The organism is Thiorhodovibrio litoralis (assembly GCF_033954455.1).
Lineage (GTDB): Bacteria > Pseudomonadota > Gammaproteobacteria > Chromatiales > Chromatiaceae > Thiorhodovibrio > Thiorhodovibrio litoralis.
Window position 1 is genome coordinate 5,130,697 of sequence record NZ_CP121473.1, and the last position, 115,343, is coordinate 5,246,039.

The 115,343-nt window shown below is 62.5% G+C and carries 94 protein-coding genes and 3 pseudogenes (2 of these 97 only partly in view); 56 read left to right on the forward strand and 41 right to left on the reverse strand.

The features are described from left to right. Together gltB and Thiosp_RS23195 are read left to right on the forward strand one after the other, a co-directional pair. Positions 1–1,153 carry the 3' end of a glutamate synthase large subunit gene (gene gltB / locus Thiosp_RS23190; RefSeq protein WP_242518819.1) on the forward strand. Its footprint begins 3,674 nt before the window's first position, so the window shows 1,153 of its 4,827 coding nt (coding positions 3,675–4,827); its start codon lies beyond the left edge, outside the window; it ends in the stop codon at positions 1,151–1,153. Beyond that, entirely contained in the window at positions 1,146–2,612 is a 1,467-nt protein-coding gene (locus Thiosp_RS23195; RefSeq protein ID WP_201068304.1) for a glutamate synthase subunit beta, read from the forward strand. Before gltB ends, Thiosp_RS23195 begins: the two co-directional genes overlap by 8 nt. Positions 2,613–2,685: 73 nt before the next feature. Here Thiosp_RS23195 and Thiosp_RS23200 read toward each other — a convergent pair whose 3' ends face one another. After that, positions 2,686–3,846 (reverse strand): type II toxin-antitoxin system HipA family toxin, encoded by a 1,161-nt coding sequence (locus tag Thiosp_RS23200; RefSeq protein WP_201068305.1) that lies wholly within the window; start codon positions 3,844–3,846, stop codon positions 2,686–2,688. Next, positions 3,843–4,133 (reverse strand): helix-turn-helix domain-containing protein, encoded by a 291-nt coding sequence (locus Thiosp_RS23205; protein ID WP_201068306.1) that lies wholly within the window; start codon positions 4,131–4,133, stop codon positions 3,843–3,845. The genes Thiosp_RS23200 and Thiosp_RS23205 overlap by 4 nt, the downstream gene beginning before the upstream one ends. 149 nt (positions 4,134–4,282) lie before the next feature. On the opposite strand from Thiosp_RS23205, the gene Thiosp_RS23210 reads away from it, so the two are divergent. Then, the gene (locus Thiosp_RS23210; protein ID WP_242518821.1) at positions 4,283–4,462 is read left to right on the forward strand and encodes a type II toxin-antitoxin system TacA family antitoxin; all 180 of its coding nucleotides are present in this window, start codon (positions 4,283–4,285) and stop codon (positions 4,460–4,462) included. After that, the gene (locus Thiosp_RS23215) at positions 4,459–4,758 is read left to right on the forward strand and encodes an NHLP leader peptide family RiPP precursor (RefSeq protein ID WP_201068307.1); all 300 of its coding nucleotides are present in this window, start codon (positions 4,459–4,461) and stop codon (positions 4,756–4,758) included. The genes Thiosp_RS23210 and Thiosp_RS23215 overlap by 4 nt, the downstream gene beginning before the upstream one ends. A 19-nt stretch (positions 4,759–4,777) precedes the next feature. Here Thiosp_RS23215 and Thiosp_RS24890 read toward each other — a convergent pair whose 3' ends face one another. Together Thiosp_RS24890 and Thiosp_RS24895 are read right to left on the reverse strand one after the other, a co-directional pair. Beyond that, positions 4,778–5,209 carry an SPASM domain-containing protein gene (locus tag Thiosp_RS24890; RefSeq protein ID WP_407702807.1) on the reverse strand — a complete coding sequence of 144 codons (432 nt, stop codon included), beginning with the start codon at positions 5,207–5,209 and terminating at the stop codon, positions 4,778–4,780. Positions 5,210–5,527: 318 nt separating this feature from the next. After that, a pseudogene (locus tag Thiosp_RS24895) lies at positions 5,528–6,265 on the reverse strand (radical SAM protein); the annotation flags it as partial. 196 nt (positions 6,266–6,461) lie between these two features. Between Thiosp_RS24895 and Thiosp_RS23225 the strand changes: the two are divergent. From Thiosp_RS23225 to Thiosp_RS23255, 7 genes are all read left to right on the forward strand, one after another. Beyond that, positions 6,462–6,770: an NHLP leader peptide family RiPP precursor gene (locus tag Thiosp_RS23225; RefSeq protein WP_201068309.1), complete on the forward strand. Its 309-nt coding sequence runs from the start codon at positions 6,462–6,464 to the stop codon at positions 6,768–6,770. Positions 6,771–7,372: 602 nt separating this feature from the next. Further along, positions 7,373–7,642 (forward strand): hypothetical protein, encoded by a 270-nt coding sequence (locus tag Thiosp_RS23230; RefSeq protein ID WP_323696726.1) that lies wholly within the window; start codon positions 7,373–7,375, stop codon positions 7,640–7,642. Then, the gene (locus Thiosp_RS23235; RefSeq protein WP_201068311.1) at positions 7,632–8,006 is read left to right on the forward strand and encodes a toxin-antitoxin system TumE family protein; all 375 of its coding nucleotides are present in this window, start codon (positions 7,632–7,634) and stop codon (positions 8,004–8,006) included. Before Thiosp_RS23230 ends, Thiosp_RS23235 begins: the two co-directional genes overlap by 11 nt. Before the next feature lie 161 nt (positions 8,007–8,167). Continuing rightward, positions 8,168–9,430 carry an NHLP bacteriocin system secretion protein gene (locus tag Thiosp_RS23240; protein WP_201068312.1) on the forward strand — a complete coding sequence of 421 codons (1,263 nt, stop codon included), beginning with the start codon at positions 8,168–8,170 and terminating at the stop codon, positions 9,428–9,430. Continuing rightward, the gene (locus Thiosp_RS23245) at positions 9,427–11,112 is read left to right on the forward strand and encodes a cysteine peptidase family C39 domain-containing protein (protein WP_201068313.1); all 1,686 of its coding nucleotides are present in this window, start codon (positions 9,427–9,429) and stop codon (positions 11,110–11,112) included. The genes Thiosp_RS23240 and Thiosp_RS23245 overlap by 4 nt, the downstream gene beginning before the upstream one ends. Continuing rightward, positions 11,067–13,649, forward strand: coding sequence for an NHLP bacteriocin export ABC transporter permease/ATPase subunit (locus Thiosp_RS23250; protein ID WP_201068314.1), 2,583 nt, complete (start codon positions 11,067–11,069; stop codon positions 13,647–13,649). Before Thiosp_RS23245 ends, Thiosp_RS23250 begins: the two co-directional genes overlap by 46 nt. 54 nt (positions 13,650–13,703) lie before the next feature. Further along, on the forward strand, positions 13,704–15,005 hold the full coding sequence (locus Thiosp_RS23255) for a copper resistance protein NlpE N-terminal domain-containing protein (protein WP_323696727.1): 1,302 nt from the start codon (positions 13,704–13,706) through the stop codon (positions 15,003–15,005). Between the two features lie 169 nt (positions 15,006–15,174). Here the strand turns inward: Thiosp_RS23255 and Thiosp_RS23260 are convergent, their stop codons facing one another. The 3 genes from Thiosp_RS23260 to Thiosp_RS23270 all read right to left on the reverse strand — a co-directional run bounded on the left by Thiosp_RS23260 (position 15,175) and on the right by Thiosp_RS23270 (position 20,002). Further along, positions 15,175–16,302 (reverse strand): IS110 family RNA-guided transposase, encoded by a 1,128-nt coding sequence (locus Thiosp_RS23260; RefSeq protein ID WP_201068759.1) that lies wholly within the window; start codon positions 16,300–16,302, stop codon positions 15,175–15,177. 69 nt (positions 16,303–16,371) lie between these two features. Further along, positions 16,372–19,149, reverse strand: coding sequence for a mechanosensitive ion channel domain-containing protein (locus tag Thiosp_RS23265; RefSeq protein WP_201063061.1), 2,778 nt, complete (start codon positions 19,147–19,149; stop codon positions 16,372–16,374). A gap of 220 nt (positions 19,150–19,369) precedes the next feature. Further along, complete coding sequence (locus tag Thiosp_RS23270) at positions 19,370–20,002, reverse strand: LysE family translocator (protein ID WP_201063062.1); 633 nt, start codon at positions 20,000–20,002, stop codon at positions 19,370–19,372. A gap of 48 nt (positions 20,003–20,050) precedes the next feature. Here Thiosp_RS23270 and Thiosp_RS23275 point away from each other — a divergent pair, with 48 nt between their 5' ends. Beyond that, positions 20,051–21,274: a calcium:proton antiporter gene (locus Thiosp_RS23275; protein WP_242518166.1), complete on the forward strand. Its 1,224-nt coding sequence runs from the start codon at positions 20,051–20,053 to the stop codon at positions 21,272–21,274. A 153-nt stretch (positions 21,275–21,427) separates the two neighbouring features. Continuing rightward, on the forward strand, positions 21,428–23,263 hold the full coding sequence (locus Thiosp_RS23280; protein ID WP_201063063.1) for a chorismate-binding protein: 1,836 nt from the start codon (positions 21,428–21,430) through the stop codon (positions 23,261–23,263). 29 nt (positions 23,264–23,292) lie between these two features. On the opposite strand, the gene Thiosp_RS23285 is transcribed toward Thiosp_RS23280, so the two are convergent. The 6 genes from Thiosp_RS23285 to Thiosp_RS23310 form a co-directional block, all read right to left on the reverse strand. Then, a complete protein-coding gene (locus tag Thiosp_RS23285; protein ID WP_201063064.1) occupies positions 23,293–25,227 on the reverse strand; it encodes a monovalent cation:proton antiporter-2 (CPA2) family protein in 1,935 nt (644 codons plus the stop codon). Positions 25,228–25,230: 3 nt separating this feature from the next. Beyond that, on the reverse strand, positions 25,231–25,890 hold the full coding sequence (locus Thiosp_RS23290; protein ID WP_201063065.1) for an NAD(P)H-dependent oxidoreductase: 660 nt from the start codon (positions 25,888–25,890) through the stop codon (positions 25,231–25,233). Continuing rightward, positions 25,877–27,937, reverse strand: coding sequence for a PAS domain-containing sensor histidine kinase (locus Thiosp_RS23295; protein WP_201063066.1), 2,061 nt, complete (start codon positions 27,935–27,937; stop codon positions 25,877–25,879). The genes Thiosp_RS23290 and Thiosp_RS23295 overlap by 14 nt, the downstream gene beginning before the upstream one ends. Positions 27,938–28,176: 239 nt before the next feature. Further along, complete coding sequence (locus Thiosp_RS23300; RefSeq protein WP_242518167.1) at positions 28,177–28,383, reverse strand: hypothetical protein; 207 nt, start codon at positions 28,381–28,383, stop codon at positions 28,177–28,179. 31 nt (positions 28,384–28,414) lie between these two features. Continuing rightward, complete coding sequence (locus Thiosp_RS23305; RefSeq protein ID WP_323696728.1) at positions 28,415–28,888, reverse strand: SPOR domain-containing protein; 474 nt, start codon at positions 28,886–28,888, stop codon at positions 28,415–28,417. 680 nt (positions 28,889–29,568) lie between these two features. Next, on the reverse strand, positions 29,569–29,844 hold the full coding sequence (locus Thiosp_RS23310) for a hypothetical protein (RefSeq protein ID WP_201063068.1): 276 nt from the start codon (positions 29,842–29,844) through the stop codon (positions 29,569–29,571). Positions 29,845–30,155: 311 nt separating this feature from the next. Here Thiosp_RS23310 and Thiosp_RS23315 point away from each other — a divergent pair, with 311 nt between their 5' ends. From Thiosp_RS23315 to Thiosp_RS23330, 4 genes are all read left to right on the forward strand, one after another. Further along, entirely contained in the window at positions 30,156–31,991 is a 1,836-nt protein-coding gene (locus Thiosp_RS23315; RefSeq protein WP_242518168.1) for a GspE/PulE family protein, read from the forward strand. 93 nt (positions 31,992–32,084) lie between these two features. Then, complete coding sequence (locus Thiosp_RS23320; RefSeq protein WP_201063070.1) at positions 32,085–33,677, forward strand: sensor domain-containing diguanylate cyclase; 1,593 nt, start codon at positions 32,085–32,087, stop codon at positions 33,675–33,677. Between the two features lie 351 nt (positions 33,678–34,028). After that, positions 34,029–36,158 carry an AAA family ATPase gene (locus Thiosp_RS23325; RefSeq protein WP_201063071.1) on the forward strand — a complete coding sequence of 710 codons (2,130 nt, stop codon included), beginning with the start codon at positions 34,029–34,031 and terminating at the stop codon, positions 36,156–36,158. Between the two features lie 415 nt (positions 36,159–36,573). Beyond that, on the forward strand, positions 36,574–36,903 hold the full coding sequence (locus tag Thiosp_RS23330; RefSeq protein ID WP_242518169.1) for an AbrB/MazE/SpoVT family DNA-binding domain-containing protein: 330 nt from the start codon (positions 36,574–36,576) through the stop codon (positions 36,901–36,903). Between the two features lie 79 nt (positions 36,904–36,982). Here Thiosp_RS23330 and Thiosp_RS23335 read toward each other — a convergent pair. Together Thiosp_RS23335 and Thiosp_RS23340 are read right to left on the reverse strand one after the other, a co-directional pair. Beyond that, positions 36,983–37,253 (reverse strand): annotated as a pseudogene (locus Thiosp_RS23335) (integrase core domain-containing protein); the annotation flags it as partial. A gap of 220 nt (positions 37,254–37,473) precedes the next feature. After that, the gene (locus Thiosp_RS23340) at positions 37,474–37,779 is read right to left on the reverse strand and encodes a helix-turn-helix domain-containing protein (RefSeq protein WP_201063074.1); all 306 of its coding nucleotides are present in this window, start codon (positions 37,777–37,779) and stop codon (positions 37,474–37,476) included. Between the two features lie 415 nt (positions 37,780–38,194). On the opposite strand from Thiosp_RS23340, the gene Thiosp_RS23345 reads away from it, so the two are divergent. The 6 genes and pseudogenes from Thiosp_RS23345 to Thiosp_RS23370 all read left to right on the forward strand — a co-directional run bounded on the left by Thiosp_RS23345 (position 38,195) and on the right by Thiosp_RS23370 (position 45,914). Further along, entirely contained in the window at positions 38,195–41,824 is a 3,630-nt protein-coding gene (locus Thiosp_RS23345; RefSeq protein ID WP_201063075.1) for a transglutaminase family protein, read from the forward strand. 222 nt (positions 41,825–42,046) lie between these two features. Further along, positions 42,047–43,189 (forward strand): efflux RND transporter periplasmic adaptor subunit, encoded by a 1,143-nt coding sequence (locus Thiosp_RS23350; protein WP_323696730.1) that lies wholly within the window; start codon positions 42,047–42,049, stop codon positions 43,187–43,189. A 145-nt stretch (positions 43,190–43,334) separates the two neighbouring features. Continuing rightward, positions 43,335–43,406: pseudogene (locus Thiosp_RS24900) on the forward strand (hypothetical protein); the annotation flags it as partial. 132 nt (positions 43,407–43,538) lie between these two features. Further along, complete coding sequence (locus Thiosp_RS23360) at positions 43,539–44,285, forward strand: sensor histidine kinase (RefSeq protein ID WP_201062959.1); 747 nt, start codon at positions 43,539–43,541, stop codon at positions 44,283–44,285. Between the two features lie 206 nt (positions 44,286–44,491). After that, entirely contained in the window at positions 44,492–45,499 is a 1,008-nt protein-coding gene (locus tag Thiosp_RS23365; RefSeq protein ID WP_201062958.1) for a hypothetical protein, read from the forward strand. 136 nt (positions 45,500–45,635) lie between these two features. Continuing rightward, on the forward strand, positions 45,636–45,914 hold the full coding sequence (locus Thiosp_RS23370) for a hypothetical protein (RefSeq protein WP_201062957.1): 279 nt from the start codon (positions 45,636–45,638) through the stop codon (positions 45,912–45,914). Here Thiosp_RS23370 and Thiosp_RS23375 read toward each other — a convergent pair. From Thiosp_RS23375 to ppk2, 7 genes are all read right to left on the reverse strand, one after another. Further along, a complete protein-coding gene (locus tag Thiosp_RS23375) occupies positions 45,877–47,031 on the reverse strand; it encodes a radical SAM/SPASM domain-containing protein (protein ID WP_201062956.1) in 1,155 nt (384 codons plus the stop codon). The genes Thiosp_RS23370 and Thiosp_RS23375 overlap by 38 nt on opposite strands. A gap of 7 nt (positions 47,032–47,038) precedes the next feature. Then, the gene (locus Thiosp_RS23380) at positions 47,039–47,812 is read right to left on the reverse strand and encodes a hypothetical protein (RefSeq protein WP_201062955.1); all 774 of its coding nucleotides are present in this window, start codon (positions 47,810–47,812) and stop codon (positions 47,039–47,041) included. Then, entirely contained in the window at positions 47,799–48,092 is a 294-nt protein-coding gene (locus Thiosp_RS23385; protein ID WP_201062954.1) for a hypothetical protein, read from the reverse strand. The genes Thiosp_RS23380 and Thiosp_RS23385 overlap by 14 nt, the downstream gene beginning before the upstream one ends. A gap of 26 nt (positions 48,093–48,118) precedes the next feature. Beyond that, entirely contained in the window at positions 48,119–48,595 is a 477-nt protein-coding gene (locus tag Thiosp_RS23390; protein WP_201062953.1) for a YybH family protein, read from the reverse strand. Between the two features lie 127 nt (positions 48,596–48,722). Continuing rightward, positions 48,723–50,180 (reverse strand): alpha/beta hydrolase, encoded by a 1,458-nt coding sequence (locus Thiosp_RS23395; protein ID WP_323696731.1) that lies wholly within the window; start codon positions 50,178–50,180, stop codon positions 48,723–48,725. A 171-nt stretch (positions 50,181–50,351) separates the two neighbouring features. Next, positions 50,352–52,169: a sigma 54-interacting transcriptional regulator gene (locus Thiosp_RS23400; protein WP_242518151.1), complete on the reverse strand. Its 1,818-nt coding sequence runs from the start codon at positions 52,167–52,169 to the stop codon at positions 50,352–50,354. A 19-nt stretch (positions 52,170–52,188) separates the two neighbouring features. Continuing rightward, the gene (gene ppk2, locus Thiosp_RS23405) at positions 52,189–53,055 is read right to left on the reverse strand and encodes a polyphosphate kinase 2 (RefSeq protein ID WP_242518150.1); all 867 of its coding nucleotides are present in this window, start codon (positions 53,053–53,055) and stop codon (positions 52,189–52,191) included. Between the two features lie 119 nt (positions 53,056–53,174). Between ppk2 and Thiosp_RS23410 the strand changes: the two genes are divergently transcribed. Then, positions 53,175–54,716 (forward strand): PAS domain-containing sensor histidine kinase, encoded by a 1,542-nt coding sequence (locus Thiosp_RS23410; protein WP_201062952.1) that lies wholly within the window; start codon positions 53,175–53,177, stop codon positions 54,714–54,716. Continuing rightward, positions 54,713–55,372, forward strand: coding sequence for a response regulator (locus Thiosp_RS23415; protein WP_201062951.1), 660 nt, complete (start codon positions 54,713–54,715; stop codon positions 55,370–55,372). The genes Thiosp_RS23410 and Thiosp_RS23415 overlap by 4 nt, the downstream gene beginning before the upstream one ends. A 29-nt stretch (positions 55,373–55,401) precedes the next feature. Here Thiosp_RS23415 and Thiosp_RS23420 read toward each other — a convergent pair whose 3' ends face one another. From Thiosp_RS23420 to Thiosp_RS23460, 9 genes are all read right to left on the reverse strand, one after another. Beyond that, positions 55,402–55,983, reverse strand: a complete 582-nt coding sequence (locus Thiosp_RS23420) for a hypothetical protein (RefSeq protein ID WP_201062950.1) — start codon at positions 55,981–55,983, stop codon at positions 55,402–55,404. Further along, positions 55,980–56,828 (reverse strand): DUF2092 domain-containing protein, encoded by an 849-nt coding sequence (locus Thiosp_RS23425; protein WP_201062949.1) that lies wholly within the window; start codon positions 56,826–56,828, stop codon positions 55,980–55,982. The genes Thiosp_RS23420 and Thiosp_RS23425 overlap by 4 nt, the downstream gene beginning before the upstream one ends. A 42-nt stretch (positions 56,829–56,870) precedes the next feature. Then, positions 56,871–57,539 carry a lipid-binding SYLF domain-containing protein gene (locus Thiosp_RS23430; protein ID WP_201062948.1) on the reverse strand — a complete coding sequence of 223 codons (669 nt, stop codon included), beginning with the start codon at positions 57,537–57,539 and terminating at the stop codon, positions 56,871–56,873. 130 nt (positions 57,540–57,669) lie between these two features. Beyond that, complete coding sequence (locus tag Thiosp_RS23435; RefSeq protein WP_201062947.1) at positions 57,670–58,233, reverse strand: copper-binding protein; 564 nt, start codon at positions 58,231–58,233, stop codon at positions 57,670–57,672. Positions 58,234–58,279: 46 nt separating this feature from the next. Next, a complete protein-coding gene (locus Thiosp_RS23440) occupies positions 58,280–59,065 on the reverse strand; it encodes a SulP family inorganic anion transporter (RefSeq protein WP_242518149.1) in 786 nt (261 codons plus the stop codon). 7 nt (positions 59,066–59,072) lie between these two features. Continuing rightward, positions 59,073–59,465 (reverse strand): hypothetical protein, encoded by a 393-nt coding sequence (locus Thiosp_RS23445; RefSeq protein WP_201062946.1) that lies wholly within the window; start codon positions 59,463–59,465, stop codon positions 59,073–59,075. Then, positions 59,462–59,836: a P-II family nitrogen regulator gene (locus Thiosp_RS23450; protein WP_201062945.1), complete on the reverse strand. Its 375-nt coding sequence runs from the start codon at positions 59,834–59,836 to the stop codon at positions 59,462–59,464. Before Thiosp_RS23450 ends, Thiosp_RS23445 begins: the two co-directional genes overlap by 4 nt. Continuing rightward, positions 59,833–61,629, reverse strand: a complete 1,797-nt coding sequence (locus tag Thiosp_RS23455; RefSeq protein ID WP_201062944.1) for a DUF1538 domain-containing protein — start codon at positions 61,627–61,629, stop codon at positions 59,833–59,835. The genes Thiosp_RS23450 and Thiosp_RS23455 overlap by 4 nt, the downstream gene beginning before the upstream one ends. Then, complete coding sequence (locus Thiosp_RS23460; RefSeq protein ID WP_201062943.1) at positions 61,626–61,997, reverse strand: putative quinol monooxygenase; 372 nt, start codon at positions 61,995–61,997, stop codon at positions 61,626–61,628. The genes Thiosp_RS23455 and Thiosp_RS23460 overlap by 4 nt, the downstream gene beginning before the upstream one ends. Before the next feature lie 478 nt (positions 61,998–62,475). Between Thiosp_RS23460 and Thiosp_RS23465 the strand changes: the two genes are divergently transcribed. Then, positions 62,476–63,327, forward strand: a complete 852-nt coding sequence (locus tag Thiosp_RS23465) for a peroxiredoxin-like family protein (RefSeq protein ID WP_201062942.1) — start codon at positions 62,476–62,478, stop codon at positions 63,325–63,327. 344 nt (positions 63,328–63,671) lie between these two features. Here Thiosp_RS23465 and Thiosp_RS23470 read toward each other — a convergent pair whose 3' ends face one another. After that, a complete protein-coding gene (locus tag Thiosp_RS23470; RefSeq protein WP_201062941.1) occupies positions 63,672–65,096 on the reverse strand; it encodes a transposase in 1,425 nt (474 codons plus the stop codon). A 65-nt stretch (positions 65,097–65,161) separates the two neighbouring features. On the opposite strand from Thiosp_RS23470, the gene Thiosp_RS24905 reads away from it, so the two are divergent. The 3 genes from Thiosp_RS24905 (at position 65,162) to Thiosp_RS23480 (ending at position 69,737) form a co-directional block, all read left to right on the forward strand. After that, positions 65,162–65,296 (forward strand): hypothetical protein, encoded by a 135-nt coding sequence (locus tag Thiosp_RS24905; RefSeq protein WP_407702808.1) that lies wholly within the window; start codon positions 65,162–65,164, stop codon positions 65,294–65,296. Positions 65,297–65,517: 221 nt separating this feature from the next. Further along, positions 65,518–66,660 (forward strand): efflux RND transporter periplasmic adaptor subunit, encoded by a 1,143-nt coding sequence (locus Thiosp_RS23475; RefSeq protein WP_323696733.1) that lies wholly within the window; start codon positions 65,518–65,520, stop codon positions 66,658–66,660. Beyond that, positions 66,657–69,737: an efflux RND transporter permease subunit gene (locus Thiosp_RS23480; protein WP_201067204.1), complete on the forward strand. Its 3,081-nt coding sequence runs from the start codon at positions 66,657–66,659 to the stop codon at positions 69,735–69,737. The genes Thiosp_RS23475 and Thiosp_RS23480 overlap by 4 nt, the downstream gene beginning before the upstream one ends. Here Thiosp_RS23480 and gltS read toward each other — a convergent pair. Next, positions 69,734–71,020: a sodium/glutamate symporter gene (gene gltS, locus Thiosp_RS23485; RefSeq protein ID WP_323696734.1), complete on the reverse strand. Its 1,287-nt coding sequence runs from the start codon at positions 71,018–71,020 to the stop codon at positions 69,734–69,736. The two genes, Thiosp_RS23480 and gltS, sit on opposite strands and share 4 nt — an antisense overlap. Before the next feature lie 107 nt (positions 71,021–71,127). Continuing rightward, positions 71,128–72,135: a hypothetical protein gene (locus Thiosp_RS23490; protein WP_201067203.1), complete on the reverse strand. Its 1,008-nt coding sequence runs from the start codon at positions 72,133–72,135 to the stop codon at positions 71,128–71,130. Positions 72,136–72,220: 85 nt separating this feature from the next. Here Thiosp_RS23490 and Thiosp_RS23495 point away from each other — a divergent pair, with 85 nt between their 5' ends. From Thiosp_RS23495 to Thiosp_RS23535, 9 genes are all read left to right on the forward strand, one after another. Beyond that, on the forward strand, positions 72,221–72,448 hold the full coding sequence (locus tag Thiosp_RS23495; RefSeq protein WP_201067202.1) for a hypothetical protein: 228 nt from the start codon (positions 72,221–72,223) through the stop codon (positions 72,446–72,448). A 637-nt stretch (positions 72,449–73,085) separates the two neighbouring features. After that, positions 73,086–73,226 (forward strand): hypothetical protein, encoded by a 141-nt coding sequence (locus tag Thiosp_RS23500; protein WP_201067201.1) that lies wholly within the window; start codon positions 73,086–73,088, stop codon positions 73,224–73,226. Positions 73,227–73,282: 56 nt separating this feature from the next. After that, entirely contained in the window at positions 73,283–75,166 is a 1,884-nt protein-coding gene (locus Thiosp_RS23505; RefSeq protein WP_242518632.1) for a sensor histidine kinase, read from the forward strand. Beyond that, positions 75,163–75,783, forward strand: a complete 621-nt coding sequence (locus Thiosp_RS23510) for a response regulator transcription factor (RefSeq protein ID WP_009151602.1) — start codon at positions 75,163–75,165, stop codon at positions 75,781–75,783. Before Thiosp_RS23505 ends, Thiosp_RS23510 begins: the two co-directional genes overlap by 4 nt. 202 nt (positions 75,784–75,985) lie before the next feature. Further along, positions 75,986–77,743 (forward strand): arylsulfatase, encoded by a 1,758-nt coding sequence (locus tag Thiosp_RS23515; RefSeq protein WP_201067200.1) that lies wholly within the window; start codon positions 75,986–75,988, stop codon positions 77,741–77,743. Between the two features lie 153 nt (positions 77,744–77,896). Continuing rightward, positions 77,897–78,913 carry an AraC family transcriptional regulator gene (locus Thiosp_RS23520; RefSeq protein ID WP_201067198.1) on the forward strand — a complete coding sequence of 339 codons (1,017 nt, stop codon included), beginning with the start codon at positions 77,897–77,899 and terminating at the stop codon, positions 78,911–78,913. Between the two features lie 61 nt (positions 78,914–78,974). Then, positions 78,975–80,837 carry a sensor histidine kinase gene (locus Thiosp_RS23525; RefSeq protein WP_242518626.1) on the forward strand — a complete coding sequence of 621 codons (1,863 nt, stop codon included), beginning with the start codon at positions 78,975–78,977 and terminating at the stop codon, positions 80,835–80,837. 304 nt (positions 80,838–81,141) lie between these two features. After that, entirely contained in the window at positions 81,142–83,580 is a 2,439-nt protein-coding gene (locus tag Thiosp_RS23530; protein WP_201067194.1) for a tetratricopeptide repeat protein, read from the forward strand. 87 nt (positions 83,581–83,667) lie between these two features. Next, entirely contained in the window at positions 83,668–85,302 is a 1,635-nt protein-coding gene (locus Thiosp_RS23535; protein WP_201067192.1) for an arylsulfatase, read from the forward strand. A 164-nt stretch (positions 85,303–85,466) separates the two neighbouring features. On the opposite strand, the gene Thiosp_RS23540 is transcribed toward Thiosp_RS23535, so the two are convergent. Further along, positions 85,467–86,096: a copper-binding protein gene (locus tag Thiosp_RS23540; protein WP_201067190.1), complete on the reverse strand. Its 630-nt coding sequence runs from the start codon at positions 86,094–86,096 to the stop codon at positions 85,467–85,469. Between the two features lie 528 nt (positions 86,097–86,624). Next, positions 86,625–86,867 (reverse strand): hypothetical protein, encoded by a 243-nt coding sequence (locus Thiosp_RS23545; protein ID WP_201067188.1) that lies wholly within the window; start codon positions 86,865–86,867, stop codon positions 86,625–86,627. A gap of 640 nt (positions 86,868–87,507) precedes the next feature. Between Thiosp_RS23545 and Thiosp_RS23550 the strand changes: the two genes are divergently transcribed. The 6 genes from Thiosp_RS23550 (at position 87,508) to Thiosp_RS23575 (ending at position 97,119) form a co-directional block, all read left to right on the forward strand. Continuing rightward, positions 87,508–88,077, forward strand: coding sequence for a hypothetical protein (locus tag Thiosp_RS23550; protein WP_323696458.1), 570 nt, complete (start codon positions 87,508–87,510; stop codon positions 88,075–88,077). A gap of 93 nt (positions 88,078–88,170) precedes the next feature. Further along, complete coding sequence (locus Thiosp_RS23555; RefSeq protein WP_323696457.1) at positions 88,171–89,628, forward strand: DDE-type integrase/transposase/recombinase; 1,458 nt, start codon at positions 88,171–88,173, stop codon at positions 89,626–89,628. Further along, a complete protein-coding gene (locus Thiosp_RS23560) occupies positions 89,625–90,476 on the forward strand; it encodes an ExeA family protein (protein WP_323696456.1) in 852 nt (283 codons plus the stop codon). The genes Thiosp_RS23555 and Thiosp_RS23560 overlap by 4 nt, the downstream gene beginning before the upstream one ends. Further along, complete coding sequence (locus Thiosp_RS23565; protein ID WP_323696455.1) at positions 90,476–91,285, forward strand: DNA-primase RepB domain-containing protein; 810 nt, start codon at positions 90,476–90,478, stop codon at positions 91,283–91,285. The genes Thiosp_RS23560 and Thiosp_RS23565 overlap by 1 nt, the downstream gene beginning before the upstream one ends. A gap of 248 nt (positions 91,286–91,533) precedes the next feature. Then, positions 91,534–93,516 (forward strand): mechanosensitive ion channel family protein, encoded by a 1,983-nt coding sequence (locus Thiosp_RS23570; RefSeq protein ID WP_323696735.1) that lies wholly within the window; start codon positions 91,534–91,536, stop codon positions 93,514–93,516. Positions 93,517–93,705: 189 nt separating this feature from the next. Beyond that, positions 93,706–97,119, forward strand: coding sequence for a mechanosensitive ion channel domain-containing protein (locus Thiosp_RS23575; protein WP_323696736.1), 3,414 nt, complete (start codon positions 93,706–93,708; stop codon positions 97,117–97,119). Positions 97,120–97,165: 46 nt separating this feature from the next. On the opposite strand, the gene Thiosp_RS23580 is transcribed toward Thiosp_RS23575, so the two are convergent. Both Thiosp_RS23580 and Thiosp_RS23585 read right to left on the reverse strand, forming a co-directional pair. Next, positions 97,166–97,561, reverse strand: coding sequence for a helix-turn-helix domain-containing protein (locus Thiosp_RS23580; RefSeq protein WP_201063309.1), 396 nt, complete (start codon positions 97,559–97,561; stop codon positions 97,166–97,168). After that, positions 97,548–97,889, reverse strand: coding sequence for a type II toxin-antitoxin system RelE/ParE family toxin (locus Thiosp_RS23585; RefSeq protein ID WP_242518213.1), 342 nt, complete (start codon positions 97,887–97,889; stop codon positions 97,548–97,550). Before Thiosp_RS23585 ends, Thiosp_RS23580 begins: the two co-directional genes overlap by 14 nt. A gap of 361 nt (positions 97,890–98,250) precedes the next feature. Between Thiosp_RS23585 and Thiosp_RS23590 the strand changes: the two genes are divergently transcribed. The 11 genes from Thiosp_RS23590 to Thiosp_RS23640 all read left to right on the forward strand — a co-directional run bounded on the left by Thiosp_RS23590 (position 98,251) and on the right by Thiosp_RS23640 (position 109,887). Then, positions 98,251–98,577 carry a hypothetical protein gene (locus Thiosp_RS23590; protein WP_242518214.1) on the forward strand — a complete coding sequence of 109 codons (327 nt, stop codon included), beginning with the start codon at positions 98,251–98,253 and terminating at the stop codon, positions 98,575–98,577. Between the two features lie 41 nt (positions 98,578–98,618). Next, positions 98,619–100,139 carry a CorA family divalent cation transporter gene (locus Thiosp_RS23595; protein ID WP_242518215.1) on the forward strand — a complete coding sequence of 507 codons (1,521 nt, stop codon included), beginning with the start codon at positions 98,619–98,621 and terminating at the stop codon, positions 100,137–100,139. A 5-nt stretch (positions 100,140–100,144) separates the two neighbouring features. Continuing rightward, on the forward strand, positions 100,145–100,795 hold the full coding sequence (locus tag Thiosp_RS23600; RefSeq protein WP_201063311.1) for a paraquat-inducible protein A: 651 nt from the start codon (positions 100,145–100,147) through the stop codon (positions 100,793–100,795). Then, positions 100,795–101,433: a paraquat-inducible protein A gene (locus Thiosp_RS23605; protein ID WP_201063312.1), complete on the forward strand. Its 639-nt coding sequence runs from the start codon at positions 100,795–100,797 to the stop codon at positions 101,431–101,433. Before Thiosp_RS23600 ends, Thiosp_RS23605 begins: the two co-directional genes overlap by 1 nt. Next, positions 101,426–103,099 carry a PqiB family protein gene (locus Thiosp_RS23610; RefSeq protein WP_201063313.1) on the forward strand — a complete coding sequence of 558 codons (1,674 nt, stop codon included), beginning with the start codon at positions 101,426–101,428 and terminating at the stop codon, positions 103,097–103,099. Before Thiosp_RS23605 ends, Thiosp_RS23610 begins: the two co-directional genes overlap by 8 nt. Next, on the forward strand, positions 103,099–103,725 hold the full coding sequence (locus Thiosp_RS23615; protein ID WP_201063314.1) for a PqiC family protein: 627 nt from the start codon (positions 103,099–103,101) through the stop codon (positions 103,723–103,725). Before Thiosp_RS23610 ends, Thiosp_RS23615 begins: the two co-directional genes overlap by 1 nt. Continuing rightward, positions 103,726–107,040, forward strand: a complete 3,315-nt coding sequence (locus tag Thiosp_RS23620) for an AsmA family protein (protein ID WP_201063315.1) — start codon at positions 103,726–103,728, stop codon at positions 107,038–107,040. 176 nt (positions 107,041–107,216) lie between these two features. Then, positions 107,217–108,062 (forward strand): hypothetical protein, encoded by an 846-nt coding sequence (locus Thiosp_RS23625; RefSeq protein ID WP_201063316.1) that lies wholly within the window; start codon positions 107,217–107,219, stop codon positions 108,060–108,062. 58 nt (positions 108,063–108,120) lie between these two features. Further along, positions 108,121–108,942: a transporter family protein gene (locus Thiosp_RS23630; protein WP_201063317.1), complete on the forward strand. Its 822-nt coding sequence runs from the start codon at positions 108,121–108,123 to the stop codon at positions 108,940–108,942. An 81-nt stretch (positions 108,943–109,023) separates the two neighbouring features. Beyond that, positions 109,024–109,287 (forward strand): hypothetical protein, encoded by a 264-nt coding sequence (locus Thiosp_RS23635; protein ID WP_201063318.1) that lies wholly within the window; start codon positions 109,024–109,026, stop codon positions 109,285–109,287. Positions 109,288–109,365: 78 nt separating this feature from the next. Continuing rightward, positions 109,366–109,887, forward strand: coding sequence for a DUF1134 domain-containing protein (locus Thiosp_RS23640; protein WP_242518216.1), 522 nt, complete (start codon positions 109,366–109,368; stop codon positions 109,885–109,887). Between the two features lie 392 nt (positions 109,888–110,279). Here Thiosp_RS23640 and Thiosp_RS23645 read toward each other — a convergent pair whose 3' ends face one another. From Thiosp_RS23645 to Thiosp_RS23655, 3 genes are all read right to left on the reverse strand, one after another. After that, positions 110,280–111,056, reverse strand: coding sequence for a GNAT family N-acetyltransferase (locus Thiosp_RS23645; protein ID WP_201063319.1), 777 nt, complete (start codon positions 111,054–111,056; stop codon positions 110,280–110,282). A 115-nt stretch (positions 111,057–111,171) separates the two neighbouring features. After that, positions 111,172–111,963: a class D beta-lactamase gene (gene blaOXA / locus Thiosp_RS23650; protein WP_201063345.1), complete on the reverse strand. Its 792-nt coding sequence runs from the start codon at positions 111,961–111,963 to the stop codon at positions 111,172–111,174. A gap of 111 nt (positions 111,964–112,074) precedes the next feature. After that, a complete protein-coding gene (locus tag Thiosp_RS23655) occupies positions 112,075–112,464 on the reverse strand; it encodes a LysM peptidoglycan-binding domain-containing protein (RefSeq protein ID WP_201063320.1) in 390 nt (129 codons plus the stop codon). 426 nt (positions 112,465–112,890) lie between these two features. Here Thiosp_RS23655 and Thiosp_RS23660 point away from each other — a divergent pair, with 426 nt between their 5' ends. Then, positions 112,891–115,343, forward strand: partial view of an EAL domain-containing protein gene (locus tag Thiosp_RS23660; protein ID WP_323696737.1) — the 5' portion only. It continues 52 nt past the right edge of the window; only the first 2,453 of its 2,505 coding nucleotides appear in the window; it begins with the start codon at positions 112,891–112,893; its stop codon lies beyond the right edge, outside the window.

Sequence of the window (115,343 nt, forward strand, 5' to 3'; positions counted from 1 at the left end):
TCTCGCCAAGCCGCAGGTTGGCCCAGAGGTCAAGCTGTTCAACAGCGAGGCGCAGGATCATGGGCTTGAGAAGGCTCTGGATCATGAGCTGATCCGCCAGGCCACCCCCGCGCTGGAGCAAGGGCAACCGGTGCGCATCGAGACGGTGGTAAAGAACTTCAACCGCACCGTTGGCACCATGCTGTCCGGCCGGGTGGCCGAGCGCTATGGCTACACGGGCCTGCCCGATGACAGCATCTTTATCAAAGCACGCGGTATCGCCGGTCAGTCCTTCGGCGCCTGGCTGGCCCATGGCGTCACCATCGAGCTCGAAGGCGAGGCCAACGACTATGTCGGCAAGGGTCTCTCCGGCGGGCGGCTGATCATCTACCCACCTGCCAACTCCAGCATCGACCGTGCCGAGGACAACATCATCGTCGGCAACACCGTGCTTTATGGCGCCATCAGTGGCGAGAGCTTCTTCCGCGGTGTCGCGGGCGAGCGCTTCTGCGTGCGCAACTCGGGCGCCACGGCGGTCGTCGAGGGCGTCGGCGACCATGGCTGCGAGTACATGACCGGCGGCATCATGGTTTGCCTGGGCCCCACCGGTCGCAACTTCGCCGCTGGCATGTCGGGCGGCATCGCCTACGTGCTGGACGAAGACGGCACCTTTGCTGAGCGGTGCAACATGGCCATGGTGGAACTCGAGCCAATTCAGGCCGAGGACGATGCGCTTGAAGCGAGCGCTCACCAGGGTGGTGATCTGGAATCCTTAGGGTTGGTTGATCTCAGCAGTGACATGACCCGCTTCGACGCCCTGCGTCTCAAGCAGCTCATCCTCAAGCACAAGCACCATACCAACTCGGCGGTGGCCGCGCGCATCCTCAACGACTGGCCGCAAATGCTCGGCAAGTTCGTCAAGGTCATGCCGGTCGATTATCGCGGCGCGCTCGAGCAGATGCAGTCGAATCAGCGCCACCCGCCGCCGCCATCGAAGCCTGGGCCCGGTTCAATTGGCGCTTCCATAGGGGGTTCAATAGGGGGCTCGATTGGCGGTACCGTAGAGGGCGCGATCGCGGGTTCCAATCCCCTTTCAGCGAAACCCCTCTCAGAAAACCCCCTTTCAGAAAAACCTTCATCAGAACAGCGGGCTGGAGTTGCGGAAAATGGGTAAGCCAACGGGTTTCATGGAATATGCGCGCGCTGAGCTGGGACTGCAGCCGGTTGGCGATCGCATTGTCCATTATTCTGAGTTCATGCTGCCGCTGCCGGACAGCGAGCTCGCCATCCAGGGCGCGCGTTGCATGGACTGCGGCATCCCTTATTGCCATCAGGGCTGCCCGGTCAACAACATCATTCCGGACTGGAACGACCTGGTCTATCGCCAGGACTGGCAGACAGCGATTGAGGTCCTGCACTCCACCAACAACTTCCCGGAATTCACCGGGCGCATCTGCCCGGCGCCCTGCGAGGCCTCCTGCACGCTCAACATCGACGACGCCCCGGTCGCCATCAAGGCCATCGAGCGCGCCATCGCCGACCGCGCCTGGGACGAAGGCTGGGTCAAGCCCCAGGTGCCGGCGCACCGCACCGGCAAGAAGGTTGCGGTGGTCGGTTCGGGTCCATCGGGGCTCGCCTGCGCCCAGCAACTCGCGCGCGCCGGCCATGCCGTGGCCCTGTTCGAGAAAGAAGACCGCATCGGCGGCCTGCTGCGCTTCGGCATCCCTGACTTTAAGCTCAGCAAGACGCTCATCGACCGGCGCATGGCGCAGATGCGCGCCGAGGGCGTCGAGTTTCACACCAACTGCCATGTCGGCGTGGATGTTCCGCTCGCCGACTTGAAGCGCGACTTCGATGCCCTGGTGCTCTGCGGTGGCTCTGAGAAAGCGCGCGATCTCGACGTTCCCGGGCGCAGCTTCGACGGCATTCACTTCGCGATGGACTTCCTGCGGCCCAACTCCAAGCGGGTGCAGGGCGTCTATGTGCCGGAGGAGGACTTCATCAGCGCCGAGGGCAAGCAGGTTGTGGTCATCGGCGGTGGCGACACCGGCTCAGACTGCATCGGCACCTCCAACCGCCACGGTGCCAAGACCGTCACCCAGATCGAGATCCTCGACAAACCGCCAGCCAAGGAAGACAAAGGCCTGACTTGGCCCAACTGGCCGAACAAACTGCGCACCTCCACCTCGCAAGAGGAAGGCAGCAAGCGCATGTGGAATGTGCTGACAAAAGGCTTCGTCAGCGACGGCGAGAACCGCGTCAAGGCCGTCAAATACGTCCTGGTGCGCTGGGACAAGGACGACAGCGGCCGCTGGCAGATGAGCGAAGTGCCGGGCTCAGAGGCCGAGATGCCCGCCGACCTGGTGCTGCTTGCCATGGGCTTCGTCCACCCGGTGCACGAAGGCATGCTCGATGAGCTGAAAGAAAGCGCCAATCTTGCGCTCGACGGCCGTGGCAACGTCCAGGCCAGCACGGAAGGCGCGCAAGCCTACGCCACCAGCGTCGAAGGCGTCTTCGCCGCCGGCGACATGCGCCGCGGCCAGTCCCTGGTGGTCTGGGCCATCCGCGAGGGCCGCCAATGCGCCCGCGCCGTCGATGAGTGGCTGATGGGGCGTAGCGATTTGCCGCGCTAAGCGCCACTCTTCGTAGCGGCGGTACCCAACAGCTAGCGAGCTCAATCTTCTCGGCGCTATCTTATTTTATAAATCAGTCGAGTCCTTGCGCGGCCAGTCGGTGAGTATGTGAAAGCATGTCTGCGCGTGAAGCATCATCCGCGCCGTCGAGTAACCTTTCTGTTTCAGATGCAAGCCAAGCCAGTCCTTGACGGCACTCATCCGTCAATTGCCTGATCTGCTTCAGCGTGAGCCCGCAGGCGTCGATACCGAAACGCTGCATCTCTTTCAGTGAAACAAACCGCTTTGTGCCCCGCAAGGTGAGTGCCTGCATATCCTTCGGAATATACGCCGTGGTGCAGACCACATCGTAAATCGGCGCCAGGCGCACATCCGTCATGCTTGAATAGAGAACGCCGAAATTCTTCAAATGCGCATCACCGTTTTGCAAAGACTGATTCAATAGCTGCGCCTTGAAAAATTGCGTCATGGCTCGCTGTCGATGCGCGGGACTCACGAATTGCATAATACTCTTGGCTAATTGCTCGTAACTGCCAGTATATTTTTCATCTCGTGACTTGGCTTGCAGCACGCAGAAGTCTTCAAAACCCCAATAGCCTCCGTGAGGATGCCGGTCAAAGCGGCGCATGACAAAAAGCCGCTCGTCTTCGGAAAGGTAAAACTCCGGCACTTCGACCTGTGCTTCTTGTAGACAACGCATACAAAGCCATTCGTTGAGTGCCAGATGGGGATAATCTGATCCCCAGGATTTAACAACAAAGTCTTCGACCCGGAGAGTTGCTTTGTCTAGTAATGGCGTTAGCACTTTGGGTTGGACACCGCTGAGGGGCGAGTTTAAGGCAAACCGCTGCACCAGAGCCTCAAACAGATCGGGCGATGGGCTGTCGAGCACATCCACCAAAGAGAGTTCGGCAGTGGCTGCATGCGCTCTCTCATTCAGGGTCACCCGGCCTTTCAGGCTGGGAGCTAAGAGCGACAACAGCGCAAAGTCATCGGAAATGCCCAACTTGCCAAAGTGCTTTTTAATTACAGCAAGCAAATAGCCCTCGGGCAAATGCATCTCGAACACAGGAAGCAGGCGTCTGTGGGCGTAGCTCTTCGCTCGCACTGGCATGGTCAAGGACACGAAGGCGGTTGAAGCCTGCGTCTTGTAATTGAACACGCACTCACCCTCGGCCACTTGCAGCAGCTCACCGGTGGGCTGGGTGGCGGTGAATGCTGGCAGGCGCTTCATCGCTGGTCGCGCAGTTGCTCGAAGGTCGGAAAGGGCGACTGCGGCATGGGTTCGAGTGCAAACCCCAGGTAATCAAACATCTTCAAAACCTTGCGCAGTCCGACATCGCCAGCACGCCCCTGCTCGAAGGCGTTGATCGTGCTGCGGGAAACAGCCAGATCCTGAGCCATCCGCTGCTGGGTGATGCCCTTGGTTTGGCGTGTGTGCTTCAGAAACTGACCAAGCGTGCAAAAGTCCATTGTCTGAAATATTCGACATAGTGGCTTGATAAGGTGGAAATGTAGCATATTTCGAGCACCCCGGTTGGGTTAGACTCCGGAGATGGTGCGCAGGGCTGGCGCGTGAAACCGTATCTCGACAAGCAGTGAAATCGGCTTGGAAATCGGTCTTTAAGCCTGCCAGGCTGTACGGAAAATAAACCGTATAGAGAAAAAGCATGAATGAAGCTATCGAGCGATTCGACATCCGCTTGCCCGACAACGCCAAGCAACTGCTCATGCAGGCGGCGGACATCAGCGGTAACACCCTGACCGGCCTCGTCTTGAATGCCGCCCTGGACAAGGCCCATGAGCGACACATACATCAACCTACGGTCTTGTATAGGAGAACACCATGAACGACCAATCCAAACAGTATCAGCAACTCATTGCCAAGTGCTGGGCCGACGAGGCATTTAAGCAGCGGCTCCTGGCAAACCCCGCTGAGACGCTCAAGTCCGAGGGTATCGAGGTGCCTGAGGGTGTTCGGGTGCAGGCAGTGGAGAACACTGCGGAGGTCTTTAATCTGGTGATTCCCGGGTGCCCAGCACAGATCGGCGAGGAGGATTTATTGTATGCGGCGGGGGGTGCAGGATGCCCGTACGAGGACTGTGGGGCGGTTGGGGCGGCGGGCACACGACATCATTTGAGGTGAAAGCCACGATTAATGAGCTTCACGTCCGCTCTGCAGAGCTGAGGGTCTCGATCTGCTCGCGCAGGTAATCGCGATCAGCGTCCGGCAAATAGCTCCAGCCGTGGATCAAGTCTTCGCACACCGTTTTGATCTCTTGGCAGAAGTGGGCATCGGGGCGGTGAGGGTCACCGGTCCGGGCCTGGTTATCATAGAAGCAGCCCCCGCCGCACAGGTAGCGAGCCCAGCAGCCCCGGCAGACGGGTAAATTGTCCACCACGGCACGGTGATAGTCGTTCAATTCACCCGCGCGATAGTCATCGAGATGACCGAGGCGGGTCTCCGTCAAGCCGACAAAGCGGTGACAGGGATAGAGCTCGCCACTCACCGAGATCCCAGCTATTCCCCGACCGACACCGCACGCCACCTGGCGCTTCCGGCCACTGACCAGATACTGCAGCAAGGCCATGGCCATGGGCGCTGTATGGGCGACGAGTGTGCGCTCATGCGTTGCGGCGAAGAGCCGGGCCACTTCAGCGCGCTGGTCGGCAAGGAACCGGTCATCGACCGTGATCGGGTCGGGTTGCTCTGCGGTCTTGGGACCGTGCGGCGTTGCATCCGCCAGGATCGCCGGCGATGCCCGAGACAAGCTCAGTGTGGTAAAGCCGATCTCGGCTAACCCCTGGCGAATGGCTGTGGGGTCAGCGTCCTCGCAGAGGGTGGCGCGGGCGGTGAGCTCGGGAAAGACTGCGCGAAGCTTCTGGACGTTGGCGCGGAGGCGTTGGTAGGAACCGCGACCGTTCTTGAACGGGCGCTGGCGATCCTGAATATCCGGGGGGCCATCGCAACTGATCAAAGGGTCGATGTTCTCGGCCTTGAGGTAGGCGATGATCGGGTCGTTGAGCAGGGTGGCGTTGGTGGTCATGTTAAAGTCGACCCGCTTCCCGCGGCTGGCGGCCTGTTCCTTGGCGTAGCTGACCACTTGTTGCAGGAGCGGAAAATTAAGCAGGGGCTCGCCGCCGAAAAAGCCGATGTGGACCTGCCCGGCATCCAGGGAGTTATCCATCAGCCAGTCCACAGCGTTGCGGGCGGTGTCCCAGCTCATGACGCCCTTGTTGCCGTACTCCCCACCCTTTCCGTAGCAGTAGACGCAGCGCAGGTTACAGGTCTGGGTGAGAAAGAGCGCGATGTTGACGACCGGGTAAGGTCGCGCCGAGGTCGGGTCGGCGGTGGTCTCCGGGGCTTGATCGGGGGCCGTCTCTGGCGGCAAAGCGGTGTCTGTCGGCTCGGTCGGCGGGACCAGGCCCGTCTCACGCAGTACCTGCATCAGTGCCTCGGGGATCAGGCTACCCGGGCCGGGTATGAGCCGACGGAGGGTCAGGGCCAAGGCGGGGCGGATGGGGATAGCCACCAGATCGGCCACCCGAAACAGGCTGTAGGTGCCGTCACGCTCGACAATATGATGATCCGCCAGTGTGACGTTGCCGTGGTAACTGCGGCCCTGATGGGTAATTTCGTACGGCCCGAACATGTTTGTCTCCAGTGCGTTGCTTATTGGGGAGCTTACTAGTGCTCAGCCTGTGTTATAACGGGGGCGATCAGGTAAATCAGTATAATCGGACATGCGGTCAGCCGCGTCCTGATCTGATCAAGCGGTTTGGGTTCTGCTCCTCGCCCGAACGGCTGCGAGTGGCCCGAGGGGCCATCATTAACCACTGGTGAGCAACATGAACGACCAATCCAGACAGTATCAGCAACTCATCGCCAAGTGCTGGGCCGACGAGGCCTTCAAGCAGCGGCTCCTGTCCAACCCGGCTGAGACGCTCAAAGACGAGGGGCTTGAGGTGCCCGAGGGAGTTCAAGTTCAGGTGTTGGAAAACACCGCGCAGGTTTTGAACCTGGTGATTCCATCACGGCCTACCGAACTTTCGGATGAAGAGTTGCACGCAAGCGGGTTGGCGGGAGGATGCGGGGATAGCACAACCTGCGGTTTTTATGAGGGCTGCTTTACATTCGGATATACCCGTACGTTTTAGGATAGCACCCTGCGCGCGGCATTCGTTGCAGATAGCGGTTCAATAGTGTTTAGCGATTTTCATACGAGATTCAGGGTACGAGGTGGAAGGTTGGGTAAGCAGCTTTGCTGTGCTGAACGCGACTTTCTTTGCTATTGGCGACACCCCATACCAGCGTGCAGTCGGAGGTCGCTTAGCGCGGGCGGATAAGGTTACCGGTGAGGTGAAGATTTTTCAGCACTGTGACCCAGACCCTGATGAATCGCCCTTGGTGCTGACGAGGCCGCGCAGCCCGCCATGCAGCCATCGATACCAACGCCACATGGTCAGCCGGAGTCGATTTGGAGCCTTTTGCCGCCGCTTCGGGAACTGGCAACTATTCGAATACTTAGGTGGGTGATTTCACCCTGGCATCCCGAGCAGAATAACCATGCTATTTCGTTCGCAGGTTCTCGTAAAAGTCACCGATCCTGATCAACTCGATCAGCTTCTGAGCGTCGTCCGCCCTCGGCATGTGCTGGGGTTTGGCGTTGTTGATGAGCTGAATTCCCTTTAGGTCCTCTTTTGAGACGCGCGCGATGGCGTCGACGAATCATGGGTGCGAAAGAATGACGGTTGCGGACATGCTGAAACAGGCTGGTGAGACTGAATCGCAGGTGCTCAAAGAGCATCTTATCTTGCTCGCACTCTCCAAAATCAGTCGGTACGAGACGGAGTGTGCGCTCTTCGAGGCCAAATATGCTGAGCCGTTCGACGCCTTTCAGCGACGCATGCTGGCCATGAAAAACCAGGAAGATTTCGCGGCCGATGACGACCTGCTGGATTGGGAGTTTGCTGATCGGGCGTTGCGCGGATGGAATGAAAAACTGGATGCGCTAAGGCATGTTGATTGATCTGATCAAGCGATACAGCGCCATCATCCAATCCTGGACGGTCACGAATTTCGACCGGGAAGGCGAAGACCTTAGACTGAAAGCGCAGATTGTTTTTTTGGATGGAAGTCAGCTTCATATCCGACAGATTGTCATTGACGGACACCTGCTGAAATATGCCTATCAATGGCAAACTCAAGAAGGAGCGCTGATCATTCGCTGGGACAATGCAGAGCACTGGTCGGATGTCGCTACCTTCCCGCACCATAAGCATGTTTCCAGAAATGAAGACGTCAAAGTGATGCCTTCCAATGGCGCTGAACTGGCGCTGGTTCTTGAAGAGATTGCCTTGTTGCTCGAATCCGTCGGACACTCATTGCGATGAATTCTAATTTCCAGCTGCGCCTCTGCCCTGGCGCTCGTCTCCTAACCGATGGTGGGACTGGGCTGATTGCTCGGAGCGCTTCGCCGTCGCTGTGGGAACTGGCTATGATACGAAATACATCGGTAAGTGAGTTTACCCTGGCATCCCGAGCCGACTAAATCATGCTATTTCGCCCGCAGGCCCTTGCGAAGGTCACCGATCCTGATCAACTCGATCAGCTTCTGAGTGTCGTCCGCCCTCGGCATGTGCTCGGGTTTGGCGTTGTTGCTGCCGTCATGGTCGCGGGTTTGATCTGGAGCATCTTGTCCACGGCGCCGGTGATTGTCGGTGGCCCCGGGGTTCTGCTCTCGTCCGCCGGCGTGGCTGCGGTGACCGCCGAGGGGAGCGGGCATATTGACGCGATTTTGGTTCAGCCTGGTGATGCGGTCACTCTGGGCCAACCAATCGCCAGAATTCGCCAGCCCGAGCGGCTTGATGAGCTCGAGGCGGCCGAGGATGAGGCCCGCGATGTCAATGATCGGTATGAGCTTCTGCAAACCGAGTTTGCCGCTCAAGATCAAATCCAGACGGACTTGATGGCGCGTCTGCGCGCGGCGGATGCGGAGCGCGTTGCGACTCTGGAGAAGCAACGCGCGGTGCTGGCCAAGCGCACCGAAGGCGAGGCTCGGTTGCAGGGTAAGGGCATGGTGAGTGCCGTCAATCAGTTCGAGACCGCGCAGCTCTTGGCAAAGGTGGAGCATGAAATCGCGACCGCGCGGAATCGCATGGTCGAGACGTCGCTGCAGCAGGAGCAGGACGCGGCCCGGCGACACCAGGAACTGGCGGAGCTGCGTATCCAGTCACTGAATCTGCGCCGGCGCGCCGCCAATCTGCGCCGAGACTACGATCGGGACGGTCAAGTGCTCGCCACCGCGACAGGGGACCTCGCCGAACTGGGCGCTGATGTGAACGATCCTGTCACTCCCGGGCAGGTCATTGCACGGCTGTTGGTCGATGGTGCGGAGGAGGCGCCGCTGACCGCCGTTGCCTATTTGCCGGCTGGTGACGGAAAAAAGGTCAAAATCGACATGCCGGCGCGGGTTTCGCCCTCAACGGTGAAGGTGGAGCTTGACGGCTATATTCATGGCCGTGTGATTCGGGTCGCGGAACTGCCTTCCAGTCGCGAAGGCTTGATGCGCCGCCTCAAGAATGCCGTGTTTGTGGATGAGATTCTCAGCTCTGGCACGCCATTTGAGGTAGAGGTGGAGTTGCAGCGCGATGCAACAACACCTAGCGGTTACGCCTGGACCTCGGGCCAAGGCCCTGACATCCCGATTGAGCCCGGCACCTTGGCCCGCTCCGAGGTGGTGGTGGAGCGTATTCATCTGATCAGCCTCTTGTTCCCGGCGATGGAATACGTCTACGGCTGGTTCCGCGCGCTATGAGCGCCCGCAAGCCGGTGGTTGGTGTGGTGCGCACGCCCACCATCCTGCAAATGGAGGCCCTGGAGTGCGGCGCGGCCGCCCTGGCCATGGTGTTGGCGCATTATGGGCGCTGGGAGCCGCTGGAGAAGTTGCGGCTGTTATGCGGGGTCTCGCGAGACGGCAGCAAGGCGATCAATCTCGTTAAGGCGGCCCGCGTCCTTGGATTGAAGGCGAGCGGCAAACGCCTGGAGCCGGCCGACCTGGCTAGCTTGCCGGTGCCGGCCATATTGTTTGTCGGCATGAACCACTTTGTGGTGCTCGAGGGGGTGAGCAAAGGGAAGTTTCAGCTCAATGACCCTGCGGCCGGTCGGCGGTTGCTAACAGCCAAAGAATTCGACGAACTCTTTACCGGCTTGGTGCTGGCATTCGAGCCGACCGACGCCTTTCAGCCGGGTGGCACAGCACCATCTATCCTGCCCAGCCTGTGGGCGATGGCTCGACAGTCGCTCTGGCCGCTGGGCCTGTTGGCCTTGGCTGGTCTGCTGCTGGCTGTTTTCAGCATCCTGATGCCGGGGCTGCAGCAGATTTATATTGATCGCATCCTGATCGAGCAATTTGATAATTGGGTCTATCCCCTGGCCATCATTCTGGCGGTGATCGCGCCGGTGATGGCCTTTCTCACCTGGTTGCATGCCCGACTCATTGCCGCGCTCAACGCCAAACTCTCCATCGTCTTGACTAGCCGACTGGCCTGGCGCGTGTTGCGTCTTCCGGTGCTGTTTTTTGGTCAGCGCTACGCAGGCATGATCAGCGCTCGGGTGGGGTTGGCAGATCAGCTGGTGCTCACCCTGACCCAGAGCCTGTCCCAGGTGCTGAGCAATGTGGCACTCGTGCTGCTGCTCACGCTGCTGATGTTGCAGTACAGCCTTTCTCTCACCCTGATTGTCATCGGCATGAGTCTGTTCAACGCGCTGCTCTTTCAGCGCCTGCGCAAGAGCCTGGGTGAGGCATCGGAGAAGGTCGCCATGCAAACCGTGAAAATGGGTGGCAAGGTGATGCAAGGGGTACGCATGATGGAAACCCTGAAATCCACCGGCACTGATGATCTGTTCTTCTCGCAGTGGTCTGGGCTCCAGGTGCTCTACATTAACGCGCAGCAAGCGATTGCCAAGCGCGAGGCGCTGATTGCGGGACTGCAAACCTGGTTGGCGAGTCTGACGGCGGCGCTGGTGCTGGTGGTGGGGGGCTACTACACCATGACGGAGCAGTTCTCCATCGGCATGCTGGTGGCGTTTTCCGTCATCACGGTGCTGTTCAATCAGCCGGTGACGGTGTTAGTGAGCTTGGCTGGCATGCTGCAACAGACCCAGGGCGCCATTGCTCAATTGGACGACACTCTGGGCTATCCCCTGGCGCGCGAATTTGATGAGCTTGAGACGGACACTAAGACGAACTTCGCCGAAGCGTCCCAGCGGCCCACAACGGCGCCGTTACGCCGGTTGAGCGGGCAAGTGCGCCTTGAGCAGGTGGGCTGCTGCTGGGGATTGGGCTGGACGAGTCGGCAGACTTTGTCTTGCTGGCCGTGCCCCATGTGGACACAGATCTTGTCGAGTGGCCGTCGGCCTTGTTGTCGGCTGAATCCGCCGCGCCTGATGTCATGCCCGCCCTGGTCCCGGCATTGGAGCATTGGCTGCGCGCGCTGAGTTGGGGCATGTCGCGCTGGGTGACGCCGCTCCCGGTGGTGGATGTGGGCATCGGCACGGATGAGACGCTCCAGATTGCTTCCGGTCGGCGTTGCAGCGCTCAACATGCCCTGACGTGGATTCGCTTGGCGCCCGAGGCCGGGTTCTTTCTCGATATTCAGGAGATCGACTCGAGCGCCGATGAGGTGACCTTCCCCCTCGCCTCCGAGGCCTGGCTGTGGACCATGACGCCGCTGGAGCTTCATGGCCGCTCGACTGCCGCCGCCTTGCGCGACGGCGATGCCTGGGACGGCGTCGCCGCGCTGCATCGTTTGTTGTTTGAGACGGCCTCGATGAACCTCATGCTGGGCAATGCCGATGAGTACAACCGACTCATGGCGCGCCGTGTTGCGACCGAGGCCGAACGCGATCACGCATTCTCCGACTTGATGTCGGTCACGGCGCCGCGTCCCCGGTTGGAGGCGACGCCGGTGCGGGGCGACACTCCCTTGGTCGGTGCCATGCGGCTGGTGGGCCAGGCGTGCGGGTTCCAGATCCAAGTCCCGGTTGAGCTCAAGTCTGATGATGCGCTCAGCTTAGAGAACATTGTGCGGTTCAGTCGGCTGCGTCAGCGCACTGTCACCTTGCGCGATGACTGGTGGCAGGGGGATTTCGGCGCGCTGCTGGCGTTTGAAGCCGAAACCCAACGGCCCTTGGCGCTTGTGTACACGGATCAGGGGAGCGCCCAGTTAATTGACCCGGCCGATGGTCAGGAACTGGACTTTGAGACCCATCGGCAGCGACTCGCGCCCGAGGCCTTTGAGTTCACCACCCACCTGCCGTTTCGGGCCATGGGATTCCGCTCCCTGTTTGGTTTCGCCTTCGCGCGCGGTTGGCGCGACGCGGTCCTGATGTTGGTGATGAGCGCCATGGCCGGGATGATGACCCTGGCCATCCCGGTGACAACCGCTTACCTGATCGACACGGCCATACCCAACCACGAGGTGGGCCACTTAATTGAGATTGGCGTGGTCTTGGCGGTGCTTGGCGGCACGGCCTTCGTCGTTGACTATGTGGCGACCTTAGCTTTCACTCGCGCCGAGAGCCGCATGGGCCGTGCGTTGCAGTCGGGTCTGCTTGACCGGGTCTTGCGCCTGCCCATGGGGTTCTTTCAGAATTTTTCCGCCGGGGACTTGGCCAACCGCGTGATGGCGATGACGCAGATCCAGACGCTGCTTTCAACCGGCGCGGTCAATGCCATCCTGAGCGGCATTTTCGGCCTGGCCGGCTTTCTGCTCATGTTCTATTACGACGCCCGGCTGGCCCTGTGGGCGCTGGTGCTGACCCTGGTGTATCTCATCCTCAGCCTGGTGATCAGCTATCTGCGACTGCGCCAGGAGCGCGCCCTGGCGGGCCTGATGGGGGACTTTAGCAACATCCTGCTGCACTTGATTCTTGGTGTTGCCAAGATTCGACTCGCCGCTGCCGAAGATCGCGCCTTTGCCCGCTTGGCCAGTCCCTATGCGAAGAGTCGTCGGCATCAGTTGCGCTCCCAACGCCTGGGCGCCTGGCAATCCGCGCTCAACCAGGTCCTGGCCTTGATCGGGCTGCTGATCTTCGTCCTGCTGATTGGCAAACCCTCGCAAGCGCCCAACCTCATCGCGATTGGGGCCTTCTCGGCGCTACTGGTCGCTTTCCAGCAATTCTCCGCCAGCCTCTCGATGATGGTGATGGTGGCGACTGGCCTGATCGCCATCCAGCCACAGGTGGAGCGCGCCCGCCCTCTGCTCACGGCGGTTCCGGAGGTGAGCGAGGAGCGCAAGGACCCTGGCGCGCTGTCCGGGGCCATTGAGGTCTCCCATGTCAGTTTTCGCTATACCCCGAACGGACCGCTGATTCTTGACGATGTCTCGCTGGAGATCGAGCCCGGGCGCTTTGTCGCCCTGGTCGGTGCATCCGGGTCCGGCAAGTCCACGCTGCTGCGCCTCATCATGGGGTTTGAGTCACTGGAGTCCGGCGGGATTTTCTTCGACGGGCATGCGCTGACCAGTGTCGATGCCACCGCAGTGCGACGACAAATGGGGGTGGTGATGCAGAACGCGCAGCTGATGCCGGGCTCTCTCTACCAGAACATTGTCGGCACCAGCGGCGGCAGCCTGGACGACGCCTGGGAAGCGGCCACCCAGGTTGGTCTGGCCGATGACATCCACGCAATGCCCATGGGCATGCAGACCGTCATCATGGAAGGCGGCGGAGCCCTGTCCGGTGGACAAATGCAACGCCTGATGATTGCCCGCGCCATCGTCAACCGCCCCAAGGTCTTGCTGCTGGATGAGGCCACCAGCGCGCTCGACAATCGCACCCAGGCCGTGGTCACGGAAAGTCTGGACCGATTGCGCGTGACCCGCATCGTCGTCGCGCATCGCCTCAGCACCGTGGTCAATGCCGAGCGCATCCACGTCATGGACGCCGGTCGCATCGTCGAGTCGGGAAACTATGCAAGCCTGATGCAGGCCCAAGGGCAGTTCGCCCGCCTGGCGGCGCGGCAGATGCTTTAGTCCTGGAACATGAGCGTTCGGTTCCTTTCTGACAAACTCCAGGGAGATTAGATAATGCGGTTCGATGTAGTTTTTTTAGCAACGGCAGTACTTTTTGCCAGTTATTCTGGCGCGAACGGCTCCGAAGCCTTATTGCGTGGCGCTGCCAATGGGACTGTGATGACTGGAGCTGTTTATCCCGACTCCAGCCGCACATCCGTGGATTGGAACGGGCGTTATGTTGGGCGCCTGCCCTGCGCAGATTGTGAGGCGATTGAAACCGAGCTGACCTTGTCGCCGGACGAAACTTTTGTGCTCAAGACGCGTTACCTGGGGCGCTCAGAGGACTGGCAACGCGAGACCGGGCGCTTTGTGTGGGACGAAAGCGGCCAGATCGTGCGATTGAACCAGCGCGCACCTGACGCTAAGGCTTTTTTTGTCGGTGAAAATAGACTCTGGCAATTAGATCAATCCGGGCAGCGGATTCAGGGCGATCTGGCGGAGTTATATCAGCTGCATAAGGTGCAAGAGGGACAGGTCGGTATGGATTCTTTCGCCTTGAGTGCTTCCCTCTTTGATCAGCCATGGCGCTTGAAGGTGCTAAATGGACAACCTGTGATTGGGCTTGAGCGGCCAATCTATATTGAGTTTGTGGAGTCGGAGCATCGCATTCAAGGCTTCAACGGTTGCAATCGTTTTTTCGGGGATGTGCGTCTGGATGACCCCGAGGCGGATGAATCGGGCAGTATTGCAGTGGCATTTTCGCAAATAGGAATGACGCGAATGGCCTGTCGTGGCGAGACGCATGAGACGCCCTTCATGCAAGCCTTGCAGGAGACGCGATCCATGCGGCTGACTGGCACCGAGCTCAGGTTGCTTGACGCCTCGGGTCAAGCCTTGGCACTTTTTGAGGCTGATGAAAGCCTGAAACCTTCTATGAGGCGTGTTTTGTCAAGCCCTTTTGAAAGCCTTGTCCGATTCAGTACCGTCGAGCAAATCAGAACGTTACAGTCGTTCCCGCATTGCATGAGCGCGCAAATCGGCCGATCCGCCGCGCTTCTCTCTCCCCGAAGGGGCGGGCGTGGTTCATCGAAACGCTCGCGCATGGCAACGGCGTCGAGCGCTGTTCACACGCTTTCAAATAGCCTGATCACTCACTTTGAATCGTCACTCGCTTATTCGTTCTCCTGTGCAATGGCGGCCGTTTGGTCAGCGCGTTTTGCTCGGTTTCATCGGCATTGCGAGCGTTGTGACAGCCATGGGTTGTCTCGGTTTGAAAGCCGACGGATTCTGTGCGAATCCGCTCCACCTTCTATCCGTGCCGGGAAGCCCGGTCACCTGAAATTGCATGCGATGTTCGCCGCTGAAACCGATTGAAAAGGAAAGCGCCCCTTCTTTTAAAACGGCATGACCAGGGGTCAGCCCAGGTTCCAGTCGGGCGCTTTCGACAACCTTGACCGTGATCCGTCGCGTTGCTCTCTCCTCGGGCGTTGGCGCTGTGCTTGGCCGTTGGGGGTAACTGGATGTCTTCCGCGGGCGGCGGGCCTTAGCCGGCTTTGAGCACCGCGCCGTCTGGGATCTCGCCCTGTTCGAGATAGCGCCACAAGGCGATGAGCAGCTTGCGCGCCAGGGCGACGATGCCGATGCGACGCATGCGTTTGCCGCCGGTGGCAAAGCGCTCGCGGTACCAGCGGCTCAGGGCGCTGTCAGGCTGATAGCGCAACCACAGCCAGGACAGTTCAACCATGAGCGCGCGGATGCGCCGGTTGCCGGCCTTGCTGATGCCTTGGTCGCGCTGATCATCACCGCTCGCATAGGGCGTGGGGGTGAGCCCGGCACAGGCGGCCAGCTGCTGGCGATTGCGAAAGCCGCGCCAGCTGAAGAATTCCATGACCAAGATCCAGCTCGAAACCCAGCCGATGCCTTTGAGCTCGAGCATGCGTGCGACTTGCTGGTGGGAGACGTCGGTGGCTTGCTCGACGCGGCGCTTTTGTTCTTGCTCGATGGCGCGGATTTGCTCATCAGCCAAGCAATAGCGCTGGTATTCGCGGCGGATCTCTTCTTTGAGGTCGGCGCCAAGGGGCTCGCCGGTGGCGGTGCACAAGTGATCGAGAGTATCGATGACGGTGTCGTTGAGACGCTCGATGACGAGACCCTGGGCGATGAAGAGCGATTTGATTCGGGAGCTGTGGGCGCCACGTTCGCGGATCAGTCGCTCGCGCTCGCGGTTCAGCCGCATCCGATCCTCGGCCCCGGCACTGGGGACGTTCACCACCGCGAGGGCTTTTTTCTCTCCGCCAAGATACCGCATGAGCTGCACCAGCAGCGCTTCGACGTCGACCCGGTCGGTCTTCACGCGCCGCTTCTTGCGGTTGACCTGAATGCTGGCCGAGTCGACCACGCGGCTGTGAATCCCCCAGGATTCCAATGTACGATGAATCCAGAATCCATCCCGGCCGGCTTCGTAAACGCTTTCAATGACACAATCCGCGCTGAGTCCAAGCTTCCCCTTGGCGATCTCGATCTGCTCGTGCAAGGCGGGAAGATCGCGCGCTTCGATGGTCTTGATGCGGATCTTCTCGCCGTTGCTGAAGCCCAGCTTCCAGGTTTTGTTGCTCAGCTCAAGGGCCAGATAGAGGGTGGTCTTCGGCGTTTGGACAGCGGCAGTGGTCATGTTCGGTCTCCTCGTGGCTCGGGGTTAATGTCGAGGCTTAGACTTGGATGGCCTACATAGTTTCTTAAGCTAGCCGGCGGGCGCGCCGGTGATAGCCGCAGCTGCCATGGGCGCACGACGCAGTATCAGCTCCTGGGTCGGATAGGCAAACTCGATGCCGGCCTCCTCAAAGCGGCGATGGATGCCGAGGTTGATGCCCTGCTGGATGTCCATGTAAATGGCGTAATCCGGCGTCAGCACGTAGTAAACGATCTCAAAGTTGAGGGAGAAATCGCCGAAGGCGAAGAAATGCGCGCGATCAAAGCGCGTCTGCGGCTGTTCCTCAATGGACTGGCGAATCATGTCCGGGATGCGTTCGAGCAGCTCCCTTGGGGTCTGATACACCACTCCAATGTTGAACGAGATCCGGCGCTCTCTGAAGTATTTGAAGTTATGGATACGGCTGTTGAGCAGATCGCTGTTTGAGAGCACGACCTGCTCCCCGGAAAGACTGCGGATGCGGGTGGTCTTGATGCCAATTAGCTCAATGGTGCCGACGGTCTCGCCAGCCTTGACGAAATCGCCGACGCGAAACGGCTTGTCGAGGATAATCGCCATGGAGCTGAACACATCGCCCAGAATGTTCTGCACCGCGAAGGCGACCGCCAAGCTGCCCACACCGAGCGCGCCGACCAGGCCGGCAACCGGGTACCTGAAGTAAACCAGCAGCGAGACCACCACGCTGATCCAGATACCGACCCGAATGAAAAACATCAGCAGACCGTAGCCGGTCACCGTCGATGGATCGCGCATCTCCTGGCGCGTGCGCTTGCGGCTGAAGTAATCAAACATGGCCGCGTTGGCCCATGCGCCGAGCTGCATGTAGAAGGCGATGACCAGCCCGGTCCAGAGCCAGTCTTTTGCCGTTGGGCTGGCCAACCCCGAAAAGACCATGGCCACATAAAAGGCCGCGATCAGCACGAATAGCTGACTGGTATTGCCGGCAATGGCCGTCAGCGCCAAACGCAGATCCCGTTGCTCGGTTGCCGCCAGAGTGGTGTCAAGCTTGCGCAGCGCCCGGCGCGCGAGCACCCGCACGGTCGGCAGGACGAGCAGTACCAGGGTGAAGATCACCAGAGCAAGGGCCAGCTCCCGCACCCGGATGCTTTGGTCGTTGATCACGATCAGCTCGGCATCCCACCAGCCCGCCATCGCCTCCTTGGCCTGGAGCCATTGCAGGCTGACGTTCGTGTTCTCAACCAGCCCCTCGAGTTGGTGGCGGATTCCCTGCAGCAGCGCGATCAGCTCGTCCTTGGTCTCGAGCAGTTCGCGGCCATGCTGCTCGGCGGCATCCAGCGCGGCGGCGCGCGCTGTCATGGCCTCGCGCTCCTGCGTATCCAGCGTCGGGTCGCGCAAAGCGCGTGACTGGGTGAGCTGAATCGCCCGCAGGGCATTGAGGCGGCGCTCGATGTCGTCCTTCTCGGCGCGCGCCTCGTTGAGCGCCTTGATGGCATCGCGCAGTTGCTCGGCACCATTGATGGAATCGGGCGACTGCATCATCTCGAAACGTGCCTGCCATAACTGGCGCATCTGGCCAAGATCGGTGATTGCAGCGGTCAGGGAGTCGACCCCGTTGCGCGCCGCATCAAGCTGGGCCTGACGCGCCGTCACCCGGGCTTCTAGTGCGGCCTTGTCGGCATCCTCGGTGGCATCAGCCAAGCGGCGCTGCGCCTCGTAGAGCGCGGACTCGGCCCGGTCCCCGTCACGCTGCAGCGCCTCGATCTGCTTGCGCATCTCGGCTTCGGTGTCCGTCAGTTCCGCTAGGCGCTGCTCGAGCATCTCCGCCGAAAGCTCCGCGCGCGCGTCGAGAAACGCCAGGCGCGCCTCCAGCACTTGCTGCTCGGCTTCGGCCAGATCATCGTCTTGGCGCGCCAGCGCCACCGCGCCTTCGCCCGCCGTGAGCTGCTGGCGGGCGAGCAATTCGCGCAGTCGCGCCAGCTCCAGCGTCCGCGCCAGCGCGGCGCGCTCGGCTTGCGGCATGTCTTCATCCTCGGCCGCGGCCATTTGATCGCGCGCGGTGCGTCGCTCACGCACTGCGCTAGTGACGGCCTTCTCCAAGGCCACCAGACGCCGCGATGCCGTATCCAGGCGGGTCTCGGCAACGTCTTCCATGGCCTGCTTCAGGCCGAGTTCGGCCTGTTGCTGGTCGAGCTGCGAAATGGAGAACGGCGGCTCCAGTGCGACCCCCTCCTGCTTGATGGTTTCAAGCTGCGCCTGCCGCTGCGCGACCTCGTTGCCGATGTCCGCAGTGCGCTCGGCAAGGGTCGCGCGGCGCTGCACGGCGATGCGCAACTGGCGCAGAAGCTCGATTTGGCCGGCGAGCGCCTCGGCCGCAGCGTCTGGCGTCGACGACTGGACCTCCGAGTCCGGGCCGGAGTCAGAGTCGGAATCAGATTCTGACTCCTGCGCATCTAGCCCTCCGGCCGCCTCTTCGGCGCCTACGCCGGTCTCAGCCGCCGCAGCCGCTTCGGCCTGCGCCTGTTCAAGCGCGTTTTCCAGCTTGGACAGTCGGGTATTGATCAAATCGATGCCGGCCTGGAAATCCTCTGCCGAGCGCATCGGCTGCGGCAGCCCGGGCAGCCCAATCGCGGCGGGATCGAAAGCCAAGGTCGAGTTATCGCGCACGTCCTCGGCATCCTTATCCGCAGCATCGGCCTTCGTCTCGGCGCTGGTATCTGCGCCGGTCTCGCTAGCTGTTTCAGCGCTCGTCTCGGTGCTTGTCTCGGCATTTGCCTCGGTGCTTTCGGCGAGCACGGACAGCGGCAGCAGGAGAAGCGACAAGGCAACGAAAAGGATTCTGAAATTCATGAGCAGTCCACAAAGGTCGAATGGGAATCTTGGCGATGGGAGGATGGGGCGCGATGCATGCGCCCGCGAATCGCTAGCCGCGGTCAGCGGGCTGCTGACCGGGATGATGACGTTGCCGACAGGCACGCCAGTGTTCGCGGTCATTGTAAACGGCTTTCTTGGTCGATCTCTAGCACAGCGGCCAAGTGCTGCCCGATCCTCGAGCACCGATTGTTTCGGCTCAAATGAGAGCTCCCAAGGCACGGCTCACAATCAACACCGCGAAGGCCACCAATAACAGCGCATAGAACCGCGCCACCCGCGCGGCATTGCGCGCCAAAAGCGGCAGTAATCCGCCGCGCACCACCACCAGCACCACCAGGGAATACCAGAGCGCATCAATGCCGCCGATGGTCAGCACCAGCACCGCCTTGGCGGCCAGGCTTTGATCGGCACTGACAAAGGGCGCAAAAAGCGCGAGCATGAAAATCGCAAGTTTGGGATTGAGAAAAGCGATCAGGAAACCGTCGCGCGCCGCTGTGGCGGTACTCTTGAGTTCTCTGCTCCCGGCTTCCGCCACCGGCAGCCCAGTGCCCTGGCGCAGCGCGGTGTAAGCCAGGTAGAGGAGATAGCCGGCGCTCGCGAGTTGCAGCCCGGTGAACAGCCCAGGTGCCGCCACCAGCAGCGCGGCTAGGCCAGCAACAGTGAGCAGTGCATAGAGCCCGACCGCCGCGCCATGGGACAAGGCCACAGCCAGGCCCGCCGCGCGCCCGCCTTGCCAGGTCGTGCCGAGCACCACGGCCAGACTCGGCCCCGGAGTCATGGCGCCGAGCAAGCAAAGCAGCGCCAGTGAGAGCCAGATGGACAGGGACATAAGAAAGGCAACACAAATGCAATTATGGTTGTGGGCTGGAGACAGATCATGGAGACTCTTGCAGCAGAGAAGCCGCTGGCACCATGCCCCTATTTTAACGTGACCGAGAACATCATGGCCGAGGACATCCCCCAGGCATCAGATGCCAAGCAAATACTGCGCGACGAAGCGCCGCTTGCCCTTGTCATTGCGACAACACTGGCCTTCCTTGCCTTTGGCAAGGGCTGGCTCGCCGACCTGAGCAACCCGCTATGGCTGGCGCTGATGTTTGGCTGGCTGTTCGTGGTGATTCTCTGGGCCGCGCTCAAGGTGGTCCATCACGCCGACTGTCTGGCGATCAAGCTCGGCGAGCCCTATGGCACCCTGATCCTGACCCTGTCGGTGATCTCCATCGAGGTGCTGATGATCGCCGCGCTCATGATGAGCGGCAGCAACAATCCAACGCTTGCGCGCGATACCATGTTCGCCGTGGTGATGATCGTGCTGAACGGCATGGTCGGCCTGACCCTGATTCTGGGCGCGCTGCGCCATCACGAGCAAAGCTACAACCTGCAAGGCGCGAATGCCTATCTGTCGGTCATTATTCCGCTCGCCCTGCTGACCCTGCTGCTGCCAAACCTGACGGTCTCCACCGCCACATCAAGCCTGACCGGGTTTCAATCGGTCTTTCTGATTGTCATCTGCATGGCACTCTACGGGACCTTCCTCGCCATCCAAACCCTGCGCCATCGCGGCTATTTCACCGAGCCTGCGGCGCAAGCCGAGAACGGCGACAGCGACCATTCAGACGATCATTCAGGGCATGGTGCGCTCAGGCTGCACTCGGTCGCGTTTCATGGCTTGATGTTGCTGGCTTACCTAATCCCGGTGGTGCTCATGGCGAAAAAGCTCGCCATACCGATCGATTACGGCATCGAGGTGCTTGCGCTGCCGGCGGCTCTCGGCGGCTTCATCGTCGCTGCCCTGGTGCTGACACCCGAGGCGGTCGGCGCGATCAGGGCGGCGCTCGCCAACCGGCTGCAGCGGGCGGTCAACATTTTCCTCGGCTCGGTGATGGCCACCATCGGGCTGACAGTGCCAGCGGTGCTAGGCATCAGCCTGACAACCGGCAAGACGGTGGAGCTGGGCCTGCAGCACAGCGACATACTGATGCTGATCGTCACCCTGATGGTCTCCATGGTCACCTTTAGCGCCGTTCGCACCAACCTGCTGCAAGGCGTCGTCCACCTCACACTCTTTTTCGCCTACCTGATGCTGATTTTTGCGCCCTGACGGACTTGAGCACTTTACCCAAGCCGTGAGGCCCAGCACCGAGTATCACGTTCAGCGGGAAGCGCGTTCTGAGGCTGACAAGGCCCAGGATATAAAGCGCTGGCAAGCTGACAAGCGAACCGATAAAGCCGTTTCTCATGCCGAGGTGGAAAAGTGGCTCAACTCCCGGGAGAAGCGAGCAAATCACCTTACGCGCTGATTCATGACCCCGAAACCGGCGGCTGGTTGCAGCTGCAGGACCCGGCCTGGGTGCTCTGCACGGATGAGCTGAACGAGGTCAGTGCACTGCTGGCCACGGGGATTGAACGCAGGGATACGCCGGCCAGCCTCTGCTGCCTGGCTTACGAGGCCGCCGCCGCTTTCGATCCCTGCTTGCAACATCACCCGGGCCAATGCCACCAGCCATTGCTGTGGATGGCGGGCTTTCAGACGCTAGAGCACTGGGACTCAGACGCGCTTTTCGCCGCCTGCCATGCAGATGATGACCCCTTGATGCGCGAGCCCTTGTTCGGCCCCTGGGAACCAGAGATGCGGCGAGCCGACTACGCCCGCGCCTTTGCGGCCATCAAGGCGCATCTGGCCGCTGGGGATGCCTACCAGATCAACCTCACCCAACGCTATCGAGCCGCACTTCTGGAGCCGCCAACCCGCGCCGGACTGCGGCGGCTTTTCCTCCGCCTCGCTAAGCGCCACCGCTGCCCCCACGCGGCTTTCATTGATGCGGGTGAATTCGCCGTGCTCTCCCTCAGCCCGGAGACCTTTTTTGAGCGCGATCACCAGCAAGTGCGCTGCCGGCCGATGAAGGGCACCGCGGCCAGAGGCGCGACGGTTGATGCTGACCAGCAAGCCGCGCGCGCGTTGCGGACCTCAGCGAAGGAATGCGCGGAGAACCGCATGATCGTCGACATGGTGCGCAACGATCTCGGGCGCGTCGCCCGCGGCGGCAGCGTGCGAGTGCCACAGCTTTTTTCGCTTGAGCACTACCCAACGGTGCATCAGATGATCAGCGAAGTCACGGCCGAGACCGAGGCCTCGGATGGGGAGCTCCTGCGCGCACTCTTCCCCCCCGCGTCCATCACTGGCGCGCCCAAGGTGGCTGCCATGGAGATCATCGCAGCGTTGGAATCCTCGCCACGCGGGCTCTATACCGGCGCCATTGGCACCCGGCTCGCCTCAGGACGCGCGTTTTGGAATGTGGCGATCCGCACCCTGGTCGTCCATCGCCGTATAGGCCTTGCGGAGTATGGCAGCGGTGGCGGTATCGTCTGGGACAGCCAGCTCGACCGGGAATTGGCCGAGCTACGGCTCAAGGCCAGCTTGCTCGCCGATACGGCACCCGGCTTTGGTCTGATCGAGACCATGCTGCTCCAGCCCGATGGTCAGGTGTTTCTTGAACAACGCCATCTGCGACGGCTGCGCGAGAGCGCGCGGCTGTTCGGGTTTCGCTTAGACGAGCCCGCGCTTGAGCATCATCTGGCAGCGGCCATCGACGCCACCCGCGACCAACCGCCAGAGCCACGCATCCTCAGGCTCGTCTTGACGGCTGCAGGCGTGGTGACTGTCTCTTGCGCTCCGCTGAGCGAACGCCCGCTGTCCAGCCCGCTGCGGCTGCGTTTGGCTGAACGCGCGATCAACTCCAAGGACATTCTGCTGCGCCACAAAACCACTGACCGCCGGGTTTATCAAGCAGCGGCCGGCCGGCAGAGCGCGAGCGGGGAGGAGGTCCTGCTGTTCAACGAGCGCAATGAGCTGACCGAGGGAACCTTTACCAACATCGTCCTAGAGCTCGACGGTCGCTGGTGCACCCCACCCGTCGCCGCCGGCCTGCTGCCCGGCTGCTACCGCGAGGAACTGCTGGCCACCGGGCGGATCATCGAACGACACCTGAAGCTGGCCGATCTGGAGCGCGCCACCTCGGTGTGGGCGATCAACTCGGTGCGAGGCATGCTGCGCTGCCAGCTTCTGGCGCCGGAGGCCGATGCGCGCTGAAGTCGCTTTCGAGTCCGCCTGCGGCCTGGCTATTCCTCCAGATGCTCAGTGTAGCCCTTCGGCGGCGGGGTCCAGCCGCGCTCGGAGCGATCGTGCAACTGCAGCCGGTCGGTTTCCAGGAACTCGGCCAGGGTCGCGCCGTGCTCGCGGGCGCGAGCCAGATACGCCTTGTTGCTGGACATAGCCACATCCGCATCCCAGAGCTCATAGAGGCTATCAAGACCGGCCTGGTCATGCTGGCGAAAGGCGCGCGCCATGCGCTCGACCTTGAAGGGATGCATGCCGATGGCTTTCAGCGTCTCTTTGCCCAGCAGCAGCGAGGCGTCGAACAGCTCGCGCACGGCCAGGTCGGCGCCGGCCTTGTTCAGGCGATAAAGATGATTGACATCATAGGCGCGCACCAGGGTCTTGACCTGCGGGTAATGACGGCGGATGTAGTCGACCAGCTGCACCGCGCGTTCGCGATCATCAATCGCGATGACGATGGCCTGGGCGGATTCGATCCCCGCTGCCTGGAGCAAATCCGGGCGTGAGGCGTCGCCGAAATAGCCCTTGACACCGAATTTTGCCAGCATGTCGATGGTCGCCGCCTCATGGTCAAGCACCACGGTATTGACCCCGCTCGCTACCAGCAACCGGTTGACGATCTGCCCGAAGCGACCACTACCGGCGATGATCACAGTGCCCGGGGTATCGATCTCACGCGCCGGCTCCTGCCCGCCGCTCGCGGTCTGCCGGCGCACCAGTCGCTCGGAGAGGATGAAGAGCGCGGGCGTCAGCAGCATCGACAGCGCCACGACCAACGACAAGGTCTCCGCCAGCTCGCCCGGAATGGCCTGGCTTTGCAGGCTGAAGGACAAGAGCACAAAGCCAAACTCGCCCGCTTGTGCCAGCCCGAGTGCGAAGAGCCAGCGGTCGGCGGGTGCGAGCCGAAACACCAGCGCCAGCCCAAAAAGCACCAGCGCCTTGATGGCAATGATCCCGACTGTCAGGCCAAGGATGAGGAAGGCGTCGTCAAACAGAATGCCGAAATGGATGCCAGCGCCGACGGTGATGAAAAAGAGCCCGAGCAGCAGCCCTTTGAAAGGCTCGATGTCGGATTCCAGCTCATGGCGGAACTCGCTGTCGGCCAGCACCACGCCCGCGAGAAAGGTGCCAAGCGCGGGCGACAGGTCGACCAGGGTCATCAGCAGCGCGATGCCGATGACCAGCAACAGCGCGGCGGCGGTGAAGATTTCGCGCAGCCGCGAGTCGGCGATAAAGCGAAACAGCGGCCGCGACAGGTAATGGCCGCCCAAGAGCACGGTCGCCACGGCCGCGAGCACCACCAGCGTATGCGCCCAGCCTGACAAGCCGGCGACCAGACTCAAGCTCTCGTTGTGTGGCGCACCGCCGGCGAGCGCCTCGGCATTGCTCGCGACCTGGACCTCGACACCGGTTCCGGCCAACTCCGGCAGCGCCAGCAGCGGAATTAGCGCCAGCATCGGGATCACCGCGATATCCTGAAACAGCAGGACCGAGAAGCTCGCGCGACCACCCGCGGTTTTGACCAGGCCCTTCTCATTCAGGGTCTGCAGCACAATCGCCGTCGAAGACAGCGAGAAAATCAGGCCGATGGTCAGAGCCAGGGTCCCGCTGAGCCCGAACAAGAGCCCAAAACCGGCGATCAGCCCTGTGGTGAGCGCCACCTGCAGGCCGCCGAGCCCCAGCAACTGGCCGCGCATGCGCCACAGCATGCGCGGCTGCAATTCCAGACCAACCAGAAACAGCATCATCACCACGCCGAGCTCGGCGAAGTGCTGAATCTCCTCGGTCTCGGCCCCGACCAACCCGATCATCGGGCCAATCACAATGCCGGCGAGCAGATAGCCGAGAACCGAGCCCAGCCCCAAGCGCTTGGCAACAGGCACGGCGATGACTGCGGCACACAGGTAAACAAAGGCGTCGAACAGCCATCCGCCCATGAGTCAGTCCGCCAGTCGATCTGCCTGTCGGCCTAGCGCGCTATTGAGTTGCGGCGCGCGTTGGGCAGCAGGCACGTCGAGACGGTCATCGCGCAGCGCGGCCAGTAGCCACAGCCAATTGTCGACATGGCGGGCGAGGCGCCCCTCCTCCACCGCCGTGCGCGCGCCGAACAGGCAGAAGGGCGGCAGATAGACCATGCCGCAGAGGTTGGCCATCTGCTCCAGCGGCTGGAGCAACTCGCGGATGGTGAAATGATTAAACCCATCGGCGCGATACGCCGCCTCCGGCCCACCGGCGGACAGCGCGGAGAAAAAGCACTTGCCATGCAAGGCGGTTCCCTTGGCGCCATAGGCAAAGCCGTACTCCAGCACCAGATCCTGCCATTCCTTGAGCAAGGCGGGCGTCGAATACCAGTAGAGCGGGTGCAAGAAAATGATCACATCATGCGCCAGCAGACGCTGCTGCTCGCGGTCGATGTCGATCTGCGAATCCGGGTATTCGGCATAGAGGTCAACCAGGGTCACCCCATCGACCTCCCGCGCCGCCTCGGCAAGCGGCCGGTTGATCTCCGAGCGCTCGAGCGAGGGATGCGCGAGCAGGATCAGGATGCGGCGGTTGGGCGGCACGGCCTGGGTGGCCGGTGGCTCGTCAAAGCGATTCATCGCGACGGGACTCGTGCCCTTTTCTCTCGAGCACCTGGCTCACGACGGCTTGAAGCTGTTCCATCTCGACCGGTTTGGCCACATAGCCGTCCATGCCGGACTCGAGAAATTTTTTCTCATCCCCGGCCATGGCATAGGCCGTCACGGCGATGACGGGTATGTATTTATTTTGATTCCCGGCTTGCCCTTGTCTGATTGCCGTTGTGGCCGCAACCCCATCGAGAACCGGCATCTGCACATCCATCAGCACGAGGTCGAAAAGCTGCTCCCGCAAGACCGCCAAAGCCTCGGCTCCATCATCCACGCTACGGACCTGATGCCCTGCTCTTTCCAGGTGTTTCACAACGATAATCTTTGAGGCCTTATCATCCTCCGCCACCAGGATTCTAAGTCCCTCCAGCGCTCTTTGTTCCGCTTCCGCGGCAAGAGAGGCACCGCCGGGTTCCACACGCTTGAAAGGGATCCAGACCTTGAACGTCGAGCCAGCGCCGTCCTCGCTCTCCACGGAGATGTCTCCGCCCATCATTTCGACGAGCCTTTTTGAGATCGACAACCCAAGCCCCGCACCCTGGTATGTTCTCTGGTAGCTCTCTTCGGCCTGGGTAAAGGGGGTGAAAAGATGCTCCAAGAACTCAGCCGGCATGCCGATTCCTGTATCTGAGACCGCGAAAACCAAGCAGTGCTGATCGGCCTTTTCTGACGGCACGGTCTGGGCACTCAAGGCGACATGGCCCGCATTGGTGAACTTGATCGCGTTACCCACCAGGTTGCTCAGCACCTGCTGCAGACGGGTGGCATCGCCGCACAGGGTGGTGGGAATGTCTGGATCGATGTTCACGCGCAAATCCACCTGCTTTTCCACGGCAGCGGGAATAAACAGCTGGACCACGCCATTGATGGCGTCTTTGAGATCAAAAGGCTCAACAACCACGTTCATCTTGCCGGCTTCAACCCTGGCGAGATCGAGAATGTCTGAAAGCAGCCGCAGCAGCCGTCGGCTCGACTGAAGCGCCTGATCGGTATATTCGTTTTGCTCGCTGTCCTGGTCGGTCATTTTCAGAAGCTGCAGCATGCCCATGAGACCATTCAAGGGCGTGCGGATCTCATGGCTCATGTTGGCCAGGAACTCGGACTTGGCCCTGTTGGCGGCCTCGGCCAGCTCCTTGGCTTCGAGCATCGTCTGCTCGGACATTTTCCGCTCAGTGATGTCGAGGTGCGAGCCAAGCACGCGATAGGCTCTGCCGTCCTCGGCGCGAATGATGGACGCGTGAACCAGAATCCAGAGGTAGCTGCCGTTCTTGTGCTGGAACCGGTACTCGAGCTTGTATTTGCTGGCACCTTCTTCGATCTGCTCGCGGATGAAATCGAAGGTGGCGTTAACTTCGTCGGGATGCACGCGACTGCGCCATTCATCCAAACCATCCCCAACCTCGTCGTCGCCGCATCCGATCTGTCGCTTCCACTCCGACGAATAAGACACCTTATCGGTGGCCAAATCCCAGTCCCAGATACCCACGCCACCGGCTCGTATGGCTTCCTCCTGGCGCAGCAGCGCCTCGCGGATTTGCGCCTCCGCGCGCTTGCGCTCGGTGATATCCGAGGTCACCACCGCGAGGTGAGCGAGGGAGCCGTTGTCATCCTTCACCGGCACGATGACATGCTCGAGCCAGACCTCAGTGCCTTTGGTGTCGCAGTAAACACCCTCCAATCGGGTTTGTTGCGGCCGTTTTATCACCTCCCGCAAGGCCGCTCTCAACTGGTTGGCGCTTTCCTCCGGAAAGAAATTGAAGGGGTATGGCTTACCATAGGCATCGTCGGACTTCGTCAGTTGCAGCATGTCGAAACCGCTGTCGTTCATGAACTGCAAGTTCAAGTCAAGATCCACGATCTTGTGGCAAACGGGGGAGTGAGCCAGCAGCACATCGCGCGTCAGCAAATTTTTACCAACGCTGCCGGAGAGAGCGTCGGCGGCGACTTCCGCGATTCTTCCGCGCGCCTCGTCCGATTCGACGCTAACTTGGGTGTCAACCTTTTTGGAATCTTGCATAATCCGTTCCCAGAGAGCTAGCGTGCGGCGCAGTCTCCTCTGATTGTCACACAATCCATGGCCAAAATGGATGTTTTTCAGACGCGCGACAGCGATGCTGCTTGAACGATCGGAGCGTCATATTTTCTACTTGGAACCGCCTGAAAATTGCTCGAGTCCTGGCCGTCTCCGGCAGGTTGGGATAGGCGATGGCCATGGCCACCTAATCGAAAACGCGGCGGGTGAGAAAGACCGCGAAGCTATGCACCCACCAGCGGCGCGCGACTGGCGCCCAGGCGCATCACCCGCAGGTAAAGCGTGGCGAGGATCTCGGCCGAGGAGCAGGCCTGGCTGTGATAGCCGCCGTTGTTGTTAAAGGTATGCCCGAGCACCCGCCGGCGCACGGCGTCGGCGACGCGGCGGATGGACGCCTGGCTCGCGACCTGGGAGTAAAGGGCGTCGGTCATGAAGAAACCTGTGAGAACAGGTGTGTGTGGCTTAATGGAGTGCGCGTTCGCTGGCCTGTTTTACATAGGCATCCGGCACCAGTTGCTTCAGGCCGCTGTTGGTCAGCTTCTGCTTGGCCGCGGCCGCGCTCGGATAGGGTCCGAGCATGACCACATAGAGCCCTGGCGTCAGGCCGCGGTAGAAGGCGGTCTCTGAGACAATCAAGTTGTCTGAGGGAAAATTCCGCTCGACAGTGCCAGCGAGCCGATTGGCCTCGTTGAGACCCGCCTGGGTTCCGGGTAGGCTGCCAAGAATTACGAACCAGCCCGGCACCCAGCCGGGATCGGCCGCGCGGCCTTGAGCGCAGGGCGCGAGCGTCAGCAATAGGCCGAGCGCTAGCAGCAGCCAGGGCGAGGGATCAGCGGTGACTTTCCGCATGGCGCCGGGAAGCGTGCTGGGGCCTGGGCTGGGAAACGAGCTGGAAAACGTGCTGGGACCCGTGCTTGGGAGCGCATTGATTGTCATGGGCGCTTCTCCGGCGCCAGTGGCGCGGTGGATTTGAGGAAAGCGATGGCGGCCCAGAGCATACCCCAATCAACGCTCGATCCGAGCACCGTGTTGTGCGCCGATGTGCGATCTTTCCGCTGATTTTGGCTCGAGCCATCGGCGGAAATAGATGACGCGCCCGTGGTGGCGAGCCTGACAAACGCGGTTTGTTCACGCTGGCGTGGCGCTTAGATTCAAGCACGGGGCTTGCCAGCCTTCAGGAACCATAGCAGCGGGATCATGACGAGAAAGGTGAGCGTGATCAGCGAGAACACCAGGGTGAAAGCGCGCATCTGCGCCTGACGGCTGACCTCATGGGTCAGGATGGCGACCGTCGTCGGGTCCGACAGGCGCAGGTCGCTGGCTTGAAGCCACTCGCGCAGCGCTGGATTGAAGGGATTGACGTGAGCGCCGAGCTGATTCCACGCGACTTGACCGAAGCGGCTGTACCAGGTCGCGGCGATGGAGATGCATCATGCCCAGGGCCGCGCCAAAGCCGCGCGGGGCCCTGACCAGGCCCGCCGTGGACGCTCGCGGGTGCTGCGCTGGGGCTGGAATTCAAGCCGCAGCAGCGTCAGGCGCGGCCAGCGCGGACACACCGTCCAGTGGCCAGCGGGGTCTTCCTGGGTGTGAACCAGGCCCAGGCAGCAGCGCACGAGCTAGCGGAAGTAGTTGCCGGCGACCCAAGTGGCATCCAGTCCGGGTGGTGTCAGGATGCGCTGAATGGAGCGCACTAGGCTTTGCTCGCGCATGGATGCCTGGTCGGCAGGCAGCCATGCCGTGCGCGGGCTCATCGGTCTGGCCGCGGATCCTGGGCGTGCATGAACGGCGTTTGGTCCTTTCGCGGCCAAGGCTTGCAATAGCGCGGCGCGAAATCCGAGCGCCTCGTCCGATTCGACGCTAACTTGGGTTTCAACCTTTTTGGAATCTTGCATAATCCGCTCCCAGAGAGCTAGCTTGCGGCGTAGTCTCCTCTGATTGTCACACAATCCATGGCCAAAATGGATGTTTTTCAGACGCGCCAAGGCGATGCTGCTTGAACGATCGGAGCGTCATATTTTTTCCTTGGAACCGTCTGAAATTGCTTGAGTCCTGGCCGTCTCCGGCAGCTCACGCAAGGCTATGGCGTCGATCATTTGCAGCGATCATCACCCATATTGTCCCATATTCTCATTGAGGGACTTTTCCTGATCTTCCCAAGGAACTGACTGGTCATTAATCAATGAGCGCAAGCCAGCACACTGTCATGGAAAAGCGCGACCCAGCCTCGCCAACATTTCGCCGTCGCGTCACTGACTGCGCCATACCGACCGAGGAGGCGCAGGGAAACCGGGTGCTGACGCTGAAAGAGGTGCTGACCGATCTGACAGCGGATGGCTTGGTCTCTCGGGAGACGGCCGACACCTTGCTGCAGCGCGCGGCACGACAAAAACCGGCCGAGAAGCATGTGCTCGAGATCATCGCGGATGCGGAGCTGACATCAGCGCGGCCGCCGCACCAAGCCCTGGGGCTTGAGGACCTCACCGTCTGGCTGGCCGAGCGCTGCGGCCTGCCGTATTTGCGCATTGATCCGCTCAAGATCGATGTCGGCAGCATCGGCGAGTTGACCACCGCCGCCTACGCGAAATGGAATCGTATCCTGCCCGTCGCGCTGACGGCGCAGAAGGCCGTCTTCGCGACCTGTGAGCCCCATCTCAGCGACTGGGTGGGCGAGTTAGAGAATATCCTCAAGCTGAAGATCGAGCGGGTGGTATCCAACCCACGCGACATCGACCGCTATCGTCGGGAATTTTTCGACGTGTCGCGTTCCATGCGCGGTGCGCGTTCGACCCATGCTGAAACCAATCTCTCTCTGCACAATCTCGAGGCCCTGGTCGATCTCGGCAAGACCGGCGCCCTGGATGCCTCGGACAGCCATATCGTCCATCTGGTCGACTGGCTGCTGCAATACGCCTTCGAGCAGCGCGCCAGCGATATCCACCTGGAACCCAGACGCGACGCCGGCAATATTCGCTTTCGCATCGACGGCGTGATGCATGCTGTGTCTCAGATTCCGCCTGTGGTGATGGCGGCAGTGACCAGTCGCATCAAGATTCTCGGCCGCATGGATGTAGCCGAGAAACGCCGCCCGCAGGACGGGCGCATCAAAACCCGCACCGAAGCGGGGCTTGAGGCGGAAATGCGTCTCTCGACCATGCCGACCGCCTTTGGCGAGAAGCTGGTGATTCGGATTTTCAACCCTGAGGCCCTGCAGCAAGACCTAAGCCAGCTCGGCTTCGAGCCCGAGGAAGCCGCGGCATGGAAAGACATGACCGCCCTGGCGCACGGCATTATTTTGGTGACGGGGCCGACCGGGTCGGGCAAGACCACCACGCTTTACTCGACACTGACCACCCTGGCCACGCCGGATGTGAATGTCTGCACGGTGGAGGACCCAATCGAAAACCTGCACCCGAACCTCAACCAAATGCAGGTCAATCACAGCATTGGGCTCGATTTTGCCAGCGGCGTGCGCACCCTGCTGCGGCAGGACCCGGATGTCATCATGGTCGGTGAGATTCGCGACCTCGAAACCGCCGAGATGGCGATTCAGGCCGCCTTGACCGGGCACCTGGTGCTCTCCACCCTGCACACCAATGACGCGCCCTCGGCCATCACCCGGCTGCTCGATCTCGGCGTGCCCTACTACATGATCAACGCCACCCTGATCGGCGTGCTGGCGCAGCGATTGGTGCGCACCTTCTGCCCGCACTGCAAGGCACCCGCCACACCGGATGCGACGCTGTGGAAGTCGCTGGTAAAACCCTGGGATGTTGCCCCGCCCACGCGCGTGGCCATGCCGGTCGGCTGTCTGGAATGCCGCAACACCGGCTACTTTGGCCGCGCCGGTCTCTATGAGTTGTTGCGGCTCACGCCCAGCGTGCGTGATTGCATTACCCGTGAGGTCGACGAACCGCGTCTGCGCACCCAGGCGTTGAAAGAAGGCATGCGCCCGTTGCGCATTGGCGGGGCGCGCAAAATCGCAGCCGGCGTGACGAGCTTCGAGGAAGTGTTCCGCGCCGCGCCCATGCCGTCTGACTGACGCCGCAGCTGGCGCATTCGCGATCCAAAAACAGTGTTTCTCTGACGCCAAGTTCTCCGGCGACCTGTCAACTTTTCCGCTAGCATGCCAGCCATGAACAAGCGCTACACTCCCTGGCGGTCGTTTTTCCTGCTCTATCCGCTGCTGGCGCTGATTCCGATCGGAATTCTGACGGGTTACAGCGTTTGGGCCTTGTCCAACCGCCTGGAAACAGCAGAGCGCAGCGAACGTTTTGCGGTTGATATCGAACGCGAAGCCGTCGCGACCCAACTCCAAGGGGTGGTGAAGGACCTCTGCGTGCTGGCGCGGCAAAACGAGTTAGCCACCCTGTTGCTTGACGACACCAGCGATGCGCGCCTTGCCATGGCGGCCGAGTACCTAGCGCTCGCGCGCAATTCCGGTCACTACGACCAGATCCGCTATCTTGACGAAAACGGCTTGGAAGTCGTGCGCGTCAACTACAACGCCGGGGCACCTGCGCTGGTCGACCCGCAGGATTTGCAGGACAAATCTGATCGCTATTACTTTGCCGATTCCATGGCTTTGGAGCCTGGACAGATTTATGTCTCGCCGCTCGATCTGAACATTGAGCAGGGCCAGATTGAAATCCCCTACAAACCGATGATTCGCCTGGGCACAGCGGTCGAGGATGGCGACGGGAACCGGCGCGGTGTGATTCTGATCAACTTCCTCGCCCAAGGCATGCTCGATCAAGTCGAAACCGCCGGTTCCGTCAGCCCGGGGCAGTCGATGATGCTTAACGACAAGGGCTACTGGCTGGTCACGCCCAATCCCCCCGTCGGCTGGGGCTTTATGTTCCCCGACCGCGCCGAAGCGCGCATGCCGGAGTTTTATCCCAAGGTCTGGGCACGCATGAGCCAGAGCGCCAAGGGCACAATTCGCTCTGATCAAGGCATCTTCACCTATGATCGCTACGATCCGCTGGAACGGCTTGATGGCTGCTTCAACCACCCCAATGGCGTGACCGGCGCCGTGGCGACCAGCGGCTATCCCTGGTTGATGGCATCGCATCTGCCGCAAGCACTGATCAACGGCTGGCGCCGCACAGTGATCACCCAGGCTTTCCTGATCGGCGTTCCCTTGCTCGTGCTACTTGCCGTGGGCACCCGAGCCATACTGCTGGTTACCGCCGAGCGCCGCCGCCATCGCGAGCACATGGAGGAACTGGCGCGCTTCGATCCGCTGACCAGCCTGGCCAACCGCAACACCTTCGAGGAGCACCTGCGAGAAGAGATCGAGCGCGGCAAGCGCCACCAGCGCCGCTTGGCGGTGCTCTATCTTGATCTCGACGGCTTCAAGCAGATCAACGACACCCAAGGCCACAAGGTCGGTGACGAAGTGCTGATTCAGGTCGCGGAGGTGCTCAAGACCAGCTGCCGCGCCACCGACCTGGCCGCGCGCCAAGGCGGCGACGAGTTCGCCGTGCTGCTGTCCGAAGTGGCCGATGCCAGCGCCGCCACCGCCGTCGCCGAAAAAATCCGCTCGCTCATCGAATCACTGTCTTGGCAAGGCATGGGCGTGGGCGCCAGCATCGGCATCGCACTCTGCCCCGATCATTGCCCCGACGCAGATACGTCGCCAGACTATCTGCTGCGCCTGGCCGACGAGGCCATGTATCGCGCCAAAACAGCGGGAAAAAACCGCGTCACCCTGGCCAAAAGCTGACTGGTTTTGAGAAATCTCAGTTCATACGACACGTGTTACAACAATTCCCTTGTTGGAATCAAACATCAAACATCCATCAGGACAGACAACGCGATGGCACACTAAAATCCTGAAAGTCAACGAAGCTTCTTAGATTTTCGAAACCCGCTGTAACCTTATGACTTAATAATTATTCTTACCGGCACCATGGCATCTGACAGGTCAATTTATGGCCCAAATTTGATCGTTAAAACAGCGCGTTATGAAAATATTCAGGTTGTAAATAATATACTCTTTTCGTGCCTTGACATGCCCGCCCGTGCCATCTAGCCTTCTGGCTATTGTTCCGCCAGGTCACACCACGGTATTACAATGCCCAGCAAAGCCGCCACTAACCGCCGTTTGCGCGCAACGCGCCGGCCCACCCGCCAGCATCTGAACAACCTCGTCGCCTACTGGTCGCTGCGGCTACTGATCGAGCTGCGCTTCTGGGAGCAGCTGTCCGGTTACCCCGATGCGCTGACCGATGATGGCGATCTGCTGCGCCCGCTCGGCCTAGGGCGTTATGAAGATGCGGACATGAAACCTCGCGCCTTTCTGCGCCTGCTGAAGGATCGCCTACAGGTGCTGAGCGCCAAACAGCCCGAGTCCATCCTGGAACCCGTGCACCAGCGCCTGCAGCAGGAACTCGCGCTATCCCTGGTCGAGTGCCGGATTCTGACCCTGGTGCTGGCGCTTTGCTCTTACCCGCCTTTTGCCCGGCTGACGGAGGAGTTTGGCGAACTCTCGCGCGCGGATGCGATCTCCGCCATCGCCACGGCGCTGGGCGTATCCCGCCCGGCAGTGCGCAAGGCATTGTCGTCCGACGGCCACCTGGCTCGCTCTGGCCTGCTGCAGGTCAGTCTGGGCGGCGTCGATACGCTGGCCGATAAGTTCCTGCCACTCGATGGACTCGATGCCCTGCTGTTTGAGTCCCGCATCGGCGTCGATACCCTGACCCGCCGCTATTTCGCCCTGGCACCACGCCCGACTCTCAAGCGCCGCGACTACCCGCACCTGGGAGCAACCCTCAGCGATCTGCTCGCCTATCTCAAAGCCGCCCGCCAGCACAGCGAGTCCGGCTGCAATGTGCTGCTCTATGGCCCGCCGGGGACCGGCAAGACGGAACTCACCCGCGTCCTGGCCAAGGCGCTCAAGCTTCGCCTCTATGCCATCAGCGCCACGGACGAGGATGGCGACCCCATCGGCGATGCCCAGCGCGTCGCCGCCTACCAACTCGCGCAGCATCGCCTCTCGCGCCAGCCCGATAGCCTCATCCTGTTCGATGAAGCCGAAAGCCTGCTCGCGCCCTCCTGGCTCGATGCCCTGTTCAGCGAGGACGCGCCCACCACCAACAAGGGCTTCATCAACCAACTGCTGGAAACCAATCCTCTTCCCACTCTGTGGATCGCCAACACCATCGAGGAGATGGACCAGGCCTTTGTGCGCCGCTTTGACATGCTGATCGAAATGCCCGTGCCGCCGCTATCGGTGCGCGCCGGGATCGCTGCGACCGCGATGAATGATCTGGATGTGAGCGCGGCCTTCACTCAGAAGCTGGCCCGTCAGGCACACCTGGCCCCGGCTCATCTGACGCGCGCCGCCCGGGTGGCGCGACTGTGCGCGGCTGGCGGCGCTTCCCGCGCGCAGACCGAAGCGCAACTGACGCGCATGCTCAATGGCACCCTGCGCGCAATGGGACAGGCCGTGCCCCTGATGAAAGTGACAAATGCCGCCAGCGACGTCACCACCTACCGCCTCGATCTGCTCAACCCCGATCGGCCCATTGAGCCCATCATCCGGGGGCTCGCGCTCGGCGGTCAGGGTCGCTTGTGCCTGTACGGGATGCCTGGCACGGGCAAGAGTGCCTTCGCCGCCGAGGTCGCGCGCCGCCTCGACCGGCCCTTGCTGACCAAGCGCGCCTCCGATCTGCTTGGCTCCCTGGTCGGCCAGACCGAGCAGGCCATCGCCGCCATGTTCGCCGAGGCCAGTCGCGATGGGGCGGTGCTGCTGCTGGATGAGGCGGATAGCTTTCTGCGCGCTCGATCCTCAGCCCACCAAAGCTGGGAAGTCACCCAGGTCAATGAACTCCTGACCCAGATGGAGGCCTTCGACGGCGTCTTCATCTGCACCACCAACCTGGTCGATCAACTCGATGATGCCTCGCTAAGACGCTTCGACCTCAAAGTGAAATTCGAGGCTCTCAAGGTCCAGCAGCGCATGCAGCTGTTCACGCAGGTGTTGACCGAGCAGGGTGTCGCCGCGCCCGCTGGCTCGCCCTGGCGGGCGCGGCTCGCGAGTCTCGACGATCTCACCCCCGGTGATTTCGCCGCCGTGATCCGTCAGCTGCGCATCGAACAGGCCAAGTGGACAGCCGCCCTGCTGTTCGAGCGACTTCAGGCGGAGTGTCGCCACAAACGCCAAGGGCGAGCCCGCCCGATTGGCTTTGCTGCTGCCATCTGACCGCCGCCTATTCCATACGACAGACTCTGTCGCGAACAGCGCGGCCTAGTTAGCCCGCCCGCGTGGTCGATTGCGAGCCCAATCGCCACGCCCGGCCGAACAGCATGGGCCGGACTAAACTCCAACAGCCAGCGCCACGCCAGCCCATGACAAGAATTAAAGAGGAGCGATAGCGAGTTGAAAGAAACCATCAAACGCGAATTGCCGGGTTACCTGCGCGCGGATACGACGTTACGCGCAAGGCCACGAGGCTGATCGCTATCTCGCCCGATGATCGAACCCAAGGCGAAAAATTTGGCTGAGCGCCTAGGTATCGACTGTTATGAGGATTCGCTGAACATTGCGAGACTTTAAGGCGCAGATAACAGCCGAGAGTCGGATTCGTTTGCCCGGAAACTGAAATATATAGCCGAACATGGTTTCTTTTTCCGGTTTCTTTTTCCGCCGCTGGTGCCCGCGTCGAGATTCGCTGAGTGCTAGATTTTGCGAATACATCATCGATCGGGAAAAGCAGGAGTACCTCATGGCGTCCGTGACCCTTTCCAGCAAGTTTCAGATTGCGATTTCCAAGTCCGTGCGAGAGGAAATGCACCTTCAAGCCGGTCAACGTTTTGCGGTCATCACCAAGGGTGACATCATCTCGCTGGTGCCGATCCGCGCACTGGAAGAGATGCGGGGCATCTTCAAAGGTGCCGATACCAGCGATATTCGTGATCGTACTGATCGCCTGGAACGTTACAAATGATCTTGGTGGACACCTGCGGTTTGAGGTGGACCCCATGTCAAGGACAGTTTTTCCCCGAATTTAAGTTAGCGCGCCCAGTTCAGTCGCAGCGGATTGGCGCTGCCGCTGGCAGGCGAACGCCAAAGTGGTTGGCGACCACGACACCGCTGCCTTCTCCTCGACGATGAACATCGTCCGGCGTTCGGTAGCCGAGCCCCTGGTGGGGGCGTTTGCTGTTGTAGAAGGGGAAATACGCCGACAGCCCCATGAACAGCTCTGAGAGCTGTCTCATAGCCCTTGGGGTAGATGTCCTCCCATTTGACACTGCGCCACAGACGCTCGACGAAGACGTTATCCAAAGCCCTGCCGCGCAAGAAGATCGACCCGCTTCTTGATGGCACTGCGGGCGCCGTCCGCCATTCCTTTCAGTATCCTTGTTGCCTGCTTATGGAGCCGCATACGATACGCCATCAGAGTGTCTCTCTAACCTCCTTCCAGTCATCGAATTCTTCTTCGCGACCGTCGCGGTAGGCTGTGCGAACCGACTCTAGATGTCATGTCGGCACCTCATTGATCCAAACGTTGTCGTCATCAGGAACGTGATCTTTTGAATGCACGCAAATCCGATGCCTCAAACAACTGGCTACGCCCGACCGTCTGAGCAGGCCGGATCTTGCCCGCTTGCACATAACGCCTGAAGGTTGGAACCGAAACCTCAATGTACTCTGCGGCCTCAGGCACGGAGAAAGGCTCCCGGTGAACCGAGCTAAACACTTGCTCATGCGTGAAATCGTCATCGCGAAAAGCCTCGCCGGTGAGCAGCGAGAAAAAGCGCAGTCGCTCGCCGGCTGGCATCTGCTTCATCTCTTGATAGAGGTCTTCAGCGGTTAGATGCATGGTCATGTTTCTCAGGCTTCGCGATCCCTCAAATATCGCTTGAGGCGGTCATGGAAATTTTCGTGGGTGCCGACTTGATAGAAGATCGGTCACCAGAAATTCGATCGCGACATTGTTCAAGGGCGATCGATACGCGATCAGGCAAGGCAGCCGCCACTGTAACCGGACAGGATCTACGTGGGCTGAGCCAGCTTAGGAGAGCCGCTGGCCAGCGCTCTCGGGGCTAGCGTGATGCTCTCATGATGGCGAAACGAGCGCGAGTCTTGAGAGGGGACTGCTCGCGGCCCCAACTCCGCGGCTGTGGGGATCTTTAAGAGACTCTCGGTAAAGCACGCGCAAGATCGGCTAAGCTTGCACTCTTGCTTTCTTTGCATCTGTTGCAACCCTGCTCCCTCGCCACCCCCAGAGGCCCCGCATGACACTCCAGGTCGCTCTCAATCACCGCACCACTTATGACTATGACCGGCGCATCCGACTGCACCCGCAGGTGGTGCGGTTGCGCCCGGCGCCCCATGCGCGCACGCCGGTTGTGAGCTACAGCCTCAAGATCAGCCCGCAGGAGCGCTTTACCAACTGGCAGCAGGACCCGTTCGGCAACTGGCAGGCGCGGCTGGTGTTTCCGGAGAAGGTCGATCATTTCCACGTTACCGTGGACCTGATCGCGGACATGGTGGCAATCAATCCGTTCGACTTCTTTATCGAGGAAGAATGCCGCATCCCGACCTTTGCGTACGAGAAGATGCTGCTCAAGGACCTGGCGCCCTACCTGGAAGTCCAGGAGGCTGGGCCGCTGCTGGCGGACTTGATCGCCGCGACCCGACCGACCGACAAAGACGACACGCTCGACTGGATCGTCGCGCTCAACCAGCGGCTGCAGGGTATGGTGAGCTATCTCATCCGCATGGAGCCCGGGGTGCAGACGCCGGAAGATACCCTGCACAAGTCGTCTGGCTCCTGCCGCGACAGTGCCTGGCTGTTGTGCAATCTGCTGCGCCACCATGGCTTCGCTGCGCGCTTCGTGTCGGGCTATTTGATTCAGCTCACCGCAGATCTGGCGCCGATTGACGACGGACCGGGCGGGCCGACCCAAGACTTCACCGACCTGCATGCCTGGAGCGAGGTCTTCCTCCCCGGCGCCGGCTGGGTGGGGCTGGACCCGACCTCCGGCCTGCTGACCGCGGAGGGCCATATCCCGCTGGCGGCCACGCCTGAGCCCGCCACCGCTGCCGCCATCAGCGGCAGCCACGAGGGTTGCGAGGTGCAGTTCGGCTTTTCCATGTCGGTCGAGCGCATCAAGGAAACGCCGCGCGTCTCGGCACCCTATACCGCCGCGCAGTGGGCCGGTATCGACGCACTCGGTCGTCAGATCGACGAGCGGTTGCGCGCGGGTGATGTGCGCCTGTCGGTCGGCGGCGAGCCAACCTTTCTCGCCGCCTTCGACCGCGACGAGCCGGAGTGGAACACCGCCGCCGTTGGCCCGACCAAGCGCGATTATGCCGACAAGCTAATCCGCCGCCTGCGCGAACGCTTCGCACCCAATGGGCTGCTGCATTACGGCCAGGGCAAGTGGTACCCCGGCGAGCAACTGCCGCGCTGGGCCTTCAGCCTGAGCTGGCGCGCGGACAGTGAGCCGCTGTGGACTGACCCTAGTCTGAGCGCACCGGAAGCTGACACCGGGGCGACTATTGTGGCCGCAGAGCGCTTTGCGGTGCGTCTGGCGGAGCATCTTGGCGTCGGCGGCGACTATGTGCAGGCCGCCTATGAGGACCCGGCGGCCTTTCTCAAGCAGGAATGCGAACTGCCGGAGAATCTCGACCCCGAGACCAACAAGCTCGATGACCCGCAAGCGCGCGCCCGGTTGGCGCAGGTGTTCTCGCGCGGGCTCGGCACGCCGCGCAGTTATATTCTCCCTTTGCAAGCCGCGCAGGTGCAGGCGCCGCAAGCGCGTGGCGAGCGCGGCGGACGGCACTACCAGTGGCTGTCCGAGATCTGGGCCACGCGGGCGAAAAAGCTGGTGCTGATCGCCGGCGACAGCCCGGCGGGGTTTCGCCTGCCGCTCGGGAGCTTGCCGCATCTCGATGAGGACGAATATCCCTACATGATCACGGCCGATCCATTCGCGCAGGACGTGCAGCACCCGCTGCTCGCTCGTCCAACGCGCGAGATTTCGCTGCAGAGCGCCGGGACTGGTCGCATACCGATTCCTCGCGGAGGGACTGCTACGACGACAGAGGCAGTGCCAGAGGTGCGCACCGAGAGCTTCGATGAGTTCTGGGCGCGCGTGCAGGGCATTGCCGCCCGTCGCGCCGCGCGCGAGGCCGAAGGGCCGGGCGATGCCGATCAGGGTGCTTCAGGTCAGAGCGGATCGGGTGCTATTGGCGCTGATCAAGCTAGCTCTGGTGAGGCTGATGCCGGTCAGATTGGCTCTGATCAGCCTGGCTCTTCCAAGGCCAGCACTGGCCAGAACGAAACTGGCCAGACGGGAACCGACCAGACCAACTCGGACCAGCTCTCACCCGAAAGCGCCCCGGTGCGCACCGCACTCACGGTCGAGCCACGCGACGGCAAGTTGTGCGTCTTCGTTCCGCCCACTCATCATGCGGACGAATACGTTGACCTGATCGCCGCCATCGAAGACACCGCCGCCGACCTGCAACAGCCCATTCATGTCGAAGGCTACCCGGCACCGCCCGACATGCGCCTGCGTGAGATCAAGGTCACCCCGGACCCGGGCGTGATCGAGGTCAACATCCAGCCCTCCACCAGCTGGCCCGAGCAGGTCCATATCACCGAGACGATTTACGAAGAAGCGCGCCAGCTTGGCCTCGATGCCTCGACCTTCGAGCTCGACGGCCGCCCGTCGGGCACCGGCGGCGGCAACCACGTGGTCTTCGGTGGGCCGACGCCGCCCGATAGCCCCTTCCTGCGCCGCCCGGATTTGCTCGGTTCGATCATCCGCTACTGGCAGCGCCACCCGGCGCTCAGCTACCTGTTCTCCGGGCTCTTTATAGGCCCGACCTCGCAGGCCCCGCGCATCGACGAGGCGCGCGACGACAGCCTGTTCGAGATGGAAATCGCGCTGGCCCAAATTCCCGACCCGGCCAACGCAAGCTCAGCCCCGCCCTGGTTGGTCGACCGCATTCTGCGCCACCTGCTGGTGGATTCCACCGGCAACACCCACCGCGCCGAGATCTGCATCGACAAGCTTTACTCGCCCGACAGCCCAACCGGGCGTCTCGGCCTGGTGGAGTTTCGCGGCTTCGAAATGCCGCCGCACCCCAAGATGTCGCTCGCCCAGCAGTTGGTGCTGCGCTCGCTCATCGCCTGGTTCTGGGAGCAACCCTACACTGCGCCGCTGGTTTCGCACGGCCACCGGCTGCGCGATGACTTCATGCTCCCTTACTTTGTCTGGGCCGACTTCCTTGAGATCCTGGGCGATCTCGGCCAGGCCGGCTTTAACATCGACCCCGGCTGGTTCGAGCCACATTATGAATTCCGCTTCCCGATCGCCGGGACCTTCTCGGCAGCGGGGCTGAATGTCGAGGTCCGCACCGCACTCGAGCCCTGGCATGTGCTCGGCGAGGAGGGCACCGTCGGCGGCACCGCGCGCTATGTCGACAGCTCGCTCGAGCGCATCCAGGTGCGGGTGCAGGGCGATCTCGCCGATCGCTATGCGGTCGCTTGCAACGGCTTCATCTTGCCGCTGGGGCCGGCAACCGGTCCTAAAGATCAGGTTGCCGGCGTGCGCTTCCGCGCCTGGCAGCCCCCGGCCTGCCTGCATCCGACCATCGGTATCCACTCACCGCTAACGATCGAAGTCTATGATCTCGCCCAGGGCCGTTCAATCGGCGGCGCCACCCATCATGTGATGCACCCCGGCGGCAAGGCCTATGAGACGCGCCCCGTCAACCTGCTCGAAGCCCAAGGCCGCCGCCTCGCCCGCTTCGAGGCCATGGGCCACACACCAGGGCGCAGCGCACCGCTGCGACCACGCATGCCAGCCGGAGCCGTGCACACCCTGGATTTGCGCGTGCAGCGGTCTTGAGTCTTTGTTAACAGCAAGGTTTCAAACAACTCATAGCCAGGGCTCGGTTGGCTAGGCTTTCGTCAGTTCGAAATCATCGACATCCCGATACTGCGGATTCTGGATAACTGCCCGTCGCGGCAACTAGACGGCACGCCTGGTCAACATCCGAGCGTTCCGCGAGGATTTTGGGTTATGACCGCATTTGTCCTCTAATCTTCGCCAACATCCGGGTGGTCCATCGTGTCAAAGCCCCTCCTCCCCTCAGGCGGCATGCCTGGTTGCGTGCTGCTGCTGATCTGTCTACCGCTTCTCTCCGGTTGTTCACAGGAGGCCGAGCCCGAGGGGTCACCGCCGGTGCGACCGGTCAAGACGCTGGTGGTGGAGTCGCCCGACTTGGGGGGAGAGCGCAACTTCCCCGGACGGGTCGATGCCGAGGCCAAGGCCGAGCTGGCGTTTCGCGTGCCTGGCACGGTCGCGGAGCTGATGGTGAAGGAGGGGGACCGGGTCGAGAAAGGCCAGGTGCTGATTACCCTGGATGCGACCGACTACGAGATCCAGCTGCGCAATGCCCAGGCGAGCTTTGAGCGCGCACAGAACGACTTCAACCGCGCCAAGGAACTGGTCGACGACGGCTTCATCTCTCGCACCGATTTTGACGCCAAGGAGGCCGAGTACAAAAATGCCCAGGCCGCGCTCGAGCGCGCGCAACAAGACGTTGAATACACCCAGCTCAAGGCCTCCTTCGACGGCACCATCAGCCAGCGCTATGTCGAGCGCTTCGAGGAAGTGCAAGCCAAACAGCCGGTGCTGGCGATGCAGGACAACAACAGCCTGCAGGTCAAGGTGGATGTGCCCGAGAACATCATCCGCGGCATCAAGCCAAGCGGGAATGACCAGCCGAACGCCGAGCGGGCGCCGACCTGGGCCACCTTCGACAGCCATCCTGATCAGCGCTTTGATCTGACCTTGCGCGAGGTCTCGACCCGCGCTGATCGCGCCACCCAGACCTTCGAGGTCACCTACACCATGCCGGCGCCGACGGATTTTTTGGTCTTCCCTGGCATGACAGCCACGGTCACCGCAGACCTCAGCCGGGTCAGTGTCGGCGAGCGTGTCTTCACCCTGCCGGCAACGGCGGTGACAGCGGACGCGCAACTGGAGCCCTTCGTCTGGGTGGTCGAAGAATCCGCCATGACGGTGGCCAAGGTGCCGGTTGAGGTCGGGCGCCTGAGTGGTAGCTCCATTGAAGTGGCCGGCGGCCTGGAACCCGGCCAGCGCGTCGTGGTGGCCGGGGTCGGCTATCTGGCCGAGGGCATGAAGGTGCGCTTGCTGCCGCAGCGCGAGCAAGCGCAGCCGCGCGCGGACGAGGTCCCATCCTCGTGAATATCGCCGAATACTCCGTCAAGACCCCGGTCATTTCCTGGCTGTTGGTCATCATTCTGGTCGGTGGCGGCATCTGGGGCTTTCAGAGCATGGGCAAGCTCGGCTCCACGCCATTTTCGAGCATTCCAACGATGCCATTTTTGTCATCGACCCGCATGCCGATCGGATTCTGCAGGCCAATCCACACGCCTGCGCCTTGCTCGGCTATGACAGCGACCAATTGCTTACCGAGATCCGCGCCCGGCTGCCATTCGATCAGCCCCACACCATGGAAAGCCGCCATCGGCGCCGTGACGGCAGTTGCTTTCCGAGCGAAATCAGTATCTGCAAATTCGGCAGCCCGGAGCATGTGCGCTTCGTCGCCGTGCTGCGGGATCAGACCGCGCGCAAGGCGGGCGAGGCGGCCATCGCCCGCCTGGCCGAGCTGGGGCGTCTGGCCGCGACCCTGGCGCATCAAATTCGCAATCCCTTGGCGACCATCCAGCTGTGTCTTGATGATTTCGCCGCGCGCGACCTGGATACCCGCGCACGCCGGCGCATCGAACTGGCGCAAGGCGAGGCGGCGCGCTTGGAACGCTTGCTGGCGGAAATTCTCGGCTACGCCGGCGAGCGTCCCCCCGAGCGCCAGGAACTGGAGCCACTGACCTTCGTGCGCCAGCTCGAGCCCGCGCTCGGGGCGCTGCCTACTCTCAAGGGCCGTCGGCTGCGGATCATCGAGACCGCGCCCCTGGCACCCATCCAAGCCGATGCGGACATGCTGGCGCAGGCGCTGTTTAATCTGATCGACAACGCCGCCGAGGCCTCCGCAGCGGATGGCACTGTGACCCTGACCCTGGGGCCAGTTCCGGGACCAATTCGGGGATCAGCTGGGGAATCAGAAGGCGAGCCGCAGCGGCCCTGTCTCGAAGTGCATAACACCGGCAACTCCATCCCACCCGAGATCCTCGCCCGGGTCGGCACGCCCTTCTTCTCCACCAAGCACTCGGGCACTGGCCTGGGCCTGGCCTATGTGCAACGCGTTGCCGATGCCCATGGCTGGACCTTTGAGCTGACCTCCGACGCGCACACCGGCACCCGTGCGCGCTTGTGGCTCTGAGAAAGGGGGTTGAGAAGGCTCGCAAGCGTCACCGCCACCTCAGTGGCCCGGAATTTGCTTATTTCGAAGACAAGGATGTGATGTCATCCGGTCTGGCAGGGGAGTCGATCAATCTGCCATCACAACTGTCGGATCGCGGGCTGGCTTGTGACCGCGCACGATCAGTCGCCCCGCTGGCGACTTTCCCCGTATGCAGGAGATGCTCCGTGAAACTGTTTCAATCGATTTTTGGCGCCGAGCGCGCGCGCGAACGCTATCCCGAGTCGCTGATCGAGCAGGCAACCGAGCGCGCCATCGATGGCACCGATGCGCGCTTGCGGCTGCTGCCCGGCTACCGCAAGCGGCTGCGCGCGCCTATTATCGGCGCCATCGACCATGTCGTGGCCATCGTGGATGGGATTGGCGCGCCGGTGGCGGCCTCGGCCAGCCAGTACAGCGATGAGCCACGGCTGCGGGCCTTGTTCAGCGCGCCGCGCGAGATGCTGGCGATCTTTGCCCGGGATGCGGCGCTCAAGGGCTATCTGGCCAGCGGGGAAGGGCGCGGGGCCGGCGCCGTTACCGCGCTGCTGCTGGCGGACCGCGTCGAACGCCAGGTGCTGGGGATGGATCTGGTCGGCGACCAGGTGCGCAAGGATGTGCGCCAGCTCGCGGTGAGTTTCAGTGCCCACCGGTTGCTCGACCCCAGCACCGATGAAGAGGGCAGTCGCCACCAGTGGAAACGCCGCGCTTTCGATCATCTGCTGACGCTGGCGCTCGCGCGGATGGCCGCGATGCAGACACAGCGTGCGGATCTGAAACATCAGCACGATCTGTTGCGGAGCAAGCTCGAGGCGCTCGAGCGCGGTGGCTGGAGCTTCGCCGCCACAGAGCAGGCGCCGACCGATCCGGCCAGTCTGCACGCGGAGTTGGAGGCGCTCAAGACGCACCTGAGCGCGCTTGGCGCCGACCACGAGGTGCTCAAGCGGCACCTGGAGCTGCTGGCGGAGGTGCTGAACGATGCGCCAAATCAGCTCCACCGCGGGACCATCGAGCTGTGGCTCGATGCGATGAACATTCAACGCGACCCCGATGACGCCAGCGCGCAACGCATCGGTTTTCAGGAACTGCACAATGCGATGAACCGGCGGGCGGTGCTCTTGCCGTTGCGCATCGACCCGGCCGATCTGCCGGAAACTCCGGACTGGCTGGCCGAGGCGCAGCGGCATCTGCAATGAGCAAACAACGCGCGTCAGACTCCAAGGCACGGCTCGGAGCTGCGGAGAAGCTCCGATATCTCGTGTCCAAGCCTTGGATAACCCGCAACTCTCACTGCCCAACCCCGACCCTCAATCCTCAACCTCTGGAATCAGCATGACCGACATCAGCAAAGAAGAAGGCGTCCTGCTCGCTATCGTCGAGCGCTTCGAGCAATTCCGCCTGCCACGCGCGCTCGAGATCAAGGCGCGGGTTGATCACGGTGAGGCGCTCACGGATACCGATATCACGCATTTGGAACAAGTCATGGAGGATGCGGAATCCATCAAAGCCTATGTGGATAAGCGCCCGGAATTCGGCAAGCTCTACGCCCGGGCGGTGCATCTCTACAAGGATATTACTGACAAGGCGCTGGCGAACGAGCCGGGGGCCTGACGCGCGCGCAGCGGGCGGCGGCGGCGGCCAGGTGCGCGAACAGGGCGCGATAGAGATCGCAGTGGGGGTCTTTCTCGCCCAAGCGGCCATGGACGGAGTAGGCGCGCACCGGGCAGCCGCCGTGGCACAGGGCGAGAAAGTCGCAGTCCAGGCAGTCTCCCGCGAGCAACTGCGCCGGGCGCTGATGGAAGCGTTCGCGCACCGGGTTGGCGGCGAGCAGTGCGGTTAGGGAGGCGGCCTCGAACAGGTTGCCGAAGCGCCAGTCCGGGTAGCTGCTGACCCAGCAGTCGCACTGGGCGACATGGCCGCGCGCGTCAATGCACAGCATGTGCCGAGCGCAGTCGTCGGTCCAGATGCAGGGCCGCAGGCTGGGCTGATCGCGAAAATAGGCCAGCAGTTCATCGAAGGGGCCAACGCGCGTGTCGTCGTCCGGGCCGCGCGCTAGCCAGACATCGGCCAGCTCGGTATAGAAGCGGATCAACGCGGGGCTGGCTTGCGGTAGGTCGCGCTTGACCGCGTTGAGGGCGCCGCCTGGAAATGGCGTGTTGACCTGGAAGCTGCGAATGCCAAGCGTATCAACAAAGTGACTGTAAAAGGCATCTGCGCCCAGTTCCAAAGTGGCGGCATTGGGCACGGCGATGGCCGAGACCTTGATGCCGACCGCGCGCGCCTGCTGGATCGCCCGGATCAAGAGAGCATCGTAATCCTGGCAGTCGCGACCCGCGCGGTGGCGATGGAGATTGGGCACATCGAGCGAGGTGCTGACCCGGTTGTCGAACATCTCGCGGATGATGTCGTTCCAGCGTGGGCTGTAGCCGATCAAATTGCTTTGCAATTCATGCCGGACGTTCAGGCCGCGCGCGATGGCGGCGGTCGCGATCAGCGCCTGGGCATGGGCGAACCAGGACGGCGACAGCGTCATCACCTCACCGCCCTGCCAGTGGATCAAGAGGGTCGCGTAGCCGGTGGCCAGCAGATGATCCAGCACCTTGGTGATCAGGACCTCCAGGCCCTCCAGCGACAGCGTCTCGTTGCTGTGTTCCTCGAAGCAATAGTCACAGGCCGCGTTGCATTGCAGCGTCGGCAGCAGAATCAGCGCGAAAGTCCGCCCGCTCATGCCGCGCTCAGCCCGGCTCCGGTGGCGCTTCGGCGGCACTCAGATCCGCGCGCAAGGCGCCAGCGGCGGCCTCGATGTCGCCAAACATCCGCTGGATTCCGGAGCCTGCGGCCGCGCAGGTGAAGTCGCGCGCCAGCCACTTGAAGTAACCGCCGCAGCGCGACAGCCAGGGGCAGTCGGCGCACTCGCCGCCCGCTGCCAGCAATTGCGCTTGGAACTCGCTGACCGACGCCGGGCCGGCGTCGCGCACCAGCGCGCCGTCGTCGTCGATGACCTGGATCTCGGCGGGGTCTTGTTCCAGCAATGACCACAGCGACACCGGCTGGTCGTGAACAAAGGATACCAAGAGCCCATTGAAGGGCTCGACCGTCTGGGACACTGTGGGATTATGCAAATAATCCACCAGCGCCGCGCGCGCCTCGGCCACCGCCAACCAGGTTGGCTGCTGCCCCCGCAGACGCACCGCAAAGCCGAGCGCCAGCGCTAGCTTCATCGCCCGCGCCAGACCGATCTCGAACGGCAGGCTGACGCGCACCGGGTGCGCATCGAGCAGCTCGGCGCAGCGATAGAGCAAGGCCAACTCGGCGACCGGGTCGGTCATGACCAGATCGAGCGGGACGCCCGCGCCCCAAGCGGCCAGCGGCGCCATATCCCCCGCCAGACCGATGATTTCGATCTGGCGCAGCCAGTCCGGGAGTGCCGCGCCGATCCGTGCCGGGAGTCCGGTCGGATCGTCCGTGCGCAGAATGACCTCGACCTTTACAGCGCTAATACCGTCCATTCGCCCAGCCGCCGGCGCCGCGACGATTGGCCCAGCTCCCGCCGCCGCCACCGCCGTTCACCCAGCCGCCACCGCCGCGCACCACCGCGCCGCCGCGACGGTTGACCCAGGCGCCGGCTTGCACATCAGCTCCCGGCGCCATCACGCCGCCGAACACGGCTACGGCAATCGCCGCCTTCGACCAGCGCCCCAAGCCGAGCAGAAAATCGCGGCGTTCCTGTTGCACGGCTTCCTCGGGCGTCGCGGTCAGATCCTGTTCTTGATGCGGTTGTTCGTTCATTGCGTTTTCTCCTGCTGGCTTACGGGCTACTCGGCAAGCGGCGCGGTGGGGTTGGAGAAATGCATGGCGCTGAGTTTCCAGTCGCCATCCAGGCGTTGCACCACGGCGGTGACATTGAGCGCAAATTGACGTTCCGTGCCCTTGAGACTGTCCTGATAGACACAGTTGGCGCTGATCCAACCGACATCCCCGCTGGCCTCGGCCTGCATCCAGGGACACTCGCGTTCGACGCTGCCGGCGTCGAAGTCGGCGAAGAAATGCGTGTAGGCGTCGGCGATTTGCTCGGCGCCGACCCAGCGTTCTGCGGTGGTGGTGCCCATGACGACGGTCTGGTCGCCGGGCGCATAGAGCGCCACCAGGGCCTCCAGCTCGTGGCCGTTGAGCGCCGCCTCATGGGCGGCGAAGAGCGCCCGAATCTCGGCCTCCGGCGCGTCCGCGGCCAGCAGTGGAGTGCTGCACAGCGTTAGCGCCATGGCCATCGCCAAGGGTGATTTCATTGTCATCTCTCAAATCTCCGTTCGTGGTGGTGAATTGGCGGTCGTTGCCGGTCGTTGCCGGTCGTTGCCGGTCGTGACAAATCCTAAACAAAGTAAACAAAGTAAACAAAGCGACCGCCGCTATCGATCAGGCTCAACCCCCGTCGGGCGCGTCCGGAAATACCCAGGTGATCGGGCCGGTTTGCACCGGCTCCCGCCCTGGCTGCCCCAGAGCCTTGCCGTGGCGAAGTAACTGAATCAGATCCGAGCTGACGCGCGGATTGGAGGTGAAGTAGCTGTGGCCAAAGAGATCGGTGCGCTTACCCTGATAGGTGATCAGAGCCAAACTGCCCAACTGCGCGAGGTAACGCTGCTTTGGCTCGGGAATGTCCTCGGCCCGCAACTGCCCGACGCGATCCCGGCTGCGAAACAGGATGCGGGACACGAGAAGCGCCCGATCCTTGGGCGAGGTATAGACTGTCAGCCGGCCATCGAGCACGCGCGGCAAGCGCCCTTCGGGCCACACCGTGACCAAATCGGGATCGGAAAGAAAGCCGGTGATCTGCTGAGCGGCGATATCGACATCGATGTCGGGCGACAGAAGCACCAGGTTCTTGATCCGATAGTATTCGGCAGGCTCCTTGCCGGCGGCGATGGTTTCCAGCGCCAGCTCGCGCATCGCCTTCAGCGCCACGGCGGTGCCGCGGCTATGGGCGAGGATGTGCATCCCGTCAACGCCGGGCGTGGTGGCGAGCAGGCGGATGCTTTTCTTCAAGTGCTCGACCGCGAAGTCCCCCGACTCGGTGGTGGCGGTATAGGCGGTGAGGAAGTTACCCGAGCTCGCGGCCGGCCAGGTGAAAAAGGCGCACACATGCTCGCGCCCTAAAAAATGGCACAGCTCGGCGGTGGTGTAGGCCGCGCTCTCGAAGGTTTCGTTAAAGCCATGCACATAGAGCAGGATCTCCTTTTTCGGCGCCGTTGCCAGTCGCCGTTGCACCTCGCCCTGCAACCCATGTTTGGTCGATTCATGGAGCTTAAGCTGATCCCGATCCCGCAGCAGTCGCCGCTCTCCAACCCGAATCAGCCGATAGGGCTCCTCGGGAAAGGCGCCAAGCTCTTGTACCTTACCCAGTTCCAGATTCACCTCGCGCGTGCGCCGGGCGAGTTGGCTCTGGGCGCTCAGGCTCGCCCAGTCCAGATCCGGCGTCACCCGCACCCGCACCGTACCAAAGGCGATGCGCCGCGCGCGTTCCTGTCCATAAGGCAGGGCCGTCGCCGCCGGCTCGCGCCGCACCGAGCCGCCGAGGTCGATGGGCTCCGGCTTGCCGGCGCGCCCTGCCAGCTCCTCCGCGCTCGGCCGCGCCCGGTCTGTGATGTAGAGCACCTCCAGATCGGGGCTGTCTGGTGACGGGTTAGAGCTTGCGAACACCGGCTCGCCCTCGGGCGCGAGGTAGAGCGTCGGCGTCGGCATCAGCGAGCGAGCCGGCGTGGCGCAACCGCTAACCAGGATCACCAGGCTCAGGAGCGCCAGGATGGGCAGTGGTCGCGACCAGACGGCTGGGACAGGGTTGGCGTCGATGAGGGATCTCCGGCGGATCGTTTCCGCAAACAACGCAAAAAGCCTACCAGTCTTGGCAAGCGCCTCTGCGCCACAGATTATCTTCTATTCAACAGCTTACAGCGTCAGCCAGACTATCTGTCACGCAGTCGCTCCGAACCATCGCACCGCGCCTCCGAGATACCCGAGCGCCTCCGAGTTTTCGGAGTTGCAATCCGACCCGTTTCAGGGCCGCCGAATCCCCAGCCGCTTCATACGCGATTCCAGGGTGGTCGGTTTCAGGTCCAGCCGCTCGGCGGCACCGCCGGCACCGCGGATGCGCCAGCCGGTCAGTTCCAGAATCTCAAGAATATGCGCCCGCTCGCGCGCCGCGAGGCTGTCGCGCGCGATCATCTCGGGCGACGGGCTGGCGGTGACGGGCGCCGGCGCGCTGGCCAGGGCGCCGATGTTGATGTGCAGGGTCGGGCCGCGCGCGAGGATCATGGCGCGTTCGATCAGGTTGCGCAGTTCGCGCACATTGCCGGGCCATGTGTAGGCCAGCAGCGCAGCCATGGAGTCCTCCGAAATGTGCTCGATCGGCTTGCCCATGGTCGCGCGCAATTCCTCGACGAACTGCCAGGCGAGCAGCGGGATGTCCTCGGGGCGCTCGCGCAAGGGCGGCAGAGTGACCGGGAAGACATTGAGCCGATAGTAGAGATCTTCGCGGAAGTCGCCCTCGGCCACCATGCGCGCGAGGTTGCGGTTGGTCGCCGCGATCAGCCGCACCTTGACCTGCAGCGTGCGCGTGCCGCCGACGCGCTCAAAGCTGCGATCCTGGAGCACGCGCAGCAGCTTGGGTTGCAGCTCCAGCGGCAGCTCGCCGACTTCGTCGAGAAACAAAGCGCCCCCGTCGGCCTGCTCGAAGCGACCCATCTGCCGCGCCAGGGCGCCGGTGTAGGCGCCTTTCTCGCGCCCGAACAGCTCGGCCTCGATCAAGGACGCCGGCAGCGCGGCGCAGTTGACGCGCACCATGGGGCGCGCTTGGCACGCGCTCATGGCGTGGATGGCATTGGCGATGACTTCCTTGCCGCTGCCGGTCTCGCCGAGCAGCAGCACGGTGGCGCTGGTCGGTGCGACCTGGGCGATCTCCCCGAGCACCTGATTGAAGCGCGGCGAGCGGCTGGTCAGTGTCGGTAGCGGGCAGCCGCCACGGGACTGGCGCAGCAGGCGATTCTCGGCCTCCAGTCCGCCCTTCAGCCGGGTGATTTCCGCGAGCGCCTCCTTGAGCGCCTGTTCATGGCGCGCGCGGGCCAGCGATTGGGCGAAGACCTCGCCGAGGATCTTCAGGCGGACGATGAGGTCTTCCGGCCAGGCGCGGGTGTGCTGGAAGGCGGTGAAGGCGATGGCGCCGAGAATTCGCCCGCCAACGAGCAGCGGGATGCCGAGATTGGATTTCAGCCCGAGGCGCGCGCAATAGTCGCGCTCCACCAGCGCCTGCGCCGGCAGCTCGGCGGGAATCTCATGCAGTACCACCAGCCGCCCGGCGCGCAACTCGCCCTGGTACCAGGGCAGGTCCGGCGCGGCCCCGGCCAGGGTCGGCGCGAAGCCGTCGCGCACCACCGAGCAGAGTACTGCCGATGATGGCACCTTGGCCGCGCCATTGGGGTCATCGCCCGTCGCTTCGGCGACGGCCGGATCGGCGAATTCCACGAAGGTGCAGCGATCGAAGCCGAGGAAGTCCAGCAGTCGCCGCAGCGCCAGACCGATTTCCTCGGCCACCCGCTCCCCCGGCAGATCGGCGAAATGCGCCGACAGATCGCCTAAGAGTTGCTCGAAAGCCAGGCGCTCGGCAAGCGAGACCGCCGCGCTGCCAGCGGGCGCCGCACCGGGAAGCGCCGCCAATGGATTGCGTGTATCGAGCGAATGGTCGAGCGGATGGTCGAGCCGCTGGTCAGGCCGCGCCTGAAGCGCGGCATCAACCCCCGCGCTGATCTTGCCGCCAATCACCGGGTTGGATCGATCGTCGCGACGCCCTCTGGCCTGGATGGTCGTGCCGCTGATCATGGTGATGACTCCGCTCGCCTCAGTCGCACGACGGGATAATGCGCAAGGGATGATCGGACTCCCGGTAGCCATCCGGTTTTTGCCTCTTGGGCAGGCTGATCTTCTCGCGCGGCTGCTCCCGATAGGGGATCTGCGCGAGCAGATGGCGGATGATGTTCAGGCGCGCGCGTTTTTTGTCGTCGGAGTGCGCGACGAACCAGGGCGCGAACTCGGTGTCGGTGGCCGCGAACATGGCATCGCGCGCGCGGGAGTAGTCGAACCAGCGGCTGTAGGATTCCAGATCCATCGGCGAGAGCTTCCAGATCTTGCGCCGATCCTCGATGCGCGCTTCCAGCCGGCGGGTTTGCTCCTCGGGGCTGACTTCCAGCCAGTATTTGAGCAGGATGATGCCGGATTCGACCATGGCGTGCTCGACCATGGGCGTCATGTGCAAAAAGCGCTCGACGATCTCTGGCGGGGTAAAGCCCATCACCCGCTCGACTCCGGCGCGGTTGTACCAGCTGCGGTCGAAAATCACGACTTCCCCGGCGGCCGGGAAATGCTTCATGTAGCGCTGCAAATACATCTGGCTTTGCTCGCGCTCGCTCGGCGCCGGCAGCGCGACCACGCGAAACACCCGCGGACTGACGCGCTCGGTGATCGCCTTGATGGCGCCGCCCTTGCCGGCGCCATCGCGCCCCTCGAACACAATGCACACCTTCAGTCCCTTGTGCTTGACCCATTCCTGCAGGCACACCAGCTCCTCGTGGAGTTTTCGCAATTCCTTGAGGTAACGCTTGTTTGTCATCCGGCCTGGGGTCTCGGCGGAGGCGGCGTCAGGGGCCTCCTTGGTCAAGACCTCAGCAAACTGATCTGCTTTGCGTTTCTTCGACTTCTTTTTGCTCATGCCCAAACCCTCCGCTGGAATCACGCTTGTGCGGTCAAGGCCGCGCGGGCACTATAGACCGCCGCGCAGTCCTTTGTGACCTGGGAATTTTCCCGGGGTCTGGTTCGGGACAGCCCTGAGTGCGCACCCCTCACGACGCCATCCGCGACATGCACAACAACATCCGGTCTGAGCCGCTGCCAACCCCGCCCCCCGGCGACACACCGGATAACACCCCGGATGGCGAGTTGGAAACCCTGATCGCCGCCCTGCGCGACAGCGAGGAGCGGCTGGCGCTGGCCATCGACGCCGCCTCCGCAGGCCTGTGGACGCTGGATGTCACGACCAACAGCTTCTGGGCCTCGCCCCAGACCCGCGCGCTCTTTGGTTACACGCCGGAGGAGTCCATCCCCATGGCGCGCTTCCGTGACTCGGTGCTCGCCGAGGACTGGCCGGCGGTGGAGGCCGCCATCGCCCGCGCCCTGGGCAGCGGCGATACGGTCGATGTCGAATATCGCATTCCCGGCCCGGATGGCGTGCGCTGGATCGCCGCGCGCGGCGCGCCGGTCTCGTCAGCGTCTGCCGCGACGCCGGGTTTGATGGGCATCGTGCTCGACATCAGCGAACGCCAGCGGCTCGCCGAGGCGCTGCGCGCCAACGAGGCACGCCTGGCCGCCGGCGCCGATCTGGCCGGCTTGGCCTTCTATGAACTAGGCTTCGACGACGACAGCCTCTTTGCCGACGCCCGCTGCCGCGAGCTGCTGGGTCTGCCGCCCAACGCCGACGGCCCGGCGTCGCTGCGCCACTGGCTGGCGGGCCTGCATCCCGAGGATCGCGACCGCGTGCTCGAACAGCGCGCACAGTTGCACCAGGGCCAACGCCGCCGCTTGGCGATCGAATACCGCTATTGTCATCCCAGTCGCGGCGAGCTGTGGCTCGATCATCTCGGCATTGTCGCCGAGCGCGACGCCAGCGACGCGCCCCGGCGCAGCTTCGGCGTGCTGCGCGACATCGGCCACAAAAAGCGCATCGAGCTGGAACTGCGGCGCATGAGCCAACAACTGCTGCGCGCCCAGGAGCGCGAGCGCGCCCTGGTCGCCCGCGAATTGCACGATGACCTCAGCCAGCGCCTGGCGGCCTTGGCCATCGAACTGGCGCGCGCCGAGCAGGCCAGCGCCGCCACGCCGCTCGCCGCCACCTTGGGCGCGGTGCGCGCACAGCTCGCGGCGCTGAGCGAGGATGTGCACAATCTCGCCTATCAGCTCCACCCCTCGGTGCTCGATGAACTCGGCCTGGCCGAAGCCCTGCGCGCCGAATGCGAGCGGCGCGGACGCCACCACCGCCTGGCCATCCACTTCGCCGCCGATCCCCTGCCGGCGATCATCGGCAAGGAAGCGGCCCTGTGTCTGTTCCGCATCGCCCAAGAGGCCCTGAGCAACCTGATCCGCCACGCCGGCGCGGAGCGCGCCGAGCTGCGCCTGTGCCCGCAGGACGGCGGCCTGCTGCTCGCGGTGCAGGATAACGGCAGCGGCTTCGACCCCCAGCAACCGGAACGCGGCCGCCATCTGGGGCTGGCGAGCATGCGCGACCGCATTCACATCGCCGGCGGCACCCTCGACATCGACAGCGCGCCCGGGCGGGGCACCACGGTGCTGGCTTGGGTGCCGGGAGACACGCAGTGACGGCACAGAGTCCCCCACGCCGCCCGCGCGTGCTGCTGGCCGATGATCACCTGATGGTGGCCGAGGCGCTGAAAAGCCTGCTCGCCGAGGCGTTCGACCTGGTGGGGGTGGCGGAGGACGGCTTGGCGCTGATCGAGATGGCCGAGCAGCTGCGCCCCGACCTGATCGTCGCCGATCTGACCATGCCCCGGCTGAGCGGGCTTGACGCCTTGGCGCGCCTGCGCGCGGCCGGCAATACGACGCCCATGGTCATCCTCACCATGCATCGCGATGCCAGTTTCGCGCGCCGCGCGCTGGAGGCCGGCGCTTCTGGCTATGTGCTCAAACACTCCGCGCCGGCCGAGCTGACGGCGGCCCTGCACGCCGCGCTAGCGGGCAAGACCTATCTGACGCCCCAGCTTGTCGAGGCGGTCGCCGCCTCCATGCAAGCCTCACCCCAAGCGACTGACGACCCGGTCGCCGCTCTCACGTCGCGCCAGCGCGAGGTGCTGCCGCTGCTCGCCGAGGGTCTGGCGGCCAAGGAAATCGCCGCGCGCCTGGGCATCTCGGCGCGCACCGTGGAGTTCCACAAGTACCAGATGATGGACACTCTAGGCGCGCACTCCAACGCCGAGCTGGTGCGCTTCGCGGTCAAGCATCGGCTGATTGAACTCTGATCGCGCCACATTCCCGCACGGTTTCCGTCTCAATAGCCGGGCGGAGCATCGACCACCACATAGGTGACATCGCCGCCGGAATAGGCGGGCTGATACCAGGCGCCGCCGCAATCCGAATAGCTCAAACCATCGACATAGACGGTGGTGCAGTCGAGATCGTTATAGGACGCGGCGGTGATCGCCGAGCCGACAATGGCGGCGCCGGCGACCACCGCCGCGCCCGTGGCCCAGTTGTCCCAGCGCCCCGGATACCCGTAGCGATCATCGTAATAGTCCTGGCGGTCATCACGCGCTTCGTCGCGGTAGTCCAGACGATTGTCCTGACGATCCGTGACATTGTCCTGGCGGTCGCCGCGCAGATCCTGGCGTCCGTCCGTGCGGTCAGCGCGCAAGTCCTGTCGGCCCGCCGTGCCCGAGGAAAAACCGCCCGCGCCGCCGCCCGCTGGGCGTGCGGCGAAGCTACCGCCCGCAGCCGGGCCGGAGCGCGCGAATCCGCCGCCTCCGCCCATGCCGCGACCGCCGCCGCGCGCGGCCAGCTCCATGCTTTGCACGCCAATCAGAAGGGTCAGGCTCGCCAAGGTCAGGGCTTTGCGGGTGTTGGCGATCTTCATGGCTGGTCTCCTGGCAGGGCGTCACCCACTTCGGCGGATGTCAGGTTGGTGAGGAACTGAATGCGCTCCACATCCGCCGGCAGCTCGACCGCGAAACGCGACGATGGCGGTGAGGGTTTGAGGTTCCAATCGGAGAAATGCGCCCAGTACTGGGGTTGGCCTTGCTCCTCGCGATAGGTCAGGACAATGCGCCGCGGCAGCGGATCGCCGCTGTCGGGCAGCCACAGCTGAAAGTCGACATCGTCCGCACGCACGGCCAGGTGCGTGAAGCTTTGGCCGTCGAACTGAGCAGTACCGACGATGGCGGCTTCTTGCACCCGTTGTTTCAGCTCCTCGGGCAGGCTGGTCACCAGCAGCATGGCCAGCGGCAGGCGCATGTTGAGATCCTTGACGAAGTGCTTGATCGCCGCATCGACATCGCCGCGCATCTCGGAGGCAGCGTAAAGATTTTGGGTTTTGTTATAGACGCTGATGCGTACGCCATCGAACACGATGGTAGAGAGATTGCCGTCGCTTTGCGCGACATCCACCCGCAGGCGATCCGGGCGCAGCAGCAGAATGTCGCGTTGCTCGCCAAATTCGATTTTCTGGCCGTTCTCCTGCACCACATCGAAGCCGCTGGTCAGGCTGACCTGAAAACGCCCGCGCCCGGCGAGAAACTCCGCCATGCGCATGAGTTCCGCCAGGGCCGGATTGGCAGGCTCGACCGTGGCGTCAGCGCTGGCGGACGCATCGGTGCCGGCTCTAGCGCTCTGGGCGTCTTCCGGCGCGGCCCAGGACAGCCCCGCGCAGAGCAGGAGCGGCAACAGGGCGCCGGATAAAGCGGTTTTGATCGTTAAACGCATGGACCCTCTCCTCTTGTGGTTGACCGACCGGCGATACATGACCTAGCGCTGATTGAGCGTCTCGTCCGGCCAGTAGCGCGAGCCGGTCAGCTTGGCGCCGATCTTCCAGCCTTTGCCGGTCAGCACGAACACCGCCTTGCCGTCGTTGAAGCGCAGGGCGAGCTGGTCTTTTTCCTCGCCGGTCATAGCGCCGACCTCGGCGGTCGCGTCCAGCCCTTGGGTCACGAAGCGCTCGAGCAAGGCCTCGGTCTCGAACAGAATCACCATCTGGGAGGCAAAACCGCCGAGGCCGAAGCTCAGGCCCGCGCCGGTGGTGGCCATTTTCATGTAGGTGCGCGCGTCCGTCTGGCGATCGACCGCCACGCCGCGCCCGTAGCCGGCGACCACATAGAAGCTGGCCTCGCGCTTGTCGAACACCGCATAGCCGGCGCTGCGCTCATAGAGCGCGCGGCTGTCGGGCTGGTCGGCGAACAGGCGCTGTAAGGTCTCTGCGGCCATGGCGTCGATCTTCTCGCGCGTCTCGGCCGGCGTGGCCTCGTTGCCCAGGCTCTTCTGAGTGGACTCGATGGTGCCGGTGACCGCGCCGGCGGCCTTGCCAGCCATGTCGCCGACGGTCTCCGCGCCCTGTTTTAAGCCATCAAGCAACTGGGCGTTGACGGACGTGGCGCAGAGCGCGAGCAGCAAGGCCGTGAAAAAGTGCGTTTTTGGCATTCAAAAGCTCCCATTGAGGCGGGGTTGAGGCAAGATTGATGCGAGTGAAGCGAAGTTTGAAGTGAGCAAGGCACGGCGAAACCCGGGTGCGTTCCGCGATGCCTTAGGTTGCGCTCGGCAGGGCTTCTTGTTACTCGAAGCTGACCTTGCCGCGAATGACCCGCACATAGGTGGCGATGACGCCATCGCCGGGCGCGAAGTCGGCCAGCACCGCAGAGTCCTCGACCGCATAGGTGCGAGTGGCCATCGGGCCTTTGATGGTGACCTCGCCCTTAGCTGGATCCACCGCCTCGACCACACCATTGACGCTCAAGGTCTCGATCATGGCGCCATCAGGCTTTTCGCCTGGCTCGCGGATGATTTCGCTTTCTCGCACCACGGTCATGGGCGACTGGCCTTCGTCCTTAACCAAATCGACGACCAGGAAATCGGTCTCGGTGATGGTCAGGCGATTGCCGATTTTGATTTCGTCAAGGCGCTGTACCTCGGGCGGCATGTGCAGGACAACGTACTCGCCCTCCGGAGTCTTGATGGTCAGCATGCGCTTGTCTTGATTGACCACCATCACCTTGCCGGTAATCTCAGTGGCGGATCCGGTGGCGCCAACCAGGGTGGTCTCGGCGAGCGCGAGTGAAGCAGCGCCAAACAGGGTCAGAGTCAGGGCGCAAGCGAACGGGCGTGGGTGCTTTAGCATTGGGAATGTCCTCGTTGGTGAGTGGTTGGTGGTGAGAAGTGAGTGGTTAGTGGCCAGTCAGCACCAGCATTTTGATCGGCATCAGCAGCGACTGGATGCGCAGGATGAGCGCGTGCACCAGGCCGATGGTGTCGATGGCATGCAGGCCCAGGCTGCGCCAGAAGCCGATGTCCGGGTCGGCCAATTGCTCGTGGTGGCTGGTGTACAGATTGGCGATGCAGTTCCCACCGAGCGGCAGGTCATCGAGCTGGCCGGGGTAGAGCGGCTCCAGGACGGCGGTGATGCTGCCGGGGCGGCCCATCTGCTGAAGATCGACCAGGGTATCGGTAGGCTTGACCTGCCCGGTGGCGATCACCGGCTGCACCTCGGTCACCACCATGGGCACGATCTGCCAGGGTTTGGCCATGCAGGCCACCTCGCCGATCATGCCGACCTTGATAACGGAGGATTCGATTTGCCCAAAACCGGCCAGCAGTCCCGCGAGCGTCGCCGAGGCGGTCAGCAGCGCCGCCGGCTCGCCACTGGGAACCACCAGCGCAAGCTGGGCGCCGGTCAGAATCGCCAGCGTCGTGGTGGTGGTGACACTGAGTGGTCGCGAAGTGCCGAGGATGGCGTAGATCACCAGCGGCACCAAGGCGGTGTAAAGCCCAACCTGCACCGGCAGCCCGGCAATGGTGGCATAGGCCATGGCCTTGGGAATCACCACGGCAGCGGTGGTCAGACCGGCGATCAGATCCAGGCGCAACCCGTCGCGACCGTAGCCGCCGGGTCCGGTGAGAAGCCCCGCTCCGAGCCAATTTCCGAGCCAGCCGCGCGAGGGAATCATGGACATCTTTCGCTCACTCCGACAGCTCGCCGGCTTCATTGGGAACATCCTCGGGCAGCAGCAAGGCGCTCGCTGCGGTCAGTGGCAGCATCATCAGCGCGCCACCACCGGGGCGACCGATTCCCGCCTGCGCGTGGATCTGGGCAAAGAGCGCATCGGCCTGTTCGGCTTCCACCACGATATTGACCAGCCGCACCAGGGTTGGCTCAGGCAGATGCCCTTGGCGCGCGGCGGTCTCCTGCAAGACGGCGTGGCCGCGACAATACACCGAATTGGCCCGGGTGACTCCGGCATGATCGCGCAGCCAGGCGAGCAGGCGCCGGTCGCCGCCGTCATCGGGCAGAATGGCGGCAATCAGCTTGGCCGCGCCCGCCGCGGGTGCTGTGGTGGCTCCGGCGCCGTTCATGTCGCCTTCCCCTGATCCGCCAGACGCTCCAGCACCTCGCGCGGGATGAAGGTCGCCAGCCGCTCGATGGGGCTGATGTAGGCCAGACCGGCGCCGGGGCGACCCAGATCCGCCGCCTGGCACACCGCCTCGAACACGACATCCTGATGATCACTCGCCACCAACAGGCTGACGACATCCTTGTCGGCCTCGATGGCGATGCCGAGCAGCCCGAGGCGTTCGCGCAGACCGATGCCGCGCGCATGGCTGACCAGTGCCCCGGCCGCGCCCATCTCCCGCGCCGCCAGGATAACGGCGTCGCCGCGACCCGCCGACACCACGCAGGTGATCAGCACCACATCCGTCAGCACCGTGATTTTTTCATCCGTCATAGCGGCAACTCCGCCCCCAGCGCGGAAGGGGTAGCAGGCGCGTGACCGGCGGCGCGGGCTTGCCATGCGAGCCGCCAGCGCGCCCACAGCCCGGTCAGCTGCACGCTGATAATCGGCCCGATCGAGGCCAGACACAGAATCCCAAAGCCTTCGACCGCGCCGGTGGCATTGCCCAGCCCCAGCCCCATGGCCAGCACCAGCGGCACCGTGATGGGGCCGGTGGTCACGCCCGCGCTGTCCCAGGCGACATTGACGAACTCCTCCGAGGACAGCCAGGTCAGCACGGCGGCGAGCAGATAGGGTGGCACGATGAGCCACACCAGCGGAAGGTCTAACACCAGCTTGGTTAGCCCCAAAGCGATGCCGCAGGCTACACCCACCGACACCGCCAGAATCAGGGTGCGCTTCTTGAAAAAGCCATTGGTCAGTTGCTCGGCGGTCACGCCGAGGGCATTGAGCGCCGGCTCCGCCACCGTGGCCGCGAAGCCCAGCACCCAGGCGAACACCACCGCGATGCTCAACCCGACGCCATAGCGATACAGCGGCGACCCCGCGGCGCCGGGCAGCGCCATGAAGGCCGCCGGTACCGAGGCCCCGGCGCTGCCACCCAAGGCCGACAGGCCGTAGGTCAGGCCCAGATTAAACAGGCACATACCGATGACGGTAAAGGCAATGCCGAGACCGATCTCGCGCGGGCGTGGCAGTGCTTCTTTCAGCACCCACCTGAGAATCAGCCACAGAAACACCACCAGCGGCACAATGGCGCGCAGGCCCATCAGCAGCTCCACCCAGGGACTGCGGGCGGACCAGGGCAAGGTCGCGCTCGCCGCGCCGACCGCCTGGGCGCTGGCAAGAATCTCCGCCGGCGTCAGCGTGGCAGCAAGGTAAAGCGTCAACAGCAGCACGCCGATGATGGGGAAAATGGACGCCAGGGTGACGATGCCAAAGCCCGACAGCCCGGAGTCACCGCGCCCGGCCGCCGCCGCGATGCCGATGCCGAGCGCCAGCACCAGGGGCACGGTCACCGGCCCGGTGGTCACCGCGCCGGCATCCCAGGCCAGGCCCAGCACCGGCGCCAGCTCCGGCTGCGACGCGCCATAGAGCGTGAGCCCAAGCACCGGCAGCAGCGCGGTGTAGATCAGCGGTTTGAGGCTCCAGCCATAGAGAAAGCGCAGCGTGCCCAACACCGCAGCCAGCCCCACGCTGGCGCCGATCATCAGCACCAAGGCGCCCGACCAGGGATTGAGCAAGGCCCACAGATAGGGCGCGCGTTCGGGCGAGACATTCTGCCCAGCGGCCTGGAGCGCGCCAATCGCCGGCTCGGCGAAGGTCACGCCGATGCCGAGCAGCAGGGTGATCAGCAACACCAGCGGCAAGGGCGAACGGCGCGGCAAACGCTGGCCGATCAGCTCGCCGAAGGGCATCAGCCCGAGCTTCAGTCCCTCCATGAAAAACATCAGCCCCAGAATCACCGCGAACAGCCCGCCCACGATCAGCCAGGAGTCATCGATCAACTGGCGCAGAATCAGCACCTGAAACAGCGCCAGATAGAGCGCCAAGGGCGCCACGGCCTTGAGTTGATCGGCAAAGCGCACCGACACATAAGGCTGCAACAGCCGCGCGATTTCATCGGGGCGCAAGCGAATCGGCGCGGTCGCCGGCGCCGGTCGCGCCCGGCCCTGGGCATCCCGGCCCAGGGTCGGCCCCAGCGCGTTGTAGCTCAGCCGTTGCCGACCGGCGCCGATCGCACGCAGATAATCGCCATAGCGGATGGACTCAGGCGCACCGCTCATGCCGGCTCCTCCGACCCATCGCCGGGCCAGTCCTGCACCAAGCCACGCGCCCGCCGCGCCGCCTCGATCACCTCAAGCCCGCCGCTGTGGGCAATCTCATCGAAACGAATCACCGGTGGCGCGAGCGCCAACTCCATGGCCGCGACCAGCCGCGCGCCGGCCTTCGAGCCCAGATAGCTGTCCAGCTCCGCCTGGGTATTCCACCGCGCGATCAGCAGATAGGCGTCGGCATCCTCGACATCGCCATAGAGTCGGCAATCCAGGCAGCCAGGCGCCACCCGGGTTGGCTCCAGCAGGGCGCCAATTCCGCGCAGGAAATCCCCGCGGACCTTGGGCGAGACCAACACATGGAGAGAGAATAGAATCATCGCGGCAGCAGCGGGAGCTCGGTAAAACGATAAGCGGATAAAGCAAGGTGACAGCAAAAAGCCGGCCAATCGCCGCGGCAAGCCGGCGATTGGCGGCCATGCTTAGGACCGTCGTGCCACGGCCGCTGGTTCACCGCCGCCGTTCCACCTGCCCGCCGGCTCCAATCCGCTAAGAAAAGCCAGCCAGCAACTCCGACATATCGCGGTTTCCATGCCTGATCGGATGTCCGCTCGTGCGCATTGGTGCCGCTTCTCGCCGACTCGGCTCCACCAGGGCCAAAAGGCCCGCGAAAGAGTGCGGGTTCTGATAGCGCGTGCGGTGCTGCCCACCTGGCACTGAAAGAAATCTGATTCACATCAGGTCTTATCCGGTGAGAGCCCCCATCGCCCGCAGACTTGACGGCGGATGCTGGATTCCAGGAAATCGGATTTCAATCCAGCCGATGCCAACACAAAAACTACTCAGAGGAGCGCCCCCATGAGCCGATTATTCCCAACAGAAATGACCGCCATCAGCCACCTTTCCGAGGATTATCCGCCGAGCGACGGGGTCTGGCCGGCCCGCCGCCATCCGCGTTTCGCCCTGGCTTTCGCCATCACCATGGGCGCTGCAACCCTTGGCGGTGCGACGGCCGCCGAACCACCGCCACTGCCAAGCTACCAGGCCGACTTGCAGGCCTTTCAGGCCGAGCAGGCCAAGCATCCGCCGCCTTTCACCGCCGCCGAGCGCGAACAGATGGAAGAGGCCGCTGCCGCCTTGGCCGCCGCCATGCCCGAACCCGGCCTGCGGGTTGGCGAGACCGCGCCGGACTTCCGGCTACCCAATGCCAGGGGCAAAATGGTGCAATTGTCAGAGCGCCTGGCCGCCGGACCTGTGATCCTGACCTTCTATCGCGGCGTATGGTGCCCCTATTGCAATCTGCAACTGCGCGGATTGCATCAAAGCCTGGCGCATTTCGCGCGCTATCAGGCACAGCTGATCGCCGTCACACCACAGCAACCCGATCGCTCCCTCGCGCAGGTCAAACAGGACGGCTATCCCTTCGAGATTTTAAGCAACCTCGAGGATACAACCATGCGGGCCTACCGGCTTGCCTTCTCTGTACCGGAGTCCCTGCGCGCGATCTACCAACGGGGACTCGGGCTGGATCTCGCCGACTACAACGGCAATGGCCGCTTTGTGCTGCCGGTCCCGGCGACCTTTGTGATCGACCGCGACGGTGTCGTGCGCTACGCCTTTGCCGAGACCGATTACCGTCAGCGTGCCGAGCCGCCGGACATTCTTGCCGCATTGGCCGATCTATCCGCACAGGAAGCGTTGAGCCGCTGAAAGAAATCCGCTACTCGAACGGACATTTTGGCTAACAAATCAAGTCACGAACCGGCTGACCAAGGTGCTGACTGAGACGGTGTCGCGGTTCAAGCGCTAAACATCGCCGAAAGAGACCGCGATATGAGAGGATAGGAAATCCAAACCACCCTGGGGATCCAGTACGCGTGTCATTGCGGATATTATCGGTCGATGAGAACGAGGTCAACGGCGGAAACACGCCTGATCGCCCGTTTTGAGGGGCGCAGGACGGACTTGGTTGCGTGTTTTAAGCGAAGTTGGGCGCGGGCGGGCGAACTGAAAACAAACGCCCTTGGCGCCTTGTCTGGTGGGAAAAGGCGTGGCTACCAAGCGACGCGTTGATCGAACTCGAACTCCGGCTCGGGTTGAGCAAAGTCATCCCAGTCCGGTGCTGGCTCGGGCGCATCATCCCAGGCGGGTGGTCCGCGCGCGGGAGCGATGGGCGGAGGACGAGGGGGTTCGCCGATATGGGTGAGAATCTGCCCAATGGGCGCGGCCTCGGTGATGAATGCGATCAGGCGCATGTCCGCGCCACAATTGGGGCAAGTCAGCGGCAGCGACTCGAACAGGCGGGCCAGTAGCATGACCCAGAGATAGCGTGCCGGTGAGCGAGGAGGCGCGGCTGGCTTGGTGGTGGCAACCTCGGGAGTCTCGTGCGGCTCATCACTGAGATCCCGCCCATACGCGGTCGCCTCGGCACGCCACGGCGAATTGGGGGCCAGCACCCCATGGTAGCGATGGCGATGACGCCGTGGAGGTGGAATCAGCGCCGCGAGATGGTCGATAAACTCAAGCGGCGTGAGCGTCAACACTGTCGTGCCATCGCGCAGCGGTTTGGGCAACCGATAGATCACCCGTTCGCCATCGATCAGCTCCAGACGTTCGAGGGCGAAGGGCGGGCGTGCACAATAACGCAACAAGCGCTCCAGTCCGGCACGATCTTGGGCAGCGATGCATACCTCGGCATCAAGGGAAAATCCGCTGTTGTCCCAAGCGAGCATCTCGCGCACATCGTTTGGCTCAATCAACCCGTGGCGGGCAAACCGGCGTAGCACCCGCACGCGTACCCGTTCCGAGATGATAGCGAGATCGTCGGCGGTCAGCTCCGCGGCGGGGTGAAAATGCAGGGATTGTGAGACATCACCCTCCTGCTCAAACGGCTCGAAGACGCCGTCGATGACACAACAGTGGTAGTGGACATGACGATTGAGAGACGAGCCAAACCGGTGGATAAAGCTCACCGCGCCAAAGCGCGCCTGGGCATTCGCGGAACTGCTTCTGCGCAAATGCGCCTCAATGACGCGCATGAGAATTTTGAGCACGGCGCTGAGCGCTCGCGGCTCGCGCTCCAGGTACCAGCGTAAGCGCTTGGGTACTGAAAGAACCCACTGGCGCACCGGCAGTGGCGGTATGACATGATCGACCAGATGGGCAGCTGTTTCAGCCATGCGTCGCGCGTTGCACGAAGGACATACCCCGCGTCCCTTGCAGGAGAATGCCACGAGAAAGTCATGACCACAGTCAGGGCAGCGTGCACGAGCAAAACCGAAGGCGAGAATGCCGCACTCCAGGTAGCGGCGAAACTCCCGCTCGACATAGGTCGGCACGCGCGGCGCGCCCCAATCCTCCTCTCTCGCGAGAGCGAGAAAAGACTCCAGATGCTGTTGCACGATCTGGTAGAGCGCGGTGTGCTCCGGACAGCGGCGACGATAGGCCACCATCGGGCGGCGTGATGCGGCGACGGCCATGATGGAGTGCTGGTGGAGACACAGCAATTAACTCTAGCAAGGCCTATGAGACGCGCCCCGTCAACCTGCTCGAAGCCCAAGGCCGCCGCCTCGCCCGCTTCGAGGCCATGGGCCACACACCAGGGCGCAGCGCACCGCTGCGACCACGCATGCCAGCCGGAGCCGTGCACACCCTGGATTTGCGCGTGCAGCGGTCTTGAGTCTTTGTTAACAGCAAGGTTTCAAACAACTCATAGCCAGGGCTCGGTTGGCTAGGCTTTCGTCAGTTCGAAATCATCGACATCCCGATACTGCGGATTCTGGATAACTGCCCGTCGCGGCAACTAGACGGCACGCCTGGTCAACATCCGAGCGTTCCGCGAGGATTTTGGGTTATGATCGCCATTTGTCCTTATCTTCGCCAACATCCGGGTGGTCTATCGTGTCAAAGCCCCTCCTCCCCTCAGGCGGCATGCCTGGTTGCGTGCTGCTGCTGATCTGTCTACCGCTTCTCTCCGGTTGTTCACAGGAGGCCGAGCCCGAGGGGTCACCGCCGGTGCGACCGGTCAAGACGCTGGTGGTGGAGTCGCCCGACTTGGGGGGAGAGCGCAACTTCCCCGGACGGGTCGATGCCGAGGCCAAGGCCGAGCTGGCGTTTCGCGTGCCTGGCACGGTCGCGGAGCTGATGGTGAAGGAGGGGGACCGGGTCGAGAAAGGCCAGGTGCTGATTACCCTGGATGCGACCGACTACGAGATCCAGCTGCGCAATGCCCAGGCGAGCTTTGAGCGCGCACAGAACGACTTCAACCGCGCCAAGGAACTGGTCGACGACGGCTTCATCTCTCGCACCGATTTTGACGCCAAGGAGGCCGAGTACAAAAATGCCCAGGCCGCGCTCGAGCGCGCGCAACAAGACGTTGAATACACCCAGCTCAAGGCCTCCTTCGACGGCACCATCAGCCAGCGCTATGTCGAGCGCTTCGAGGAAGTGCAAGCCAAACAGCCGGTGCTGGCGATGCAGGACAACAACAGCCTGCAGGTCAAGGTGGATGTGCCCGAGAACATCATCCGCGGCATCAAGCCAAGCGGGAATGACCAGCCGAACGCGGAGCGGGCGCCGACCTGGGCCACCTTCGATAGCCATCCTGATCAGCGCTTCGATCTGACCTTGCGCGAGGTCTCGACCCGCGCCGATCGCGCCACCCAGACCTTCGAGGTCACCTACACCATGCCGGCGCCGACGGATTTTTTGGTCTTCCCTGGCATGACAGCCACGGTCACCGCAGACCTCAGCCGGGTCAGTGTCGGCGACCGTGTCTTCACCCTGCCGGCAACGGCGGTGACAGCGGACGCGCAACTGGAGCCCTTCGTCTGGGTGGTCGAAGAACCCGCCATGACGGTGGCCAAGGTGCCGGTTGAGGTCGGGCGCCTGAGTGGTAGCTCCATTGAAGTGGCCGGCGGCCTGGAACCAGGCCAGCGCGTCGTGGTGGCCGGGGTCGGCTATCTGGCCGAGGGCATGAAGGTGCGCTTGCTGCCGCAACGCGAGCAAGCGCAGCCGCGCGCGGACGAGGTCCCATCCTCGTGAATATCGCCGAATACTCCGTCAAGACCCCGGTCATTTCCTGGCTGTTGGTCATCATTCTGGTCGGTGGCGGCATCTGGGGCTTTCAGAGCATGGGCAAGCTCGAGGACCCGGCCTTTACCGTCAAGCTGGCCAAGGTAATCACCCTCTATCCCGGCGCCTCGGCTCAGCAGGTGCAGGACGAGGTGACCTACCACATCGAGGAAGCCATCCAGCTAATGGAGCAGGTGAAAGGCATCAAGCGCTCGGTCTCGCGCCCGGGCATGTCCGATGTCACCATCGAGTTCAAGGACAAGTACCGGGCCGATGACTTTCCCAATATCTACGATGAGCTGCGGCGCAAGATCGCCGACATGCAAAACAAGCTGCCACCCGGAGCATTGGCGCCGGTGGTGGTCGACAGCTTTGCCGATGTCTACGGCATTTATCTGGCGCTGACCGGAGAGGGCTATAGCTGGCGCGACCTGTGGGACACGGCGGATTACCTCAAGAAACAGCTTATTCTGGTGCCCGGCATCCGCAAGATCGTGATCGGCGGCGAGCAGCAGGAGGTCGCCTATCTGGAGATCTCCCGCGCCCGCCTGGCCGAGCTGGGCATCCCGCTACAGACCATCGCCTCGGTGCTGCAATCGCAGAATCTGGTCGCCGATGCCGGCAACATCGCCGTCGGCGAGCAATATCTGCGCATCTGGCCAACCGGCGAGTCCGAGTCCGTCCAATCCATCGGCGACGTGTTGATCAGCTCCGAGGACAAGCGGGTGCTGCGCATCTCCGACATCGCCGAGATCCGCCGGTCCTATGTCGATGTACCCAACCGTTACTACTATCAGGATGGTCAACCGGCGCTGACGCTCGGCGTCTCGGTGATGGGCGGGCAAAATGTGGTCGAAGTCGGGCGGCAGCTCGATGCGCGTCTCGCCGCGCTGGAGGGCGAGATCCCGCTCGGCATGGAGCTGACCGCTATCTACAACCAGCCCGAGGTGGTCGACCAGTCGGTGAGCGGCTTCATTATCAGTGTCGGCCAGGCGGTGGCCATTGTTATCGTGGTGCTGCTGGCCTTCATGGGCCTGCGGGTGGGCTTCATCATCGGCGCCGTGCTGCTGATCACCGTCGCCGGGACGCTCTTTATCATGGCCCTGGCCGGCATCGAATTGCAGCGCATTTCCCTCGGTGCCCTGGTCATCGCACTCGGCATGCTGGTCGACAATGCCATTGTGGTCGCCGAAGGCATGCTGGTGCGCATGAACGCCGGCATGCGGCCCGAAAAAGCCGCCAGCGAGACCGTCGGCAAGACCATCTGGCCGCTGCTTGGCGGCACGGTCATCGGCATCCTGGCCTTTTCCGGCATTGGCTTCTCGCAGGACAGTACCGGTGAATTCGCCAACTCGCTCTTCTATGTGATCCTGATCTCGCTGCTGCTGTCCTGGATTACCGCCATCAGCACCACCCCGGTGCTCTGCGCCCTGTTGCTCAAGGTCGGCAGCGGCGGGGCGGATGAGGGCGCCGCTTACGACGCCGCACCCTTCCGCATCTACCGCGGCCTGGTGGCCCGGGCGCTGCGCTTTCGCTGGGTGACGGTCGGCAGCGTGGTGGTGCTCTTTGTGCTGTCGATCTGGGGCTTTGGTTACGTCAAGCAGGCGTTCTTTCCCAGCTCCAACACGCCGCTCTTTTTCGTCGATCTGTGGGAGCCGGAAGGCACCGACATCCGCAAGACCCGCGAGGATGCGCTCAAGGTGTCGGGCTACCTGCGCAGCCTCGATGGCGTGGTCAGCACCAGCACGGTGATCGGCGGACCCCATCAGCGCTTTGTCCTGACCTATGACTCCAAGGATCAGACCCCAGCCTATGCGCAGATTGTCGTCTATACCGACACCCGTGATCGTATCGCTGAGGTCTGGGACAAGGTCGATGACTACATGCGCGAGGAGCTCTACTGGACCGACCCCATCATCAAGACGCTGATGATCGGCCCCGGTCGCGACAGCAAGATCGAGGCGCGCTTCAGCGGACCGGACGCGGCGGTGCTGCGCGATTTGGCCAGCGAGGCCAAGGCCATCATGCATGCCGACCCGGATGCGAAAGAAATCCGCGACGACTGGCGTGAACCGGTCAAGGTGGTTCGCCCGGTATTTAACGAGCAGGTCGGCCGCCAGCTCGGCATCAGCCGCGAAGACGTGGCCAAGGCCATGCAATACGCCTTCGACGGCGCGCAGGTCGGGCACTACCGCGACGGCGTGCGATTGCTGCCGATTCTGGTGCGCGCGCCGCTCGGCGAGCGCGCCGATGTCGATAACATCCAGGACGTGCAGGTCTGGAGCCCGGTGCTCAAGCGCGCGGTGCCGGTGGCGCAGGTAGTGAGCAACTTCGAGACTGTGTGGGAAAACCAGGCCATCGGCGGGCGTGACCGCCAGCAGACCATCATCGCCTCCTGCAATCCGCGCGGACCGCTCGCCTCGCCGCTGTTTGAGCGCCTGTTCCCGCAGATCGAGGCGATGGAATTGCCACCCGGCTACAGCCTGTCCTGGGGGGGCGAGTACGAGGACCAGACCAAAGCCCAGTCCGCGCTCTTCGGCGTGCTACCGCCGAGCTTCCTCGCCATGATCCTGGTCAGCATCCTGCTCTTCGGCAAGCTGCGCCAGCCGCTGATCATCTGGCTTACGGTCCCCATGGCCATCATCGGTATGACAGCCGGGCTGCTGGCCGCCAATGCCGCGTTCGACTTCATGTCCATGCTCGGCGCCCTGGCGCTGGTGGGCTTGTTGATCAAAAACGCCATCGTGCTGATCGAGGAAATCGACCAGCAGATCGCCGAGGGCAAGGACGGCTATGGAGCCATCCTGGATTCAGGCGTCAGCCGTATGCGCCCGGTCGTGCTGGCCGCATCGACCACCATCCTCGGTCTGATCCCACTGCTGCCGGATGTCTTTTTCGTCAATATGTCCATCACTATGATGGCGGGGCTGGGCTTCGCCACAGTACTGACGTTGATTGTGGTGCCGACGCTCTATGCGATCTTGTTTGGGATCAAGGAGGGGCAGGAAGGCGTCCCTGAGTCACATCAATCGATTGCAAGCACCTAACCAAAATGCCCCAGAAAGAAAGGAATCAGCATGGCATTAACAAGATCGATAAAAAACGCGCACACCAGGGGCACGATAATAAAGGCTAGATGGGAGGCCCCGTAGCGCTGGGCCACGGCCGCCATGTTGGCCATGGCTGTCGGCGTGGAGCCGAGTGAGATGCCGCCAAACCCGGCGCACACCACGGCGGCGTCGTAATTGCGCCCCATCACGCGGAAGACGATGAAGATGTTCACGGCAATCGCTAGCGTGAACTGAGCGGCGAGGATGGTGAAGATCGGACCGGCAAGATCGATCAGGGTCCAAAGCTGCATGCTCATCAGCGACATCGCCAGGAAAGTGCCGAGGGCAATGTCGGCGATCAGAGCCATTGCTGGCGTGCGCGTTGGCCACTCGCGCCCACTGAGGCGCGGAAAGTTCTTGGGGACCAGATTCGTCAGTATGATGCCGGCAAACAAGCAGGTGACGAACAGCGGCAATTGCAACCCAAGATCGGCAACGACCTCATTGAGAATCAGCCCCAGGATGACAGCGACATGGATGGCCAGCAGGGCATCGAGGAAGTCCAGATGATTGATCCCGTCGCGAGCCTCGTCGACTGATAAACCGACGTCCTGCGGCTGAACCTCGCTCGGCTTCAGGTCGTAGCGCGCGATCAAGAACTTTGCGATCGGACCGCCCATCAGGCTCGCCAGGATCAGACCGAAGGTGGCGCAGGCGATGCCGATTTCCATCGCGTTGGCAATGCCGTATTCGTCGGCGATCTGCGGCGCCCAGGCGATCGCCGTGCCATGACCGCCGATGAGCGACACGGTGCCGCCAAGTACGCCAACAGATGCGGGCAGTCCGAACAGCGCCGCGACTGAGATGCCCGTCAGGTTCTGCAAGACCATGTAGGCGATGGTGATCGCGAGCAGGATCAATAACGGCTTTCCGCCGGCGCGCAGATCGGACAGGCTGGCGTTGATGCCAATGGTCGTGAAGAAGTAGACGAGGAGCAGATCGCGCGCCGCCAGGTCGAATTCAACACCGATGTTCGTCCCCCAGTAGAACAGACCGAACAAGATCGACAGCAGCAGTCCGCCAGTGACCGGTTCTGGGATACTGAACTCGCGCAGGGCGCCGACCGCATTATTCAGTCGTTTCCCGACGAACAAGACGATGATGCCCAGGGTAAAAGCGAGGAAGGGTCCGATTGTCAGCGCACCGTTTTCTAGCTCAATCATGGCTGTGTTTCTCTTTCGCGTGAAATAGACGTCCCGTCCGGGTGATGGCATCCGCATCGCTCGCCGTGGAGGCTTGTGCGGCGCAGGGTGCGCTGTCTTGACCGAGTGGATTCAGATGGCCCAACAAGCCTGCGCAATCAAACAGCGGCGACATTGGCCGAAGGTCACTGAAAATACCGCTGGGCAGCGGTGACCAGATCCTCGCGCACCGGGAGATCGCTGGGCGTGATGCTCAGCGCGAGAAGCACGACCTGCCGCTTAAGCACGTTGCGAAGCTCCATGAACTCGATGGGGCGAGCCGACGGCTCCTGTTCCTCGCGTTGAATGTTCATCGGATCGAGCCAGAGTGTGACGGGCTCGGTCCACAGCTGACTCGGCGCCTCGCCGAGCACCTCGGTGAGGAACTCGAGATGGCGATGCAGAACATCCTGATCCGCCCCTAAGGTGTTCAATCGCGCGGAGAGCTTGTCCAGCTCGGTCTGCAGTGCGGCGGGATCCGGATGTTCGGCCTCTGCCGGGGCGAAACTCCAGCCGCCTTGCTCCAGCGCGCTCAGCTTGCGCCGAAGGATGTCTTGTTGACCCTTGAGCTCCGCGCGTTCCACGCGCATCTCGGCGATTTGGGTCAGCGCCAGGGTAAGCAGGTGATCAAAGGCGCGGCGCTTCCATTGGCGGCGGCTTTCAGCCTCATCCGCAGTAGGGTCAACCAAGCGGTGGGCGGTGAAGCTCACCGTGACCTGAGGCACATCGCGACGCACCTGCTCGCCGACAAGGTCCATGCCGAGGATATTGCGCTCGACCCGTTCGGCCAGCAAGAGCGCGGTGACTTGCTCTGCGCCACGTCCCCCGGGGCTTTCCAGAAAAGCGCTCAGAGCGGCATCACGACTCAAGATCGTCAGCATCTCACGGGACGATGAGAAAACTGCGTTCAGCCGCGGGTCGGCGGCATGGTGGCTGGCGCCTGCCACCACGGGTGCAGGTATCGCATCCACCAGCGCAACCACGTGATCAATGGCCTGAATCACCGGCTGGCGCAGTTGCTTGCGGTACCCTGAAAGCAAGCGCAAGCGCGGATCAGTGCCGTCGATCGCGCGCTCGGTTGCTTGTTCGATGAGCGATTCAGGATAGTGTCCGCGCGCGTCACCGCGACTGAAGATCGAGTGGAAAAGCCTCAAGGACCACCTCCTAGCCATCTTAGGATGATCTGCGGATGATGCGCTCGTTCCTGCAAAAAGTCCAAAGCCGGCACGCGGCACCGCGTTGACCTTAAAGGCGGTGCGCGAGTTGGCGACCGAGGCCATCGCCGCTGGCAAAGAGCCGGCGACACTCTACAACATCGACAACCTGGTGCTCTTGTCGCCACCATCATCCTTGAGCAACTGCGCCGATCCGCTCCAGGCTCTCCAGGATACCGGTGCCAAGCTGATCATCACCAACTGCCAGCCATTCAAGGCTGATTCAGACAGGCGGCCCGCGCGAGCAGTCTGAATTGCATTCGCTGTTGACGGCATCTACAGTTTCGAACTTCTTGCATCCATAGTAATCCAGCTGGTCCTTGGATATGGGAAATCGACCACAATTGAAAAACTTCCAAAATACAGACTTATAGGATAGGCATAGATTTGTTGTTTTATCACGAAAACAACAGTCGCTGGTCAGAGTACAGCATGCTGAACAACTCCCACAGTTATCTTTCGACGTATTCCAATTTGGGGATACGCGGAAGACGGACTTGTCAGGACTATCCATCGGTGGGGCGGAGAGGGGTAGATGCGAGATCAGCAGCGCGCTATCTCCAGCCCAAATGGCTTTTAAGTATGAAAAGGTGTTCACATAAAACTTGTGATAAAAGCTCCAATACTTCCAAAACCGAAGGTCGTTAAAAAAGAAATAGGATGTAAAGGGTGCTATCACATATAAAAACGCGCCAAACGTAACAAAATTTACCAGCACAATTACGTATGCAAGCAGTCGAAACAATGACCACTTTAGCTTTTTCAAGAACATCTTGCCAACACACCTCTTAACACGTCACGTGCCAATTAAAATGAGGCACCTGTTTGCAAAAATCACTCTAGCACAGTTCCGACACTCAGGACTGTGGCTTCGAGGCCTGGCACTGGCCATGAGTTTCACGGTCACGACCTTTGTCGCAACGGCGCTCGTCCAAGGCTCGCAGCAACATGCGCGCGGCGATTTCGACAGCGAGCTGTCGACCCATGGCGTTGCGGCGAGCGGCTATCCAGGCGGGACTTTTTCCCGTTAAAATACCTGGCATTGGCAAGCCTCAGCGTCCTATATTTCTCGCGAGATCGCTCCTCAATGATGTATCGAGAAAACTACGGGTCGATTTTAAGACTCTGGGTCGCCTGCTGGCTCTTGTTCGCACCGGCCGCAGCACCGGCTGCCCCGGCCGAAGAGAACCCTCGCGTCCTCGTCCTCTATTCCAACCATCGCTTGCTGCCGGCGAATATCGAATTCGAAGCTGGTCTGCGTGAGACGCTCGATAATTCGACGGAGGTGAATGCCGAGTTTCTCGACTATCCTCGTTTTGATAGCCAGTCCTACCTGGACGCTATGACCACTTTCCTGGCCGAGAAGTACGCGTTGCGACCGCCGACCTTGCTGGTCGCCGGGGGCAAGGGGGCGCTTGATTTTTTGCTCAGCCATCGCGCCGAACTGTTTCCGCAGGTTCCGGTTATCCACGCGGCCGTGCCCCGGTCGTTCCTGCAATCGCGCCCACCATTGCCGGCCGACATTGTTGGCGTTCCCATCGAATTCGATTTTCCGGGCACCATTGCGCTGGCGCTGCGCTTGCACCCGCGCGCCCGGCGGCTAGTGGTGGTGACGGGTACCTCCGTGCAGGATCGCGCCTGGGAGGCGGAATTGCGCGGTGACCTGTCGCGCCTCCCGGACCGGGTCAGCGCTGAGTTTCTCGCTGGTCTGCCGACCGACGAGGTGCTGCAACGCCTGAGTGAGTTGGGTAGCGACACCCTGGTGGTGACGCCCGGCTACTTCGAGGACGGCGTCGGTCATCTGTTTTCCCCGCGCGAAGCCGTCGGGCTCATGGCCACGGCCTCCGCTGCGCCGGTGTACGGCCCCTTCGATACCTTTATCGGCACCGGCATCGTCGGCGGCTCCATGCCAAATTTCGGGGCCATGGGGCGCCAGGCGGGACGTCTCGTGAATGATCAGCTGGCCGGCGACACATCTGCCACGCCGCGCTTGCCGGAGCTGATGCCCAGGGCCATCAACCTCGACTGGCGACAGATCCGGCGGTGGGACATCGATCCGCGCGCTATTCCAGACGATGCCATCGTGCAGTTCAAGCCCCCGACCCTGCTGCAGGAACATGCCACCGCAGCGGTTGTTGCCATTATTGTCTTGCTGCTGCAAGCGGGGCTGATCGCTCGACTCCTGTTTGAACGTCGTCACCGCCGGCGGATGGAACTGGCCGTGCAGAAACAGCGCTTCGAACTCGCCCATGCCTCGCGCCTCGCGGTCGCTGGGGAGTTGACGGGCGCGATCGCCCATGAGATTAACCAGCCCCTCGGCGCGATTCTGAGCAACGCCGATGCCGCCGAGCTTCTGCTCGCGTCCGGTACTGATCGGCGGGACGAACTCCGCGCAATTGTGGCCGACATTCGAAAGGACAATGTGCGTGCCAGCGAGGTCATCCGCCGGCTGCGGGCGCTGCTTGCCAAGCAGCCGGCTGACTGGCACCCCTTCGATCTCAACGAGGCGGTTCGGGAGCTGGAGCCCGTGCTAGGCGCCGAAGCGCGCCGTCGCGGGGTGGCGCTCGACCTGCGACTGGCGGCGACCGCCACCATCCTCGGTGATCGCATCCAGATTCAGCAGGTGCTCATCAATCTGGTGCTCAACGCCATGGATGCGGCGAAAGGTCTACCGGAGGCGCGACGCGTGGTCACCGTGTCTGTCGAGCGCGACGCGGATCGCCTGCTACTGGTAGTCCGTGATCGCGGGCCGGGGATCGCGCCCGAGCATCTGCCGAGGCTGTTCGAGTCGTTCTTTAGCACCAAGCCCCGCGGCATGGGGCTGGGGCTGTCCATCACCCGCACCCTGGTTGAGGCCCACGGCGGGCGCGTCTGGGCCGAATCCGGTGCCGGTTCCGGATCGGACGCCGGTGCGGTGTTCCGGGTAGAATGGCCAGCCGCCGACGAAGTGGCCACAGCGGAGCCGGCATGACCACCCCTGCACCCATCATCCACGTCGTCGATGACGACGACTCACTGCGCACGGCGCTGCTGCGGTTGCTCGATGCGGCCGGCTATCACGCGCGCGGCTATGCCTCGGTTGGCGATTTCCTGTTGCAGGCGCCGTCGGATAGTCCCGGCTGCGTACTGCTCGATGTGCGACTGCCGGGGCCCTCGGGTCTCGACCTACAAGCCGCTCTGCTGAGCCAGGGGAATGCGCTGCCGGTGGTTTTTCTTACCGGCTACGCCGACGTGGTTTCCAGCGTGCAGGCGATGAAGGCCGGGGCGGTGGATTTTCTGACCAAGCCGGTCGAACGCGAGGCGCTGTTCGAGGCAATCCAGCGGGCGCTCGCCCGCGACGCGGCCCAGCGCGAGGCGCGTGCGGACGCGGAGCAATTGCGCGCGGCCTTTGCTGCGCTGACGCCCCGCGAGCACGCGGTTTTCGACCGTGTCGTTGCCGGTGATCTCAACAAACAGATCGCCGAAGCGCTGGGAATCGCCGAACGCACTGTGAAGATGCAGCGTGCGCAAATGATGACAAAGCTGGGCGTGAGTTCGGCAGCCGAACTCGGCCGGTTGGCCGAGCGGCTGCAATCCTTGCCCGATTGATCCCGCTCGCGTTCGCGATCCCGCCCCGCCCACCTTTGCCCTTTCGGGCAAACCCCCTTGCCCCTTTGTCCGATAGTCGCGCTGCGGTTGCAGTGAGATGATTTAGCTCCCTCACCTCCAACCCTGACCCCAGTTCCGCCTTTTTCGCGCGGGACGCTGATACGGCTTCTTAACCAGCTTCTTAACCAGAGGAATCGTGCAGATGCAACTCAACAAACCAAGACCGCCGAAATGGTCTCCCATGGTGGGCCTTAAAGCCACCGGTTCGCTCCTGGCCCTAACGGCCTGTCTCGCCATCGGCAACGCCCAGGCCGCCGACTCCACTGACTCCGGTGACAAGCCCAACATCCTGTTCATTATGGGTGATGACATCGGCATCATGAACGTCGGCGCTTACCATCAGGGCCTCATGGTTGGGGAGACGCCCAACCTCGACCGCCTCGCGGATGAAGGGGCGCGATTCATGACCTACTATGCCGAGCAGAGCTGCACGGCCGGACGCACCGCCTTCTTCACCGGCATGCATCCGCTGCGCGCCGGCATGGTCATGCCACAGCTTCCGGGCGCTACCAGCTCGCTGTTGCCGGGCACCCCCGCGCTGGCCAAATTCCTGCTTGATCTCGGCTACAACACCGGCGAGTTCGGCAAGAACCACCTCGGCGACAAGTCGGAGTCGCTGCCCACGGCACATGGCTTCCAAGAGTTTTGGGGCTACCTGTATCACCTCGACGCCATGCAGGGGGTGAGTTTCCCCGACATCAACAAGTCACCGACCGAGCAGACCGTTGTTCCGCCCTGTAAGAACACCCCGGTCAAAGGGCTCGAAGAGGTCGCCGGTGCGGTGGACCCGAAGACCGCGCTCTGCATGACCCCGCCCCGTCCGGTGATTCATTGCACGTCCAAGGACGGCACCGAGGAGAATCAGAGTTGTAAGGACGAAGGTCCGCTGACGCTGGAACGCTCCAAGACCATCGACGAAGAGATCTCCACCCAGGTCATCGACTTCCTTGAGCGCAACGACCCCGAGAAGACCGGCAAGCCGTTCTTCGTCTGGTACAACCCGGCGCGCATGCACGTCACCACCATGCTCTCGGATGAGTACATGGACATGCTCGGCGAGAAGGGCGGCAAGGACTGGGGGATCAACGAGGCCGGCATGAAGCAGATGGACGACAACATCGGCTACGTGCTGGAAAAGCTCGAAGACATGGGCGAGCTCGACAACACCATCGTCGTCTTCACCACCGACAACGGCGCCGAGGCCATCACCTACCCGGACGGCGGTATCACGCCCTTCAGAGGCGGCAAGCTGACCACCTGGGAAGGCGGTATGCGGGCGCCAATGCTGGTGCGCTGGCCGGGGCACGTCGAGGCCGGCTCGAACCCGGACCAGATTTTCTCGTCGCTGGACTGGGTGCCCACCTTGGTCAATATCGCTGGTGGGCCTTCGGGTGATGAGCTGAAGAAGCAGATCGAGGCCGGCGAGTACCCCGGCATCGTCAAGACCACGCTGGACGGCTTCGACCAGCGCGATTACCTGGAAGGCAAGTCGGATTCGGCACGCGACCACTTCTTCTACTACACAGGTAAAGATCCTTCGGCGGTGCGCTACAAGAACTGGAAGTTCTACTACACGATGATTTCCTCCAATGCGACGGAAGCCTTCAACCCCCCACTCACCTACCACTGGACCTATGTCAGCAACCTCAAGCGTGATCCTTTCGAGCGCTCGGTCGCGACCGTTGATGGGACCCTCTTAGGCTACGGTGGCGCCTTGGCGGCTCCAAGCACGGCGTACATCTATGACTGGAACCTGCTGCCCATCGGACAGCTGATGTGGCTGAAGGAACTCGAGACCTATCGGGACTTCCCCTCGCTGCAAGTGCCGGCCAGCTACAACCTGGATCAGGTGATCGAGGCGATGCAGTCTGCGAAACACATCAGCCACGCGGGTGAGTAGCAGAGCACCCTAGAGGTTGCTTTGTATTGAAGTGACAAAGCCGGCGGCCTGAACAGTCGCCGGCTTTATTTCAATCGCCAAGTCTTCCATAGAAAGCCTTTTTAAGTTCCTCACCACCAGATTCACCGGCCTATCCATCACGGAGACAGCGACATGCATATCCCTGTCGTAAGGGCACAGCATGTGATCGATAATATCGGAGTCCTCCGAGATGCTGGTGTCCCGATCGAGCGAGAACTCGAGCGCTCGCGGCTCCCCGCTTTTATTGAACAAACCCCCGATGCTTATGTCAGCTTGCCGCGCGCCCTCGACTGGGCTTGGCGCTCAAGTCGTGAGCTTGGCATCATGGAGGTCGGTTTCCTTGCCGGTCGCGCCGCTTCCCTCAGTAGGCTCCATCCCGCTGTGCAGCGTGCGGTCATTGGGGCGCCCACCGGACTTTCCCGCATCGAGGCCCTGTCGCACCAGGTGCATCGAGAAAACAGCGCCTTACAGATCGACATCCGCCGTGAAGGCGTTGATCGACGCGTGCTGTGCGAAGTACGGGGGTTTCAGAACAGTCCCTTTGTCGGCTTCGCCGAGTGGAAGGCGATTGTAGGCGTCATCAACATTGTGCGCAGTGCCGCCGGATCTGACTGGTGCCCGACCGAGATCACCTTCGTCTCGCGTGGGCGGCCCTCGCACGCCGCGCGAGAGGCTTACGGCAACGCCCGCATCCTGACCGGTCAGCAGCACTGCTCGATACTGGTTGCAGCGGCTGACATCGCGCAGATCTGCATCGGCCGCCGGTCAACCTCCGTTGACGTCAATGGTCCGACGAGTCCCCCGCGAACCCCATTCGGCTTGGGTGACGCCTGGGACTTCGTCACCGCCGTGCGCGCGCTCATCCGTCCCTATCTCGCGCAGGGGCATCCGCCCCTGTCGCTGGTGGCCGAAATCGTCGGCATGAGCGAGCGCAGCTTGCAGCGCCGGCTGGCAAAATGCGGCGCGACCTATTCCGACATTGTGCAAGATGCGCGTTTCGCGATCGCATCGGACCTCTTGGTTGATTCCGACCTGAACATCGCCGACATCGCTTTCGCCGCCGGCTACGAGAATGCGCCGCATTTTTCCCGGGCGTTTAAGCGGCTGACCGGCATGACGCCGCGCGATTACCGCGGCGCTCTGGTCTGACGCAGCAACGACGGACATGATGCTCTGTCGCGTTTGGCGCGGTTTTCAGCTCGCTTCCAAGATGAATCGGGCAAAGCACGGACCAATCGCCCAACTCTGGTTCGCCGGCTGGCTGCTGTTCGCGCCGGCTGCGCCGGCCGAGGAGACCCCGCACGTCCTCGTGCTCTATTCCCACCATCGCCTGCTGCCGGCGAATCTTGAATTCGAAGCCGGCCTGCGCGAGACGCTCGCCAATGCGACCGAGGTGAATGCCGAGTTTCTCGACTATCCACATTTTGACGGCGAGTCCTACCTGGGCGCCCTGATCAGCTTCCTGCACGAGAAGTACGCGTTGCGACCCCCGACCGTATTGCTCGCCGCGGCCGATGGGGCGCTGGATCTCTTGCTCCACCATCGCGCTGAGCTGTTTCCGCAGGTTCCGATCATCTACGCGGGCGTTCTGCGTTCGTTCCTGCAATCGCACCCACCATTGCCGACCGACATGGTCGGCGTTCCCATCGAATTCGATTTTCCGGGCACCATTGAACTGGCGCTGCGCTTGCATCCGCGCGCCCAACGGCTGGTGGTGGTGACGGGCAGCTCCGCGCTGGATCGTGACTGGGAGGCCGAGTTGCGCGATGACGTGTCGCGCCTCCCGGACCGGATCAGCGCCGAGTTTCTCGCTGGCCTGCCAACCGATGCGGTCTTGCAACGCTTGAGTGCGTTGGATCGCGACACCCTGGTGGTGACACCGGGCTACTTCGAGGACGGTGTCGGCCACCTGTTTTCCCCGCGTCAAGCCGTCGAGCTCATGGCGACGGCCTCCGCCGTACCGGTGTACGGACCCTTCGACACCTTTATCGGCACCGGCATCGTCGGCGGCTCCATGCCGAATTTTGTGGCCATGGGGCGACAGGCGGGACGCCTGGTGAATGATCGGCTTGCTGGCGATGCTCCGCGCTTGCCGGAGCCACTTCCCCAGGTTGTGAACCTCGACTGGCGCCAGATCCAGCGGTGGGACATCGACCCGAGTGCCATCCCAGAGGATGCCATCTTGCGCTTCAAGCCCCCGACACTGCTGGAGGAACATGCCACCGCAACGGTTGTCGCCATTGTCGTCTTGCTGCTGGAGGCGGGGCTGATTGGCGGACTCCTGTTTGAGCGTCGCCGTCGCCGCCAGATTGAACTGGCCGCGCAAAAACAGCGCTTCGAACTCGCCCATGCCTCGCGCCTCGCGGTCGCTGGGGAGTTGACGGGCGCAATCGCTCACGAAATCAACCAGCCCCTCGGCGCGATTCTGAGCAACGCCGATGCCGCCGACCTCCTGCTCGCGTCCGGTGCGGATCGGTGGGACGAACTCCGGGCGATTTTGACCGACATCCGAAAGGACAACCTGCGCGCCAGCGAGGTGATCCGCCGATTGCGGGCGCTGCTCGCCAAGCAGCCGGTTGACTGGCACCCCTTCGATCTCAACGCAGCGGTCCGCGAGCTTGAGCCCTTGCTGCGCGCCGAAGCGCGCCGCCGCGGGGTGACGCTCGACCTGCGACTAGGCGGGACCGCTTGCCTCTTGCTCGGCGATCGCATCCAGATCCAGCAGGTACTCATCAACCTGGTGCTCAACGCCATGGAGGCGACCAACGGCCTGCCCGAGGCGCGACGCCTGGTCACCCTGTCCGTCGAGCGCGAGGCGGATCGCCTGATGCTAGTGGTCCGTGATCGCGGACCGGGGATCGCCCCCGAGCATTTGCCGCAGCTGTTCGATTCGTTCTTCAGCACCAAGCCCCAGGGCATGGGGCTGGGGCTGTCCATCACTCGCACTCTGGTCGAGGCCCACGGCGGCCGCGTCTGGGCCGAATCCGATGCCGGTTCGGGGTCTGGTGCGGGCGCGGTGTTCCGGGTCGAATGGCCAGCGGCCGACGGCGCGGGCAACGCGAAGCCAGCATGACCACGCCTTCAGCCCTGATCCAGGAAAATATCGCCGATCCGCTATTGCCCTTTCGGGCAAATTCCCTTGCCCCTTTGTCCGATAGTCGCATTGCCGTTCAGGTGGGATGATCGAGGAAAATGCGACGGAAGGAACGCGGGATTTCATGGATACGAAACGCTGATCAGCGTGTGATCTGGATCCAAATTCATACCATGTGCTCGGCCCATGTTCTCGGCGTGGCGCCGGAGCAGCGGTCGGCGGCGGCCAGTCCAGAACCGGGTTAAGCTTTGCGGCCTGATTTTGAACCCTTCGAGGAGAACCCATGCCCGATTTCCCGTCCGCCGGTCGGTGTCCTGCTGCCACCCCCTTGCCGATCTTGTCTGACGCACGGAGCCTGGCCCCCGTTGTCCCGCACCTCCTCGCGGCGGCCCTCGCTCTGCTATTGCTGCCCGCTGTGCCGGCACTCGCAGCCGGCTCGGCCGACGCGGCCCACGAAGCCGCCGCCGACGGCTATATCGGCAGCGCGCGCTGCGGCACCTGCCACGCCACCGAGCTCACCGCCTGGCAGGGCTCCCACCATGACCTGGCCATGGCCGAGGCGACGCCGGAGAACATCCTCGGTGACTTCGATGACGCCAAATTCACCGCCCACGGCGTCACCACCCGCTTCTACCGTGACGGCGACGCATTCCGGGTCGACACCGACGGCCCGGACGGCAAGCCCGCGAGTTATTCCATCGCCTACACATTCGGCTGGACGCCCTTGCAGCAATACCTGATCCGCTTTCCGGGCGGGCGGCTGCAAGCGCTCGGCATTGCCTGGGATTCACGCCCGGCGGACCAGGGCGGTCAGCGCTGGTTCCACCTCTACCCGGACGAGGCGGACTACGGCCCCGATAACCCGCTGCACTGGACCAACCGCGACCAGACATGGAACTACCAGTGCGCCGAGTGCCACTCCACCGATCTGCACAAGGGCTACGATCTGAGCAAGGACGCCTACACCACCACCTGGGCCGAGATCGACGTCGCCTGCGAGGCCTGCCACGGCCCCGGCGCCGCGCACGCAAAACAGGCCGAGGCCGCAGCAGCGGGCAATGCCGAGGCCTGGGACGTCCACAAGGGCCTGGCGCCGGACCTCGCTGACCGCGACAACCCCATTTGGCCGCAAGATCCGGAGACCGGCCTGCCACACCGCGAGCCGGCCCGCAGCAGTCATGCCGAGGTCAACACCTGCGCCCGGTGCCACGCCCGCCGCGGCCAGCTACACGTTCCCTACACCCCGGACGCACCGCTGGAGGACACCCATCGGCTGGCCCTGCTGACGGAGGGCCTGTACTACGCCGACGGGCAGATCCAAGACGAGGTGTTCGTGCACGGCTCCTACATCCAGAGCCGCATGTTCCACCAGGGCGTCACCTGCAGCGACTGCCACGATCCGCACTCCTTGCAACAGCGCGCGCCCGGCAACGCTGTCTGCGCTCGCTGCCATGCGCCGGCGCGCTACGACAGCGCCGAGCACCATCATCACCCAATGACCGAAACTGAAACTGCGGGCGCCAAGGGCAGCGGTACCGCCTGCGTCGACTGCCACATGCCCGAGCGCAACTACATGGTCATAGACGCCCGCGCCGACCACAGCCTGCGCATCCCGCGCCCGGACCTCGCCGCGACCCTGGGCACGCCCGACGCCTGCACCGGCTGCCATACCGAGCTGACCCCGGCACAGGCGGCAGAGCAGGTGAAAACCTGGTACGGCACACCGAAGCGCCCGGCGCACTTCGCCACCGCGCTGCACGCCGGTCACAGCGGAGCGCCGGACGCCGCCGCAAAGCTCGCCAAGCTGGCGGCGGATTCAGAGGCACCCGCGATCGCCCGGGCGACGGCTCTGGACCTGCTTGCCCAGCAGCCTCAGCCCATCGACCCAGCCCTCTTGGAAGGCATTGCCAAGTCCAATTCCCCGCTGCTGCGCGCCGCCGTCGCCCGCGCTCTGGAGCGCCTGCCGCCGCAGAACGCGCTCAGCATCGGCCTTGAGCTGCTGGACGACCCAACCCGCGTGGTGCGCATCGATACCGCCCGCGCAATGGCCGCCTATGCTCGATTGGAGGCCAACGTCCCCGGTCGTGAATCCCCGCTGCGCAAGGCCCTCGCACCGGCGCTGGCTGAGTACCGCGAGGCCCAGCTCACCAACGCCGAGCGCCCGGAAGACTGGCTCAACCTCGGCGTGCTCGACAGCCTGCTGGGCGACTCCGATGCGGCAGAACGCGACTACCGCCAGGCGCTGGCGCTGGAAGCCGACTTCACGCCCGCCTACGCCAACCTCGCCGATCTGTACCGCGCACTCGGGCGCGACGACGACGGCCGCACGGTGCTTGAACAGGGACTCAAGCAGGACCCGGACGACGCCGATCTGCTGCACGCACTCGGCCTGTTAGAAATCCGCACCAAGCACCTGCCCGCTGCGGTGGAGCTGCTCGGCCGCGCCGCCGCGCAGGCCCCGGAGCAGCCCCGCTACGCCTATGTTCATGCTCTGGCGCAGGAGGCGAACGGCGACCCGCGTGCGGCCATCGCCACCCTCACGGCAGCCACCGACCGCCACCCCAACAACGCCGAGATCGCGCTCGCGCTGGTGAGCCTCAACGCCAAGGCCGGCTACCGCGACGCCGCGATCACCTGGGCAGAGCGCTACCTGGCCCACTTCCCGGACCCGTCCGGGCAGGTCAGCACGCTGCTGGCGCAGCTTAGGGGGACGGCCGACTAGCGTTTTTCGCGGGCGCCGCCAATTCCCTCGGCAGCTCCCGCTTTCCTTGCTCGTAAATTTGGCTCGTAACTCTAACTAGGAGAAACAATGAAAAAGACCTTGCTCAAGCTCGTTCCACTGATTGCGTTGTCGGCCTGGATGCCCGGCGCCATGGCGGCCACCGAAGCAGCCACCGAAAAGCCCAACATCCTCGTCATCTTCGGCGACGATATCGGCATGTGGAATGTCGGTGCCTATACCCACGGCATGATGGGCCAGACGCCCAACATCGACCGCATCGCCAAAGAGGGCATGCTGTTTACCGATCACTACGCGCACCCAAGCTGTACCGCCGGACGGGCCGCGTTCATCACCGGGCAATTGCCGGTGCGCACCGGTCTGACGACCATCGGCATCCCCGGCTCAAAGCTGGGCCTGCAGAAGGAAGACCCGACACTGGCCGAGGTGCTGAAGCCGCTTGGCTACGCGACCGGGCAGTTCGGCAAGAACCACTTAGGCGACCGCAACGAGTTCCTGCCGACCGTGCACGGTTTCGATGAGTTTTACGGCAACCTCTATCACCTCAACGCCGAGGAAGAGCCAGAGCAGCTCGACTACCCGGGGGTGAAGAATCCCGAGTTCACCAAGAAGTTCGGCCCGCGTGGCGTCCTGCATTGCTGGGCGACGGACACCGACGACCCCACCGAGGACCCGAAATTCGGTCCGATGGGCAAGCAGCGCTGTGAGGACACCGGTGCCCTTACGCGCGAGCGCATGAAGACCGTCGACGGCGAATTCCTGAAGGCGGCCGAGACCTTCATCGAGAGCAGCGTCAAGGAAGACAAGCCCTTCTTCGTCTGGTTCAACCCCACCCGGATGCACATCTGGACCCACGTCCCCACGGAGTACATGCAGAAGGCCGTCGACGAGGGGCGCCCCGAGGACGATGTTTACCGCGCCGGCATGATCCAGCACGACGAAGAAATTGGCCAGCTGCTGAAGAAGCTCGACGACCTGGGGGTTGCCGACAACACCATCGTGGTCTACTCGACCGATAACGGCTACGAGCTGATGTTTTGGCCGGACGGCGGCTACTCGCCCTTCCGCGGCGAGAAGGGCTCGACCTGGGAGGGCGGCGTGCGCGTGCCGATGCTAGTCCGCTGGCCCGGCCAGATTCCAGCCGGCAGCGTCTCCAACGCCATCCAGAGCCACGAAGACCTGTTCGTCACCCTGGCCTCGGCTGCGGGCGAGCCGGACCTCAAGGCTAAGCTGCTTGAGGGCGCGGAGATGGGCGACATGACCTACAAGGTCCACCTGGACGGCGTCGACAATCTCGATCTATGGACCGGCAAGACGGACAAATCCGCCCGTAAGGACTACTTCTATTACGACGAGGCGACGCTCACCGGCGTGCGCGTAGGAGATTGGAAGATGCTGTTCGGGGTCAAGGAGAACGGGCTGTGGTGGGACCCCATTGTTTATCCGTCGGCGCCCTATCTGTTCAACCTGCGCATGGACCCCATGGAACGCTTCGACCCCCTTTCCCACGAATGGGGCTATATGGGCCGCAAGTTCCTAGCGCAGAAGATGTGGACCCTGGTGCCGGCACAAGGGATCATCGCCGAGCACATGAAGAGCCTGCAGGAATGGCCGCCGCGCCAACGGGCAGACTCGCTGAGCCTGCAGAAGGCCACGGAGCGGGTGATGCAGCAGCTTGAGAATAACCCCGGCCAGGTCTGGTAAAACCAATCCCCGTCGGTCTGACTGCCGGCATGGAGTCCGGCAGTCGGCCTGGGGATTATCAAGTTCTATTGACCGGCACGACGCTCCGGCGTCGTGACGGTCTATCTGAATGGTTCAGGGCACGCGGGATCCCTGCTACCGCTTCCTAATCTTCGATGGCTGCGTTAGCGGTTCATACCCGGAGGGCCAGGATTGCGTTGCTGGGTCTGCGTGACCTCGCCAACGATTACGTTGCGGAACTGCGCAACGACGCCGTCTCCGATCTTGACGCCATCGAGCAGCGAGGTGTCTGTGACGTCGAAGGTCTGCGTCTGATTGGGTCCTTTGATGGTCACCGTGCCGGCTGCCTTATCGACGCCGACGATCTTGCCCGAAACCGACACTGTGTCGGTGATGGTACCGCCTGGCTTCCTGCCTGGGTCCCGCTGGACATCGGTGGTTATATCCATCCCGGTCGGCGTTCCTGCGTCGGCTGGCGTTAGCCCGATCAGCGCACTGCTGATCTCTGTGATCGTCACCTGGTCACCGATCTTGATCTGATCGATCCGGCTCACCTCCGGGGGAACGTTCAGGACGTGAAAAACACCTTCGTCATCTTTAAGTGTCATCAACCGGGTCTCGGTGTTCACAACCATGACCTCGCCTGCAAGTTGGCTGCCGCTGATCTCGGCAACGACGGGTTCCATTGCCTGCGAAAACGCGACACCGGGCAACGCTGCCCCAGCGCTCAGCAAAGCGGCTAAAGCAAGTTTTGGGGCAAGTTTGGGGGCACGTTTGGAAAAGTTCTTCTGCATGAGATGTCCTCTGATTTCAGTTAGTTAATCGGCACGCCATCAGGATGTGCCCTCGATCACCGCTCGCAGTGCGTCTTCCCTGTCACCCGATACTCCTTTTGCATCTTGTCTCAGCGTCAGCAGTCCTTGTTGCAGATCGACGCATCGGCCTCGCAGTCTCTGATGCAGGACGATACCGAGACATCCGCCTCATCGAAGTGCCTCACATCGCTCCGCGCGGTGGTATCTCGACAGAATTGCTTGCATGTTGCCAAGGTCGCTTCGCAAGCTGATAAACATTCCGATCCGGATTGTGCACCGGACAGACCCAGAGTCTGCAATTCACTCGGTCCGTCTTCTCCCCAGGCAAAGAGCGGAAGCAGACACAGGGCGGTCAAAGCGATACGTTTCATTGCGTGTTCCTCAAAAGTTGGAGCAGTTCGCTCTCGTCTGGTCACGACGATTGAAACCCAGACCAGCCTGTGGTCCTAGTATCCATGACCAAACAAGGCCGGGTCATCATGTTGCAATGCTCCCAATATGCGGTGATCAGGGGATATAGCCAGGCGCATTTGGTCCCAGGTTTGGCTCATCCGTGATGGCCGCGTCGTAGAGGTCCGCCTCCATGTCCACTGGGCCACCCTCGTTGCTGCTGCCATCCCCTAGGTCTTCGACCTGCGCAGCTTCGCCGCTGACGGGGCGGCCTGTGTCGGCGCTGATCCCTTCTACGACCACCTGATCACCGCAGCCAGACAGCCAGAGCACAGATAACAGTGGGGCGAGACCGATCATTCGGAGGCTCGTTCGCGTGCGGGTCGTCTTCATAAGCTAAGGCTCCTTAAAGTGATGCCGGAACAGCATGGGTTACGGACGCTTCCTTTCCCGGTGACTGTCCCTCGGACGGCCTGGCGGCCTAGGCGCAGCGCGCCCGGTGGTCGGCTCGCCAGTCGTTCCTCTCGAGGATCAGGAAATTTCAGAAGCGCGGGCAGGATTTTGCCCCATCAAGCGAGGTCGCGACCTACCATTTCGCGCCAATTGGCGCGCAATGGTCAGACTGAGACGCCGAAACCGAGCAAACTTATCGATTGACCTAGGGCGACGGCTCGCCGGCAGAGGGAGCGAAGCCGCCTGGCTTCTGTCACCAGGCCCTTTACGGGGTAGAGTCTCACGGCCCAGCCGGCGGAAAGCCTGCATCTATTTTCCGGGGCAGCACTGTCGCACTGGCTATCCCTGCCCGCCCTGAAGGATGGGGGTTTCTCGCGGAGGAACTGATGAATGAATCGCGCTGAGCCTGAGCAGACTATTTGCGGGAATCGGCCGCGATTCTGAGCAAATTCAGTGAGGGAAAACAAAAAACCCCCTCAAACAACTTGACGCAAGTTGTCCGAGAGGGCTGTCTCCGAATTTCGCCAAAAACCAGGAGACAGTCCCAGTGTGTCACGCCTTTCTTGCCGACACGAACTTTTACCAACTGCTCACCCGGATCGACGAGTCGATTGCCGAGGAAGTCCGCGCGGGCGGCTGTGACTGCGGTGGTGCGTTGCACAGCGCCCGTTATCCGCGTAAGCCCCGAGGTGTTGTGCGTGGCGTCTTGGATGAGAGCTACCAGAGCCGTCTGAGTTTCTGCTGTGCCGCGGACGGGTGCCGGCGGCGCAGCACCCCGCCTTCCGTTCGGTTTCTGGGCCGCAAGGTCTATCTCGGGGTCATCGTCGTGCTGATTTCGGCCCTGCATGACGGACTGAGCGCATCGCGTCGCCGGCGCTTGATCAAGACGCTTGGTGTCACCGTCCAAACCCTGCGGCGGTGGCAGCACTGGTGGCGTGAGCAGTTTGTGCAAACCCGCTGCTTTCGATCCTTGGCTGGTCTGTTGATGCCGCCGATCGCCACCGAGCACCTGCCAGGATCCCTGCTGGAAAAATTGAGCGCAAAAGCGTTGTCCGAGCGCGTCGTGCAACTGCTGATATTGATCGCCCCGAGCACGACAGCGACAGGCTTGCTGTAGGGCAACGCCAACCCGCAGAAGACCTCATCGCGCCGCTGGGCGGCGCCTTCTAGACTCCCGGTGATGTGTGAAACAACTGGGAGGTGAAGACGAATGTCCGATGACAACGGCCTCGGTGATCCCGATGGTTGGGCGCGGTTGCGCTTTGCCATTATTGGTCCTTTATTGGCTGATCCTGCGCCGGCGAACGCGCTGGGCGCGCGGCTGAAGGCGCTGGCGGCCAAGTCATGGCGTCATCCGGTGACTGGGCGGGCGGTCAGTTTTAGCTTTGGGACCTTGGAGCGCTGGTATTACCTCGCACGCGATGCCCAAGACCCGGTGACCGCACTGCGCCCGCGCCGGCGCAGCGATGCCGGGGAGCAGCGCGCGCTGAGCCCGCGCCTGATGGAGGCCGTACAGGCGCAATACCGCGACTACCCCGGTTGGACGGTGCAGCTGCATTACGACAACCTCGCCGCCTTGTGCGCGGGCGATGAAACCCTGGGGCCGCTGCCCTCCTATGCCACCGTGCGCCGCTTCATGAAGCGCGCGGGCCTGCACCGCCGGCGTGTCCCGGCGCGCAAGACACCCGGGGCCGAGCAGGCCGCGCGGCGCCTGGAGGCCTGCGAGGTGCGCAGCTATGAAGCCCAGTATGTCCATGCCTTGTGGCATCTGGACTTTCATCATGGCTCGCGCAACGTCCTCACCCGGGGTGGCGTCTGGGTCAAGCCCCTGCTGCTGGCGGTCATCGACGATCACTCGCGCCTGATCTGCCATCTGCAGTGGTACCTCGATGAGACCACCGAGACCTTGGTGCATGGTCTGGGACAGGCGTTGCACAAGCGCGGGCTGCCGCGCGCCCTGATGAGCGATAACGGCGCGGCAATGCAGGCCGAGGAATTCACCGCCGGATTGCATGCGCTGGGCATCCTCCACGAGCCGACCCTGCCGTACAGCCCGTATCAGAACGCCAAGCAGGAGCGCTTCTGGGCCACGCTGGAAGGCCGCCTGATGGCGATGCTTAAGGGGCTGGAGGAGCTGAGCCTGCAGCGGCTCAACACCCTCACTCAGGCGTGGGTGGAGCAGGAGTACCACCGCAAGGTCCACAGTGAGACCGCCGCCACGCCGCTTGCGCGTCTTCTCGATGCGCCCAACGTGGGGCGCCCCTGTCCGGACAGCGAGCAGGTCCGCGCCGCTTTTCGTTGTCGCGTCCAACGCCGTCAGCGCCGCAGCGATGGGACGCTCAGCCTGGCGGGCAAGCGCTTCGAGGTGCCGGCGCGCTTGCGTCACCTTGAGCAACTGCATATCGCTTATGCCCGCTGGGATCTGAGTGCTGTGGACGTGGTTGATCCCCACTCGGGCGCCATCCTCTGCCGCCTCTATCCCCTCGATAAAGCCGCCAATGCCTCCGGGCAGCGTCGGCGCCTTGAGCCCGCCGGCGCACCGCCACCGCCATCACAACGCGCCACGACGCTGCCACCGTTGCTGCGCGACTTGCTCGCCGAGTATGCCGCCACCGGTCTGCCGCCGGCCTATCTGCCAAAACACGATGACCTGGAATCCAGTCGATGAACAAGACCCTGCTGGCCCTCTATGGACTGAAGTTCAATCCGTTCTCCCCGGAGCTGCCGACGGCGGCACTGCATCGCAGCGCGCCGGTGGAGCAGTTTTGCTGGCGCATCGAGCAGAGCCTGATCCGCGAAGGCGGTTTTGCGCTCATTCAAGGTGATCCGGGTACCGGCAAGAGTGCGGTACTGCGCCTGCTCGATGAGCGTCTGCGCCAGCTGCCCGATATCAGCGTTGGGGCGCTCACGCATCCCAGCTCGAAGGTGGCGGACTTCTACCGCGAGATGGGCGATCTGTTCGCCGTTGACCTCAAGCCCCATAACCGCTGGGGTGGCTTCAAGATCCTGCGCGAGCGCTGGCTGGCGCATCTGGAGACGACGCTGTTGCGCCCGGTGTTGCTCATCGACGAGGCGCAGGAGATGCATCCGACGGTGCTCAATGAGCTGCGTCTGCTGACCTCCATGCAGTTCGATTCGCGCACGTTGTTGAGCGTGATCCTGGCCGGCGATGGCCGCCTGGCGACCAAGCTGCGCCGTGAGGAGTTGCTGCCGCTGGGCAGTCGTATCCGTACGCGCCTGAGTATGGAGTATGCCAGTCGCGAGGCGCTGGTCGCCTGCCTGGAGCATTTACAACACAGTGCCGGCAATGCGAGTCTGATGAGCGCAGGGCTGATGAAGACGCTCGCTGAGCATGCGTTGGGCAATTATCGCGTGCTCACGACCATGGCGGCAGAATTGCTGGCGCAGGCTGCTCGGCTCGAACGCGCGCAGCTCGATGAACAACTCTACCTTGAGGTGTTTGGTTCAGCGGCGGGCAACGCCCGCCAACGCCCGAGTGCCAGGGCGGGCGCCTGATGAGCCGCTTGAGCGCTGAGCGCCCGCACCAGGCCATGACAGCGGCAAGACACACCGCCGTGATGCTTGAGGCATGGCACGACGCTGGCATCGTGCGTGCCGATTTGGCGGTGCGCACCGCCAAGGCGACGATGCTGTGGTTCCATGATCGCTCTTTGGATCAGCTTCCGTTGGGGCTGGCCAGAGCGCGCAATGTCCAACAGGCCGATATTTATATCCGTCCAGCCCGCGGCTATCCCTGGCCAATGGTGTTTCTCGATGATGTCGCACGGCCGATGGCGCAGCGCATCGCTCGGCACTATGCGGCCCTGGTGGTGCAGACTTCGACGCTCGGGGGCTGCCACCTGTGGCTACGGCTGACCCGCGCGCTCGATGAGGCGCAGCGCTGTGATGTGCAGCGTTGGCTGATCCCGCGCGTTGGCGCCGATCCGGGCTCGGTCTCCGGTGAGCACCTCGGTCGGCTCGCCGGGATGAAGAATGCCAAGCGTGGCGGGGAGTGGGTCAATGTCCTTCGGCGACCAAGCCCGCAGGAGCGCGTCTGGGATCCAACTCCGGCCTTGCCAACGATGGCTCCGGCTCCGCCGCCGGTCGTCAACTGCGCTCCACGGGCGCGCTTATCCACCGGTGATCCGTCCGAATCTGCCCGCGAATGGGGCTGGGTCTGCGGCGCTCTTGAGGCCGGCCTTGCACCGACCACGGTCTACCAACGCTTGCTCGAGCGCGCGTCCCCGCGTCGCGGAGCCGATGCCGAGCGCTATGCCCGCTACACCCTCGCTCGCGCCATTCGCCAGAGCGCTAGAGGCAACTGAACCCGCTGCGTCTCTCCCCCCTCAGGGGGGGAGCGTGGTTCACGATTCCGGCTTCCCGCTGTCGGCCAGTAACGGCCCCCGTGATCCCACACGCATTCCATGTCCTTCAAATGGCTTGGAAATGGGTCCCGCAATTATCGTGATTACGCTCATCGCGCAACGGCAGAGTTTCCAGTTTGATCCCAACTGTTATCAAAGCTGGAGTACCGGCTGTGATTCGGGCTGTGATTCGGGCTGTGATTCGGGCTGTGATTCCGGCTCTAATTCCGGTGCTGCTGGCAGGGCTGCTGCTATTCCCGGCGAGCTTGCCGGCAGCGGATGCGCCGGTGATGCGCGCTGAGAATCTCGGCGACACCACGCCCTTTACCCAGCCACTTCTGCTTGCGATCGCTAACCTCGACCAGCGCATCAGCACCGCCACCGATGACGCCGACCGGGCTCGGCTGACGCATCAGCGCTCCCTCGTACTGGAGCAGCTCAATCGGGCCATTCTGTCCCAAGGCGGCAGAGGCTTTGTGGACCGCCCCCCTGCGGATGCACTGCCACCGCTGCGCGACGCCGTCTTGCGTGCCCGGCGCGGCGGGGACAAGACCGCCGAGATGATCGCGATTCTGCGCCTCAACAACGCGATCCTGGGCCAGAGTTTTGCGGATCTGCTCACCACGGTGGCGCATGACTGGATCCGATTCGCCCCAGCCGCGGACTTTAACCGCGCATTCAAAAGCTTCGAACACCGCACCAGCTTCAATCAGGTTCCATTCGGGCGCGCTGTGCAGCATTTGCAAGCCGCCGGGCCAACTACACTCAGCGATGCCGAGCAAGCGTTGATCGATGCCTATCAGGACTTCAGCCAGCGCGCCGATGTCTATGATGCCGTGGCGCAATCTTTGTTCAACTTCGTCAAGCGCGCGGCAACGAGCAACGAGTTGTTGCATTGGATTGGTATCAGCGCACTGATCCGCGCCATCGACGCCCAGCCATGGGCCATCGCCATCAATACCAAGATGCTGCCGGGCAGCCAGTCCAGCCTTGGCCAATTCATCAGCATCGGCCAATTCTTCGCAGCAACCTTGCTGCTTCTGGTCTTTACCGGCGTCGGTCTGTTTCTGCTGCCAATGCTGCCGCGCCTCTTGCGACGCGCGCAGCCGCAACGAGCGCTGAACGCGCAGGCGGACCCCTCTGAGGCCGAGCGCCTGGTCCGCCTGCTTCGGCAGTCCTTTCTCGCTCCGCTGCGCGTCCTGCTGGTGCTGATCGCCGTTGTACAGGCGACGCGCATTCTGTTCTTGCGCGAATCCGGCGAGCGCATCCTGGTGGTGCTCGACAGTTTCTACGTCGTGCTGATCGTCTGGGCGCTGCTGCGTCTGATTGATAACCTCGTCATGCTGTATTCGGGCGCCCTGCTGCGCCGCCATCCGACCCTGCGCGGCGAGTTGGTCAATTTCCTCTCGAGCGTGACGCGATTCATGGTGATCGTGATTGCCGCGCTTTACCTCTTGCAGCACTTCGGCTTCGATATCCGTGCCCTGCTGGCGTCACTCGGCATCGGCGGTCTGGCCGTCGCCTTCGCGGCGAAGGAGACCATCGCCAACATTTTTGGCTGCATCTCCATCATCGTCGACGACATGTTCCAGCAAGGCGATTGGATCGTTACACCCGACGGCGAGGGTACGGTGATCGATGTCGGCCTGCGCAGCACCAGGCTCCGCACCTTCGACAACGCCGTGATCTTTCTACCCAACGCCTATGTGGCCAGCATCGACGTGCGCAACTGGAGCCGGCGCAAACTCGGAAGGCGCATCAAGTTCACCCTCGGGCTCGAATACGGCAGTGATATGCAGCAGGTGAAGAAGACCGTCGATGACATTCGCGCCATGCTGATCGCCCATGCGGATATTGCCGACAGCAGCACCGACACCTCCAGCTATACCCGACAACAACTCGCCAAGATCGCCGACGCCATGGATGGGTACGGCATCAAGCGAACGCTGTTGGTCTATCTCGACACCCTCGGCGATAGCTCGATCGACATCCTGATCTATTGCTTCTCCAAGACCGTCGACTGGGAAGGCTGGCTCAAGGTCAAGCAGGATGTGATCATGCGCTGCTGCGCCATCGTCGAGGCCAATGGGCTGAGCATTGCTTTCCGGAGTCAGACGCTCTATCTGCGCGATGATAGTGGGAAGGAGTCGGATGATGTTGCAACCCTCTCGGCTTTGGGCGAAAAATCGTGAGCGAGACCGTTGAGCCCGCCACAGCGCACTGCTACGCTCCTGGCCAATCACGCATCCCAATCACGCATCCAAAGAACAGAGCAACGCCATGTCGAAATCCGCTTCGCCTATTCGGGTAACAGAAGCCCTGGTGTCAGACGGCTGACCATGCGAACACTTCCCTTTCTTCTAACCGCTACCCTCCTTTGGATGGCCTCGCTTTCGTTGGTCGGCGCTCAGGAGACCGAGAGCGCGCTGGCGGCCTCGCCTGTCACCGCCGAGGCACTGGAGTCGAAGATCGCCGAAGCCGAGGCGGCGACCGACATGACCGAGGAGGCCAAAAGCCGGCTGATCGAGCTTTACCGCAAAGCACTGAGCCATCTGCGCACAGCACAGGACAATGAGGCAGCGGCCGCCAAGTTTCAGCAAACCGCCGAGCGCGCGCCGGCCGAGATTCAGGCCATCCAAGCAGCGCTGGCGCCCCCGGAAGAGACCGAGCCGCAGACCGAGCCGAAATCCGTGCCACTCGAGGGCCTGGAGGCGGATGCCAACACCCCGCTGCCCGTGCTTGAGCAACTGTTGCAGAAGGAGCAGGCGAACCTGAACGCGGTCGAAGCGGAACGCGCCGATGCCGAGTCCCGGCTGGCGATACTCGAGGCGCGCCCGGATGTCATCGGCCAGCGCCTCGCGGCGGCCACGCAAGAACGCGAGGAGGCAGCGGCGCAGCGCCAAGCACTCGACGAGGATGATGCGGGTGCGGTGTTGGTGGAGGCGCAACAGTGGGAGCTGGCGACGCGCCAGGTGGCGCTGAGCACTGAGATCACGATGCTCAACCAGGAGCTTTCGAGCCAGCCGCTGCGAACACAACTGCTGGAAGCCAAGCTCGCCAGGGATGAGGCCAGTGCTGAGCGGATCGGCGAGCGCGTCGGGATGCTTGAGGAGCTGATTGACATCAAACGCCGTCAGGCAGCGAAGCAAGCCACGGCAGAAGCCGAGCAGACCCGGCGCGAGCTTAAGGGAATGCACCCGGTGTTGGTCGAGCTATCTGAACAAAACGCGGCACTGTCGCGCGATGTCAGCACAATGATCGAGCAGGTCAAGGCGCAAGATGAAGCGCGACAAGCACTCGAGCAGCGCCTGGAGCAGCTCGGCGCCGATTACCAGGATGCGCAGGAAACCCTGGAGTCCGGGGAGGTCAACGACGATCTTGGCCGTATCCTGTTGCGCCAGCTCGATACCCTGCCCGATCCGCGCGCCTTCGCTGAAAAGGCCGATCAGCGCCAGGACGAGATCGCGAACCTCAACGTGCGCCGGCTAGAGTATCGCTCTGAGGCACGGCGCATCGCGGACACGGATGCGACAGTCGAACGACTCGCGCAGTCGCTCCAGGCCGATGACTCGACGACGCCTATGACGGCCCAGGAACTCGCCGCGCAGAAGGCGAAACTGCGAGAGCTGGTGCAACAACGTCAGGCGCAGCTCGACCAGGCACTGGAGACGAATCGGCTCTACCTTGGCAAGCTGCGGGAGCTTGATCGAGCAGAGCAGGCGTTGCTCGCGACCGCCGGTGAGTACGACGCCTTTCTGGGCGAAAACTTGCCCTGGTTACGCAACGCTAAACCCATCAGCCTAGAGGACATCCGTGCGCTGCCGAGCCAGCTCCGCGCCCAGTTCGCCACCGCAGACCTCCCCGGCTTGCCGCGCCTGATCGGTCAGGAACTCGCGCTCAGTCCCGCCTTCTGGCTCGCCCTGGTCGGCGCTGTGGTTCTGCTGTGGCGACGCCGAGCGACCATCGCCGCCATCAACGCGGTCGCCCCGCGCATCGGCAAACCCACGACCGACTGCATGGGCCATACCTGGCGTGTGTTGGCCTTGACCCTGCTCCTCGCGGCACCGCTGCCCTCACTGGTGGGGATAGTGGGCTGGCAGCTCCAGAGCGCGGGTGGCGGAACAGCACTGTCCCATGCCCTTGGTACATCCCTGATCTGGGTCGCCCTGCATCTTGCCATTCTGCTCAGCCTGCGCGCCATCTGCTTACCTCATGGCTTGGCGGCAGCGCATTTCCGCTGGCCAGAGCGCAATTTGAAGCTGTTGCGAACCCAGCTCAAGCTGGTCATCTGGCCGCTCGCAATCTCGGCCTTGATCGTCAAGCTCGCGATTGATCTGAATCCGACCGACTCCGGCGGCACCCTGGCCAAGCTCGGCCTGCTGTTGGGCTATGTTCCGCTGTCGCTGTTCCTGTACCGGGTGCTCCACCCCCAGCGTGGCGTGCTCGCCCACTTGCGCTCCAGTGGCGCTTACCCAACGGTCACCCGCACCTACTTGATCTGGTACCCGCTGGCGGTTGGTTATCCCCTGGTATTGCTTGCTCTCTCCTGGACCGGCTATGTCTACACCGCCACGGCCTATTCCCATCTGTTTTTATTGACGCTCTGGTTCCTGCTGGCGCTGGCGCTGAGCAACGCCCTCGCGCAGCGTTGGTTGCAGGTGACCCGACGGCGCCTGGCCTACGATGCTGCCATGGAGCGCCGCCGCGCGGAGCAAGCGGAAGCGGAAGAAGATGACGAGGGCGATGTCGGGGATCTGCAATTCGAGGCACCGGAGGTGGATATCACCGCCTTGAGCGACGAGACGCATGGGCTGATCCGCATCCTCATCTTCGCCACGGCGCTCGGCGGACTCTACCTGATCTGGTTCAGCGCCCTGCCAGCGCTGCGCATCTTTGACGACGTGGTCCTGTGGCATGGGACTGTCATGGTTGATGGTAATGAGCAATCCCAGCCGATCACGCTCGCGAGCCTTGGGCAGGCGTTGCTCTATGCCATCGGCGCCTGGGTGCTGGCGGATCGGCTCCCGGCCCTGCTGGAGATCGTGCTGTTACAGCGTTTCAAAATGACCGCAGCCAGCCGCTATACGGTCACCACCTTGACCACCTATGCCCTGGTTGCCGTGGGTCTGCTGCTGGTGCTGAGCACCTTGGGCGCGCGTTGGTCGCAAGTGCAATGGCTGGCGGCGGCGCTTAGCGTTGGCATCGGCTTTGGCCTGCAAGAGATCGTCGCCAACTTTATCAGCGGCCTGATTATCCTGTTCGAGCGCCCCATCCGCGTCGGCGATGCCGTCACCGTGGGCGACACCGATGGCGTGGTGACCAAAATCAAGATCCGCGCCACCACCATCCGCAACTGGGACGGCAAGGAGCTGCTGGTGCCCAATAAGGAGTTCATTACCGGGCGCCTGCTCAATTGGTCGCTGTCGGATCAGACCACGCGGCTGGTGTTAGCCATTGGCATCGCCTACGGAGCGCCGGTGCGTCAGGCCATGGATCTGTTGGCGGAAGCCGCCAGGGAGAATGCCAACGTGCTCGATGAGCCGCCCCCGACAGTTATCTTCGAGACCTTCGGCGACAATTCGCTCGGTCTGCTGCTGCGCTGCTTCGTCGACTCCATCGATCTGCGCGTCAGCACCATCAGCGCATTGAACGTGGCCATCAACGAGAAGTTCAATGCCGCCGGCATCAGCATCGCCTTCCCGCAGCGCGACCTGCATATCGACACCATCAGCCCGTTGCGGGTGCAGATCGAGCAAGCGAGTCACGGTGATTTGGGCGCGCAGGTCAGAGGGTAAGTCTCGCTGCGGCGGGTCAATCAGCGGTAGAAGGGTTTCATCCTACCTATCCCATTGTCGCGAGCCGGCTCACCGTATCCGGAAACTGGGCCGCAAGCCGCAGAAGCTGCCGCGCGGCTCCCGTCGGCTGCGCTCGGCCCTGCTCCCAGTTTTCCAGCGTCCGCTTCGACACTCCCAGCGCGCGGGCGAACTCCGTCTGCGACAAGCCAGATTGGGCTCGGGCCGCCATCAATTCCCAGCGCGGACCGGTGAGAACTTCGTCCTTTTCCACCGTCCCATCTGCCCGCTGGATACGGCGACGGACCGTGCCATTCTCCAGCACTTCAAACTCGGTCTTACGCGCCCAGCGCCCTGCCCTCAGATCACGCACGGCTTCGAGGAGTTCAGCGCCAATGTCGCGCCCCGCGTCGCGAGCGAGCAGTTCTTTTTCAGTTTTCGGCATGTTCCATCTCCTCGCGTAGCGCCTTGAGCACATGCCCAGGAATTGAATCCCGTGCGCTCTTGGCGTAAATCACCAGCATCAGCATTTGCCCAGCGGAGGTGCGCCTGTAGTAGCACACCCGCACACCGCCGGACTTTCCGCTCCCGGCGCGGCTCCAACGCACCTTGCGCACCCCACCTGAGCCGCGCACTACGTCGCCCGCCTCTGGGTGTTCGCATAGATACTCCTGCAATTCTGTATATTCCTCGTCGGTCAGGTAATCGGGCAAAAGCGCACAGAAGAGCGGGGACTCAATGAATTGGTAGCGCATGACCTCAATTATACGCATCGCGCGTACATGCGCAAAATGCTCACAAAAGAAATAGCATCTGCAATCGGTCTTTACTCAACCAAGGGGCCTGCTGGCGTCCGGAAGCCAGCGGCTCGGAGAACGCCGCCAGAGTGAATCAGATGTTGCGCCTGCAGGATGGGAATGCTCAGATCGCTGTCTCCGCGCTTGGATCGAGACGCGGAAGCGCCCTGCGAATTGGCGTGATATGGTCAGACCGAGGCGCTCAAGCCTGGCAAAATCAGAGAAGCAAGCCGGTCCGAGGGGCCATCGCGAAAAGATTCAATCACTGCCGCAGCATTCAACATTAAGGACCAAAGCAATGAACACAAATAGTCACTTTCAAACCCCGCGCGCGATCATGCGTCAAGGTTCTTGGCTGATCTCCGCACTGGCCGTGTCGGTTTTGAGCGCCTGCGCTTCAAGCGGGGGCGATCATGTCACTGGCGTCATGGCGGTCACCATCAAACCCGGTGACACCGCGAACTGCGACTCTAGCCCTTGCCAGGTGTCCTTCCAGATGCCGCCGGGCTCTGGCACCTACGAGGTGACGGGAAACCAGGTTAAGATCGGTGACTTTCCCGCCGGCGAAACTGTCTCGCTTGGCGGTTTAGACGAAAGCAACGCCATCAAGGTGATCGGGGCCGATGTTCCGACAGCCTATGTCTATATTCCAACGATGCGGTAGCCCCGATGCATTGCCAGTGACCGCCCCAAATATGATCCGCCATGCCTGAGATTTCCCGATTCGGGCTCGGAAAAGCCTCGCATAACTCAGGGGCCGCTGGTGCCACCTGGTTCGACGTCGACATGGCCGACGACGCTGATCGCCAATGGCTGATGGGCTTGCAAGAGATTAACGATCAGACCAGGCAGGCGTTATTAGCGCCGGTGCGTTTCAACCATTATGAACAGGTGCCTGACGGCACCTTGGTAAGTATCAGAACCCCGCGTTCCGAGCAGATTGAGGATATCAGCGAACTCGCCGATTTGAAGTTACTGATCGGCCCGGCCCGGGCGATGACCGTGCGATCTGGCCCGATCGCCGCCGTGGAGGTGTTACGACGGCACACGTCGGACAGCTCACTGGTAACGGCCGTGGATTTGCTCGGATTCATGGTCTCGGCGATGACCAAGCGGATGGAAGCTGTCATCTTTGATCTGACCCAAGACATCGATGCCGTCGAGGATGCCCTGCTCGACGGCGGTTCCGCCCCTCCCCCGCAGGCGCTGAGCGAGCTGCGGCGGCGAATTTTTCGCACCCGACGGCAAGTCAATGCCGCCCAGCAGGTGCTCGCTCCGATGACGACCGACCCCGCCCTGGTGCTGGATGCCGATGACCGTGAAACCTTGGTCCGGTCCTCAAATTACGTGACCCGCTATTTGCAAGGGTTGGATGAATGCCGCACCCGGGTGCAGCTGTTGGAGGATCAAATCGATGCGCAACGCTCGGAGACCATGACGCGTTCCAGCCTGAATCTGACCATCGTCGCGACCGTGTTTTTGCCCTTGACCTTCATCACCGGTCTGCTCGGAATGAACGTCGCGGGCATCCCCGATCAACACAATCCGTTCGGCTTCTGGACGGTGACGGGATTGTCTGTCCTCGTTGCTCTGCTGGCTTGGGTCTTGCTGCGTCGCGAAATCCATGATCGCCAGCTCGATCAGGCCAGTCGCCCGAAAAAGACACTAGCGCGAGAGCCCAAGACCTTGACTCCAGAAAACGTCGAATTGACCCTCCCTCCCCGGCCCAGCGCGGAAACCGGGCATCAAGACAAGTCAGATCAAACAGCAGTGGAAGGACATCACCCGGGTTTCCGTCGCAAGATTGTCAGGATCTATGGCTTTGCACTGCTGCTTGCGCTTGCTCTGTTCTTTTTTCACCTTGTTATGATCTTCGATGTGGCTGGCGCAATCATTGGACGGAAAGCGTGGATGCTGGAGCATTTTGGGCACCATACTGGCAAGACTTTGATCCTTGGCTGTTTCTTTCTGTTGTTCGCGGCCCACCTGGCAGAATCTGCGGCCTGGGGATTGTTTTTGCGCGGAGAGCGACTTTTGCCAAGCCTGACCGAAGGCGTCTATTTTGCCGCCGCATCCATCACGACGCTGGGCTTCGGCGATGTCCTGCTGAAATATCCCTGGCGACATATCGGACCACTGATCGCTATCTCCGGAGTGCTGATGTTTGGCTGTTCGACGGCTTTCTTGTTCGTGATCATGCAAGACGTCTGGGTCGGTCATCTTTAACTTGCATGCAAACCCTGGCCTGTCCCGATTGTGATCTGCTGCAGAGCGTCCCGGACCTCCCACCCGGAGGCAAGGCGAGCTGCGCGCGCTGCGGCCATGCGCTGGCAACCGGCACCGCCGGCCCGATCGGCCGACCGCTGGCGCTGACCATCGCCGCGCTCTTTTTGTTGATCATTGCCAATATCGACCCGCTGATGGATCTTTCAGCCGTGGGTCGCCACGCAAGCACCACCATCATCGGCGGTGCTTATCAGATGTGGCTTGAGGGCCAACAGGCGACGGCGGTTGTCGTCGGCTTCTGCGCGGTAGTCGCCCCGGCAGGCTATATTCTGTTCATGTTGGTCGTTTTGCTTGGCGCCGGGCGAACGCCAGTGCCGCGCTGGGTCGGGGAGATGCTGCGCTGGGCCGATCGCATGCGGCCCTGGTCCATGGTCGAGGTGATGATGCTTGGCATCCTGGTGGCCTTGATTAAGATCGCGGACCTGGCCAAGGTTGAGCCCGGCATCGGTATGGCCGCGGTGGGCGTTTTGATGCTGCTGATCCCCGCCATTGAGGTCAATTTCGACCCCCATGCGATCTGGCATCGGGTCACCTGGGTCGAGCCGAAGTCATCACCACCGATCGCCGACGATTCGGCGCCTGGGACCTCGTCCTGATGGCTGCTGCGCTGACCGCCGCGCAAGCCGGCTTGATCGGCTGCGAGCATTGCGGTTTGCTGGTACGGGCCGCAAGTGCCGACGAGCCGGGCCATTGCCCGCGTTGCGGCAGCCCGCTTGAGTCGCGGCGGCGGCAGTCCATTGAGCGCACCTGGGCGCTGGTGATCGCGGCGGCAATCTGCTATATCCCCGCCAACCTGCTGCCAGTGCTCGGGACCACCACGCTCGGTTCCACCGAGTACGACACCATCATGGGCGGCGTGGTTTTCCTCTACACTTCCGGCTCTTGGCCGCTGGCGCTGATCGTGCTGATCGCGAGCGTGATGGTGCCCCTCGGCAAGCTGATCGCGCTCGGTTATTTGCTCATCTCCGTGCAACGACGCTCGTCGAGCAGCAATCGAGAGCGGACCCGACTCTACCGCATGGTCGAATTTATCGGACGTTGGTCGATGCTGGATGTCTTCGTCGACACCTTTACCGTGGCCCTGGTGCAGCTCTCGCCGCTGATGGCGGTGAGTCCCGGCCCCGGGGTCATGTTTTTTGCCGCTGTCGTCGTGCTGACCATGATTGCGGCCACCACCTTTGACCCCCGCCTGATCTGGGACGCGGGCGGCGAACCGGAGTCCCGAATTGGCTGACGCCCTCGACAGCAATACCTTGCCGCAAGCTACACTAACACCGCCCCGGCGTTCGCGGATCTCCGCCATCTGGCTGATTCCGTTGCTTGCCGCCGCGGTCGCTATCGGCATCGCGGTCAACCGTATCCTGAATGAAGGCCCGACCATCTCCATCCTGTTTCAATCCGCCGAGGGGGTCGAGGCCAACAAGACCATCATCAAGTACAAGGATGTCAAGATCGGCCAGGTGACGGCGGTGGAGCTTCACCAGAACTACTCCAAGGTTATGGTCACCGCGAGAATCGACAAGCACGCCGAGGGGCTGATGGTCGAGGACGCCAAGTTCTGGGTGGTGCAGCCGCAAGTCACCCTGAGCGGCGTCTCCGGGCTGAGTACGCTCTTGTCCGGCAACTACATCGGCTTTGAGATGGGCAAGTCCTCAAAGCCTCAGCGCCATTTCACCGGCCTCAAGGTGGCGCCTGTCATCCCCATCGACCAGCCCGGCCGCGAGTTTGAGCTGACTGCCTCCGATCTCGGCTCGGTCAGCGTCGGCTCGCCGCTGTATTTTCGTCGCCTTCAGGTCGGCCAGGTGATGACCTACCAGCTCGCCCCGGACGGCAACTCCGTCTCGATCAGCGTCTTCGTTAACGCCCCCTTCGATCACTTTGTCAGCGCCCAGACGCGCTTTTGGAACGCCAGCGGTGTCGATGTCTCACTGGGCGATGGCGGTTTAGACGTGCGCACCCAGTCGCTGGTGTCGCTGCTTGTCGGCGGCATTGCCTTTGCGACGCCAAGCTCCGCCGTCGAGCCCGCACCCGCAACGGCCGATACCACCTTCGTGCTCTATGCTGATCGCGCTACCGCGATGAAGCAGCCGGAGACCATCTCGCGTCATTACGTCCTTTACTTCACGGAATCATTGCGCGGGTTGACTGTAGGAGCACCGGTGACCCTGTTCGGACTGCCGGCGGGCGAGGTGGCCGACGTGGGCATCGATATCGATCCGGCGACAACGGAGGTTCGGGGTCGGGTGGAAATTGTCGCCTATCCGGAGCGGCTCGTGTCTGATATGCATACAGAGCAGTCGTCGAGTGCGCAAGCGATGGTGCAGAACCCCGAACAAAGTCATGCGTTCTTTCAGCGCCTGGTGATGGACCGGGGGCTGCGTGCCCAACTGCGCAGTGGCAGCCTGCTGACCGGCCAGTTGTTCGTGGCCTTCGATTTCTTTCCCGACGCGCCCAAGGCGGAAGTCGACTGGGGTCCGAAGATGCCTGTCATCCCGACCGTCCCGGGCACGGTGACGAACCTGGAGGACAAGGTCTCGGACATTCTCGCCAAGGTGGACAAAATCCCCTTTGAAACCATCGGCAGCGAGGTCGCGCAGACTCTGCTGGCCTTGAACGAAGCGATTAAGGACATCGACAAGGCCGTGAACCGCATCGACAAGGGCGTCATCCCTGAGCTCAAGCCAGCGATCTCTGCGGTTCGCAGCGCCATGATGTCCGCGGATCGGGTGCTGAAAAATACCGACGCGACCTTACTCGGCAAGGATGCGCCTGGACAGCTGGAACTGCGTGACGCCTTGCAGGAGGTCAGTCGTGCGGCACGCTCCTTGCGCGTACTCACGGACTATCTCGAACGCAATCCGTCATCCTTGATTCGCGGCAAAAATGGAGAGAAACCCTGATGGCTCCACAGATCCGCTCAGGCCTCAGTATCCCCCCCAGTTTTAGCCTGCTTATCTGTGCCCTTGCGGCCGTGCTGGCCGGCTGCGCCTCGCCGGCGGCGCGCTTCTACACACTGAGCCCCTCGACGAACAGCGTCGCGCCCGCCTCCAGCCTGTCGATCTCCGTCGGTCCGGTGAGCGTGCCGGCAGCGGTCGACCGCCCGGAGATCGTCATCACCGCAGGTCCGAATCAGGTTCGCCTGGAGGAATTCGACCGCTGGGCCTCGCCGCTGAAGGACGAGATCTCGCGCACCGTTGCGGAGAACCTGGTTGCCCTGTTAGGAACGTCGCGGGTCATCCAAGCATTAGGGGCGTCGAGCGCTGATGTCGACTATCGCGTCTCCATCGAGGTGCGGCGGTTCGACTCGACGCCCGGCGACGCCGCTACGCTCGATGCGGTCTGGACCCTGCGTCGCCCCGGAGACGGCAAGTCAATGATAGGGCGGACCAGCACGCGCGAGCCTGTTCGGGAGCCTGTTCGGGAGCCTGTTCAGGAGCAGGGCTACGACGGACTCGCTGCCGCCCACAGCCGCGCGCTGGCGCGACTCAGCCAGGACATCGCAGACGCGGTGCGTGCGCAACACTGAGTGAAAACACTACGCATTCTTGCCTGGCTTCTCTTGACGGTGCTTGTCCTCTTGGGCGGCACCATCGCCTATCTGCCGTTCTATCTGCAAGATCATAAGGCGGACCTTGAAACCGCAGCGACTGAGGCCCTTGGGCGAGCGGTCGCCATCGACAGCGTGACCCTCGGCTGGTTGTCGCATCCACGCCCGGGCCTGTCGATCGCGCTCAAGGGACTGCGGGTATCGAATCCGGCCTGGGACACTGACGGAACCTTGGGTCCGCACCTGCTGGAGGCCGAACGGGTGGACCTGCTATGGCAACTGCGGGCGCTGTTGCACCGGGAGGTCCGCATCGACCAGCTGGTGATTCGCAATGCGCGATTGATGCTGCAACAGACCACCGATGGCCGCAACAATTGGCAGTTGGGCGCCAAAAAAGGCACAGGCAAGGGAAGCGGCCACATCAGCCTGCGGGTACCGAGGGTGCAGGTGCTCGACTCCGACATCAGCTTTGCGGCGGCCAAGGGGCCGGTGCGACGCGCCGAGATCACGCGGCTCCAGCTCGACGGGCTGGGCGCTGAACCTTTGGTGCTCCAGGCTGAACTGGTGATCAACGCGACGCCACTCTCCTTGAGTGGCAAAGCCGGTGCTGAGGATGCGCGGGCCGGTGCCCGCTGGCCCTTTGAGCTACTGACGCAGAGCGCCGACACCCGCGTCGAGCTGAATGGCAGCGCCCCGGCTCCCTTCGCTACCACCGGGTTGGACGCCAAACTCCAGGTGCAAGGGCCGACGGCGGCACCGCTTGGGCAGATCGCGGGGATCAATGGGCTACCGGCGGGACCGTTTCGGCTCGAAACGGACCTCAGCTGGGACGGCCAGACCCTGGAGGCCAGGGCGATCAACGGCTCATCGCAGGCCGATGGCCTGCCCGCACCGCTGACCATCAGCGATGGCGAGATCAGTGTGCCCTTGCATGGTCCCTGGTCCGTGCAGCTGACCGGGAAGCTCGGCGATCAGCCTGGGGCGCTGCAACTGACCTCGGTCGCCTTGCCGCAAGGCGCAGCACAAACGCCGGACACCAAGACGGCTGGCGCCCTGGCGATCAAGGCAACCCTGGCTGATGGCCGCTTCGACGGCGAACTGCAGCTGGCCGCAAAAAATGATGCACCAGCGCGGCTCAGCGGCACGCTCAACGCTGGATCGGTCTCATTGGATGCCTTCACGAAAGACGATGTGACCAAGCACACGAAGCAAGACACCGCAGAGCAAGGCTCCGCAGAATCCGCGGCCACCAAACCCAAGACCAGCAAGCCGCCAACCTGGGTCGACAAGCCACTGCCGTTTGATCTGCTGACGCGCCTTGATGCTGACCTGGAGTTCGCCGTTGAGGCCCTGACCTGGCAGCGGATCACCATGCGCGGGCTGCAAGCTCGAGCCAAGCTCCGTGGCGGCCGGTTTGAACTCGACGGGGTCAGGCTGGCGCTGCCAGGGCTGACGGTCACCGGTCAGGCGGTAGTGGACGCAAGCTCCGCGAGTCCCGCAAGCCCCAAGACACCCGCCCTCACGCTCAATCTGAAAACCGACCGCGTCGACTTGCCACAGGCCTTGTCGATGCTGGCACAACGCCCGAAGTTAGGCGGTAGCATCAATGGCTTGAGCCTGGACGCGGCGGCCAGCGGCACGACACCGGCGACACTGATCCGCACCCTGAGCAGCACCCTGGAGGCCCAATCGCTCCGGCTGCTACCGCCTGCCAAGCGCGGTCGGACGGCCACCGCCATCGAGTTTACCCGCCCCAAGCTGCGCATCGATGCCGGCGCGGCGGTGAGCTTCCAGACTGGCTTGGCGATGGCCAGTCAAGACGGGTCTGAACGGACCATGGACCTGACTCTGACGGGCGGTACCCTGGCCGACCTGCTGCCCGGCGGACGGTCCTGGCCGCGCATCGACGTCCTTGCTCAGACCCGTATAGACAAACATCAGCTCAGCATTCGTGGCCATCTGGGGCCGCTCGCGGCCATCCGCAGCGGTCGCGACCTGATGCTCGACCTTCGCCTGACCGAAGACACTGACCTCAATACCGCGCTAACTGGCAGCCTTACCGGCACGCTCGCCCGACTCGACGGCCTGACAGGAAGCCAACTCCAGGCGCAGCTCACCGGGAAGAGCCTGGCTGTATTGCATCCCGGGCTGCCACCGCAACCATTTGCGGCCAAGGCGCGCCTGCGTGGTCAGACCGGGCAGCTTGAGCTGCTGGACATTGAGGCCAGCACCGGTAGCAGTGATCTCGCCGGGGAGGTCCTTGTCGGCCTTGGTAAGCCTGCGCGGATCGACGCCACGCTGAACGCTGAGGTGCTGGACCTCACGCCCTTCTTCCCCCAAAAACCGGACCGGAAAGCGGCCCCCGATCGGGCAGAGGCGCCAACAGGCGCGCACGCCAGCAACGCACAGCCGCTGCCGTTCGACGGACTCAAGGCGGTCAACGGCTCGCTCAAGCTACGCGCCGGTCAGGTCCAGCTCAACGACATCGGCATGGACAACGGCACGCTTGATATCACCCTCGACGCCGGGCATCTGGTGCTCTCGGGCGATGCCGAACAGGACAGCTTGTCGGTTGCTCTGGAGCTGCGGCCCGCACAGAACGGCTGGGAGTTCGACCTGCATCAACGAGGCAAGCTAGATCTCGGTCGGCTAATCAAGGCGGAGAAGAAACAAACACTGCCGAACGACGTGACCGCCACCGACGAAATCCGCCTGCGCGGTGTCGGTGCCTCGGTGCCTGAATTGCTGCGCTCCGCCGACGGGCGCGTGGAGCTGGTGCTGGGTGCCGGACAGTTGAACCGCAAGGCCTCCCAACTGCCGTTAGGAGGTGTTGTCGTCAGCCTGCTCGAGACCGTCAATCCGACCCGAATCAACAACCTCGACATCCGGCGCGACCTCCTCAGCCTCAAGTGCGCGGTCATGCAGTTCGATATTGCCGACGGCATCGCCACCAGCAAGCGCGGGTTGGCGCTCCAAACCGATAACCTCAATGTGCTCGGCGGCGGAGCCATTAAGCTGGAGACGGGTGAGATCGAGATGCGCTTTAAGACCATCAAGCGTACCGGGGTCGGACTCAGCCTGCTCGGCGTCGCCGACCGTTTCATCGTCCTCGACGGCACCCTGACGGCGCCACATGCAAGCATCGACTCTGGTGATCTCGCCGTCGAAGGCGCGGCCGCCTGGGCCACCGGCGGTCTCAGTCTGGTGGCCGGTCAGATCACCCGCCGCCTGACTGCCTTCGGCAACCCATGCAACAAGGTGTTGAAGCGCGATGCGCCAGGGGCAGGACCGTAATTGTGGTCACAGGCCATGGCAATGACGCGGACGCTCCCCGCAAATTGGCGTGAAATGGTCAGACCGAGGGGATGAACTCTGGCAGCATTCCGGTAAATATATGCCTCTCACCGCCATGATTCCAAACCTGGCACTCGGGGCGGCTTCATTGATCCAAGCGGAAACGGAAATAAGTCATGCACGTACCTGTAACCCTCCATCGGATGCTGAGCACCCTAGCGGTCCTCGGCCTATCGACGTCTCCTGCCACCGCCACTGCGGCCGATTCGGTCGATCCCTTCGACGGTGACTGGCACTTCTCCCTGACGCCCTATCTCTGGCTGCCCAACGTCAACGGCACCCTCAATGGCAAGGTTCCGGGAGCCAACCTCAACCTCCCCGATTTCAACGTCAGCACCGAGATCGGTCCGAACGACTATCTGGAAAAACTCAAGTTCGGGGCTATGGCCAGTGGCGAGGTGCGTAAGGGCGAGTGGTCCGCCTTCACCGATATCATCTATATCGATTTCGGCAATCAGGACTCGCGCGTGCGCAACATCACCTATCCCGATGGCCGACCTTTAAGCGACATCAATGTGAAGGCCACCACCGACCTTTCGGCAACCGTCTGGACACTGGGGGGAGCCCGCACGCTGGTGCACAACCGCAAGGGAAACCTGGATCTGTTGGCGGGTTTTCGCTATGTAGGCATCGCTTCCAAAGTGAAGCTGAACACCCAGGGCACCGATGGCCTGCTCGACCTCGACCGCAACAAGTCGCGCGACTTGACCGAGTGGGACGGCATCCTCGGGGTCAAGGGCCAGATTCGCTTCGGCGACGGTCGCTGGACCATGCCCTACTACCTGGATGTCGGCACCGGCTCATCGAACTGGACCTGGCAGGCACTGGTCGGCGTGGGCTACGCCTTCGACTGGGGCGAGGTCAGCCTTTCCATTCGCAGTCTCTCCTACGATTTCAACGACAAGCATGACGCGGATCTGCGCATGACCGGCCCTGCTTTGGGAGCGTCCTTCCGCTGGTAAGTGAACGATCTCGACCCCGATATCGATACCGAATATTTAACCCGCGTAGACTCCATTGATGAAGAAACACCCTTTTTCCAGGCGGATGATCCGCGCGCTGGCAATACTGGCATCGCTGACAGCCGCCCCAGCCATGGCCGAGATGAGCGCAGAGGAACTCGCCAAGCTCGCCCAGAACCCGGTCGGTAACCTGATCAGCGTCCCCTTTCAGAACAACACCAATCTGAACTATGGGCCGGAGGGCGGCACGCAAAATATCCTCAATATCCAGCCGGTGATCCCGATCTCGATTAACGAAGATTGGAACATCATCACCCGTACCATCGTGCCCGTGGTCTGGATGCCATCGCTGGGCGAAGGAATCGGCAGCACGACTGGCATCGGGGATACTGTTTTCACGGCCTTTTTGTCGCCGGCCAAGCCCGGCAAATGGATCTGGGGGGTCGGTCCCGTCGTCCAACTCCCGACCAACACCAGCGACGAGCTGGGGAACGGTAACTGGGGGCTTGGGCCGTCTGTGGTGCTCTTGCATATGGAGCACGGCAATCCGTGGGTCTATGGCGCCCTGGTGAATAACGTCTGGTCGCTGAGCAGCAACCAGCAGGGCGGTTCCTACAACAACGGGCTGATTCAGCCTTTCCTCAACTACAACTTCAAAGGCGGCCTGTATCTGACCTCCGCGCCGATCATCACCGCCAATTGGAACGCCGACAGTAACAACCGCTGGACCATTCCGGTCGGCGGCGGCATTGGCAAAATCACACACCTCGGCAAGCTGCCGGTGAACATGCAGCTCTCCGGATACTACAACGCCGTGAGCCCGGATTTCGGTGCCGACTGGCAGATTCGCGCGCAAGTCCAGTTTATGTTTCCCAAATAGGATTGAGCTTCAATCCTGATATCAACAGGCGCCGCCATGGGGATGCGCCTAGCATCACGCAACCTAAAGAGAGACTTGATTATGTCGATTCGTACCCTGTTGACAACAACTGCACTGAGCGCCGTGATTGGACTCACCAGCGGCTTGGCCCTGGCCGAGTCTAAAACCGCGATGGAAGATGCCGCCATCAAGGCGGATGAGGCAGCCGAGGCAGACGCACTGGCCGCAGAGATCGTCGATGAGGAAGCCGTCATCGTCGATGAAGTCGAAAATGCCGTGGAGCACGAACAGGCCAAGGAAGCCGCCAAGCAAGGCGCGCGGGATTTGATGGATACGAAACACTGATCAGCGAGTGATCTGAATCCAGATTCATCCCGTGAACATCGGGAGCCTGAACAAAGCGTTCTTCAAGCGAAAAGACGAATGGGCAGGTCCCTGATCTGCACGACAGTCTTCCCCCGATTCAACAACCCATCAGCGAAGAGTAAAACAATGTTCCATTCCTATTCCAAAATGATCGGCGCGGCTGCCATGACCGCCATGATGCTTTTCGGCAGTCTGGCCATCGCCGGGGACGACAAACAGCCAGTTGGTGCGGTCTCCATTCAAGAAAAAGAACTCGGATTGATCATTGGCGGAAGCAAGGGTAGCGGGACCTTGACATTCCAGGGCGAAGAGCACCAATTCAAGCTCAAGGGTATCAGTCTTGGGGCCAATGTCGGCATGTCCAAAATGAGTGCCTCTGGTGAGGTCTACGATCTGACTAACGTTTCAGAGTTTCCGGGCACCTACACCAAGCTTGACGCCAGCGTCGCCTTGGGCGGCGGCATGGGCGGACTGCGCTTGAAAAACCAGAATGGCGTGATTTTGGTACTGCACTCACGCACCCAAGGCGTCGATCTCAATCTTGGAAGCATGAGCGGAATGACTGTCACGATGGAGTAGAGATGAATCCCCGCAAGCTGTTTTCCATCTGACTGTCTGCCGCTTGCCCGGCGATGCATGCAACCGGGCATGCAACCGGGCGAGCGGCATCGCAATGACGGTTTCTCCGAGTCTTGAGAAATATGCAAGCGGGGGGTGTTAAGCAAGAGTGACACTCATTTGGGCCAGGTTGGCCGACAGCTTGCGTGTGCTTTTTGGCTTAACTTACGGCGATGCCACCCAAGGGTTGATTACATCAATCCCTCCAGCCACGAAAGGGCTGGTGTCGCGCGTCGCCACTATCATTGTGTGCGCCGATGCCGTGGCTGCAACAAGTGGTTACGCTCTTCGATCTGCACATGCGGTTGCCACAGCGCGCGTCGCGATGGGCCGCAGTCTCCGCTATCCGTCGCTTATTGCATGACGGCACAGTCCCCGCTCCTTGCACCAGAAAGCTCCTCCCAGCACGGATAGCTGAGCCCCGGAATGCGCGGGGTGCGCACGGGCAGGCCATGGTGGCGAGCATAGGCTTCCCAAAGCTGGATCTTGTGGGCTAGACCCTCTGGCATACCGGCGTCCATCCAGCGTAGTCGATCCGCCCAGGTCTGCTCGCTGCGGATCAGCGGCCAGCCCTGCACCCCTAGCCAGAGCGCTAATGTTGGCTCCCAGTGCAACCTGTTAGCGCGGTCTTCGCGCTCTGCCTCGGTGCGGTGGTCGCTCCAGAGCAATTGCTCGCCATCGCGTGTGGCGGTGAAGAGCGGCGTTTGATCCTGCTCACGCAGCAGATCAATGCACCCCGGTCTGACTCGAATCTGCGGCGGCGGCTGGTCGCGCCAGCGCACCAGACTCAGCGCGTGCTTCCAGTTGACCACCGCAAACCCGGCATTGAGATACAGCCGCACCGCCGGCTGCCAGAGCCAGTCCGTCTCCAGCCGCAGTGCCGACAGGCCCACCTGCTCCACAGCAGAAAAGAGTGCGCTCAGCAGCCGCGTTGCATGCCCCTGTCGGCGGCGTTCCGGAAAGACATACAAGCTCGCAAAACCGAGGTGCGGTCCAGCCCAGCCAAAGTCCCAGACCTGCAACGCCAGGGTGCCCAGTCGCTCGCCATCAGCGATGAGCCAATAGGATTGGTACCAGTCGGAATCGCGCGGGTCGGTGATCCGCTCGCCGGGCAGCAGCAAGCGCGCCAAAGGGTGCGGGCGCTAGCGTCGTCCAGGTCGAGCGGCACCAGGGTCGGCGTCGCGGACTGCAGCCGCTCGGCCACCTGCCGGTGCAAGGCTTTCAGTTCGTCATCATCGATCATCGTCAGTTTCGCAAGCGATCATCAAGAACCCCGACCGCCTGCAACGCCTCTCGCGTGAGCCGTTGGCGGAGCGGCAGATCGGTTTCGTGCTCAACCAGGATGTTGGTCGCAAAGAACCATTGATCGGTCTCGGTCTCAACATAGCCGACATACCAACCGACGTTCGGCGTGACGCGCGTCGCCCAGCCTGTCTTGGCCCAGATTGAATACTCTGGCGTTTTCTCTACCAGCATGATAGCTCGCAGCGTCTCATACGCTGATGCGCTGAAAGGCAGAGAACGCTGGTAAAGCTTCTTGAGAAACGCAACCTGCTCCATTGCGCTGATGGTGAGCGTCCCGTCGAGCCAAAAGGTGGTTTCCGAAAATGGCTCATTCAGCTCGCCATAATCAAGCGCTTGCAGATAAGCCCGATAAGGCTCCGCACCGACCTGACTCGCGAGTTGCTGAAAGCACCAAACACAGGAGATCTTAAAGGCACTCTCCACCGTCTGATTATGATTCCAAGCGGAAATCTCGTGAATTCGCCCATCCCATTTGAACACAGCATCCTTGCCGGAAATGACCTGCTCTTCGAGGGAGATCAGCGTATTCGGTATCTTGAATGTCGACGCCGGCGAGAACCTTTGGCGTGCTCGGGATTCGTTATAGATAAAGGTCTGCTCGCCGCTCAGCGATGAAATCACCGTCGTTCCTTCGACGCCGCCGCGGGCAAAGACCTCGGCGAGCGCCGCGTCATCCGCCATCAGTTGGCCTGCAAAAAGGACGAAAAGCGCACAAACCAAACACTTGCTCATGACTTCAAACGCACTCAGCAGGGCAAGCGCATAGACCCGAACCACTCGGTGTCTATGCGTCGCCTTGTGGGAATTGGACTTTTCGGCCAGCGTGCCCGGGCGGTTGATCAGTTAATCCGGGATTTGCAGGGTCTGACCGGCAGCGATCGTGTCACCGCTGAGTTCGTTGACCGCTTCCAGGGCAGCGATTGTTGTCCCGAATCGACGCGCAATTTCGTACAGATCATCGCCGGCTGCGACGGTATAGACCCCGGTCTCAGGGTTGAAATAGCCAGTCGCATGCAGCGGTGGGATATAAATCACTGTGCCAACCGTGATCTCGTCGGTCTCCATTCCGTTAGTTACCAGGATTTGCTCCACGGTCAGGTCATAGTTTCCGGCGACAGTCTGCATGTCCTCTCCCTCAGTCAAGGTATAGGCAACAACGCTGTCGGTTGCGGCGTGGGCAGTGCCAAAGCCGAAGATGAGGACTGCGGACAGTGCGAGAGTTTTCGTGTTCATTGTACTTATCACCCTTCAAATGGTTCTGATTGATGGTCTGCCCCGGCCAATCCCGGCGTGTCTTCTTGGGCTGACCCTGAGGTTAATCGGCGCGATGCGATTGCGCGCGGATGTTGCCAGGATTTTTCTCCGCAGTCTGACCATTTTGCGCCAAATGGCTGAGCTTCAGGCTGGACATCGACGATAATCTCGGGGCGTCATACCCGTCAGCCGTTTGAACTGCCGTGAAACTCATTCGTTTGATTCCGGTCCGGCGGTTAAGATGTCTCAAGTGGGATTGATTGCGTCCGCAGCATCCTAAGCATCCGCTCAACGTTTCGAGACCGCACAGCACGCACCAGCATGTCCAAGACCAAATCATCTGATTTCCAGAGGGAAAAACCTTTAGAAGGACAGGGGTTTGCTGTCAAGTTGGTCCAGCAGTTGGTGATTCCGACCTTTGTTCTCGACGCCGAGTGCAAGGTTATCGTCTGGAACGAGGCTTGCGAACGTCTGACGGGCATGCCCGCTGAGGAAGTCCTGGGCACGCGGGAACATTGGCGCGCCTTCTACGGCGAGCCGCGCCCCTGCCTGGTCGACCTGATCGTCCTGGAACGCACTGGGGAAATCGGTCATTTCTATGACAGCCATGAGGTCCGTCCGGGTCAGGCATTCGCCGCCCATGCCGAGAATTGGTGCGTCATGCCACTGCTTGGCAGCGAACTCTACCTGTCGATCGACGCCGGGCTGATTCGGGACGAGACGGGCCGGGTCATTGGCGCCGTCGAAACCCTGCGCGACATGTCCGAAAGTAAGCTCGCGGATCGAAAACTCCGGTTAATTGCCAGCGTCTTCGAGCATTCGCAGGAAGGCATTGTCATCACAGATCCCAAGGCCAGCATTCTCGATGTCAACGCATCCTTTACCAGGGTGACCGGGTACTCGCGCGAGGAAGCGCTGGGACAGACGCCCGCCCTGCTCAAATCGGGTCTGCAAGAGGCGTCCTTTTATCAGGATCTGTGGAGTCGACTCCATGAAACCGGTCAGTGGCAGGGGGAGATCTGGAACCGCAAGAAATCCGGTGAAGTCTATCCGGAAATTCTCCATATCAACGCAGTTAAGAACGCGGCTCGTGAGGTCACGCACTATGTCGGCATGTTCATCGACATCACCGACCTGAAACACACGCAGCAGCGCCTGGAGGCGCTAGCCCATTACGATGCCTTGACCGATCTGCCCAACCGGGTACTCCTGGCCGAGCGTCTCCATCAGACACTGTCCAACGCCAAGCGCTTCGAGCGACTGGTCGCCATCTGCTTTCTCGATCTGGACGATTTCAAGCTCGTCAATGACCGGCATGGCCATGAGATCGGCGACCGGCTCCTCATCGAGATCGCCAATCGCCTGCGGGGGACCCTGCGCGGCGGCGACACGGTCGCGCGTCTAGGGGGCGACGAATTCGTGCTCCTGCTTGCCGAGCTGGACAATGCCAACGAATTGGAGGCGATCCTCGACCGGATCTTCGATGCCGTGGCCAAGCCCTTTCGGACCAACGACATCGACCTGGGTGTCTCGGCCAGCATTGGCGTCACCCTGTATCCATTCGACGATTCCGACCCGGACACTCTGCTGCGACATGCCGACCAAGCCATGTATCTGGCCAAGCAGCAGGGCCGTAATCGCTATCATCTGTTCGATCAGGACGCGGCCAGGGAGCTTCGCGATCAGCACCGTGAGCTTGATCGCATCCGCGAAGCCCTGCAGCACGGAGAATTCCGGCTTTATTACCAACCCAAGGTGAATATGCGCACCGGTGAGGTCGTGGGGATGGAAGCCCTAATCCGCTGGCAGCACCCCGAGCGTGGCCTCCTCGGGCCGATGGAGTTTTTACCCTCCGTGGAGAAACTCCACATGATCGTAGATATCGGCGAGTGGGTCTTGCATGAGGCGCTGGCGCAGATGGAACAATGGGCGTTGAACGGCGAGCCGATAGCTGTCAGCGTCAATATCGCCGCGCGTCAATTTCAGCATATCGATTTCGTGGCACGTCTGCGGGCGATCCTGGCCGAGCATCCGGATGTCCCCGCGCATCTGCTGGAACTCGAAATCCTCGAAAGCACCGCCCTGGAGGATGTCGATATGATGCGCGAGGTGATGGCCGCCTGTCAGGCCATCGGCGTGACTTTCGCGCTTGATGATTTCGGCACCGGCTATTCGTCACTCAGTTATCTCAAACAGTTGCCAGCCGAAACACTGAAGATCGATCAGTCGTTCGTCCGCGACATGCTCGACGATCAGGAAGATCTGGCCATCATCGAAGGTGTCATCGGGCTGGCCAGTGTCTTTAATAAGAAGGTGATTGCCGAGGGCGTTGAGACGGCGGAACACGGGGTGCTCCTGATGCACTTTGGTTGCGATTGCGCCCAGGGTTATGGGATCGGTTACCCTATGCCGGCAGCCGAGGTGGCGGCTTGGACGCGAGCCTTCACACCGGACTGGAAATGGGATCACTTGGCCCGGAATGAATGGGACGGCATCGATATGCCGCTTCTGCTGGCCCAGTATGAACATATCAAATGGGTCCAGCGGGTCATCGGTTCAGCCAAGGGCGCAGACATTGACATGTCGCGGGATGAGCTTGAGAACCCTGGCCGTTGCCGTTTTGGTGTCTGGTACGCGGGAGAGGGAAAAAAGCGCTACGGTCACTTACCCGAATACCAGGAGATCGACGCCATCCACCGGCGTATTCATGAGGTCGGCACCGAAATCATTCGCCTGAACGACGGCGGCGAGTCCGAGTCTCTGAGTGGGGCGTGCGATGAATTGCTCGCACTCAAGGGCCAGATTCTTGATCGACTCAGCCGCTTGCAGCAGATGGTGGCGACGGTCTTGTCTGCTGC

Bases quoted from the DNA above. Each gene is read 5' to 3' on its own strand.
- Thiosp_RS23195 (WP_201068304.1), top strand. From the start codon at position 1,146: ATGGGTAAGCCAACGGGTTTCATGGAATATGCGCGCGCTGAGCTGGGA.
- Thiosp_RS23200 (WP_201068305.1), bottom strand. From the start codon at position 3,846: ATGAAGCGCCTGCCAGCATTCACCGCCACCCAGCCCACCGGTGAGCTG.
- Thiosp_RS23205 (WP_201068306.1), bottom strand. From the start codon at position 4,133: ATGCTACATTTCCACCTTATCAAGCCACTATGTCGAATATTTCAGACA.
- Thiosp_RS23210 (WP_242518821.1), top strand. From the start codon at position 4,283: ATGAATGAAGCTATCGAGCGATTCGACATCCGCTTGCCCGACAACGCC.
- Thiosp_RS23215 (WP_201068307.1), top strand. From the start codon at position 4,459: ATGAACGACCAATCCAAACAGTATCAGCAACTCATTGCCAAGTGCTGG.
- Thiosp_RS24890 (WP_407702807.1), bottom strand. From the start codon at position 5,209: ATGGCCATGGCCTTGCTGCAGTATCTGGTCAGTGGCCGGAAGCGCCAG.
- Thiosp_RS23225 (WP_201068309.1), top strand. From the start codon at position 6,462: ATGAACGACCAATCCAGACAGTATCAGCAACTCATCGCCAAGTGCTGG.
- Thiosp_RS23230 (WP_323696726.1), top strand. From the start codon at position 7,373: ATGCTGAAACAGGCTGGTGAGACTGAATCGCAGGTGCTCAAAGAGCAT.
- Thiosp_RS23235 (WP_201068311.1), top strand. From the start codon at position 7,632: ATGTTGATTGATCTGATCAAGCGATACAGCGCCATCATCCAATCCTGG.
- Thiosp_RS23240 (WP_201068312.1), top strand. From the start codon at position 8,168: ATGCTATTTCGCCCGCAGGCCCTTGCGAAGGTCACCGATCCTGATCAA.
- Thiosp_RS23245 (WP_201068313.1), top strand. From the start codon at position 9,427: ATGAGCGCCCGCAAGCCGGTGGTTGGTGTGGTGCGCACGCCCACCATC.
- Thiosp_RS23250 (WP_201068314.1), top strand. From the start codon at position 11,067: ATGCCCGCCCTGGTCCCGGCATTGGAGCATTGGCTGCGCGCGCTGAGT.
- Thiosp_RS23255 (WP_323696727.1), top strand. From the start codon at position 13,704: ATGCGGTTCGATGTAGTTTTTTTAGCAACGGCAGTACTTTTTGCCAGT.
- Thiosp_RS23260 (WP_201068759.1), bottom strand. From the start codon at position 16,302: ATGACCACTGCCGCTGTCCAAACGCCGAAGACCACCCTCTATCTGGCC.
- Thiosp_RS23265 (WP_201063061.1), bottom strand. From the start codon at position 19,149: ATGAATTTCAGAATCCTTTTCGTTGCCTTGTCGCTTCTCCTGCTGCCG.
- Thiosp_RS23270 (WP_201063062.1), bottom strand. From the start codon at position 20,002: ATGTCCCTGTCCATCTGGCTCTCACTGGCGCTGCTTTGCTTGCTCGGC.
- Thiosp_RS23275 (WP_242518166.1), top strand. From the start codon at position 20,051: ATGGAGACTCTTGCAGCAGAGAAGCCGCTGGCACCATGCCCCTATTTT.
- Thiosp_RS23285 (WP_201063064.1), bottom strand. From the start codon at position 25,227: ATGGGCGGATGGCTGTTCGACGCCTTTGTTTACCTGTGTGCCGCAGTC.
- Thiosp_RS23290 (WP_201063065.1), bottom strand. From the start codon at position 25,890: ATGAATCGCTTTGACGAGCCACCGGCCACCCAGGCCGTGCCGCCCAAC.
- Thiosp_RS23295 (WP_201063066.1), bottom strand. From the start codon at position 27,937: ATGCAAGATTCCAAAAAGGTTGACACCCAAGTTAGCGTCGAATCGGAC.
- Thiosp_RS23300 (WP_242518167.1), bottom strand. From the start codon at position 28,383: ATGACCGACGCCCTTTACTCCCAGGTCGCGAGCCAGGCGTCCATCCGC.
- Thiosp_RS23305 (WP_323696728.1), bottom strand. From the start codon at position 28,888: ATGACAATCAATGCGCTCCCAAGCACGGGTCCCAGCACGTTTTCCAGC.
- Thiosp_RS23310 (WP_201063068.1), bottom strand. From the start codon at position 29,844: ATGCAAGATTCCAAAAAGGTTGAAACCCAAGTTAGCGTCGAATCGGAC.
- Thiosp_RS23315 (WP_242518168.1), top strand. From the start codon at position 30,156: ATGGAAAAGCGCGACCCAGCCTCGCCAACATTTCGCCGTCGCGTCACT.
- Thiosp_RS23320 (WP_201063070.1), top strand. From the start codon at position 32,085: ATGAACAAGCGCTACACTCCCTGGCGGTCGTTTTTCCTGCTCTATCCG.
- Thiosp_RS23325 (WP_201063071.1), top strand. From the start codon at position 34,029: ATGCCCAGCAAAGCCGCCACTAACCGCCGTTTGCGCGCAACGCGCCGG.
- Thiosp_RS23330 (WP_242518169.1), top strand. From the start codon at position 36,574: ATGGTTTCTTTTTCCGGTTTCTTTTTCCGCCGCTGGTGCCCGCGTCGA.
- Thiosp_RS23340 (WP_201063074.1), bottom strand. From the start codon at position 37,779: ATGCATCTAACCGCTGAAGACCTCTATCAAGAGATGAAGCAGATGCCA.
- Thiosp_RS23345 (WP_201063075.1), top strand. From the start codon at position 38,195: ATGACACTCCAGGTCGCTCTCAATCACCGCACCACTTATGACTATGAC.
- Thiosp_RS23370 (WP_201062957.1), top strand. From the start codon at position 45,636: ATGACCGACATCAGCAAAGAAGAAGGCGTCCTGCTCGCTATCGTCGAG.
- Thiosp_RS23375 (WP_201062956.1), bottom strand. From the start codon at position 47,031: ATGAGCGGGCGGACTTTCGCGCTGATTCTGCTGCCGACGCTGCAATGC.
- Thiosp_RS23380 (WP_201062955.1), bottom strand. From the start codon at position 47,812: ATGGACGGTATTAGCGCTGTAAAGGTCGAGGTCATTCTGCGCACGGAC.
- Thiosp_RS23385 (WP_201062954.1), bottom strand. From the start codon at position 48,092: ATGAACGAACAACCGCATCAAGAACAGGATCTGACCGCGACGCCCGAG.
- Thiosp_RS23390 (WP_201062953.1), bottom strand. From the start codon at position 48,595: ATGACAATGAAATCACCCTTGGCGATGGCCATGGCGCTAACGCTGTGC.
- Thiosp_RS23400 (WP_242518151.1), bottom strand. From the start codon at position 52,169: ATGATCAGCGGCACGACCATCCAGGCCAGAGGGCGTCGCGACGATCGA.
- ppk2 (WP_242518150.1), bottom strand. From the start codon at position 53,055: ATGAGCAAAAAGAAGTCGAAGAAACGCAAAGCAGATCAGTTTGCTGAG.
- Thiosp_RS23420 (WP_201062950.1), bottom strand. From the start codon at position 55,983: ATGAAGATCGCCAACACCCGCAAAGCCCTGACCTTGGCGAGCCTGACC.
- Thiosp_RS23425 (WP_201062949.1), bottom strand. From the start codon at position 56,828: ATGCGTTTAACGATCAAAACCGCTTTATCCGGCGCCCTGTTGCCGCTC.
- Thiosp_RS23430 (WP_201062948.1), bottom strand. From the start codon at position 57,539: ATGCCAAAAACGCACTTTTTCACGGCCTTGCTGCTCGCGCTCTGCGCC.
- Thiosp_RS23435 (WP_201062947.1), bottom strand. From the start codon at position 58,233: ATGCTAAAGCACCCACGCCCGTTCGCTTGCGCCCTGACTCTGACCCTG.
- Thiosp_RS23440 (WP_242518149.1), bottom strand. From the start codon at position 59,065: ATGTCCATGATTCCCTCGCGCGGCTGGCTCGGAAATTGGCTCGGAGCG.
- Thiosp_RS23445 (WP_201062946.1), bottom strand. From the start codon at position 59,465: ATGAACGGCGCCGGAGCCACCACAGCACCCGCGGCGGGCGCGGCCAAG.
- Thiosp_RS23450 (WP_201062945.1), bottom strand. From the start codon at position 59,836: ATGACGGATGAAAAAATCACGGTGCTGACGGATGTGGTGCTGATCACC.
- Thiosp_RS23455 (WP_201062944.1), bottom strand. From the start codon at position 61,629: ATGAGCGGTGCGCCTGAGTCCATCCGCTATGGCGATTATCTGCGTGCG.
- Thiosp_RS23460 (WP_201062943.1), bottom strand. From the start codon at position 61,997: ATGATTCTATTCTCTCTCCATGTGTTGGTCTCGCCCAAGGTCCGCGGG.
- Thiosp_RS23465 (WP_201062942.1), top strand. From the start codon at position 62,476: ATGAGCCGATTATTCCCAACAGAAATGACCGCCATCAGCCACCTTTCC.
- Thiosp_RS23470 (WP_201062941.1), bottom strand. From the start codon at position 65,096: ATGGCCGTCGCCGCATCACGCCGCCCGATGGTGGCCTATCGTCGCCGC.
- gltS (WP_323696734.1), bottom strand. From the start codon at position 71,020: ATGCGGATGCCATCACCCGGACGGGACGTCTATTTCACGCGAAAGAGA.
- Thiosp_RS23500 (WP_201067201.1), top strand. From the start codon at position 73,086: ATGAGTTTCACGGTCACGACCTTTGTCGCAACGGCGCTCGTCCAAGGC.
- Thiosp_RS23505 (WP_242518632.1), top strand. From the start codon at position 73,283: ATGATGTATCGAGAAAACTACGGGTCGATTTTAAGACTCTGGGTCGCC.
- Thiosp_RS23510 (WP_009151602.1), top strand. From the start codon at position 75,163: ATGACCACCCCTGCACCCATCATCCACGTCGTCGATGACGACGACTCA.
- Thiosp_RS23515 (WP_201067200.1), top strand. From the start codon at position 75,986: ATGCAACTCAACAAACCAAGACCGCCGAAATGGTCTCCCATGGTGGGC.
- Thiosp_RS23520 (WP_201067198.1), top strand. From the start codon at position 77,897: ATGCATATCCCTGTCGTAAGGGCACAGCATGTGATCGATAATATCGGA.
- Thiosp_RS23525 (WP_242518626.1), top strand. From the start codon at position 78,975: ATGAATCGGGCAAAGCACGGACCAATCGCCCAACTCTGGTTCGCCGGC.
- Thiosp_RS23530 (WP_201067194.1), top strand. From the start codon at position 81,142: ATGCCCGATTTCCCGTCCGCCGGTCGGTGTCCTGCTGCCACCCCCTTG.
- Thiosp_RS23535 (WP_201067192.1), top strand. From the start codon at position 83,668: ATGAAAAAGACCTTGCTCAAGCTCGTTCCACTGATTGCGTTGTCGGCC.
- Thiosp_RS23540 (WP_201067190.1), bottom strand. From the start codon at position 86,096: ATGCAGAAGAACTTTTCCAAACGTGCCCCCAAACTTGCCCCAAAACTT.
- Thiosp_RS23545 (WP_201067188.1), bottom strand. From the start codon at position 86,867: ATGATCGGTCTCGCCCCACTGTTATCTGTGCTCTGGCTGTCTGGCTGC.
- Thiosp_RS23555 (WP_323696457.1), top strand. From the start codon at position 88,171: ATGTCCGATGACAACGGCCTCGGTGATCCCGATGGTTGGGCGCGGTTG.
- Thiosp_RS23560 (WP_323696456.1), top strand. From the start codon at position 89,625: ATGAACAAGACCCTGCTGGCCCTCTATGGACTGAAGTTCAATCCGTTC.
- Thiosp_RS23565 (WP_323696455.1), top strand. From the start codon at position 90,476: ATGAGCCGCTTGAGCGCTGAGCGCCCGCACCAGGCCATGACAGCGGCA.
- Thiosp_RS23575 (WP_323696736.1), top strand. From the start codon at position 93,706: ATGGCCTCGCTTTCGTTGGTCGGCGCTCAGGAGACCGAGAGCGCGCTG.
- Thiosp_RS23580 (WP_201063309.1), bottom strand. From the start codon at position 97,561: ATGCCGAAAACTGAAAAAGAACTGCTCGCTCGCGACGCGGGGCGCGAC.
- Thiosp_RS23585 (WP_242518213.1), bottom strand. From the start codon at position 97,889: ATGCGTATAATTGAGGTCATGCGCTACCAATTCATTGAGTCCCCGCTC.
- Thiosp_RS23590 (WP_242518214.1), top strand. From the start codon at position 98,251: ATGCGTCAAGGTTCTTGGCTGATCTCCGCACTGGCCGTGTCGGTTTTG.
- Thiosp_RS23595 (WP_242518215.1), top strand. From the start codon at position 98,619: ATGCCTGAGATTTCCCGATTCGGGCTCGGAAAAGCCTCGCATAACTCA.
- Thiosp_RS23600 (WP_201063311.1), top strand. From the start codon at position 100,145: ATGCAAACCCTGGCCTGTCCCGATTGTGATCTGCTGCAGAGCGTCCCG.
- Thiosp_RS23605 (WP_201063312.1), top strand. From the start codon at position 100,795: ATGGCTGCTGCGCTGACCGCCGCGCAAGCCGGCTTGATCGGCTGCGAG.
- Thiosp_RS23615 (WP_201063314.1), top strand. From the start codon at position 103,099: ATGGCTCCACAGATCCGCTCAGGCCTCAGTATCCCCCCCAGTTTTAGC.
- Thiosp_RS23625 (WP_201063316.1), top strand. From the start codon at position 107,217: ATGCACGTACCTGTAACCCTCCATCGGATGCTGAGCACCCTAGCGGTC.
- Thiosp_RS23630 (WP_201063317.1), top strand. From the start codon at position 108,121: ATGAAGAAACACCCTTTTTCCAGGCGGATGATCCGCGCGCTGGCAATA.
- Thiosp_RS23635 (WP_201063318.1), top strand. From the start codon at position 109,024: ATGTCGATTCGTACCCTGTTGACAACAACTGCACTGAGCGCCGTGATT.
- Thiosp_RS23640 (WP_242518216.1), top strand. From the start codon at position 109,366: ATGGGCAGGTCCCTGATCTGCACGACAGTCTTCCCCCGATTCAACAAC.
- blaOXA (WP_201063345.1), bottom strand. From the start codon at position 111,963: ATGAGCAAGTGTTTGGTTTGTGCGCTTTTCGTCCTTTTTGCAGGCCAA.
- Thiosp_RS23655 (WP_201063320.1), bottom strand. From the start codon at position 112,464: ATGAACACGAAAACTCTCGCACTGTCCGCAGTCCTCATCTTCGGCTTT.